Annotated in this window: 100 protein-coding genes and 5 tRNA genes (2 of these 105 running past the window's edge); 40 read left to right on the forward strand and 65 right to left on the reverse strand. The window is 47.7% G+C overall.

Annotation, left to right across the window (positions count from 1 at the left end; translation table 11 throughout):
* Both XMD579_RS05875 and XMD579_RS05880 read right to left on the reverse strand, forming a co-directional pair.
* On the reverse strand, window positions 1-157 hold the 5' end (the start) of the coding sequence (locus tag XMD579_RS05875; protein ID WP_371815189.1) for a HopJ type III effector protein. The gene continues 182 nt to the left of window position 1, outside the view; the window shows 157 of its 339 coding nt (coding positions 1-157); the start codon lies at window positions 155-157; the stop codon falls past the left edge of the window.
* 17 nt (window positions 158-174) lie between these two features.
* Window positions 175-837, reverse strand: a complete 663-nt coding sequence (locus tag XMD579_RS05880; RefSeq protein ID WP_173506053.1) for a phosphotransferase family protein — start codon at window positions 835-837, stop codon at window positions 175-177.
* A gap of 188 nt (window positions 838-1,025) precedes the next feature.
* Between XMD579_RS05880 and thiB the strand changes: the two genes are divergently transcribed.
* From thiB to XMD579_RS05895, 3 genes are read left to right on the forward strand one after another with little or no spacing between them, the layout of a single operon-like run.
* Window positions 1,026-2,027, forward strand: a complete 1,002-nt coding sequence (gene thiB, locus XMD579_RS05885) for a thiamine ABC transporter substrate binding subunit (protein WP_173506054.1) — start codon at window positions 1,026-1,028, stop codon at window positions 2,025-2,027.
* Window positions 2,003-3,613 carry an ABC transporter permease subunit gene (locus XMD579_RS05890; RefSeq protein ID WP_173506055.1) on the forward strand — a complete coding sequence of 537 codons (1,611 nt, stop codon included), beginning with the start codon at window positions 2,003-2,005 and terminating at the stop codon, window positions 3,611-3,613. Before thiB ends, XMD579_RS05890 begins: the two co-directional genes overlap by 25 nt.
* On the forward strand, window positions 3,603-4,217 hold the full coding sequence (locus XMD579_RS05895; RefSeq protein ID WP_173506056.1) for an ATP-binding cassette domain-containing protein: 615 nt from the start codon (window positions 3,603-3,605) through the stop codon (window positions 4,215-4,217). Before XMD579_RS05890 ends, XMD579_RS05895 begins: the two co-directional genes overlap by 11 nt.
* 158 nt (window positions 4,218-4,375) lie before the next feature.
* On the opposite strand, the gene XMD579_RS05900 is transcribed toward XMD579_RS05895, so the two are convergent.
* Both XMD579_RS05900 and XMD579_RS05905 read right to left on the reverse strand, forming a co-directional pair.
* Window positions 4,376-5,359, reverse strand: coding sequence for a quinone oxidoreductase (locus XMD579_RS05900; protein WP_173480987.1), 984 nt, complete (start codon window positions 5,357-5,359; stop codon window positions 4,376-4,378).
* Between the two features lie 10 nt (window positions 5,360-5,369).
* Complete coding sequence (locus XMD579_RS05905; RefSeq protein ID WP_173506057.1) at window positions 5,370-6,164, reverse strand: DUF4198 domain-containing protein; 795 nt, start codon at window positions 6,162-6,164, stop codon at window positions 5,370-5,372.
* A gap of 24 nt (window positions 6,165-6,188) precedes the next feature.
* Between XMD579_RS05905 and XMD579_RS05910 the strand changes: the two genes are divergently transcribed.
* Window positions 6,189-7,319: a HupE/UreJ family protein gene (locus tag XMD579_RS05910; RefSeq protein ID WP_173506058.1), complete on the forward strand. Its 1,131-nt coding sequence runs from the start codon at window positions 6,189-6,191 to the stop codon at window positions 7,317-7,319.
* A gap of 255 nt (window positions 7,320-7,574) precedes the next feature.
* Here the strand turns inward: XMD579_RS05910 and XMD579_RS05915 are convergent, their stop codons facing one another.
* On the reverse strand, window positions 7,575-8,705 hold the full coding sequence (locus tag XMD579_RS05915) for an aminotransferase class V-fold PLP-dependent enzyme (protein WP_173506059.1): 1,131 nt from the start codon (window positions 8,703-8,705) through the stop codon (window positions 7,575-7,577).
* A gap of 159 nt (window positions 8,706-8,864) precedes the next feature.
* Here XMD579_RS05915 and XMD579_RS05920 point away from each other — a divergent pair, with 159 nt between their 5' ends.
* Both XMD579_RS05920 and XMD579_RS05925 read left to right on the forward strand, forming a co-directional pair.
* Complete coding sequence (locus tag XMD579_RS05920; RefSeq protein WP_173506060.1) at window positions 8,865-9,752, forward strand: DMT family transporter; 888 nt, start codon at window positions 8,865-8,867, stop codon at window positions 9,750-9,752.
* A gap of 64 nt (window positions 9,753-9,816) precedes the next feature.
* A complete protein-coding gene (locus XMD579_RS05925) occupies window positions 9,817-11,409 on the forward strand; it encodes an ATP-binding protein (protein ID WP_173506061.1) in 1,593 nt (530 codons plus the stop codon).
* 225 nt (window positions 11,410-11,634) lie between these two features.
* Here XMD579_RS05925 and XMD579_RS05930 read toward each other — a convergent pair whose 3' ends face one another.
* The 3 genes from XMD579_RS05930 to XMD579_RS05940 all read right to left on the reverse strand — a co-directional run bounded on the left by XMD579_RS05930 (window position 11,635) and on the right by XMD579_RS05940 (window position 15,510).
* Window positions 11,635-12,462, reverse strand: coding sequence for a phosphate/phosphite/phosphonate ABC transporter substrate-binding protein (locus XMD579_RS05930; RefSeq protein ID WP_173506062.1), 828 nt, complete (start codon window positions 12,460-12,462; stop codon window positions 11,635-11,637).
* A gap of 12 nt (window positions 12,463-12,474) precedes the next feature.
* Window positions 12,475-14,301: an ATP-binding protein gene (locus XMD579_RS05935; protein WP_173506063.1), complete on the reverse strand. Its 1,827-nt coding sequence runs from the start codon at window positions 14,299-14,301 to the stop codon at window positions 12,475-12,477.
* 231 nt (window positions 14,302-14,532) lie between these two features.
* Window positions 14,533-15,510 (reverse strand): calcium/sodium antiporter, encoded by a 978-nt coding sequence (locus tag XMD579_RS05940; protein WP_173506064.1) that lies wholly within the window; start codon window positions 15,508-15,510, stop codon window positions 14,533-14,535.
* Window positions 15,511-15,813: 303 nt separating this feature from the next.
* On the opposite strand from XMD579_RS05940, the gene XMD579_RS05945 reads away from it, so the two are divergent.
* Window positions 15,814-15,901, forward strand: a tRNA-Ser gene (locus XMD579_RS05945).
* A gap of 366 nt (window positions 15,902-16,267) precedes the next feature.
* Here the strand turns inward: XMD579_RS05945 and XMD579_RS05950 are convergent.
* On the reverse strand, window positions 16,268-16,981 hold the full coding sequence (locus XMD579_RS05950; protein WP_173498011.1) for a YebC/PmpR family DNA-binding transcriptional regulator: 714 nt from the start codon (window positions 16,979-16,981) through the stop codon (window positions 16,268-16,270).
* Window positions 16,982-17,096: 115 nt separating this feature from the next.
* Here XMD579_RS05950 and XMD579_RS05955 point away from each other — a divergent pair, with 115 nt between their 5' ends.
* Genes XMD579_RS05955 through XMD579_RS05965 form a run of 3 tightly spaced genes read left to right on the forward strand, consistent with a single transcriptional unit; the run spans window position 17,097 to window position 19,416 of the window.
* On the forward strand, window positions 17,097-17,348 hold the full coding sequence (locus XMD579_RS05955) for a Trp family transcriptional regulator (protein ID WP_173481000.1): 252 nt from the start codon (window positions 17,097-17,099) through the stop codon (window positions 17,346-17,348).
* Complete coding sequence (locus tag XMD579_RS05960; RefSeq protein ID WP_173483775.1) at window positions 17,345-18,739, forward strand: anthranilate synthase component I family protein; 1,395 nt, start codon at window positions 17,345-17,347, stop codon at window positions 18,737-18,739. The genes XMD579_RS05955 and XMD579_RS05960 overlap by 4 nt, the downstream gene beginning before the upstream one ends.
* A 14-nt stretch (window positions 18,740-18,753) precedes the next feature.
* Window positions 18,754-19,416, forward strand: coding sequence for an aminodeoxychorismate/anthranilate synthase component II (locus XMD579_RS05965; RefSeq protein ID WP_173506141.1), 663 nt, complete (start codon window positions 18,754-18,756; stop codon window positions 19,414-19,416).
* A gap of 139 nt (window positions 19,417-19,555) precedes the next feature.
* On the opposite strand, the gene gcvP is transcribed toward XMD579_RS05965, so the two are convergent.
* Together gcvP and leuA are read right to left on the reverse strand one after the other, a co-directional pair.
* The gene (gene gcvP / locus XMD579_RS05970; protein WP_173506065.1) at window positions 19,556-22,420 is read right to left on the reverse strand and encodes an aminomethyl-transferring glycine dehydrogenase; all 2,865 of its coding nucleotides are present in this window, start codon (window positions 22,418-22,420) and stop codon (window positions 19,556-19,558) included.
* A gap of 170 nt (window positions 22,421-22,590) precedes the next feature.
* On the reverse strand, window positions 22,591-24,258 hold the full coding sequence (gene leuA, locus XMD579_RS05975) for a 2-isopropylmalate synthase (protein ID WP_173481003.1): 1,668 nt from the start codon (window positions 24,256-24,258) through the stop codon (window positions 22,591-22,593).
* Window positions 24,259-24,424: 166 nt separating this feature from the next.
* Here leuA and XMD579_RS05980 point away from each other — a divergent pair, with 166 nt between their 5' ends.
* From XMD579_RS05980 to kdsA, 5 genes are all read left to right on the forward strand, one after another.
* Window positions 24,425-24,883: an Lrp/AsnC family transcriptional regulator gene (locus XMD579_RS05980; RefSeq protein WP_173481004.1), complete on the forward strand. Its 459-nt coding sequence runs from the start codon at window positions 24,425-24,427 to the stop codon at window positions 24,881-24,883.
* A gap of 47 nt (window positions 24,884-24,930) precedes the next feature.
* A complete protein-coding gene (locus XMD579_RS05985) occupies window positions 24,931-25,893 on the forward strand; it encodes an MBL fold metallo-hydrolase (RefSeq protein WP_173481005.1) in 963 nt (320 codons plus the stop codon).
* A complete protein-coding gene (locus XMD579_RS05990) occupies window positions 25,890-27,623 on the forward strand; it encodes a DEAD/DEAH box helicase (protein WP_173506066.1) in 1,734 nt (577 codons plus the stop codon). Before XMD579_RS05985 ends, XMD579_RS05990 begins: the two co-directional genes overlap by 4 nt.
* A 75-nt stretch (window positions 27,624-27,698) precedes the next feature.
* A complete protein-coding gene (locus XMD579_RS05995) occupies window positions 27,699-27,905 on the forward strand; it encodes a DUF2788 domain-containing protein (protein ID WP_173481007.1) in 207 nt (68 codons plus the stop codon).
* 191 nt (window positions 27,906-28,096) lie between these two features.
* A complete protein-coding gene (gene kdsA, locus XMD579_RS06000) occupies window positions 28,097-28,948 on the forward strand; it encodes a 3-deoxy-8-phosphooctulonate synthase (RefSeq protein WP_173483998.1) in 852 nt (283 codons plus the stop codon).
* 208 nt (window positions 28,949-29,156) lie between these two features.
* On the opposite strand, the gene XMD579_RS06005 is transcribed toward kdsA, so the two are convergent.
* From XMD579_RS06005 to XMD579_RS06015, 3 genes are all read right to left on the reverse strand, one after another.
* Window positions 29,157-29,624: a tetratricopeptide repeat protein gene (locus tag XMD579_RS06005; RefSeq protein ID WP_173483999.1), complete on the reverse strand. Its 468-nt coding sequence runs from the start codon at window positions 29,622-29,624 to the stop codon at window positions 29,157-29,159.
* Window positions 29,624-30,529, reverse strand: a complete 906-nt coding sequence (locus XMD579_RS06010) for a Dyp-type peroxidase (protein WP_173506067.1) — start codon at window positions 30,527-30,529, stop codon at window positions 29,624-29,626. Before XMD579_RS06010 ends, XMD579_RS06005 begins: the two co-directional genes overlap by 1 nt.
* An 80-nt stretch (window positions 30,530-30,609) precedes the next feature.
* On the reverse strand, window positions 30,610-31,893 hold the full coding sequence (locus XMD579_RS06015; RefSeq protein ID WP_173506068.1) for a tryptophan--tRNA ligase: 1,284 nt from the start codon (window positions 31,891-31,893) through the stop codon (window positions 30,610-30,612).
* A 136-nt stretch (window positions 31,894-32,029) separates the two neighbouring features.
* On the opposite strand from XMD579_RS06015, the gene XMD579_RS06020 reads away from it, so the two are divergent.
* The gene (locus XMD579_RS06020; protein ID WP_173481012.1) at window positions 32,030-32,299 is read left to right on the forward strand and encodes a hypothetical protein; all 270 of its coding nucleotides are present in this window, start codon (window positions 32,030-32,032) and stop codon (window positions 32,297-32,299) included.
* A gap of 48 nt (window positions 32,300-32,347) precedes the next feature.
* A complete protein-coding gene (yaaA, locus tag XMD579_RS06025) occupies window positions 32,348-33,124 on the forward strand; it encodes a peroxide stress protein YaaA (protein WP_173489226.1) in 777 nt (258 codons plus the stop codon).
* A 146-nt stretch (window positions 33,125-33,270) separates the two neighbouring features.
* Here the strand turns inward: yaaA and clpX are convergent, their stop codons facing one another.
* The 10 genes from clpX to XMD579_RS06075 form a co-directional block, all read right to left on the reverse strand.
* Entirely contained in the window at window positions 33,271-34,542 is a 1,272-nt protein-coding gene (clpX, locus tag XMD579_RS06030; protein WP_173506069.1) for an ATP-dependent Clp protease ATP-binding subunit ClpX, read from the reverse strand.
* A 19-nt stretch (window positions 34,543-34,561) separates the two neighbouring features.
* Complete coding sequence (locus XMD579_RS06035) at window positions 34,562-35,227, reverse strand: ATP-dependent Clp protease proteolytic subunit (RefSeq protein ID WP_173483693.1); 666 nt, start codon at window positions 35,225-35,227, stop codon at window positions 34,562-34,564.
* 113 nt (window positions 35,228-35,340) lie between these two features.
* Window positions 35,341-36,645 (reverse strand): trigger factor, encoded by a 1,305-nt coding sequence (gene tig, locus XMD579_RS06040; RefSeq protein WP_173489224.1) that lies wholly within the window; start codon window positions 36,643-36,645, stop codon window positions 35,341-35,343.
* 221 nt (window positions 36,646-36,866) lie between these two features.
* A tRNA-Leu gene (locus XMD579_RS06045) sits at window positions 36,867-36,951 on the reverse strand.
* 54 nt (window positions 36,952-37,005) lie between these two features.
* A tRNA-Leu gene (locus XMD579_RS06050) sits at window positions 37,006-37,090 on the reverse strand.
* A 25-nt stretch (window positions 37,091-37,115) separates the two neighbouring features.
* A tRNA-His gene (locus XMD579_RS06055) sits at window positions 37,116-37,191 on the reverse strand.
* Between the two features lie 27 nt (window positions 37,192-37,218).
* Window positions 37,219-37,295, reverse strand: a tRNA-Arg gene (locus XMD579_RS06060).
* A gap of 446 nt (window positions 37,296-37,741) precedes the next feature.
* Complete coding sequence (cysS, locus tag XMD579_RS06065; RefSeq protein WP_173506070.1) at window positions 37,742-39,127, reverse strand: cysteine--tRNA ligase; 1,386 nt, start codon at window positions 39,125-39,127, stop codon at window positions 37,742-37,744.
* 12 nt (window positions 39,128-39,139) lie between these two features.
* A complete protein-coding gene (locus XMD579_RS06070; RefSeq protein ID WP_173506071.1) occupies window positions 39,140-40,033 on the reverse strand; it encodes a hypothetical protein in 894 nt (297 codons plus the stop codon).
* Window positions 40,034-41,710: a glutamine--tRNA ligase/YqeY domain fusion protein gene (locus XMD579_RS06075; protein ID WP_173506072.1), complete on the reverse strand. Its 1,677-nt coding sequence runs from the start codon at window positions 41,708-41,710 to the stop codon at window positions 40,034-40,036. It lies immediately after the preceding gene.
* 130 nt (window positions 41,711-41,840) lie between these two features.
* On the opposite strand from XMD579_RS06075, the gene XMD579_RS06080 reads away from it, so the two are divergent.
* The gene (locus XMD579_RS06080) at window positions 41,841-42,335 is read left to right on the forward strand and encodes a peptidylprolyl isomerase (RefSeq protein ID WP_173483688.1); all 495 of its coding nucleotides are present in this window, start codon (window positions 41,841-41,843) and stop codon (window positions 42,333-42,335) included.
* Window positions 42,336-42,337: 2 nt separating this feature from the next.
* Window positions 42,338-43,078: a UDP-2,3-diacylglucosamine diphosphatase gene (locus XMD579_RS06085; RefSeq protein WP_173484006.1), complete on the forward strand. Its 741-nt coding sequence runs from the start codon at window positions 42,338-42,340 to the stop codon at window positions 43,076-43,078.
* On the opposite strand, the gene XMD579_RS06090 is transcribed toward XMD579_RS06085, so the two are convergent.
* Complete coding sequence (locus tag XMD579_RS06090; RefSeq protein WP_371815193.1) at window positions 43,075-43,689, reverse strand: tRNA-(ms[2]io[6]A)-hydroxylase; 615 nt, start codon at window positions 43,687-43,689, stop codon at window positions 43,075-43,077. The two genes, XMD579_RS06085 and XMD579_RS06090, sit on opposite strands and share 4 nt — an antisense overlap.
* A 301-nt stretch (window positions 43,690-43,990) precedes the next feature.
* Between XMD579_RS06090 and acnB the strand changes: the two genes are divergently transcribed.
* The gene (acnB, locus tag XMD579_RS06095; protein ID WP_173494466.1) at window positions 43,991-46,588 is read left to right on the forward strand and encodes a bifunctional aconitate hydratase 2/2-methylisocitrate dehydratase; all 2,598 of its coding nucleotides are present in this window, start codon (window positions 43,991-43,993) and stop codon (window positions 46,586-46,588) included.
* Between the two features lie 296 nt (window positions 46,589-46,884).
* Here the strand turns inward: acnB and XMD579_RS06100 are convergent, their stop codons facing one another.
* The 13 genes from XMD579_RS06100 to XMD579_RS06160 form a co-directional block, all read right to left on the reverse strand.
* Window positions 46,885-47,430, reverse strand: coding sequence for a DUF1415 domain-containing protein (locus tag XMD579_RS06100; RefSeq protein ID WP_173498000.1), 546 nt, complete (start codon window positions 47,428-47,430; stop codon window positions 46,885-46,887).
* A gap of 355 nt (window positions 47,431-47,785) precedes the next feature.
* A complete protein-coding gene (yfaE, locus tag XMD579_RS06105) occupies window positions 47,786-48,064 on the reverse strand; it encodes a class I ribonucleotide reductase maintenance protein YfaE (protein ID WP_173506074.1) in 279 nt (92 codons plus the stop codon).
* 15 nt (window positions 48,065-48,079) lie between these two features.
* Complete coding sequence (gene nrdB, locus XMD579_RS06110; protein ID WP_173506075.1) at window positions 48,080-49,210, reverse strand: class Ia ribonucleoside-diphosphate reductase subunit beta; 1,131 nt, start codon at window positions 49,208-49,210, stop codon at window positions 48,080-48,082.
* 64 nt (window positions 49,211-49,274) lie between these two features.
* Complete coding sequence (gene nrdA / locus XMD579_RS06115; protein ID WP_173481027.1) at window positions 49,275-51,542, reverse strand: class 1a ribonucleoside-diphosphate reductase subunit alpha; 2,268 nt, start codon at window positions 51,540-51,542, stop codon at window positions 49,275-49,277.
* Between the two features lie 313 nt (window positions 51,543-51,855).
* A complete protein-coding gene (locus tag XMD579_RS06120) occupies window positions 51,856-52,809 on the reverse strand; it encodes a sensor histidine kinase (protein WP_173506076.1) in 954 nt (317 codons plus the stop codon).
* Window positions 52,802-53,344, reverse strand: coding sequence for a heme NO-binding domain-containing protein (locus tag XMD579_RS06125; protein WP_173506077.1), 543 nt, complete (start codon window positions 53,342-53,344; stop codon window positions 52,802-52,804). Before XMD579_RS06125 ends, XMD579_RS06120 begins: the two co-directional genes overlap by 8 nt.
* Before the next feature lie 91 nt (window positions 53,345-53,435).
* Window positions 53,436-54,740 (reverse strand): Do family serine endopeptidase, encoded by a 1,305-nt coding sequence (locus XMD579_RS06130; RefSeq protein WP_371815194.1) that lies wholly within the window; start codon window positions 54,738-54,740, stop codon window positions 53,436-53,438.
* A 217-nt stretch (window positions 54,741-54,957) separates the two neighbouring features.
* Window positions 54,958-56,175, reverse strand: a complete 1,218-nt coding sequence (locus XMD579_RS06135) for an FAD-dependent monooxygenase (protein WP_173506079.1) — start codon at window positions 56,173-56,175, stop codon at window positions 54,958-54,960.
* A 20-nt stretch (window positions 56,176-56,195) separates the two neighbouring features.
* Window positions 56,196-57,476, reverse strand: a complete 1,281-nt coding sequence (gene serS / locus XMD579_RS06140; RefSeq protein ID WP_173481032.1) for a serine--tRNA ligase — start codon at window positions 57,474-57,476, stop codon at window positions 56,196-56,198.
* 22 nt (window positions 57,477-57,498) lie between these two features.
* Entirely contained in the window at window positions 57,499-57,870 is a 372-nt protein-coding gene (crcB, locus tag XMD579_RS06145) for a fluoride efflux transporter CrcB (protein ID WP_173481033.1), read from the reverse strand.
* Window positions 57,870-59,222: a replication-associated recombination protein A gene (locus XMD579_RS06150; protein WP_173506080.1), complete on the reverse strand. Its 1,353-nt coding sequence runs from the start codon at window positions 59,220-59,222 to the stop codon at window positions 57,870-57,872. Before XMD579_RS06150 ends, crcB begins: the two co-directional genes overlap by 1 nt.
* A complete protein-coding gene (gene lolA, locus XMD579_RS06155) occupies window positions 59,219-59,854 on the reverse strand; it encodes an outer membrane lipoprotein chaperone LolA (protein ID WP_173506081.1) in 636 nt (211 codons plus the stop codon). The genes XMD579_RS06150 and lolA overlap by 4 nt, the downstream gene beginning before the upstream one ends.
* 4 nt (window positions 59,855-59,858) lie before the next feature.
* On the reverse strand, window positions 59,859-62,372 hold the full coding sequence (locus tag XMD579_RS06160) for a DNA translocase FtsK (RefSeq protein WP_173506082.1): 2,514 nt from the start codon (window positions 62,370-62,372) through the stop codon (window positions 59,859-59,861).
* A 143-nt stretch (window positions 62,373-62,515) separates the two neighbouring features.
* On the opposite strand from XMD579_RS06160, the gene trxB reads away from it, so the two are divergent.
* The 4 genes from trxB to infA all read left to right on the forward strand — a co-directional run bounded on the left by trxB (window position 62,516) and on the right by infA (window position 65,262).
* Window positions 62,516-63,472, forward strand: a complete 957-nt coding sequence (gene trxB, locus XMD579_RS06165; RefSeq protein WP_173481037.1) for a thioredoxin-disulfide reductase — start codon at window positions 62,516-62,518, stop codon at window positions 63,470-63,472.
* Window positions 63,473-63,476: 4 nt separating this feature from the next.
* Complete coding sequence (aat, locus tag XMD579_RS06170; protein WP_173481038.1) at window positions 63,477-64,190, forward strand: leucyl/phenylalanyl-tRNA--protein transferase; 714 nt, start codon at window positions 63,477-63,479, stop codon at window positions 64,188-64,190.
* The gene (locus XMD579_RS06175; protein WP_173481039.1) at window positions 64,168-64,893 is read left to right on the forward strand and encodes an arginyltransferase; all 726 of its coding nucleotides are present in this window, start codon (window positions 64,168-64,170) and stop codon (window positions 64,891-64,893) included. The genes aat and XMD579_RS06175 overlap by 23 nt, the downstream gene beginning before the upstream one ends.
* A gap of 150 nt (window positions 64,894-65,043) precedes the next feature.
* Entirely contained in the window at window positions 65,044-65,262 is a 219-nt protein-coding gene (gene infA, locus XMD579_RS06180; RefSeq protein WP_169450742.1) for a translation initiation factor IF-1, read from the forward strand.
* Between the two features lie 24 nt (window positions 65,263-65,286).
* On the opposite strand, the gene clpA is transcribed toward infA, so the two are convergent.
* The gene (clpA, locus tag XMD579_RS06185) at window positions 65,287-67,551 is read right to left on the reverse strand and encodes an ATP-dependent Clp protease ATP-binding subunit ClpA (RefSeq protein WP_173481040.1); all 2,265 of its coding nucleotides are present in this window, start codon (window positions 67,549-67,551) and stop codon (window positions 65,287-65,289) included.
* An 11-nt stretch (window positions 67,552-67,562) separates the two neighbouring features.
* On the reverse strand, window positions 67,563-67,919 hold the full coding sequence (clpS, locus tag XMD579_RS06190; RefSeq protein WP_217362057.1) for an ATP-dependent Clp protease adapter ClpS: 357 nt from the start codon (window positions 67,917-67,919) through the stop codon (window positions 67,563-67,565).
* A gap of 195 nt (window positions 67,920-68,114) precedes the next feature.
* Here clpS and XMD579_RS06195 point away from each other — a divergent pair, with 195 nt between their 5' ends.
* Together XMD579_RS06195 and XMD579_RS06200 are read left to right on the forward strand one after the other, a co-directional pair.
* Window positions 68,115-68,324: a cold shock domain-containing protein gene (locus XMD579_RS06195; protein WP_173481041.1), complete on the forward strand. Its 210-nt coding sequence runs from the start codon at window positions 68,115-68,117 to the stop codon at window positions 68,322-68,324.
* 76 nt (window positions 68,325-68,400) lie between these two features.
* Window positions 68,401-69,030, forward strand: a complete 630-nt coding sequence (locus XMD579_RS06200; protein WP_173481042.1) for a pseudouridine synthase — start codon at window positions 68,401-68,403, stop codon at window positions 69,028-69,030.
* Here the strand turns inward: XMD579_RS06200 and XMD579_RS06205 are convergent.
* Entirely contained in the window at window positions 68,990-69,448 is a 459-nt protein-coding gene (locus tag XMD579_RS06205) for a molybdenum cofactor biosynthesis protein MoaE (RefSeq protein ID WP_173483679.1), read from the reverse strand. The genes XMD579_RS06200 and XMD579_RS06205 overlap by 41 nt on opposite strands.
* Window positions 69,449-69,534: 86 nt before the next feature.
* On the opposite strand from XMD579_RS06205, the gene XMD579_RS06210 reads away from it, so the two are divergent.
* The 5 genes from XMD579_RS06210 to XMD579_RS06230 all read left to right on the forward strand — a co-directional run bounded on the left by XMD579_RS06210 (window position 69,535) and on the right by XMD579_RS06230 (window position 74,265).
* The gene (locus XMD579_RS06210; RefSeq protein ID WP_173481044.1) at window positions 69,535-70,005 is read left to right on the forward strand and encodes an NUDIX hydrolase; all 471 of its coding nucleotides are present in this window, start codon (window positions 69,535-69,537) and stop codon (window positions 70,003-70,005) included.
* 4 nt (window positions 70,006-70,009) lie between these two features.
* Complete coding sequence (gene mnmA, locus XMD579_RS06215) at window positions 70,010-71,131, forward strand: tRNA 2-thiouridine(34) synthase MnmA (protein WP_173484016.1); 1,122 nt, start codon at window positions 70,010-70,012, stop codon at window positions 71,129-71,131.
* Window positions 71,132-71,806 carry a high frequency lysogenization protein HflD gene (gene hflD / locus XMD579_RS06220; protein ID WP_173484017.1) on the forward strand — a complete coding sequence of 225 codons (675 nt, stop codon included), beginning with the start codon at window positions 71,132-71,134 and terminating at the stop codon, window positions 71,804-71,806.
* A gap of 296 nt (window positions 71,807-72,102) precedes the next feature.
* Window positions 72,103-73,467: an adenylosuccinate lyase gene (purB, locus tag XMD579_RS06225; RefSeq protein WP_173481047.1), complete on the forward strand. Its 1,365-nt coding sequence runs from the start codon at window positions 72,103-72,105 to the stop codon at window positions 73,465-73,467.
* A gap of 69 nt (window positions 73,468-73,536) precedes the next feature.
* Entirely contained in the window at window positions 73,537-74,265 is a 729-nt protein-coding gene (locus XMD579_RS06230) for an RNA methyltransferase (RefSeq protein ID WP_173481048.1), read from the forward strand.
* 81 nt (window positions 74,266-74,346) lie between these two features.
* Here the strand turns inward: XMD579_RS06230 and XMD579_RS06235 are convergent, their stop codons facing one another.
* Genes XMD579_RS06235 through XMD579_RS06245 form a run of 3 tightly spaced genes read right to left on the reverse strand, consistent with a single transcriptional unit; the run spans window position 74,347 to window position 76,275 of the window.
* A complete protein-coding gene (locus tag XMD579_RS06235) occupies window positions 74,347-74,769 on the reverse strand; it encodes a heme-binding protein (protein WP_173481049.1) in 423 nt (140 codons plus the stop codon).
* Between the two features lie 16 nt (window positions 74,770-74,785).
* Window positions 74,786-75,769: a VTT domain-containing protein gene (locus XMD579_RS11515; protein ID WP_173481050.1), complete on the reverse strand. Its 984-nt coding sequence runs from the start codon at window positions 75,767-75,769 to the stop codon at window positions 74,786-74,788.
* Window positions 75,766-76,275 carry a GNAT family N-acetyltransferase gene (locus XMD579_RS06245; protein ID WP_371815195.1) on the reverse strand — a complete coding sequence of 170 codons (510 nt, stop codon included), beginning with the start codon at window positions 76,273-76,275 and terminating at the stop codon, window positions 75,766-75,768. Before XMD579_RS06245 ends, XMD579_RS11515 begins: the two co-directional genes overlap by 4 nt.
* Window positions 76,276-76,569: 294 nt before the next feature.
* Here XMD579_RS06245 and XMD579_RS06250 point away from each other — a divergent pair, with 294 nt between their 5' ends.
* The 5 genes from XMD579_RS06250 to XMD579_RS06270 all read left to right on the forward strand — a co-directional run bounded on the left by XMD579_RS06250 (window position 76,570) and on the right by XMD579_RS06270 (window position 84,109).
* Entirely contained in the window at window positions 76,570-77,700 is a 1,131-nt protein-coding gene (locus XMD579_RS06250) for a cupin domain-containing protein (protein ID WP_173484019.1), read from the forward strand.
* A 451-nt stretch (window positions 77,701-78,151) separates the two neighbouring features.
* A complete protein-coding gene (locus tag XMD579_RS06255) occupies window positions 78,152-79,756 on the forward strand; it encodes an isocitrate lyase (RefSeq protein ID WP_173483676.1) in 1,605 nt (534 codons plus the stop codon).
* Between the two features lie 227 nt (window positions 79,757-79,983).
* Entirely contained in the window at window positions 79,984-83,184 is a 3,201-nt protein-coding gene (locus XMD579_RS06260) for an ATP-binding protein (protein WP_173506083.1), read from the forward strand.
* Between the two features lies 1 nt (window position 83,185).
* A complete protein-coding gene (locus XMD579_RS06265) occupies window positions 83,186-83,884 on the forward strand; it encodes a fumarylacetoacetate hydrolase family protein (protein ID WP_173506084.1) in 699 nt (232 codons plus the stop codon).
* A gap of 36 nt (window positions 83,885-83,920) precedes the next feature.
* Complete coding sequence (locus tag XMD579_RS06270; protein ID WP_173484023.1) at window positions 83,921-84,109, forward strand: DUF2892 domain-containing protein; 189 nt, start codon at window positions 83,921-83,923, stop codon at window positions 84,107-84,109.
* Window positions 84,110-84,352: 243 nt separating this feature from the next.
* Here the strand turns inward: XMD579_RS06270 and XMD579_RS06275 are convergent, their stop codons facing one another.
* The 7 genes from XMD579_RS06275 to XMD579_RS06305 all read right to left on the reverse strand — a co-directional run bounded on the left by XMD579_RS06275 (window position 84,353) and on the right by XMD579_RS06305 (window position 93,323).
* Window positions 84,353-85,537, reverse strand: coding sequence for an NAD(P)/FAD-dependent oxidoreductase (locus XMD579_RS06275; protein WP_173494482.1), 1,185 nt, complete (start codon window positions 85,535-85,537; stop codon window positions 84,353-84,355).
* On the reverse strand, window positions 85,534-85,860 hold the full coding sequence (locus XMD579_RS06280) for a hypothetical protein (RefSeq protein WP_173484025.1): 327 nt from the start codon (window positions 85,858-85,860) through the stop codon (window positions 85,534-85,536). The genes XMD579_RS06275 and XMD579_RS06280 overlap by 4 nt, the downstream gene beginning before the upstream one ends.
* Window positions 85,857-86,771 carry a ribosome biogenesis GTPase YlqF gene (gene ylqF / locus XMD579_RS06285; protein ID WP_173481059.1) on the reverse strand — a complete coding sequence of 305 codons (915 nt, stop codon included), beginning with the start codon at window positions 86,769-86,771 and terminating at the stop codon, window positions 85,857-85,859. Before ylqF ends, XMD579_RS06280 begins: the two co-directional genes overlap by 4 nt.
* Window positions 86,772-86,881: 110 nt before the next feature.
* A complete protein-coding gene (locus XMD579_RS06290) occupies window positions 86,882-88,306 on the reverse strand; it encodes a glyceraldehyde-3-phosphate dehydrogenase (RefSeq protein ID WP_371731516.1) in 1,425 nt (474 codons plus the stop codon).
* Between the two features lie 266 nt (window positions 88,307-88,572).
* A complete protein-coding gene (locus tag XMD579_RS06295; RefSeq protein WP_173506085.1) occupies window positions 88,573-91,116 on the reverse strand; it encodes a GAF domain-containing protein in 2,544 nt (847 codons plus the stop codon).
* The gene (locus XMD579_RS06300) at window positions 91,109-92,722 is read right to left on the reverse strand and encodes an ATP-binding protein (protein WP_173506086.1); all 1,614 of its coding nucleotides are present in this window, start codon (window positions 92,720-92,722) and stop codon (window positions 91,109-91,111) included. The genes XMD579_RS06295 and XMD579_RS06300 overlap by 8 nt, the downstream gene beginning before the upstream one ends.
* Window positions 92,715-93,323, reverse strand: a complete 609-nt coding sequence (locus XMD579_RS06305; RefSeq protein ID WP_173506087.1) for a biliverdin-producing heme oxygenase — start codon at window positions 93,321-93,323, stop codon at window positions 92,715-92,717. Before XMD579_RS06305 ends, XMD579_RS06300 begins: the two co-directional genes overlap by 8 nt.
* Before the next feature lie 229 nt (window positions 93,324-93,552).
* Here XMD579_RS06305 and XMD579_RS06310 point away from each other — a divergent pair, with 229 nt between their 5' ends.
* Window positions 93,553-94,338 (forward strand): amidohydrolase family protein, encoded by a 786-nt coding sequence (locus XMD579_RS06310; protein ID WP_173484029.1) that lies wholly within the window; start codon window positions 93,553-93,555, stop codon window positions 94,336-94,338.
* Complete coding sequence (locus XMD579_RS06315) at window positions 94,319-96,013, forward strand: ShlB/FhaC/HecB family hemolysin secretion/activation protein (RefSeq protein ID WP_173506088.1); 1,695 nt, start codon at window positions 94,319-94,321, stop codon at window positions 96,011-96,013. Before XMD579_RS06310 ends, XMD579_RS06315 begins: the two co-directional genes overlap by 20 nt.
* Window positions 96,014-96,137: 124 nt before the next feature.
* Here the strand turns inward: XMD579_RS06315 and XMD579_RS06320 are convergent, their stop codons facing one another.
* Window positions 96,138-96,929 carry an MBL fold metallo-hydrolase gene (locus XMD579_RS06320; RefSeq protein WP_173506089.1) on the reverse strand — a complete coding sequence of 264 codons (792 nt, stop codon included), beginning with the start codon at window positions 96,927-96,929 and terminating at the stop codon, window positions 96,138-96,140.
* 106 nt (window positions 96,930-97,035) lie between these two features.
* Window positions 97,036-97,791 carry a triose-phosphate isomerase gene (gene tpiA, locus XMD579_RS06325; RefSeq protein ID WP_173506090.1) on the reverse strand — a complete coding sequence of 252 codons (756 nt, stop codon included), beginning with the start codon at window positions 97,789-97,791 and terminating at the stop codon, window positions 97,036-97,038.
* A gap of 198 nt (window positions 97,792-97,989) precedes the next feature.
* On the opposite strand from tpiA, the gene XMD579_RS06330 reads away from it, so the two are divergent.
* On the forward strand, window positions 97,990-98,970 hold the full coding sequence (locus tag XMD579_RS06330; protein ID WP_173506091.1) for a glutathione S-transferase family protein: 981 nt from the start codon (window positions 97,990-97,992) through the stop codon (window positions 98,968-98,970).
* 164 nt (window positions 98,971-99,134) lie between these two features.
* Here XMD579_RS06330 and pgl read toward each other — a convergent pair whose 3' ends face one another.
* Both pgl and zwf read right to left on the reverse strand, forming a co-directional pair.
* Window positions 99,135-99,821, reverse strand: coding sequence for a 6-phosphogluconolactonase (pgl, locus tag XMD579_RS06335; protein WP_217364088.1), 687 nt, complete (start codon window positions 99,819-99,821; stop codon window positions 99,135-99,137).
* Between the two features lie 18 nt (window positions 99,822-99,839).
* Complete coding sequence (zwf, locus tag XMD579_RS06340; protein WP_173484032.1) at window positions 99,840-101,309, reverse strand: glucose-6-phosphate dehydrogenase; 1,470 nt, start codon at window positions 101,307-101,309, stop codon at window positions 99,840-99,842.
* A gap of 224 nt (window positions 101,310-101,533) precedes the next feature.
* Here zwf and XMD579_RS06345 point away from each other — a divergent pair, with 224 nt between their 5' ends.
* Window positions 101,534-102,379: a D-hexose-6-phosphate mutarotase gene (locus XMD579_RS06345; RefSeq protein ID WP_173506093.1), complete on the forward strand. Its 846-nt coding sequence runs from the start codon at window positions 101,534-101,536 to the stop codon at window positions 102,377-102,379.
* A gap of 171 nt (window positions 102,380-102,550) precedes the next feature.
* Here XMD579_RS06345 and XMD579_RS06350 read toward each other — a convergent pair whose 3' ends face one another.
* The 10 genes from XMD579_RS06350 to XMD579_RS06395 all read right to left on the reverse strand — a co-directional run.
* Window positions 102,551-103,186: a bifunctional 4-hydroxy-2-oxoglutarate aldolase/2-dehydro-3-deoxy-phosphogluconate aldolase gene (locus tag XMD579_RS06350; protein ID WP_173481071.1), complete on the reverse strand. Its 636-nt coding sequence runs from the start codon at window positions 103,184-103,186 to the stop codon at window positions 102,551-102,553.
* Window positions 103,187-103,200: 14 nt separating this feature from the next.
* Window positions 103,201-105,024 (reverse strand): phosphogluconate dehydratase, encoded by a 1,824-nt coding sequence (gene edd, locus XMD579_RS06355; protein WP_173506094.1) that lies wholly within the window; start codon window positions 105,022-105,024, stop codon window positions 103,201-103,203.
* A gap of 150 nt (window positions 105,025-105,174) precedes the next feature.
* Complete coding sequence (locus XMD579_RS06360) at window positions 105,175-106,578, reverse strand: TRAP transporter large permease (RefSeq protein WP_173489197.1); 1,404 nt, start codon at window positions 106,576-106,578, stop codon at window positions 105,175-105,177.
* A gap of 1 nt (window position 106,579) precedes the next feature.
* Window positions 106,580-107,215, reverse strand: a complete 636-nt coding sequence (locus XMD579_RS06365) for a TRAP transporter small permease subunit (RefSeq protein ID WP_173489196.1) — start codon at window positions 107,213-107,215, stop codon at window positions 106,580-106,582.
* Window positions 107,216-107,266: 51 nt separating this feature from the next.
* Window positions 107,267-108,271, reverse strand: coding sequence for a TRAP transporter substrate-binding protein DctP (gene dctP / locus XMD579_RS06370; protein WP_173489195.1), 1,005 nt, complete (start codon window positions 108,269-108,271; stop codon window positions 107,267-107,269).
* Window positions 108,272-108,364: 93 nt separating this feature from the next.
* A complete protein-coding gene (locus XMD579_RS06375; RefSeq protein WP_173498573.1) occupies window positions 108,365-109,714 on the reverse strand; it encodes a sigma-54 dependent transcriptional regulator in 1,350 nt (449 codons plus the stop codon).
* Window positions 109,715-109,725: 11 nt separating this feature from the next.
* Window positions 109,726-111,459 carry an ATP-binding protein gene (locus XMD579_RS11520; RefSeq protein ID WP_173506095.1) on the reverse strand — a complete coding sequence of 578 codons (1,734 nt, stop codon included), beginning with the start codon at window positions 111,457-111,459 and terminating at the stop codon, window positions 109,726-109,728.
* A gap of 23 nt (window positions 111,460-111,482) precedes the next feature.
* Window positions 111,483-111,773, reverse strand: coding sequence for a hypothetical protein (locus tag XMD579_RS06385; protein WP_173506096.1), 291 nt, complete (start codon window positions 111,771-111,773; stop codon window positions 111,483-111,485).
* A gap of 8 nt (window positions 111,774-111,781) precedes the next feature.
* Window positions 111,782-112,396, reverse strand: coding sequence for a YitT family protein (locus XMD579_RS06390; RefSeq protein ID WP_254443755.1), 615 nt, complete (start codon window positions 112,394-112,396; stop codon window positions 111,782-111,784).
* An 84-nt stretch (window positions 112,397-112,480) separates the two neighbouring features.
* Window positions 112,481-115,343, reverse strand: the 3' portion of a protein-coding gene (locus XMD579_RS06395) for a response regulator (RefSeq protein ID WP_173506097.1). The gene runs 650 nt beyond the window's last position; 2,863 of the gene's 3,513 nt are visible here — the last part of the coding sequence; its start codon lies beyond the right edge, outside the window; it ends in the stop codon at window positions 112,481-112,483.

Raw genomic sequence — 115,343 nt, forward strand, 5'->3', positions numbered from 1 at the left:
TCTTAGCCGAGCCCTGGTTTTGCTCTGCTGAGTTTTCTAGATCACCGTTTACAAAAGCAGAAGGTTTATGGTCAAACGATGCATCAATGACCGCCATCACCTCAGCGAACTCGACGCTCTCAGGTGACTGTTTAATCTGTTCCAATAATTCATTCATGTTCATTCTAATAACCCTTAACCTGTAACCTGTGATTTATAGTGTGACCAGAGCATCTCAAGCTGATCGACCACCTGAATTGATTGAGCCAACCAGTGCGTCAACTCCTGCTCGTTAAATGCGTTCAATAGAGGCAACTGCATCAACTCACTCGCGGTGAAGCCTAGATCTCGAATTAACACCGCGTAATCCAACCATGCGACTCCAACGCCTGCGTACTCCCAATCAATAATGGTGGCGTCGCCATTCTGCCAGCAAATATTACCCGGGTGAAGATCATGGTGAACTAACACCCTAGGCATTTCAGGAAGAGAGATCAGTTGTTGCTCAGTCTCATCAACTAGCTGTTGATGCCCTGAATCACGCAACTCGTCTCGATACTGCTGAAATAGCGCAGCATAATCTAACATTGGCAATTCAGTAAGGCTCTGCATCTCAGTAAGAGCCTTCAATAGAACCGTTTTTTGAGCCGATGAGAGCACGCCTGAGCACTCTCCTGCGTGACGCATAATCAACAGACCCTGCTGTGGCTCGTTGATCATTAACTTAGGGGACCATTGAAAATGAGCAATGGCATCTAGAATATTTCGTTCACGCAACGGGTCCACACCCGGTAGAGTCTCTTTGTTGGGTTCGGCCCTAACAACAAACCGTTCCCCTTTTTCCTCAAGTAGATACATCCTATGACGCGTAGCAGACGTATCAAGAGGTGCTATCTGACTGTTCAAAGGAATTTTGTCTGAAATTATTTGCGACAAACTTCCCGAAACCGCCCTAGATGCAATGACAGCCTCTAGCTCACTTAGTATCATTCAACGCCTAACTTAATAATGGATGTTTAAGTTTTTTAAATTACAGGAGTTTCTTGATGGATTCAGCAACCACACTCAAATTATCTGTTGCCGGTGCAATGTTAACTGCTTCTATGGCTGCAATAGCTTCCGATAAGCTGGAACTTAACGTGTACACCTACGACAGCTTCGTCTCTGAGTGGGGTCCAGGCCCGCAGCTTAAAACAGCCTTTGAAGCAGAGTGTGGTTGTACTCTAAATTTCGTTGCTGCAGAGGATGGAGTCAGCATTCTGAATCGCGCGCGTGTCGAGAAATCCAACACCCAAGCCGATGTACTGCTTGGCCTTGATAACGGTTTAATGACAGAGGCTACGAAACTGGGTCTGGTTCAGTCTCACAGCGTCGACACCTCAAAGATCACCAGCGATTTAAACTGGAGCAATAATCAGTTTGTACCCTTTGACTACGGCTATTTTGCATTCATTTATGACGCGCAAAAGATCAAAGCGCCAGCAACAAGCTTTGCTGAACTCTTAGCTTCCGACGCCTCAGTTATCTACCAAGACCCACGTACGTCAACGCCAGGCCAGGGGTTAATGACCTGGGTTAATAAAGCGTACGGCGAGGAAGCGGCTACCGCATGGGCTGATCTAGCTAAGCAGACCGTTACCGTCACCAAAGGTTGGTGGGAAGCTTACAGTCTGTTCCTAGAGGGCGGTTCTGACTACGTTTTGAGTTACACCACATCGCCTGCATACCACGTTGTTGCTGAAGGTAAAGATCAGTACAAGGCAGCAGAGTTTACAGAGGGACATATAGCACAGGTTGAAGTGGCTGCGATCAGCGCATACAGCGATCAAACTGAGTTAGCCAACCAGTTCCTTGAGTTTCTAATCTCAAATGAAGCGCAGCAGATCCTACCAGTGACCAACTGGATGCTACCGGTTATTGATAATGTAGAGCTACCAGAAGCGTTTGAGCAGTTGGTAACCCCACAGCAGATCAACCTTGGCAGTGACGAATTGGCCGAAAACCGTGCTCGCTGGATTCGTGAGTGGCGTACAGCTGTTTCACAATAAAGCGAACGCGTGAACCACTTCTGATGCTACTAGGCCGCACTTTCACCCCACTGATGAGTGCGGTTGCTTATCTTGGCACCCTCTCTCTGACGGTGCTCGCCTTTTGGGGGTTGATCGGATTCGAAGAGACCCGATTCACCCCCGAACTGTTACAAGACACATACCTACAAAACATTTTAAGTTTTACCCTCTACCAGGCCCTGTTAAGTGCCTTGGGCTCTCTTCTACTGGCAATACCCATCGCAAGAGCCCTGCATCGTTTGCGACCCGCTGGTAGAGATCAGTTTCTTCGACTCTCACTGTTGGCGTTCGTGATGCCATCACTCATATTGATTACCGGCATCGTTAACCTGCTAGGACCGCAATCGCCTTTTACAGATCTGTTAAAAGAGTGGAAACTCTTTGGCCTCAATGGAATCTTAATTGCCCATATCTATCTGAACTTTCCGCTAGCCGTTCGTATTCTCTATCAGGGCTACAGCTCTATCCCTTTAAGCCGAGAGCAATTAGCCGACCAGCTTAAATTAAGTTTTTGGCAACGCCTTCGACACATTGAGTGGCCTGCAATCAAGAGCCAGGTCGCAACACTGGCGGGCTTAATCTTTATTCTCTGCTTTAACAGTTTTGCGATCGTATTAACGCTCGGCGGTGGACCTAAAGCCACCACCTTAGAACTGGCCATCTACCAAGCCCTCAAATACGACTTCAACCTCAACGAGGCGCTAACCCTTGCCTGGTTACAGTTTGCGATAGCCGGTCTTATCTATCTTGCCCTGATCTATGCCAGTAGAGTGAACTGGCTCGGTTCCACTCGAGAGCAGCCTGCCTATCGATTAGAGCAAGGGGTAAAAGTGCCTATTCAATTGGCTTTCTACCTGCTGGGGTGGGCCTATCTATTAGGGCCGCTAATTGCACTGTTCATGACACTCAATCAAGAGGACCTAATTAACTACCCCTACGCTGCTATGTTGAAAGCGATGGGCGTTTCACTGCTCATCGCATTAAGCGCATCACTGTTGGCACTTCTCACCGCCATCGCACTGCTGACACCCATCAGAAAAGCAGCCCAACAAGTTAAGCCGATACAAGAGACGCTATTCAGTTGGTTAGCCAATCAGTCACTGGTCGCTCCAGCCATGGTGTTATCGACCGGTAGTTACATATGGCTGATCAGCCGTGGGCTACTCGAGACATACGCCACACTGATGCTAATACTGCTTAACGCCTTTGTTCTGCTACCCTTTTTGCTCAGCCAGTTACGCCCAAGATTCATTCAATTTGATTCGCAATATGCAAAACTAGTAGGCAATTTAAAACTCACACCGATGGAGAGAGTGCGCATTATCTACCCGTTTATTCGACGCTCACTACTAGCCGCTTTCTCTTTGGGACTTCTGTTGGCCTTAGGTGATGTCTCCATTTTTGCTATATTTGGCAGTTATGAATCACCGACCCTCCCCTGGCTGATCTACACCTTTGCTGGTACCTATCGCATGTCAGAGGCCGCTATCACATCGGTTATTCTGTTGGGACTTTGCTACCTGCTATTAATTCTACTGGAGCGCAGTGTTCACCATGAGCAATAACCTTGGCCTGCAGATCAACAATCTCTTAGTCAGCTACCCCGATTGGGAGTACTGTTACGACTTGAATGTCTCTGACCAATCCAGAGTCGCTCTCCTCGGCCAAAGCGGCATTGGTAAAACAACCCTGCTGTTGGCTATCGCCGGCTTTGCACCGATCAAGTCAGGTGAAATGCGTTTCAATGATCAGGTCATTACTGATCAGCCTCCAGAAGAGCGTCCTGTCGCGATGCTGTTTCAGGAGGATAATCTCTTTGAACACTTAACCATCCAGCAGAACTTGAGATTGGGATTGGATAAACGTCAAAACCCGGACAAACGCATCCAAGAGGCGATGCAAGAACTGGATCTGCTCGGCTATCTCAACAAGATGCCTAATCAGCTCTCTGGCGGGCAACGTCAGCGTATTGGCATCATCAGAACCCTACTGCGTCCTGAACCGATTATTGTCCTGGATGAGCCTCTAACAGGCTTAGACAGCGAAACTAAGCAGAAGGTTTTGGACTGGATCGATAGACAATTAACCGAACAACAGAAGATGTTGATTATGGTGACCCACCAGCGCAGCGAAGCTGAGCGATTGGGGTGTGAAATCAAGAGTGTGTGACTAGCACCAAATAATGTTGGAGCGGTCTTAACAAGGCCGCGATTACCTTCCTAGAGGTGTCTGGCTTTAGCCTGACACCTATTTCGCCTCATCTTCGATAAGGCTCCAACAGATCATTTCGAGCTGTTGGAGCGGTCTTGAAAAGGCCGCGATGCTCTTTAAGGCAACAACACCGTTGAACCGGTCGTTTGACGCGACTCCAAATCGATGTGAGCTTGTGCCGCATCAGCCAAGGGGTAACGCTGATTGACCTCAATCTTCACCTGCCCTGATTCAACGCGCGCGATCAGATCCTTGGCCATACTCTCCAACATAGGACGATCATGAACATAGGTCATCAGTGTCGGGCGGGTCACTTTAAGGGACCCTTTTGCTGCCAACATGCCAATCTCAAACGCAGGGACCGCACCGGTTGCGTTACCAAACGAAACCATCGTGCCACGCGGCGCTAGGCAGTCGAGTGACTGCATAAAGGTATCTTTACCAATAGAGTCGTAGACCGCTTGCACCCCTTTACCGTCCGTCAGCTCACGAGTACGAGCAACAAAATCCTCTTCGGTGTAGATGATCGTCTCATCACAGCCAAAGCTCTTAGCCAAATCCGCTTTAGCCTGATTGCCGACCGTACCTATAACACGCGCACCTAATGCCTTAAGCCACTGCACAGCAATCAAACCGACACCGCCTGCTGCAGCATGAAGCAGGATGGTATCACCCGCCTGCACCTTGTAGCTGTCATTCAGTAGGTACTGAACGGTTAGACCTTGCAGCATCATTGCAGCCCCCTGCTCGAAGCTGATGCTCTCTGGTAGTTGAATCAACGTATCCTGCGGCATTACGCGCTTTTGACTGTAGGCGCCAAGAGGTTGCCCCGCGTAAGCCACTCGATCACCGACGCTGACATAGGTCACACCTGAGCCGATTGCTTCAACCACACCACTGCCTTCCATGCCAATCTTGCCTGGCATCTCTTGCGGGTAGAGACCGGTACGGAAGTAGACATCAATGTAGTTAAGGCCTACCGCTTCATGACGAACCAACACATCAAACTCACCCAGTTCAGGAAGTTCGACATCAACCAACTTCATCTCTTCTGGACCGCCATTCTGCTCAATTCGAATCGCTTTAACTGTCTCGCTCATTATTAATCCTTTATTTTTGACACTGGTAAGTCAAAGAGGCCCAATCACTGACCCAATCCATACCCTTAGCTCTTGGTTCAGATCCGTAATCAATACGAACGGCATTGATTAAAAATGGACCCTCTTGTGCAGTAAATCTTACTTTACCATTCCGGTTAGTACGGTACTGTTCTGTCCCGCGTTTACCTTTAACAAACCGTCTTACAAGGGCGCCCTCAAGCGGTTTACCCTGCCATAAGAGTTGGAATGTGGGGGCGGTGGAACACTGGGTGAAGGATGCAACCGGGATCAGCTCCAAACGGTGACCCAAAGGTTCGGTTAGCCATTCAGCCTCTTCACTGCCTTCAACAGAAAAGAGTGTTTTAGCATGGCGATAGTAGGTCTCTGTTACCCCCTCTCTGGACCTACCCTGCTCCTGATACCAATCGAGCACCCACTCGAGGCCTTCGCCGTTGATATAGTCGACAAACTTCTTCTCACTATCAAAGGTTAGGTCATAGGCCTTAGACTCAAGCGCCACCCAGCGAAAACCCATTTCTGGCATTTTAGAGGTGTAAGCCGGCTTATCTCCGGTGATGGCATCAACGTTACGCAGACCAGCTCCATCCCGCTCAATGAACTGCGCTGTCTCATGTTCAAGGTAGGGATAGGCGTACCCTTTGAAGTTTTGCCCAATCCGGATATCCGCTTTTATCGTAGCTTTCGGACGTATCTGATACTGGCTAGGCTCTAACCATTGCTCATGAGCACTTGCGAACGATGAACTAATCGCTACTATCAGTGCTAATGGTTTAACTATTTTCACATCCAGCTCCGTTAAGGAAATTTAATGACTCTACGTGCTCGTCTCTATTTTGGCCTTCTTGGCACTCTACTATTATTAGTCAGCACGTTAAGCCGAGCCCATGAAATTACTCCAACCATCATTGAGATGGAAGTATTACCCGACAATAGTTTGGAAATGCGTGTTGATACCAACTTAGAGGCTCTGATGAGCGAAATCGGGACTAAACATGCGGATACTGATAACGCCCCCACCGCTGAGCAGTATAATCAATTAAGAGCACTGTCCACCGATGAGCTTTCAACTAAAGCAGATCCCTTCGTTGTTAAGCTGTTTAATCAGATCACACTCGCCTCAACTGATGGGCCCGTGACTAAATCACTTCTTAGCACTGATCTAGCCGTTATCGATCAACCCGATATTGATCTGGCCCGCCAATCTTTGGTCACCTACCGCTTTACGGTCGATTTAGCCTCGTCAGAGATCACCTTCAGCTGGCCAGAGGCCTATAGCGATGCCGTCGTCCGGTTAAGTGAACAGGGTGAAATCAAAGGGGCATCTTGGGTAGCCGCAGGCACTCAATCGGAAGCGATCAATTTAAGTCGTCTTGAGTTGAAGCGCCAAGGGCTTTTGGATTACGTAAAGCGGGGCTTTGAACACATATTACCCTTAGGCCTTGATCACATTCTGTTTGTGCTCGGCCTCTATCTATTGAGCCAACGTCTCAAGGATCTTCTATGGCAGGTCACCGCCTTCACAGCCGCGCATACATTGACTTTAGCACTGGCCATTTTAGGGCTTGTGAACATACCCCCATACATTGTGGAGCCTCTGATCGCCCTGTCGATTGTCTATGTCGCTATTGAAAACCTATTTAAAGATCGAGTCTCTAAATCCCGAATTGGGCTGGTCTTTGGCTTTGGATTGTTACACGGACTAGGATTTGCGGGTGTGCTACGGGAAATCGGCTTAGAGTCGGATAGCTTCGTAGAGAGCTTAATCGCCTTCAATATTGGCGTGGAGCTCGGGCAACTCGCAACACTTGTGATTGCGCATCTGCTGGTTGGATACTGGTTCTCGTCCAAAGCTTTTTGGAATCGCTGGGTACGCATACCGTTAAGTTTGGGGATTTCGCTACTTGGAGCGATTTGGTTTGTTGAGCGGGTGTTTTATTAAAACTGATCGCTTCGCCCTGTTGGAGCCTTATCGAAGATGAGGCGAGCAGGTGTCAGGCTGGAAGCCAGACACCGCGAAGAGGAGCATCGCGGCCTTGGTAAGACCGCTCCAACATGACGAACCCAATCGTAGGAGCTAGCACGGAGTGCGAAGCGACCTATTGGAGCCTTATCGAAGATGAGGCGATTAGGTGTCAGGCTGAAGCCAGACACCACGAAGAAGAGCATCGCGGCCTTGGTAAGACCGCTCCAACGATTAAAGACCCGCCTTATCTAGCGCCTCTTTCAGGTAATCCAACGTACGATCAACGTTCATTAGCTTATCGATACCGAACAGACCGATACGGAAGGTACAGAAGCCTTCCGGCTCATCACACATGAGCGGTACGCCCGCTGCGATTTGGAAACCTGCTTGTGCAAAGCGAGAGCCATTTTGAATATCGCTGTCGGTCGTGTGGTTAACGATGACACCAGGCGCTCCAAAGCCATCAGCTGCTAAGCTCTTAATGCCGCGTGATGCCAGTAGTTCACGAGCCTCTTTACCTAAGCGTGCTTGAGCCGCTTTCAGTTCAGCAAAGCCGAACTTCTCAGCCTCAGCCATAACATCACGTAACTGACGCAAACCATCGGTAGGCATGGTGGCATGGTAGGCGTGGCCACCGTTTTCGTAAGCTTCCATGATCTGAAGCCACTTTTTCAGGTCGCAAGCAAAGGAGTTACTAGTGGTATTCTCGATCGCATCACGAGCTCGTTGACTCATCATCACAAGGCCCGCACAAGGTGAACCACTCCACCCTTTCTGTGGCGCACTGCAGAGCACATCAACACCCAGAGCCTTCATATCAACCCAGATAGCACCTGACGCAATACAGTCCAGAACAAACAGCGCACCCACTTCATGAGCCGCATCCGCAACCGCTTTAATGTACTCATCAGGCAGAATCATACCGGCCGAGGTTTCGACGTGTGGTGCAAAGACCACTTCTGGACGCTCGTTACGAATGGCATCCACCGCCTCTTCAATTGGGTACGGCGAGAGTTGCGCTTGCGCATCGTCTGAATCAAAACGGGCTTTTAAAACCAACTCTTCACGAGGCAAGCCAGCCATCTCAAAAATTTGAGTCCAACGGTAACTAAACCAACCGTTGCGAATCACCATCGCTTTTTTGCCGTTAGCAAACTGTCGAGCCACCGCTTCCATACCAAAGGTACCGCTACCAGGAATGATCGCAACTGCATCGGCGTTGTAGACGGATTTTAACTGACCCGAAAGATCACGCATGACATGCTGAAAGGCATTCGACATGTGGTTTAGGGAACGGTCTGTGTAAACAACCGAGAATTCTAGCAATCCATCTGGATCAACGTTTGGCAGTAGTCCTGACATAGTCTGTCCTTATCAATAATTATTGAGCACATAATGCGAAAGAACCGTTTTTGAATCAAGGCATAATCAGGCAAAGTCACATGATGAAATACTAGGTGAACAACCATCGGTTCCCTTATGATGGCAAAGCTTGCAAATAATTAGAGATCAACCAATTAGATGCCTACTTCACAACTGCTCAATCTTTTTACGCTGTCGCTGCTTTGGGGTGGCTCGTTTCTATTTATCGGCATTGCCGTTCAAGAGATAGATCCCCTTCTACTGGTTTTTTTAAGGGTGATGATTGCAGCATTGGTGATGTTAAGCCTGCTGCCTCTTTTCAAAGTTCCGCTTCCTAAAGATGTTGATACCTGGAAGAAATTTTTTGTTATGGGGCTGCTCAATAACGTCATCCCCTTTACCTTCATCTTTTATGCACAAACACTGATCAGTGTCTCATTGGCCTCCATCATCAATGCCATGACACCGATCTGCACCTTTATTGTGTTGGCGCTATTTAAAGAGGAGTTACTCAAACCCAATAAAATCATTGGCAGTCTTTTGGGCGTATTGGGAGTCGCGCTGCTTAGCGGCCTAACCCAATTGGCTCTACACACCGATCCTCTGGGAGTTCTGCTAAGCTTTTTAGCGACCGTAAGTTATGGTTTTTCAGGATTATGGGCGAAACGCCACCTCGCCGGACGCAACTCGATTCAGTCTGCGACATGCCAGCTTAGCGCCTCAAGCCTTATCATGATTCCAGTACTGATACTGACCTCAACCAAATTACCCGACACGCTACCCTCTTTCAGCGTGATCGCTTCAATATTAGCGCTGGCGGTGGCCTCAACATCCTTTGCTTACATACTCTTTTTTGAGTTAATCAGTAAAGCAGGTGCCGCTAACGCCATGCTGGTCACCCTTCTGGTTCCTATTAGCGGCACTCTGCTAGGTATCAGTGTTCTTAATGAGACCATTACACTGATTCAAGTGACGGGAGGTTTGTTCATTGGTTTCGGACTGCTTGTCATAGATGGGCGTATATTTTCTTTACTACAAAAGAAGTAAAACAACTCAGGATCTATAGACTATAGTTAACGAATGAGAAACAGATGTTTATTGAGACAGTGCGTTGATTCGAAACTCCATTAAAACTAAGACGATCCTAGGGGTAGCTGCTATCGAGGCAGTCCTTCTGATCACGCTGATCGTTATGATGCTCGGTTTTATTCGTGATACGAACTTCAACGAGATGGATAAGCGCGCAAACGCGACCGCAAAACTCTTTGCCATTACCGTTAAAGACGCTGTTTTAGCTTATGATCTAGCCTCTCTGAATGCATTTGTTGATGAGGTCATGAAAAGTGATGACATTCTGTACGCGCGTGTTCTCGATCAACGGGGTCGCATCTTAACTCAATCCGATACTATCTCTCCTGGTGACATCGACCTAGAAGCGTCAGAGGTTGATGACGGCATCTTTGATGCAAAAGCGGTCATTGAGGTCGAAGGCGATCAGTACGGTATGGTAGAGGTCGGGTTTAGTATCCATCCTATACTCAACACGATTGAAGAGGCTAAACGTTGGAGTTACGCCATCGCCGCGTTAGAGATGGTATTAGTAGCAATCTTCTCTTTTGTATTGGGACGCTATCTGATTAATAAACTCTCCCTGCTTCGTGATGCTGCAGAGACCATTAGCCGAGGCGAACTTAAGACTCAAATAGAGGTTAAAGGAAACGACGAAATCGATGTCGTGGCAACCGCTTTTAACCGAATGAGCTCCACCCTCAAAGCGACTCGCGAACAGGAAAAGACCTTAGAGCAGCAGCTGCGTAATTTAAATGAAGAGCTAGAAAACAAAGTTGAACAGCGAACTCTAGCGCTATCAGAAAAAAACCATCTGCTTGAATTAGCCAATCATGAAATCAAAGCCGCACAAGCCAAATTGATTGCTGCTGAAAAACAGGCCTCACTGGGAATTCTAGCGTCAGGCATTGCCCATGAGGTGAATAACCCGCTATCGATTGTCCGCTCTAACATCGACACCCTGCGCGATTACATAGAGCAGTGTGTCAGCGCGATAGAGCAGATAAAAAAAGATTCGATGAATCCTGAACAGTTCAATCCAATCCTAGAAAGAGCTGATTTTGATTACCTCTCATCAGACTATCCGTCACTGATAGATGAGTCCGAGGCGGCTATTTTGCGGGTAACACTGATTATCTCGCAACTTCGCAATCTGGAGTTAAACAGAGAGGAGTCAGAGTTAGAGTTGGTCAACCTACGAAGTCTAGTTGCACAAGGCGCTGAACAAGCTGTACAGCAGTTACCTGATCGCTCTGCAGGTAATTGTCAGATACTGATTCAACTGCCCGACTCTCTATTTGTTCGAGCGAAGTCACGCTTAGCAATGGATGCAATATCTGGCGTCGTTACCAATGCGCTACAGGCTGTTCCGCCTGAACAAAAGGCTCTGGTCAACATTCAATGTGAAAGAGAGGGATCAGAACTTAAACTGACGATCGAAGATAATGGCATGGGTATAGAGGCTCAAGACATCAACAACATCTTTGATCCCTTCTTTACCACACGTGAGATTGGGGCTGGAACGGGTTTAGGGCTATTTAAAGTGCAAACCCTGATGAAAAGTATGGATGGTGATATTGAGCTGGTTAGAGCGAAACCGAGCGCGCTTTTCCAGCTCAGGTTTCGCTTGGATTAAGTTCGCGGCCTTTTTAAGACCGCTCCAACAGTTCGAAATCTTTTCTTAAGTTCGCGGCCTTTTTAAGACCGCTCCAACGGTTCGAAATCTTTTCTTAAGTTCGCGGCCTTTTCAAGACCGCTCCAACGGTTCGAAATCTTTTCTTAAGTTCGCGGCCTTCTTAAGACCGCTCCAACGGTTCGAGATCTTTTTATGTTGGAGCGGTCTTGAAAAGGCCGCGATCGCTCAATCCAACAAACTATCCAACAGCGTTAGCTTCAGCGCACGTACATCATCCCAGTCACTGTCATTAGCGGCTCTAAGCGATTGAATACCTAAACCTGATAACGCAGCTTTACCCTCTTCAGAATTACCCATATCAGCCAATGCCGCTGAAACTTTCTTGGCTATATCGGCATCCACTCTTGGGTGGTTAGCAAAGGCATGGGGGGTGTACTCTTCGGTTTTCCAAAGAACTTTTAATTGGCTCTTAATATCATCTTTAGAGTTATTAAACGTGCGTCCTATGCCGCCTCCGGCCAAGAAAAACTCACGGGACACACCCAAATAAACCGAGTCATGCGAACTGACATAACGGGGAGTGATATTAATCCCCATTTTTGCCAACTCACCACGTGGAACCAACGAAGCCGCAAAGGCTGCTGGCGAAGGGAAAGCGACCTCCTTACCCTCTAACTGGCTTAACTCAGAAATGGAGCTGTCGTTACGCGTTACAAGAAGACCCTGAATTTTCTTATCCGCTCGATGCGCAAGCGCCGTGTAACCCTTGTGTTCATTAAAGAAGGTGAAGTGGTAGGGGTTCATGTAAGCAAAGTCATACACATCATCCATTAAACGCTGCTCAAAGGTAGGAATGTCGGTAGCGGTCGCAAACTGAAACTGCACGCCCGTTTTATCTTCTAAATGCTTAAGAACAGGCCCCCACACTTTAGCTAACTTGGTTGCTGATTGCTGAGGGACAACACCAAAGGTGAACGTCTCTGCCCAAGCTTGACCATTAATTGCCGTCACCAAAACGCCAACTGACACTAAACGCTTTAATAACTTATTCATCACTCACTCCTCTTAACTATTAACGATTTTGACAGATTGAGAGTGCAAAAACGCCTCAATGCTGTGGATTTTTAACGGTTTTGCCAACACAAGATCTGCACCCGCTTTTAATAGCTGATCTCGCTCCCCCCCAATGGTTGCCGCTGTTACACCGATAATGGGTGCATCAACATCCATAGACCTCAGGGTTTTAATCATCTCATCTCCATCCATGACCGGCATCATTAGGTCAGACAGCATAAGATCAAACGTCTGTAATTTAGCTTTTTGCAGACCCTCATCCCCGTTAGAGGCGGTCACAACTGATGCGCCTTTTGATTCCAGCATCTTTTTGGTTAACAGTTGTATTGTTAGGTTATCCTCAACGACCAAAACGGATAATCCTTCTAACACTGAGAGTTCCATCTGAGGTAACTCAGATGTTGGCAAAGAACTCTTAGCCTCTTCAATCGCCAATGAGAGTGTAAAGGTAAAACGGCTACCCGTTTTCCCGTCGCTCTCTAACACCAAATCCCCGCCCATATTAGTCACCAACTCCTTACAGACACTGAGTCCAATACCGCTCCCCTCAGTCTGGCTATCACCTCTAGTAAAGCTCTCAAACACCCGAGCCTGAAGCTCTGGCTTAATGCCCTTACCATCATCGGTAATAGAGACTTCAAGACGTGCAAAGTTTGGGTTAATGCGTTGCAGATCGGCCGAGATAGATAAGGTTTTACACTGGCTGTGAATGATGGCGTTTCGCATTAGATTTGAGACGATTTGACGCAGCGCCTTCTCTGATGTTTTAACCTGCGTCCCGGTAATCGCTATCTCATCGACTAAACGAATTCCATGTGCATAGGCTTGCTGTCGATAGCTGGTAATAAGACCACTGAATAGCTCAGCCAAATCGACTGAATCGACGTTCATATCACGACCAGAACCCGCTCGTGCGACCAAGCTCATATCATCAATAAGCGATAGAGTATGATCAACATTCGAGCGGATGAGATTGAGATTAATGGATTCTCTATTTTCTAACTCCATCATGATGATCGATATGGGCGTGCGGATCTCATGACCTAAAATGGCGAACACATCGGCTTCACGCTGTTTAGATTCTTCCGATAATCTAAGTGCCTGCTGAAGTTCTTTGGTTTTACTTTCGACTTGCTGAGCTAAGTTTTCCTGACTTTTCGCCATGACTGATTGTGCTTCAACTAACTTCTTGCGCATCGCTTCAAGCAGACTAGCAAACTGCGAGATCTCATCATGGCCAATAACCTTAACCTCTGTGTTTAGGTCACCCTTAGCAATCGATTGGACACTTTTAGAGAGCTCTCGGATACGACAAGTCAGGTATCGACCAAGCAGGTATGAAAAGAAAGCTACTAACAGAAGCCCGCCAATCGCGATTTGAAAACCTAACAGTTTGGCAAAATTGGAGTTATCGTCAACGATTGAGATGTCATAGGTAAACTCCACCCAGCCAAAGGATTGTTGATCAATAATAATAGGCATCTGAACATCGTATATGGATTCAAGCCCACTAAGCTCACTCTGTGTCTGGCTCGCCATGACTCGATCATTAGCTGCTATAACTGAAACGCCCAATACCGTTTCACGCTGCATGAATTGAGAAATGGCCGATTCTATCTCGGCAATATCAAAGCTGATGACCGCGTTGGTGATGGACGAGGCAAAGAGCTCTGATATGTCTCGTGCAGACTCTTCATAAAGCGCTTTATTCGTATCATGAACAATGGCTGACTCTGTCAGAATCAAGAAAGAGAAGGCGCAGATCTCGATTAATGCCACACCAATGATGGTTTTAGCACCAATACTTAACTTGGACACAAACTTAAAAATACTGCTCTCTACAAATTTTCGTTAGTAAATTTAGAGCAAGTATCGTGCCAACTATTTAGACGTTGGAGTTTGTCTGAAAAGCTATCGCGGCCTTTTTAAGACCGCTCCAACAGTGTCAAATGCACTTAGTGTTAGAGTCGACTTGAAAAGACCGCGATAAATACTGTTGGAGCGGTCTAGCAAAGGCCGCGATAATTTAAGGGCGAAGCGAATTAAGCGTTAAAACGAAGCAGACAGCGTATAGAAAAGGTAACCCGCATAACCTATATAGACGGCCACCAACAACCCACCCTCAATACGATTAATGCGACGACGCCCTAACACACCGTAACCCAAAACAAACAGGGATAGAGTTAACACGCCCATAATGGTCCAATCACGGTAGAGAGCTGCAGCTTCAATGCCCAAAGGCTGAATAGCACCGGCTATACCAACAACGGCAAGAGTATTGAATAAGTTAGATCCAATGACGTTACCCAAGGCTAAATCATGCTCGTTCTTCTTTACCGAAATGATTGACGAAGCCAGTTCAGGCAGCGAAGTGCCTATCGCTACAATGGTCAATCCAATGATCAGATCACTGACACCCAAAGCCATCGCAATATCGACAGCGCCCCAGACCAACAGGCGTGAGCTACCAATCAGAATCACTAGGCCTAACACCAACCAGAAAAGCGCTCGACTTAACGGCAGGTAGTCGTCATCTTCAAACTCAGATTCAAAGTCCGCAGAGAGTGCATCGTTTTTGGCTCTCATGCTGGAGTAAATCGACCAGCCCATAATCAGCGCAAAGACAAACAACATCAGAAAAGCATCAAAACGAGTAATCTCTAAATCGTAGATCAACGCACCCACAAGTAGGGTTGCAAGGGCTAGCAGAGGAAGCTCCGTCTTAAGAATCTTGGATTTAACGCTGATAGGACTTAACAGCGCGGTAATCCCCAAAATTAACGCAATATTAGTGATGTTTGAGCCAAAGCCATTACCAATGGCTAAGCCGGGGTTACCTTGGGAAGCGGCTAAAGCAGAAACCACCATCTCAGGTGCAGAGGTACCAAACCCAATAATGACCATACCGATCAATAAGGTTGGCATACCCAAATGTTTAGCGGTAGCAGCCGCCCCATCGACAAAGCGATCGGCACTCCAAACCAATAACACAAGACCCGCAACCACAGCCAAGATAGGCATCAACATCAATCAGTTCCTAATGAAAATATTAAATCTGTGTGTATTCTAAACGAAACCACCCACAGTAACAGCACAAGCCGCGATAAACCCTTGTGATTTAAACCATCTTTGCTAGAATCCGCGCTCGCGTTGAAGAGCACGCCTGAAGAGTGATGTGCCAATAAAAAGTTTAGGTCAGTTGTCCGAGTGGTCGACTAAAAACGCAAGGATAGCGTTTTTGAACGGACGAAGTCCGGCCCCAACGGGGTGTGCGTCAGGAGACGCGAATAACGAGCACGCCTGGAAAGTGTTGTGCCAAATTAAAGTTTAGGTTGAGTGTCCGAGTGGTCGAAGGAGCACGCCTGGAAAGTGTGTATACGGCAACGTATCGAGGGTTCGAATCCCTCCTCAACCGCCATCCAAAACAAAAAGCCTCGCACAAGCGGGGCTTTTTGCTTTGGGTTGTTTGGATAAGAACCCGACCAGAGGGTTCGACAAAAACGCAGGATAGCGTTTTTGAACAGCGAAGCTGGGCAGAGCCCGAGCGACAGGGATGTCGCGAGTTAATCCCTCCTCAACCGCCATCCAAATCAAAAAGCCTCGCACAAGCGGGGCTTTTTGTTGGAGCCTTATCGCAGATGAGGCGATTGGCATCATCGCGGCCTTTACCAGACCGCTCCAACAAAAGCGCAAGTACTATCGCGACCTTTTCAAGATCGCTCCAACAAAAAGGTTTATTCCAACAAAAAAGGCTCCCTAGGGAGCCTTCATTCAACGTCATTCTTTACAGTTGAACGTTGTGGTAAACGTGCTGAACATCATCAAGATCTTCTAGCATGCCTAAGAACTTATCAAACAACACCCGATCTTCTTCGCTGATCTCTGTGTAGCTGTTAGGTACCCACTGGATCTCTTCTACTTCAAGATCCGTAATGCCCATCTCAGTTAGAGCTGTTTTAGCTTTAAAGTAGTCGGTAGGAGCAACAAAGGCGGTTAGCAACCCCTCTTCGTTCTCAAGATCGGTTACATCAACGTCGGCTTCCATCAGCGCTTCAAGCACAGCGTCTTCATCATCGTGTTTGAATACAAATACCGCAGCGTGTTCAAACATGTGCGCTACGGCACCTTGGTTACCGATTTTACACTTAGTCTTAGTAAAGGCTTGACGAACATCACCAAAGGTACGGTTCGGGTTGTCAGTTAGACACTCAATGATCGCCATTGAGCCGCCTGGGCCGTAACCTTCATATCGAGCAGGTGCGAAGTCTTCACCGCCACCACCTTGCGCTTTATCGATCGCTTTATCGATAACGTGCGCAGGTACCTGATCTTTTTTAGCACGATCAAGCAAGCTACGCAGAGACAGGTTAGCATTGGGATCCGAACCACCGGATTTGGCACTCATGTAAATTTCACGGCTGTAACGACTGTAGACCTTAGCATTCTGGTCAGAAGTTTTAGCAATCGAGGCTTTTCGGTTTTGATACGCACGACCCATCGGGAAGTCACTCCAGTAGTTCAAAAAAGAGGCGTCAGTTTAATCCCCTAGCGCCCTTCAGACAATCCTAAAAAGCGCTGTTCACTGGAAAAGCATTGTGCTATCGTACTAGTACATGAATACATCTAGCCATTTTGATCAACTCATTACTCACCTCTTCTCTTGTCAAAGCGAAGAGACACTTTCCGTTGCGCTGCAGGAACTGTTAACACCCAGTGAAGTCACAGAGATCAGTAAACGATTACAGATCTTCCGACTTTTAGAGGATGGTGTTCCCCAACGCGAAATTGCGAAACAGCTAGGTGTAGGTATAGCGACTGTGACGCGCGGTTCGCGCGCATTGAAAGCCAAAGAAGGTAACGAATGATTAACCGTAAACCGGCCAAAATTGAGCTTCCCCGAAAACCTCAATACGTCAAAATGGCGGCCGACATCGATTTTTTCCAACTGTTTAAGAAGATCGAAAAGCGCTTTGATAACTGCGTGATGCTCGAATCTTTGGGTGAAGAGAGTTACATCTCACGCCACTCCATCATCGGTTTTGATCCTGAGCAGATTTTGTGGGCCGACGAAGGTTATCTTCATATCGAGGATCGCCAGGGCAACCGCGAGTCTTACGCCAGTGAAAACCCATACTACCTTCTACGTGAGATCGTTCCTCAAAACATCATCTCGCGAAAATATGCGGGTGGTTTGACCGGCTATATCGGTTACGACTGTATGAACTACTTTGAACCCTCACTGAACCTACAACACAGTGAGATGTTCGATATCTTCCGTTTTGGTGTTTTTAAAGACGGTCTAATTCTCGACAAAATGACCGGTGAAGTTTTCTACTTCTACTACACTGATAGCCGCATTGAGTTGGTCGATGAGATTCTCGCTTCCGACTGCCCTGCCAATGGCCCGCTGAAGATCTACAACCTCGGCGATACCATGACCCAACAAGATCATGCTGATGCTGTTATGAAGGTTAAACAGGACATCATTGAGGGTAAGATTTTCCAGACGGAAGTGGGCTTTAAAAAGCGTTTCCGCCTCGAGGGTGACACCATCAACATTTACGAACAATTGCGCGAAGTGAACCCATCGCCGCAGATGTACTACGTAAAGTTTGGTGAGCAGAAGCTAATTGGCGCAAGCCCCGAACTACTCTTCCGCTTACGTCAGGGTGAGATGGAGACCTTCCCACTGGCCGGCACAACAAAACGTGGCGCCGATGCCGTTGAAGATCAGCAGTTAGCTCGCGCCCTACTCAACGATCCTAAAGAGATTGCCGAGCACAATATGATCGTCGATCTACATCGAAACGACATCGGTCGAGTGGCACGCTTTGGTACGGTTAAAGTGCGTAACCTTATGGACATCAAACGATTCAGTCATGTCCAACACATCTCAAGTGAGATTGTCGGCATTATCTCTGATGAGCATGACATGTTCTCTGCTTTGGCCAGCAACTTCCCTGCCGGCACACTGACAGGCGCGCCTAAAATTGAGGCGATGACGATCATTGATGAGTTGGAAGCAGATGGCCGCGGCCCTTATGGAGGTGCAGTCGGGCACTTCTCCTTCAATGGTGATTGTACCTTTGCCATTCCGATTCGCACGGTATTTGCCAACGGTGAACAGGCGTATGTGCAGACCTGTGGTGGTAATGTCTACGACTCTAATCCGGAAGATGAGTACGAAGAGATTCGTCGCAAGTTTGCCGGTACTAAAAAAGTACTGGATCAATTTATGGTGGAGGAACAGGCGTGACCGATTCAACAACCATGAAGGTTTACATCATCGATAACTATGACTCCTTCACCTATAACCTCTACCAGTTCATTGGTGAGATTCTTGAAGCTGAGCAACTTGCCGGCCACTTGGATGATTTTGAGATCATTGTAAAACGCAACGATGAGGTCGATGTTGAGGCAGTACGTCAGGCAAACCCAGATAGAATCATTATCTCGCCCGGCCCTGGCTCACCGGATGACCCTAAATATTTTGGCGTCTGTGCTGATGTGATAACCAGCCTAGGCAAAGAGACGCCATTAATGGGCGTCTGTTTAGGTATGCAAGGCATAGTCCACTGTTTTGGTGGAAAGGTGGTGAAAGCCCCACTGCCGATGCACGGCAAGATCAGTCCGATCACCCACAACGCCGAGGGTGTATTCAAAAATATCCCCGATCAACTTGAAGTGATGCGCTACCACTCTTTGATTGCAGAGTCGGAATCGATTCCAGACTGTTTAGAGGTCACTGCAGCAGTCGGTGAGCTTCAGCAGAACGACCTGACCAACATCGATCGAATCCGCCAAGGCGGTGCCTTTGAGATTATGGGTGTGAAGCACAAAGAGTATCCAATACACGGCATCCAGTTCCACCCAGAATCCTTTGCAACCGAAGGTGGTAAAGAGCTGATTCGCAACTTTTTGTTTGTGGAGTGATCTTGTTGGAGCCTTATCGTAGATGAGGCGATCAAATCGCGGCCTTTCAAGACCGCTCCAACATTCAAACCGCTCCAACGCTCCAAAAAAAAAGGGGTCTGACCTTTGGTCTGACCCCTTTTTGTTAATACAAAATAACCTACTCTGCGTAGTCACTCACCGGTGGACAGGTGCAGACGAAGTTTCGATCGCCGTAGACGTTGTCGATACGGTTAACCGTTGGCCAGAACTTCGCTTGGCGAACCGCACTGACTGGGAACACAGCCTGCTCTTTTGAGTAGCTGCGGGTCCACTCTGCATCCACCAGATCTTCCAGGGTGTGCGGTGCATGTCTAAGAACAGAATCTTCCGCAGCGACTTCACCTCGCTCAACCGCCGCAATCTCTTCACGAATCTTAATCATCGCTTCAATGAAACGATCAAGTTCCTGAATAGATTCTGATTCAGTTGGTTCCACCATTAGCGTGCCCGGCACAGGGAAGGACATGGTCGGCGCGTGGAAGCCATAGTCCATCAAACGCTTAGCAATGTCCTCTTCAGTAATGTCAGAGACCTCTTTCAGAGGGCGGATATCGATAATACATTCGTGTGCGACAAAACCATTCGTGCCGCGGTAGAGAATCGAATAGTGATTCTCAAGACGTTTAGCAATGTAGTTAGCATTTAGAATCGCCAGTTCGGTCGATTCGCGCAAACCGCGATCACCGAGCATACGGATGTACATCCAGGTAATCGGCAGAATAGACGCCGAACCGTAAGGTGCTGCTGCTACGGCTCCATTGCTGCCATTACCTGGCACGGGCGATACACTGTGGCTAGCAAGGAATGGCGCTAAGTGTGCTTTCACACCAATAGGCCCCATACCTGGACCACCACCACCGTGAGGGATAGCAAAGGTTTTGTGCAGGTTAAGGTGTGATACGTCAGCACCAATCGTACCTGGCTTACACAGGCCTACCTGCGCATTCAAGTTAGCACCGTCCATGTAGACCTGACCACCATGCTGGTGAATCAGTTCACAGATTTCACCCACAGCCTCTTCAAAGACACCGTGCGTCGATGGGTAGGTAATCATCAGTGTCGACAGGTTGTCGCTGTGCTGTTCCGCTTTGGCTTTCAAGTCAGCCACATCCACGTTACCCACTTCATCGCAGGCAACCACAACCACTTTCATATCCATCATTGCGGCTGAAGCAGGGTTGGTACCGTGCGCCGACGATGGAATCAAACAGACATTACGGTGACCTTCACCGATAGACTCTTGGTACTTACGAATCGCTAACAGACCAGCGTACTCACCCGAAGCCCCTGAGTTTGGCTGCATAGAGATCGCATCGTAGCCGGTGATATCAATCAACCAACGATCCAACTGCTCTAGCATTTCAGCGTAGCCCTGTGCCTGCTCTGCAGGAACGAACGGATGAACATTACCAATTTCTGGCCAAGTGACCGGCGCCATCTCCGAAGTCGCATTCAACTTCATCGTACATGAACCTAGCGGAATCATGCCGTGAACCAGAGAGTAATCTTTATTCTCTAGTCGCTTCATGTAGCGCAGAATGTCGTGCTCAGCGTGGTAGCGATTAAAGACAGGGTGAGACAACACTTCATCTTCACGAATCATATCCGTTGGGATCGATAGAGCCGCATCGACATCACCTAGGTCCTCAACTGAAACAACCTTACCGTTAATGATACTTACAAGGTGCGCGACATCTTCAACGCTGTGCGTCTCATCAAAGCTGACACCGAAACGCGTCTCAGTGATCTTACGAAGATTGATATTGGCATCTAAAGCGCGCTGATGGACCGACGCGTCAGCATCAAAGCTCAAGGTGTCAAAGAAGTGGGTATTGGTCGTTAAGCCAGCACTGTTAAGCTGTTTCGCTGCAAGCTGAGCGAGGCGGTGAACGCGAGTGGCAATCTTTTTCAGACCCACTGGGCCATGGTAGATCGCATAAAACGCAGCCATATTGGCAAGCAGTGCCTGCGCCGTACAGATGTTAGAGGTCGCCTTTTCACGGCGAATGTGCTGCTCACGCGTCTGCATCGCCATACGGTAGGCTTGGTTACCGCGGGAATCGATCGAAACCCCAATAATACGACCAGGAACCGAACGTTTAAGCTTCTCGCTGGTCGCGAAAAATGCAGCATGTGGACCACCAAAGCCCATCGGTACACCAAAACGTTGTGCTGAACCGAGTGCAACATCTGCACCGAGAGAGCCCGGTGATTTAAGCAACATTAATGCTAAAAGATCGGTTGCCACTGCAACCAGTGCACCTTGTGCCTTAGCATCTTCAACGACGCTGGCAAGATCGATAATCTCCCCCTCACTGCCTGGGTATTGAACCAGACAGCCGAAACAGTCGTGTGAAGAGAGGTTTGTGGCATCATCAACAACGACCTCAATACCAAAGTACTCGGCACGTGTTTGAATAACATCCAAGGTCTGTGGGTGTACCTGAGAATCGACAAAGAAGGTGTCTGATTTCTTACGATTAGATCGCTTAAGCAGAGTCATTGCCTCAGCTGCAGCGGTCGCTTCATCAAGCAACGACGCGTTTGCCAAGTCCATGCCAGTCAGATCCATGACCATCTGCTGGAAGTTGAGCAGTGACTCAAGACGGCCTTGTGAGATCTCAGGCTGGTAAGGGGTGTAGGCGGTGTACCAAGCGGGATTCTCCAGCACGTTACGCTGAATAACACCCGGTACCAAGGTGCCGTAGTAGCCCATACCGATAAAGTTTTTGTTCAGTTGGTTCTTAGCCGCGATCTGCTTAAGTTCCGACAGGGCTTCAACCTCTGTCACCGGATTACCAATCGAGAGCGCATCACTCAGTAGGATCGATTCAGGGACGGTTTTCTGAATCAAATCAGCTCGATCAGAGACATCCAGGGTGCTGCACATCTGTAATTGCTCAGCATCATTTGAGCCGAGGTGGCGCTGAATGAATTGATCAGAATCGCGAAGTTCTTGAAGCGTACTGTGAGAGTGAGGCATGAAGGGTTCCAACTAACAATTAGAAAGTTTCAATTAAGGCCAATATTCTACTCCTTCAGCCTATTTCATGACACTTTTTGATAGATTGATTGAAAATAAAAAGGCCAGTACACATTTCACAATGCGAACCGGCCTTATCAATTAACGGATTAAATCAGTTGTTAGCGTCACTAAGCCGCTAGTTGTACAGCGACCTCTGATCGGTTGATGGCCGAGATCAGTGCCTTTAGAGAAGCCCCTAAACTGTCTGTATCAAAGGCCATACCGACGACACGCTGACCATCAACATTGATTAAGAAGTAAGCTGCTGCCAATGCATCGGTGCCACTACCGACCGCATGTTCAGAGTAGTCGATGACGTTGACTGCCTGCCCAGTCAACGAGGCCCAACCATCAAGGAAAGAGGAGATTACCCCTTCCCCCTGACCGATCAGTTCACGATCTTGGCCGTTGATCGATACTGTCGCTTTGAACTGCTCGTTTTGCTGACGATCAATGGAGAAGCCTTGCAACGCTACTGGCTCAGCCGATTTAATAAAGTTCGCTTTAAGGATCTCAAAAATCGCATCACTGCCCATTTCCGAAGCACTCTCTTCTGAAGCTTTTTGAACCAGCGGAGCCAATTCAGTCTGCATCCAGCGCGGCAGAGTAATGCCATAATCACGTTCAAGTACAAAGGACATACCGCCCTTGCCTGATTGACTGTTAACGCGAATAACCGCTTGGTAATCACGGCCAATATCCTTTGGGTCGATTGGCAAGTAAGCCACCTGCCAGTGCTCATCCTCACCCTGTCGGTGCAAACATTTCTGTATAGCGTCCTGATGGCTACCCGAAAAGGCCGTGTAGACCAACTCTCCAATCCAAGGATGACGGGGACTAACCGGCAAGCGCGTACACTCAGTAAAGGTGGTAATAATCTCATCCGGATTAGACAGATCCATTTTAGGATCAACGCCTTGGCTGTATAAGTTCATCGCCATTGTGACCAAATCCATGTTACCGGTACGCTCGCCATTGCCTAGCAACGTCCCTTCCACACGATCAGCACCGGCCAAAACTGCCAGCTCAGCAGCCGCCACAGCACATCCTCGGTCATTATGAGTGTGAACTGAGATAATCGCGCCAGCACGATTCTTCATATGGGTACAGAAGTACTCAATCTGATCGGCAAAAATGTTGGGCGTCGACTCCTCTACCGTTGACGGTAGATTGATAATGCAGCGGTTCTCAGCCGTTGGCTGCCAAACATCCATTACCGCATCACAGACCTCGATCGCATAGTCGATCTCAGTTCCGGTAAAACTCTCTGGTGAATACTGGAAGGTCCAATCAACTTCTGGGTAATCTTTGGCACCCTCCATGACCCACCGCGCACCCTGTGTCGCAATCGCTTTGATACCCTCGCGATCCTGATTGAATACGCGCTCACGCTGAATCGTACTGGTTGAATTGTAGACGTGAACCACCGCACTTTTAACACCACGAAGCGCTTCATAGGTACGGTCGATCAGCTCTTTACGGGCCTGAACCAGTACCTGAATCGTCACGTCATCAGGAATCTCACCGTTGTCGATCAACCAGCGAACAAAATCGTAGTCCGGCTGACTCGCTGACGGGAAGCCCACCTCAATCTCTTTTAGACCAATCTTCACCAACAGACGCCATAGACGCTGCTTCTGTTCTACGGTCATCGGTTCAAGTAGCGCCTGATTACCGTCACGCAGATCCACCGACGCCCAAATCGGCGCGTGGGTGATTGTGTTGTTAGGCCAAGTACGATTCTCAATTTGAATCTGTGGAGCTGGCTGATAGCGGCGGTAATCGAAGTTAGACATACAATCCTCAACAGTGGCTTCGAGTTAATTCATTGCTGCACAGTTTACTGGGGTTACGGAGGTGAATGATTGCGAATTAACTAAGAAATAGATGAATTTATTATCATTAATTGCTATAAATTAATTAATTAAGCAATTTTATTCTAATTTTTTGCGGATTGTAGAAATGGATCGTTACGATAAGGCTATTCTTCAGCAGCTTCAGCTAGATGGACGCATCTCAAACCAAGAGTTAGCGGATAAGGTCGGTCTCTCACCCTCCCCCTGCTTACGCCGTGTCAGAGCCCTTGAAGAGAGCGGCATCATTAGCGGCTATCGCGCCAACTTGGATGCCAAAAAATTGGGGTTAACGCTTACCGCAATCATTATGATTTCGATGGATCGCCACACCCCAGAGCGTTTCGCCAACTTTGATAAGGTCATTAATGATCTACCAGAGGTATTAGAGTGCTTGCTGATTACCGGTCAGGATGCTGACTACCAACTCAAAGTGGTGGTGCATGACATGGAAGATTTTCAACGCTTATTGCTCGAAAAGATCACCCGCATAGAGGGCGTGACCGGCGTGCATTCGAGTTTTGTCATGCGCAATGTTAAGAGTGAATCGGCACTACCCGTTCGATAAAAGCGTGTTATATTTCTGGTCTATAAAAACAGAACAAGGTGTGTGCTATGCCGTTAAAAGCCCTCTCTTTAAGTGTGTCAATTCTCACAAGCCTAGTGTCGACCTCAGCCTTTGCTGTGACGCCCGATGATAAGTACAAAGAGTCCCTACTCTACGATAAACCCGTCAAAGTCGCCGATGATGTCTACTCGGCCATCGGGCAGTTGAAGTTTTACACCTATGAGAATGCCGGCCACAACAATAACCTTAGCTTCGTGATTGGCGATGAGTCAGTCCTGGTGGTGAATGGTTCAAGTACTTACCTATTAGCCAAAGCCCTACATGATGAGATCAAACAACTGACCGACAAACCGGTTAAATACGTCGTTGATGAAAATGGCCAATCCCATGCCGCTCTAGGAAATAACTACTGGAAAGAGCAAGGGGCAACCATTATTGCCCACGTCGATGCCGAAGAGGAGATTCAAGAACAGGGATTTCGCGGTCTAGAGATGCTCAAAGAGACACTTAAAGAGCGCATCAATGGCACCGAATTGACCGAGATCGATCAAACCTTTGAAGAGAGCATGACGCTAGATCTTGGGGGCATCACGGCCGAACTTATGCACCTTGGCCCAGCCCACTCAAAAGGGGACATCAGTGTTGTGATTCCTGAGCGCAACGTCATGATTGCCGGCGATATCGCGTTTCACCAACGCATGCTGCCCGTCTTTCCAGAGACCAATACGGCTGAATGGATAGAGACTTGGGTGAATGAGTTTACACCGATAGCACAGGATATGATCATTGTTCCGGGTCACGGGGAACCCACTAACTTTGCCGAGGTCGATCGATATACTCGCGGTTACCTTGAGTACGTTCGGGGTAAGATCGGAGAGTTGATTGATGAGGGCGGCACACTCGATGACGCCTACAAAATTGACCAAACACCCTACCTTCATCTAGAGACAGCCGATGAGCTAGCGGGCAAAAACGCGGGGCGCATCTTTGAAGCGATGGAGTGGGAGTGACACAGCGCTTTACTCTTCGCCCCTATCAACAACAGGCGGTTGATGCGACGCTGACGCACTTCCGCCAAACCTCCGAGAGCGCCGTACTGGTGCTCCCTACCGGAGCCGGTAAAAGCCTAATCATTGCCGAGCTAGCCCGCCTAGCAAAGCGTAAAATATTGGTGGTCACTCACGTTCAAGAACTGGTCGAACAGAATGCTTCCAAATATGCGGCATTAGGGCTGACACCGGGTATCTACTCGGCGGGACTAAAGCAGCGTGACACTGAACATCAAGTGGTGTTTGCCTCGATCCAATCAATCGCCAGAAATCTCGATCAGTTTGATCATCAGTACTCATTGATCATTATTGATGAGTGCCACCGTGTCTCTGATAACGACGAATCGCTCTATCAACAACTGATCAGCCAGATTAAGAAGAGTAATCCATCGCTAAAGGTATTAGGACTCACTGCCACCCCCTATCGTTTAGGCCATGGCTGGATATACCATCGGGATTACCGTGGTTTTTTCCGCCAATCAGAGAGCACCATTTTCCAACACTGCATCTATGATCTGCCGATGCGCAACCTGATCAAACAGGGGTTCTTAACGGAGCCTAAGCTGATCAATGCAGCGACCGCACACTACGACTTCTCAGCACTGACACCCTCACCTAACGGACTGTTTGCAGAGCGGGAGGTCAATGAACTGCTGGCTAAATACCCCAGAGTCACTGAAGCCATTTGTGAGCAGGTCGTGGAACTTGCTAACGATCGGCAAGGCGTCATGTTGTTTGCGGCCAGTGTTAAGCACGCAAAAGAGATATTGGACTACCTCCCTAAAGGGGAAGCGGAGCTGGTGATAGCCGATACCGATGCTAAGCAACGTACAGAGATCATCAACCGCTTTAAACAGCGGCAGTTTAAATACCTCGTTAACGTTGCGGTACTGACCACCGGTTTTGATGCACCACATGTCGATCTAATTGCGATTCTTCGCCCCACTCAATCAGTCAGTCTGTTCCAACAGATGGTCGGTCGCGGCTTACGACTGAGTGAAGGTAAAAAAGAGTGTTTAGTCATCGACTACGCCAACAACGGAATCGATCTATTCGACCCTGAAGTCGGCGTACCCAAGCCAGCACCTGATACCGAGCCGGTACAGGTTTTCTGCCCTCTCTGCGACTTTGCCAACCTCTTTTGGGGAAGAACCGATCAAGATGGAGCCGTCATTGAGCACTATGGACGCCGCTGCCAAGGTCTCTCTGATGACGGGGAGCAGTGTCAATTTCGCTTTAAGTTCAAAAGCTGCCCTCATTGCGGCGCTGAAAATGATATCGCGGCACGAAACTGCCAAGGGTGTCATGAGGCTCTGATCGACCCTGATGATCTGATCAAAAAAGCTCTATCACTGAACAGCTGCAAAGTGATTCGCTGTGCGGGACTTAGAGTCAATCAAGAGGATATGGCGATACGAGTGACCTACTATGATGAAGATGCAAACACCCTATCGGAGAAGTTCAACCTCACCAACCCCAAACAAAGGGTGCTGTTTAATCAACTCTTTGGATCACGGGTGAATAGTGGTCAATCACCCACTCTTTTCAATAGCGTGGAATCAGTACTTGAGCTGAGCAGCGCTTTACCCGTACCGGACTTTGTCGTCTCCAGAAAATCGGGTAAGTATTGGCAAGTGACCGAGCGCATCTTTGACTACCAGGGGCGCTATCGTAAAGCGAACCAGCTGTAAAAAACCCTACCTTTTACAGGGTGTTAATTCTTCTCTATTTGCTATGATGCGCGCTCAAATTGAGAGGAGAGAACTATGCGTTTAGCCGAAATGGAAGCGATCATGTTTAACGTCGGTGTCACCGTCTTCGCTCTCTTCATCTTCTTTATCATCTACGATCTTGCTAAAAAATCGAACGCCGGCAAATTCGGTACTTTTATTCTTTTCTTTGCACTCGGCCTAGGCCTTGCTGCCTTTTTAGCAAAATCGATCATCGTTGAGTTTATCGGCGGCTCGATTTAAAGCAATTGCCGGATTCACCAGTGACTGGCTTTAGCCTGTCATCTGCTTTATCAGCGTTTTCCAGAAGATTGAATGTAATTCGAAAGCGGATGACAGGCTGAAAGCCAGTCACCGGTGCTAAAGTAGTTAACTTCTACAACATACCGGCTAGTTACTTTATAATCGCGGAATCATTTTTATAAGGAACAACAATGGAACAGCGCAGTATCAAAGTCGGTCAAATCGATGTGAATAACGATAAGCCGATGGTGCTTTTTGGTGGTATGAACGTATTGGAATCGCGTGATTTAGCAATGACCATTGCTGAGCAGTACGTTGAAGTGACGAACAAGCTGAACATTCCTTATGTTTTCAAAGCGAGCTTTGATAAGGCAAACCGTTCCTCTATCAACTCTTTCCGTGGCCCTGGCTTGGATGAGGGTTTGAAGATCCTTCAAGAGGTTAAATCGACCTTTAAGGTACCTGTTATTACCGACGTGCACGAACCCTTCCAGTGTCAGCCTGCCGCTGAAGTTTGTGATGTGATTCAGCTACCTGCATTCCTCTCTCGCCAGACTGATCTTGTGGTCGCTATGGCGAAAACCGGTGCGGTGATTAACATCAAGAAAGCACAGTTTTTAGCTCCTCATGAGATGAAGCACATCTTAACCAAGTGTGAAGAGGCCGGTAACGACCAACTGATTCTGTGTGAGCGCGGCAGCGCCTTTGGTTACAACAACCTAGTGGTCGATATGCTTGGCTTTAGCATCATGAAAGAGTTTGGTTACCCAGTTATCTTCGATGCTACCCATGCACTGCAGATGCCAGGTGGTCGTTCGGATTCAGCCGATGGACGTCGTGCACTGGTAGCACAGCTGTCACGCGCGGGTCTTTCACAGGGTATTGCCGGCCTATTCTTGGAAGCACACCCTAATCCAAATGTTGCGAAGTGCGACGGCCCATGCGCCCTGCCGCTATCCAAGCTAGAGCCTTACCTAGCACAGATGAAAGCGGTGGATGAGTTGGTTAAGTCCTTCCCCGCGTTGGATACGTCGGCGGAGTAACGCGATCCTGTAGGAACGAATTGCCGAAGGCAAACCGTGAACAATTAATTTGGCGGGTTCGTCCATTCGCGGTTTTTCACTTCGTTCAAATTCGCTCCTACAGAGTGCCGGTGACTGGCTTTCAGCCTGTCATCCGCTTTATCAGCATCTTCCAGAATCTACAATGTAATTCGAAAGCAGCTGACAGGCTGAAAGCCAGTCACTGTTGTCAAACCCCGGCATTTTGCCCAAGCTTCGCTTCCCACTGCTGAGCTCTCTCTAAATCAATCTCCCTACCCAGCTCGCCCTTGGTGTAGATATCCACCATTCGCTGAATGGCAACTGGGTGGCCCTGTTCCGCCGCAGCTTTGTAGTGTTCATAGGCTTTATCAGCCAATTTGAAAATCACTGGCGGATACCCAGACTCATAGAGCTTAGCCATTTGGTATTGTGACTTTGCATCACCGCGCTCAGCAGCAGCCTGAATATACAAAGCCCCCTGCTCTTTGCTGGCAGCATCGGCACCGCGAAAGTGCAGAAGAAACCCATAAGTAGAGAGCGCTTTGACGCTACCGCGTTGGGCCCCTACCCTGAAGAGCTTCATCGTCTTATCGTGAATCCATTTAGAGCGACGTGCGAATGGGCTTCTAAATATGGCGTAGGCACTCCAAGCCGCAAGATCTCCTAGCATTGTCATTAAAGTTGCTCCAGCCAGTTAATAGACGGTGCGAAATAGGCACTTCCAGTGACCGCGCGCGTGAAAAGCAAAAGGTTGTCGGCATCTCCATGTTCATCCCCCATTACCATCGAGGTGAGCATTTTTGTGAAGGGAACTGGGGAGGCTCCAAAAGAGATAAAGACAAGCCCTTTACGATGTGCATCCCCATACGGCATAGAGTGACGCAGTATCTCGATAGACTGTCCATTCTCATCTTTTAGTGAGGTGCGTTTAGTGTGAGCGTGTGGTGATTTATCAGCACTGGCAAACTCAACATTATCTTGCTTTGTGCGACCGTAGGTCTTCTCTTGCTCAGAAACAGGTAAACTTCCCCACGATTCGAGATCATGTTCATATCTCTGAACATGCAGGTAGGAACCTCCGGCAAATTCACCTTCACCCACCAGTGCCACTTCGGCTCGATGATCCCCTTCTGGATTTTCAGTGCCATCGACAAATCCGGTAAGATCTCGCATATCATGATATCTAAAACCACGAATCTCCTCGATCAACGTTACGTTAGAGCCCAACGTATTTTGAACCTCAGCCATTAAATCCATATTGATATCAACAGAATCTGAACGAATAGAAACATATAGATCAGTGGGTGTTGAAGGTGCCACCCGAATGCCGTTTTCCAATGCAGGAAAAGCGGTCAGCTCTGCTGGTTGAGTGGTCGATATTTGATGCCAATAAACAGAACCTACTGCGACGGTCAAAAAAGCACCATTACCCAATGAATCCAAACGAGATTGAATCACCGGAACATTTTTTAAAAAGGCCTTAACTGAGCTAAGAGCTTCGCTATTACGCTTAACGTTATAACTTAAATAAATGGCATGTTGACTAGACTCAGCAATAATACCGGGCTGTGGAATGGACATAAAAAAAGGACCTATTCAATTAGATCCTTTCATTTAAAAGCGCCGACTCAGATAGATCAAGCGACTAAATCAATTTTTGATTAATTGAGTAGCGACGCCCACTCAGCTTTAAGCGCTTCGAGCTCGTTTTCCGCTTTCTGCTTCGCTTTTTTCTTAAGGCCTGCAACCTCTTCTGTTTTCGCTGCAACAATCGCTTTAGCTTCTGCGGCAGGATCTTCTGCATTGGCTACCTGATCCAATTGAGGCTGTGCACCACGGAGAATGGCACGACGGCGCCCCTCTTCAATGCGCGCTAACTCTTCTGCTGTAAGCTCTTTCTGCTTGGCTTTCTGCTTTTCAGCCTTAGGTGCTACATAGGTCAACGGACGAATACCGGCCGCGATACGAACCTTTTCAAGCAGTGGAGCCGCTTCTGCACGTGCCTTTTCAGCCCCTTTGTGAAGCTCAGCTTCAACGGCATCAAGATTGTTCATCAGTTCATTGTAACGTGCACGTGGCGCTGACAATTTGGCATCCAGAAACTCAAACAGCTCTCGCTTTGCTTCACCCCAAGCGATGCCATTTTCAAACGCTGATCGCATTGTTGCACTTTCGTCCTTATTGGCGAACAGATTGTAGAGTTGGAAGATGGTGCTGTTATCGGCATCCTTTGGCTCACCGGGCTCACGCAGGTCGGTTTTAATCTGATTGATGAGCTTGCGTAGCTGATCAGTTGGCGCAAACAGAGGAATCGTATTGTCGTAACTCTTCGACATCTTACGACCATCCAAACCGGGGATCAGTTGAGTCTCCTCATCCACCTGAGCTTCTGGAAGTGCGAACAACTCTTCATAGGTATGATTGAACTTACCAGCGATATCACGCGCCATTTCGATGTGTTGAATCTGATCTTTACCCACCGGAATCTTATGCGCGTTGAACATCAGAATGTCTGCAGCCATTAGAATTGGGTAGCTAAACAGGCCCATGGTGATGCCATCGTCCAGATCCTCTGACCCAGCATCACGGTTAGCATCGACTGAGGCTTTGTAAGCGTGAGCACGGTTCATCAAACCCTTAGAGCACATACAGGTAAGAATCCAAGTGAGTTCTGGAATTTCTGGTATATCGGTCTGACGATAGAAGGTCGCTTTGTCGGTATCCAACCCAAGTGCCAACCAAGTCGCCGCAATTTCGCGTGTTGATTGCGCCACGCGTTCCGGATCGTGACATTTGATCAGTGCATGGTAATCCGCCAAAAAGAAGAACGAATTGGTGTTTGGATTAAGGGTCGCTTCAATCGCAGGTTTAATCGCACCAAGGTAGTTACCAATGTGCGGAGTACCGGTGGTTGTGATACCTGTTAAAACGCGTGTATTGCTCATGGAACACTCAAGAGTCTGTGTGAAAATTAAGGTGCAGATTCTACACAGTTGTGGCTGTAACGCCCACCCCAATCCATTTGCACTTACCGGTTAATGAAGGTTTAATTTAGGAACTGTTAATTTAAGGAATCTTTTGATGGATAGCCAACTTCCGTCCTACATCACTCTGCTAGGCTTTGTAGTGCCTGCTCTAGTCTTTATCATTCGTTTAGACCGATACCAAGCAGCGACTATCGTACACGCACTGTTGATGGCTCTGCTCTGTCTATTTGTTGGCTTCCTGTTCTCTGGGGCCGCCATCAAGTTATTGAGCCTTAGCAACCCCCTACTCACCTCAGGGATGGTGGTGCTTGGATCTACAATTGCCACCCTTGCGAGATTGATCTGGATAAAACGCTTCGCGTAACAGCTATCAAACCCTCTATTTCAAGTACATTATCTGAAGACTGTATCCATGCTACTACTGATATCACCTGCTAAGACTCTCGATTATGAAACACCGGCCAGCACCCAACTGAAAAGTGAGCCGGAGTTTACCGACCGAGCTGAAACGCTGATCAACAACTTGCGTGAATATGCGCCGCAAGATATCGCTGAACTGATGAAGCTCAGCGACAAACTGGCCTCTTTGAACGTAGCGCGTTACCAAAGCTGGGTGAAAGAGCATAATGAGACGAATGCTAAACAGGCGATGTTAGCCTTTAAAGGCGATGTCTATACCGGCTTGGATGCTGATTCGTTCGACGAAGCGGACTACCAATTTGCACAGAACCACCTAAGAATTCTGTCCGGCCTCTATGGTCTCCTAAAACCGATGGATCTGATGCAGCCCTACCGCTTAGAGATGGGCACAAAACTTCAAAACGATGCCGGCAAAAACCTCTACAGCTACTGGGGTTCAACAATTACCGATCGCCTCAATGACGAGTTAGCCAGTGATAAAACACCGGTCGTTGTGAATCTTGCGTCGAACGAGTACTTCAAGTCGGTGCAAGCTAAAGCACTTAATGCTCGCCTTATCAGCCCTGAGTTTAAAGACCTAAAAAACGGTCAATACAAGATCATCAGTTTTTACGCGAAAAAGGCTCGAGGTCTGATGACCCGCTACGCCATCAAGAACCGCATTGAGAATCCAGAGGATCTGAAACAGTTTGATCTAGAGGGTTATGCATTTAATGCGTCGATGAGTGAAGGAGATAAGTGGGTGTTTACGCGGGATCATGCGGAGTAACGGAACAACTTGGTGACTGGCTTTAGCCTGTCATCCGCCTGATCCGCCTCTACAATTTAGTTCGAAAGCGGGTGACAGGCTGAAGCCAGTCACCTAACACGGAGTAAAAAAAGACCGCCAATAGGCGGTCTTTTTTATTGCTTAGATCAAGCGTCCGGTGACGCTTTATCGAGCTGTTGTGTCTCGTACATCAGGATCGGATCGTTCTTATCTTTAATCACACCCTGATCGATCACCACTTTCGATACACCCTCTAATGAAGGAAGTTCGTACATGGTCTCAAGCAGTTTAGACTCTAGGATTGAACGCAGACCACGTGCACCGGTTTTACGCTCAAGCGCCAACTCAGCCACTGCGAACAGTGCATCTTCACGGAACTCTAGATCAGCACCTTCCATCTCAAACAGCGCTTGATACTGCTTAGTCAGGCTGTTTTTAGGCTCAGTCAAAATCTGAATCAATGCCTCTTGATCCAATTCAGAGAGCGTCGCGATCATCGGTAGACGACCAATGAACTCTGGAATCAGACCAAACTTAACTAGATCTTCTGCTTCGACGTCATGAATACGATCGACACCCTTCTCGTCATCTTTACTACGAACAGTAGCACTGAAGCCGATTGAGCTTCGCTCACTGCGATCGGCAATGATCTTCTCTAGCCCAGCAAAGGCACCACCGACGATAAACAGGATGTTAGAGGTATCAACCTGTAAAAACTCCTGCTGAGGGTGTTTGCGACCACCCTGTGGCGGTACAGAGGCAACGGTACCCTCAATCAGTTTTAGAAGTGCCTGCTGTACACCCTCACCCGATACGTCACGCGTGATCGATGGGTTGTCGGACTTACGTGAGATCTTATCGATCTCATCAATGTAGATAATGCCCTGTTGTGCTTTCTCTACATCGTAGTCACATTTCTGCAGCAACTTCTGAACAATGTTCTCAACGTCTTCACCGACGTAACCCGCTTCAGTCAGCGTCGTCGCGTCAGCCATAGTGAAGGGTACATTCAACATACGCGCTAGCGTCTGCGCCAACAGAGTTTTGCCGCTACCCGTAGGGCCGATCAGCAGAATGTTGGACTTGCTCAGCTCAACGTCACTGTTTTTACCTGTAGCTCGTAGGCGTTTGTAATGGTTATAAACCGCTACAGCCAACACTTTCTTGGCACGCTCTTGACCGATCACATACTCATCAAGATTGTCTTTAATCTGACTCGGCGTAGGGAGCGTTTCGTCATCCTGTGACTCTTCGATCTCCGCCATCTCCTCAGTGATGATGTCGTTACACAGATCGACACACTCATCACAGATGAAGACTGAAGGACCAGCAATCAGCTTGCGTACTTCATCCTGGCTTTTGCCACAGAATGAACAAAATAGCTTGCTGTCGTTCTGATCGTTGTTCTCTTCAGACATGTTAATTCCTCTAAAAAGATTAGCCTTCTCGGCTGCTAAGCACTTTGTCAGCTAGACCAAATTCCACCGCCTGTTCGGCTGATAGGAAGGTGTCGTGTTTCATGATTTCGTACAACTCTTCGTACGACTTACCCGCTGTGTTACGTTCAGCGTAGATCTCGGTCAGACGATCGTTAAGGCGCTTAGCCTCTTCCATGTGGCGACGAGCATCTTCAAATTCAAGCTCTTGTACATGTACAGAGCCACGTGTACCAGGCGTACCTGAGCTGACACGGTGAATCATTGTACGTGATTCAGGTAGTAAGAAGCGCTTACCTTTGGCGCCGGCCATCGCAAGGAATGAGCCCATGCTAGCCGCTTGACCCAATACCATGGTGCTGACATCCGGTTTGATGAACTGCATGGTATCGTAGATCGCCATACCGGCAGTGACCGATCCACCAGGTGAGTTGATGTACAGGTGGATGTCTTTTTCTGGATTTTCCGCTTCCAAAAAGAGCATCTGTGCAACGATCAGGTTCGCCATGTGATCTTCGACAGGACCGACCATAAAGATTACTCGCTCTTTTAATAGGCGAGAGTAAATATCGTAAGCGCGCTCACCACGGGAACTCTGCTCGACAACCATTGGCACCAAGCCACTGTCTGTTACATCAAATGGGCGGCCTGAGTAGATATCTGACATCAATAGTTTTCCTTATTCACGGCACTAATAACCAAAAAACGACAGCCAGCTTTCGCTAACTGCCGTTTTTTATAGGGATCTAAACGAGGTTTAGATCCATTACTCAACAATAATTACTGCTGAGCCGGCTTAAGAGCTTCTTCGTAGCTGACTTTAACTTCCTTCACCTTAGCAGATGCAAGAAGGTGGTCAACAACTTCGTCTTCTAGAGCAAGGCTACGGATCTGATTTAGCATCTGTTCGTTGCCTTTGTAGTAGCTGATCACTTCATCAGCATCGTCGTAGCTCTCTGCGATATCAGCAAGAATCGCATCAACACGCTCGTCAGTCGCTTCAAGGTTACCCGCTTTGATCACCTCTTGTACTAGAAGACCGATCTTAACGCGACGGATTGCCTGCTCTTCGAACAGCTCTTTAGGTAGAGTGTTTGGATCGATTTGAGCCTGGCCACCAAACTGCTGAACCGCTTGCTGACGAAGTACGTTCACTTCATCATCGATCATTGCAGCTGGTGCTTCGATTTCGTTCTGAGCGATCAGTGCATCGAATACAGCTGTTTTAGTCTTAGTTTTAAGCGCGTGGTTCATTTCACGAGCCATGTTCTTTTCAACTTCCGCTTTGAATTCAGCTTCGTCTGCAGAAGAGACACCGAACTTAGCGAAGAACTCTTCGTTTAGCTCAGGAAGTTCTGGTTTAGACACTTCGTTAAGCTTCATCTTGAAGGTTGCAGCTTTACCCGCTAGCGCTTCAGACTGGTACTCTTCAGGGAAAGTGACTTCTACGTCGAACTCTTCGCCTTTCTTCTTACCGATGATGCCATCTTCGAAACCAGGGATCATGCTACCAGAACCGATTACTAGGTCTTGGCCTTCTGCTTTACCGCCTTCGAACGCTTCGCCATCTACGAAACCTTCAAAGTCGATGTTAACTTGGAAGCCTTCTTTAACCATGCCGCGAGTCGCTTTAAACGTGCTCTGCTGCTTGCGAAGTGTGTCGATCATGTTCTTAACGTCAGCCGCTTTGATCGATGCTGTTGCTTTCTCAACTTCAACGCCCGCTAGATCTTTTAGTTCGATCTCTGGGTAAACGTCGAATGTCGCAACGTATGCAAAGTCTTCACCTTCTTTATCAGTTTTGAACTCGATAGAAGGAGCGCCTGCTGGCATTAGTGATTCCTGCTGAACAGCTTCGTAGAAAGTCTCTTGTACGACGCGGTTTAGTACTTCGTAACGAATCGCGTCACCGTACATACGCTTAATCACTTTTGCAGGTACTTTACCTGGACGGAAACCGTCCATACGGCGAGTGCGAGCCTGCTGTACAACCTGCTTCTCAACGTCAGTATCGATACGTTCGGCCGGAACAGTCACGGTTAGTTGGCGCTGAAGGCCTGAAGTAGTCTCTACAGAAACTTGCATGGAATTCCTCATTAATTCTTTTGAGAGTGTCAAACTCTTCTGTCATCAAAAATGACGCAGTCCGAGTCATTAAAATCAAGCGCGAAATTTTCCGGTAACTGAGCCCATTAGTCAAGTAAACAAGCCAACAGAACTGAAAAAGTTACAAGGTATAGAAAACGAAGATGAGCTTGGTAATGTGAGCGATAAAAAAGAGGGAACTTCTAAGGGGTGTTTCCAGATGGTGCGGTCGGAGAGACTCGAACTCTCACACCTTGCGGCACCAGAACCTAAATCTGGCGTGTCTACCAATTCCACCACGACCGCATCTGGATTGTTGCGATTCGGCTGAGCCGAACAGTGTTGCTCGTTATAAAAGTATGGTGCGGTCGGAGAGACTCGAACTCTCACACCTTGCGGCACCAGAACCTAAATCTGGCGTGTCTACCAATTCCACCACGACCGCATACTTTTATGATGTACCCAAAAATTGGGGTGGATGATGGGGCTCGAACCCACGACCACCGGAATCACAATCCGGGGCTCTACCAACTGAGCTACACCCACCATTGTGGTACATCTGGACAGGTTGCTTGGCGCGCCCAGCAGGGCTCGAACCTGCAACCTACGGCTTAGAAGGCCGTTGCTCTATCCAATTGAGCTATGGGCGCCTAACGTGCTGCCCGACCTCACAAGTGACTGGATGGAAGTCGTCATCTGCGAGGAGGTGCGTATCCTACGACCTGACCTGCAGGTGGTCAATACCCTGTTTTACTTTTTTAAAGATTTTTTTTCGTTTTGATTAATAGTTGATCAGAAACCGGGGATTTCGGTGCTTTAGCAGGGGTTTCTGGAAGACGGTGAGGTGGCGGATGACAGGCTGAAGGCCTGTCACCGGTGAATTAACTAAGCTACGGAGTGGCGGTGACTGGCTTTCAGCCTGTCACCGGAGAATTATGTTCGCGGTTTGTCGCTTCGCGCCAATTCGCTCCTACAGTCGAGCTAAGCAGAAAGACCGTTGCGAAGTCCTACTGTAGGAGCGCTCTGCCTCCAAGGCAGACCGCGATCAGGAGTGGCGGTGACTGGCTTTCAGCCTGTCATCCGCTCTCAAAGGCAACTACCCTTCCCTATACCAAGTCGTACCTTCTGGACCATCTTTAAGGATGACTCCCGCAGCAGCCAATTGATCACGAATTTCGTCAGATCGGGCAAAGTCCTTGTTTGCTCTTGCCTCTTTACGCTCTACGATCAACGCTTCCACTTCGTCGCCACTGATCTCTCCAGCACTGCCCTGCTGCAGAAAATCTTTAGGGTTCTGCTGCAATAGACCGACAACTCCGGCAAGCGCCTTAATCTGACCTGCCAATTGTGAAGCCGCTGCCTCATCTTTACCTTTCAGGCGGTTTAGCTCACTGGCCATCTCAAACAGCACGGCAAACGCCATTGGGGTATTAAAGTCATCATCCATCGCGGCAAAGAATCGATCGCTGTAGTCGTTTGAGGCGATCTCGACTTCAGGTATCTCTACCCCGTCGAGTGCTTGATAGAAACGATCCAGTGCCGAACGGGCCTCTTTAAGGCTATCCAGCGAGTAATCGATCGAAGAGCGGTAATGCACACTCGATAAGAAGTAGCGAACCACCTCTGGATTATGCTCTTTAAGCACTTCACGAATCGTAAAGAAGTTACCCAACGACTTGGACATCTTCTCTTTATTCACTCGCACAGGGCCAGCATGCATCCAATAGTTTACATAGGTCTTGCCATTAGCAGCTTCCGACTGAGCAATCTCATTTTCATGGTGCGGGAACGGAAGATCAGGTCCGCCACCGTGAATATCAAAGGTTTCACCTAGACAGCATTTAGACATTGCTGAACACTCAATGTGCCAACCTGGTCGGCCAGCTCCCCAAGGCGACTCCCAACTGGTCTCACCTGGTTTAGCCGCTTTCCAAAGTACGAAGTCGAGTGGACTCTCTTTTGCTGCCTCAACCTCGACACGGGCACCTGAACGAAGCTCGTCAATCACCTTATTGGTTAGGCGTCCATAACTCTCGAACTTCTCGACACGGTAGTAGACATCACCGTTGGCCGCTGCATAGGCAAAACCTTTGTCGATAAGGGCTTGGACCATGTCGATAATGTCTTGAATGTGATGGGTTGCACGCGGCTCTTGATCAGGACGCAGTACGCTTAGCGAAGCCTCATCTTCATGCATCGCCGCGATCATACGCTGAGTCAGCTGATCAGGAGTCTCACCGTTCTCAGCTGCGCGCTTTAGAATCTTGTCATCGACATCGGTGATGTTTCGAACATACTCAACATCCCAACCACGCGCCCGTAGGTAACGAGTGATCACATCAAACGAGACCATGACTCGCGCATGACCTATATGACACAGATCGTAGACGGTCACCCCGCAGACATACATGCGGATTTTACCCGCTTCAATCGGAGTGAAGGGCTGCTTTGATTTTGAAAGTGTGTTGTATAGTTGAAACATACTCTATCCGTATTAATGCATTTGAGTTGGCAGCTTAACCTCTGCCAACAACGCGCCACCCAGCGGACTGGTTTCGCGTGAAATCAATAAATGACCTTGGTACCAGTGAATCGCTTCCCACTGCCCCATCTTCGCCAGTGAGTAGCGCACCGCCTGATCAAACTGTGCCTGCCCCTGATACACTGGAACTATCCAGATGAAGGGCTGGGTGACGGCAAAGCCACTGCCATAACCTATAAGCGCTAAACGACGACTCTTTGCGTCATAATCAGCACCGGTAATTAAACCGGCCACATCAAAGCTCTGGTGCGAACTTACCGACTGTTGATCAGAGTTTGGATCGACTATATAGAGCCGACTCTTATGATCTCGCCAATTCTTAGTAAAGAGCCAGTAGTTACCGTCAACCTCTGTGACTGCTTCACAGTCACGATTGTGATCCTGGCGCTCTACCGCTGGCGTGACATCGGCCAATTTCACATTAATGGTATTGGCATCCACCAAGCCTTGGCTCTCCACTAGCTGATCCCAACTGATTGAGTGGAACTGAAACCAGATACGATCACCGCGATTATTTCCGCAATCAGCAATGACCAGCGCCTCACTGGTGGTAATCAGTGACTCCCAATCAAGATTAGCCGCATTCCTTAGGGTAACCTTTTCCACCTTTGTGGCTGAGTCATCCGTTAAATCAAACCCATAAAGGATGGGATCATTACCGCCATCATTAATGGACCATAGGGTCTGATTGTGAAGCGCCAAACCAGAGCCTTCTGGCAAATTTTCGCCTAAGGAGCGAATCGATGTTGGCATCAATCTCAGCTCTGACCACTGCGCTCGATTCACCGGTGACGATGAACAACCGATCAAGATCAGCAGTGGAAGAGCCAGAGAGATCCAGCGCATCTATTTCGCCATTTTCGCCCAAGAGTCACGAAGACCCACAGTGCGGTTAAAGACTAAGCGATCTGAGTTACTGTCTGGATCAACCGCAAAGAAACCCTGTCGCTCAAACTGATAACGGCTCTCGATTGCCGCATTAGCCATACCAACCTCTACACGTGCATTAGGGAATACCGATAGAGAATCAGGATTGATGAACTCCAAGAAATCGCGTTCTTTATCCCCATCTGGATTCGCTTCAGTAAATAGTCGATCGTAGAGACGGACTTCACAAGGAATCGAGTTGTCTGCACTGACCCAATGAATGACACCCTTGGGTTTGTAATCGGTTGGGTTTTCACCTTTGGTCGCCGGATCATAGGTCACTAATAATTCGGTTACTTCACCCTGCTCATTAGTGACCACCTCTTCACAGGTGACACAGAAAGCGCCACGCAGACGTACGGCAAACCCTGGTGCCAAACGTTTCCACTTCTTAGGCGCTTCCATCGCAAAATCTTCGCGCTCAATCAGAAGGTTCTTAGTAAACGGAATACGACGTACGCCCATCGACTCATTTTTAGGGTGTACAGGCACCTCAAACCACTCCTCTTTACCCTCTTCGTAGTTGGTAATGGTCAGTTTGATGGGATCGGTCACACACATAGCACGAGGCGATTTAGCGTCCAGATCTTCACGAATAGCCGCTTCCAGCATACCCATATCGACCGTTGAGTTAGAGCGTGTCACGCCGATCATGTCACAGAAATTACGAATTGAATCGGGTGTATAACCGCGGCGACGCAAACCAGAGATGGTTGGCATACGCGGATCATCCCAGCCTGAAACGTGCTGTTCATCGACAAGCTGTTTCAGCTTGCGCTTAGAGGTGATGGTGTAGTTCAGATTGAGACGTGCAAATTCATACTGACGTGGTGTTGCCGGTACGGGCAGATTGGCAACAAACCAGTCGTAGAGTGGACGGTGATCTTCAAACTCGAGCGTACAGATCGAGTGTGTAATCTCTTCAATCGCATCCGATTGACCATGTGCGAAGTCGTAGCTCGGATAGATACACCACTTATCACCCGTCTGGTGGTGATGTGCTTTGCGGATACGGTAGATAACCGGATCACGCATGTTCATGTTAGGCGATGCCATATCAATTTTGGCACGCAACGCCGCTTCACCCTCTTCGAAGCCACCATCACGCATCTTTTCAAACAGTGCTAGGTTCTCTTCAGGTGAGCGATCACGAAAGGGGCTGTTTTTGCCCGGCTCGGTCAAATTACCGCGGTACTGACGCATCTCTTCGCCATTCAGCTCACAGACAAAGGCTTTGCCCTCTTGAATCAGGTGAACCGCCCAAGCATAGAGTTGATCGAAGTAGTTTGAGGTGTAGCGGATGTCTCCATTCCATTTGTAACCCAACCACTCAACATCGCGCGTAATCGCATCGATATACTCTTGTGACTCTTTCTCTGGGTTGGTGTCATCAAAACGAAGGTTACAGACACCTTGGTACTTCTCAGCCGTGCCAAAGTTCAGACAGATCGATTTGGCATGGCCAATGTGAAGAAAACCATTGGGCTCTGGTGGAAAACGGGTAACAACCTTACCCTGATGCGTGCCCTGCTCTAGATCCTTTTCAACGATCTGATGAATGAAATTGGTAACGGTAACCGCTTCGTTTTTACTCATAATTCAACTTTGACGTGACTGTAAAATAATAAGCGCGGAATTATATGCCATCCGAACACGTCAATACAGGGCGAAACCCCTATTTGATCTGATATACTTCGCACAAATTTCAACTTAAAGGGAAAAACTGATGATCGTTCTTACGACCAACTTCGGCGAAATCAAAATTGAACTCGATTTTGACAAGGCTCCAAAAACTGCAGCGAACTTCGAACAGTACGTTAAAGAGGGTTTTTACGACGGTGTGATTTTCCACCGCGTCATCAGCAACTTCATGATTCAAGGCGGTGGTTTTGAGCCAGGCATGCACCAGAAAAAAACACGCGAACCGATTGAGAACGAAGCCGATAACGGTCTAAGCAACGAGATGTACACCGTTGCAATGGCACGCACAATGGACCCACACTCAGCCTCTGCTCAGTTCTTCATCAACGTAGCGGATAACGCCTTCCTTGATCACTCTGGCAAGAACACACAAGGCTGGGGCTACGCGGTATTTGGTAAAGTTGTTGAAGGCCAAGAGGTAGTCGACAAAATCAAACTGGTACCTACTACTATGAAAGTGGGTCACCAAGACGTGCCGGTTGACGATGTCATTATTGAGAAGGCTGAAGTTCAGGCTTGATCTTGAAACGTCTATTCATTTCAGACCTTCACCTACAAGCGGAGCGACCCGAGATCACTCGGGCGCTTCGTTACTTCCTCTCACATATCGCGCCTTCTAGCGATGAACTCTACCTACTGGGTGATATTTTTGAAGCCTGGATTGGTGACGATTTTGCCGACCCTGTTCTCAAAGAGATTCAACCCTACTTCGAAGCCTTAAGCCGAACGGGTACGAGCATCTATCTCATGCACGGCAACCGTGACTTCCTGTTAGGCAAGAAAAGTGCAAGTAAACTGTCAGCCGAACTACTGCCTGAACAGATCAAGATTGAGCTACCCAAACGCGGCACCGCCCTACTGATGCACGGCGATGAACTCTGCATTGATGATGCCGCCTACCAGGCCTTTCGAAACCAGGTGAGAGACCCAAACTGGCAGCAAGGCTTTCTAGCGAAAAGTATTGAGGAACGTCTCGCCATTGCACGCCAAATTCGCGATGAAAGCCAACAGCAAAATAGCAACAAAGAAGATTACATCATGGATGTAAATGTAGGATTTTGCGAAGAATTACTTACAAAAGAAGAGTGTCAGATACTGATCCACGGACACACTCACAGACCCAGCATTCATACCAATATCAATGGTAATGATTCGCTTACCAGGGTTGTTTTAGGTGACTGGAGCTCAAGCGGGTATTATCTTCTGAGTCACAAAAAGGAGTTCACACTCTCTAAGTTTGAACCCCCAGAAGATTTCACTTAATTGAGTGTAGGCTTACCCGAATGAAAGCGGAACAGATCATCTTCTGACTCCACTAACTCTTGCTCTCTCTGGCGGAAAAGTTCAATCCGATCGGTAATTGGCTCACCCGCATAATCTTCAGCCAGTGTTAGATAGTCCTGATAGTGACGGCCCTCAGAGCGCAGCAGTGAGCGATAGAACTTAGCCAACTCTTCATCAAGGTAAGGGGCCAATGCAGCGAAGCGCTCACAGGAGCGCGCCTCAATAAACGCACCGACAATCAACGTATCGATCAATCGACCCGGCTCTTCACGTCGAACCAACTCATGCAGACCACTGGCGTAACGCGACGCAGATAGGTTGCCATATTTAAAGCCACGCCTGTCCATCAGACCCAACACCTGTTCGAAATGGATCAACTCCTCCCGAGCGAGTCGTGACATCTTATTGAGAAGTTCTGGACGATCGACGTATCGAAACATCAGTGTCATGGCCGTAGAGGCCGCTTTCTTCTCACAGTGAGCGTGGTCGGTCAGTAGCAGAGATTGATGCTTAGGATCTTTGGCGACTTGGATCCACTGATCCGGTGTCTGGCATCCTAAAAAGCTTTGAATCTCGGTTAACGCGTCCACGTCTCTCTCCATATGATTGTTGGGTGGGGCGAATTATAACGATCAGCGCACCCGTCCGGTACCCTCTTAGATATGTTGCGCTGCAGCGATATACTTTTTCTTTGTAAAACAATAAGAAAAGGTTCTATAAACAGCCGGTTACAAGCCCAAAGTATAAAGGCCTTTTAGCCTTTGGGTGATTAACAGAGAATGGCGACTCCTGTAGAATAACGGCGTTTTTTTAATAACCATTGATATCGGGAAGATATCCTCCTTTCGCCTCACAAGGGTGTTAGGTGTAGCCATTAATGAGGGCCATATCGTGCTTGAAGCTTACCGTAAACACGTTGAAGAACGTGCCGCAGAAGGCGTACCGCCAAAGCCACTAGACGCTGATCAAACCAGCGCACTGGTTGAGCTACTTAAAAACCCACCAGCAGGCGAAGAAGAGTTTCTTCTAGACCTTTTAACTAACCGTGTTCCTGCCGGTGTTGACCAAGCTGCTTATGTGAAAGCAGGTTTCTTGGCGGCGATCGCTAACGGTGAAGCTTCATCTCCTCTAATCAGCAAAGTTGCTGCGGTTGAACTTCTTGGCACAATGCTAGGTGGTTACAACATCGAGCCAATGATCAAGAGCCTAGATGACGCTGAACTAGCACCTGCTGCTGTTAAAGGCCTATCACACACACTTCTTATGTTCGATGCGTTCCACGACGTTAAAGAGAAGATGGATGCCGGTAACGCATCAGCTAAACAGGTGATGGAGTCTTGGGCTAACGCTGAGTGGTTCACTAGCAAGCCTGAAGTTGCTGAAAAAATCACAGTGACTGTATTCAAAGTACCTGGCGAAACAAACACTGACGACCTATCCCCTGCTCCAGATGCATGGTCACGCCCTGACATTCCACTGCACGCTAACGCGATGCTTAAGATGGAACGTGAAGGCATTAACCCAGAAGTCCCTGGTGTTAAAGGTCCTCTAGCTCAGATCGAAGAAGTTAAAGCAAAAGGCTTCCCAGTTGCTTACGTGGGTGACGTTGTTGGTACTGGCTCTTCTCGTAAGTCTGCAACTAACTCAGTTCTATGGTTCTTCGGTGATGATATCCCGAACGTGCCTAACAAACGTGCTGGCGGCTACTGTTTCGGCGGCAAAATCGCTCCTATCTTCTATAACACAATGGAAGATGCTGGCGCACTACCGATCGAGATGCCAGTTGACGACCTAAACATGGGCGACGTGATCGACGTTTACCCATACGAAGGTAAAGTATGTAAGCACGGCACTGATGAAGTGATCTGTGAATTCGGTCTAAAAACTCAGGTTCTTCTAGACGAAGTACGTGCAGGCGGCCGTATCCCACTGATCATCGGTCGTGGTCTAACGGATAAGGCACGTGAAGCACTAGGTCTAGGTCAAACGGATCTGTTCCGTAAGCCACAACAGCCTGCTGACTCTGGCAAAGGTTACACTCTAGCTCAGAAGATGGTTGGTAAAGCATGCGGCATGGACGGTGTTCGTCCAGGCATGTACTGCGAGCCTAAGATGACAACGGTTGGTTCACAGGATACCACTGGTCCAATGACGCGTGACGAGCTTAAGGATCTTGCCTGTCTTGGTTTCTCTGCTGATCTTACTATGCAGTCATTCTGTCACACAGCGGCTTACCCTAAACCAGTAGACGTTAACACTCACCACACGCTTCCTGACTTCATCATGAACCGTGGCGGTGTATCGCTTCGCCCAGGTGACGGTGTTATCCACTCTTGGTTGAACCGCATGCTTCTTCCTGACACTGTGGGTACTGGTGGCGACTCGCACACTCGTTTCCCACTCGGTATCTCTTTCCCTGCAGGTTCTGGTCTAGTTGCATTCGCTGCGGCTACAGGCGTTATGCCTCTGGATATGCCTGAGTCAGTATTGGTTCGTTTCAAAGGCAAACGTAACCCTGGCATCACGCTACGTGACCTTGTACACGCGATCCCTTACTACGCAATCAAAGAGGGTCACCTAACGGTTGCTAAAGCGGGTAAGAAGAACATCTTCTCTGGTCGCGTTCTTGAGATCGAAGGTCTTGAAGAGCTAACAGTTGAACAGGCATTCGAACTATCTGACGCATCTGCAGAGCGTTCTGCAGCAGGCTGTACTATCACTCTAGGTGAAGATTCAGTCGCAGAATACTTGAAGTCAAACATCGTCATGCTTAAGTGGATGATCGCTGAAGGCTACGGTGATGCGCGTACTATCGAACGTCGTATCAAAGGCATGGAAGAGTGGCTAGCTAACCCAAGCCTAATGCGTGCTGATTCTGACGCAGAATACGCTTGTGTCATCGAAATCGATCTAGCGGACATCAAAGAGCCAATCCTTTGTGCTCCAAACGATCCAGACGATGCTCGCCTACTTTCAACAGTACAGGGCGAGAAGATCGATGAAGTATTCATCGGTTCTTGTATGACTAACATCGGTCACTTCCGTGCTGCAGGTAAACTGCTTGAAGCATCAGGTGCCTCTATCCCAACGCGTATGTGGATCGCACCACCAACGAAGATGGATGCGGCTCAGCTAAGTGACGAAGGTTACTACAACATCTTCGGTAAAGCCGGTGCTCGCATGGAGATGCCTGGATGTTCACTCTGTATGGGTAACCAAGCACGTGTTGCTGCGAAATCGACTGTAGTCTCTACTTCGACTCGTAACTTCCCTAACCGTCTAGGTGATGGCGCCGATGTCTTCCTAGCCTCTGCTGAACTAGCGTCAGTTGCTGCTCTAGAGGGCAAGCTGCCAACGGTTGAAGAGTACATGAGCTACGCTCAGAAGATCGACAGCATGGCAGGTGACATCTACCGTTACCTAAACTTCGATCAGATGGAAAACTACGTAGAGAAAGCCTCTTCTGTGATTCCAACGGTTCAAGCGTAATCGGTTGATTAACGCTTAAAAAACCCGGCTTTTGCCGGGTTTTTTGTTTAAAAACGAACCGCTCTGCGGTTGTTTCGCGGTTTACCACTTCGTGGTAATTCGCTCCTACAAACGGAGCATTAAATTGTAGGAGCGAATTGGCGCGCAGCGACAAACCGCGAAATTGTAGGAGCGAATTGGCGCACAGCGACAAACCGCGAAATTAAGATAGCGGATGAGAGGCTGAAAGCCAGTCACCGTCACTCCGTAGCTTGGTTAATTCTCCGGTGTCTGGCTTCAGCCTGACATCCGCCCTATCAGCGTTTTCCAGAGATCAACTCTTGAATCCCCTTCTCTCCCATCTCCCGCAACAGCTCCACATTACGTTCCGGCACCGAATCAATGTCAGGGTGTGTCTCGACGGCCCAGGCGACGCTCGCTTCGCGAAGCAGATGCATCATGGGATAAGGGGATCGATTGGTATGGTTTGCAGGGTCGATCTCTGCGACACCGTCAAACTGATAATCTGGGTGGAAGCCAGCCACTTGGAAAACGCCCGAATAACCCAGTGCGTCGATCAGTTCATCGACACCGGCCAGATAATCTAAGTAGGCATCAAAGTCTTTCGTAAAGTTGGGGTGGATCAATAGGGTCGTTTCGATACTCTTATCGTTCACTAGTCGCTCTAGCTCTTCGACCAACAGCTGAGTAATCGACTCAATGTCGTCACCGGTGTAGACAAGATAGCGTAACTGATTTTGATCGATACTTTTCTTGGCAAAGGGGCAGAGATTAAGCCCGACGACTATTTTATCCACCCAATGCTGGGTCGATTTGATTACTTCATTTTCAAAATCAGTCATTTACCAATACTCGTCGAAAATTAGTGGTTAGTTAATTATACCCAAGGGCGAAGTAAGACAGTATTTTGATCTCTCCCTGTCAAGACCAAAAAGTGTTTTTTTCACCGTTTTTATTACTCACAGAATCTGTGGATAACTTGGTGAATAAAGTTTGGAAGAAGTGCGCTATTACCGATGAACTGGGGCGTTCAGCAAATTGGTTCAATTTTGAACCGGTAAAAATAAATCCTTTAAATTCAATAAGTTATATTATTCAACAGGATTTTATAATTTTTTTTAAATATTTATGTACTTTTTTCTTATAAAAAACTTGCACTGTGAACAAAAATTATTTTTGACTCAATTTGGTGCGAATTTAGAGGGACTGTTCGGCGTCTGGAATTTCGATCTCTATATGCCCTTTGGGTCGACAACAGCAGGTTAAAACCTCCCCCTCTGCACAGTCCACCAGTGCATCCTGAACAGGTTCAACTTCGCCATCTAATAGACGCACCTTACAACATCCACAGTATCCACCGCGGCAGTTGTAAGGTGCAGGTATTTGTTGAGCTTCCAATGCATCAAGCAGTGAAAACTCATACTGGTAGTAGAAGGTGTGATGGTTGCTGACTTTGATGCGTGGGATACCCGACATCGTCAAACCCTCAAATTAAAGGTCAAAGCCTTCGAAATCCTCATCCCCTACTTCGTTGTCGATTTGACCGACCAGGTAGGAGCTGATTTCCGACTCTTGAGGAGCCACTTGGACGTTATCGCTGACCAACCATGAGTTCATCCAAGGCAATGGGTTAGCACGGTTCTCGAAGATCTCTTCTAGACCCAAAGCTTTCATACGGACGTTGGTAATGTACTCAACGTAATCGCCCAGAATTCGGGCGTTTAGACCGATCATTGAACCCTGACTGAAGAGGTACTCTGCCCAAGATTTCTCTTGTTCTGCCGCATCACGGAAGAGCTTGATCACTTCCTCTTTCTGCTCAATAGCGATCTGTTTGAAATCAGGGTCATCAGCACCGGAGGCCATGATATTGATCATATGCTGTGTGCCAGTGAGGTGCAGCGCTTCATCACGTGCAATCAGACGGATAATCTTCGCATTACCCTCCATCACTGCACGCTCTGCGAAAGCAAATGAGCAGGCGAAGCTGACGTAGAATCGGATCGCTTCCAAAACGTTAACAGATACTAGCGTTAGGTAGAGTTTCGTTTTGATATTGTAGAGTGTTGCATCGACCAATTTACCGTCGATTGTGTGCTTACCTTCGCCATGAATCGTGAAGACATTCACTAACTCAATCAACTCATCGTAAAGACGCGTCACCGCTTCAGCACGTTCAACGATCTCTGGGTTCGTGACGATAGTATCAAACACTTTAGACGGTTCAGTCACAATGTTGCGAATGATGTGCGTGTACGAACGGCTGTGAATGGTCTCACTGAACGCCCAAGTTTCAAACCAGGTCTCAAGCTCAGGGATAGAGACGATCGGCAAAAACGCGACGTTTGGCGACCGACCCTGCACTGAATCGAGTAGGGTTTGGTATTTAAGATTGCTCAAGAAGATGTGCTGTTCATGCTCTGGCAATGCCATGAAGTCTTTACGGTCAGTACTTAGATCAACCTCTTCTGGGCGCCAAAAGAAAGAGAGCTGCTTCTCGATCAGCTTTTCAAAGATTGGATATTTCTGTTTGTCGTAACGCGCAACGTTAACACTGCGACCTAGAAACATCGGTTCGCGAGTTGCATCGTGATTACTGGTACTGAATGTAGAGTAAGACATCTGCCCTAACCTCTTCGTAAAAGTTTAAACGGCCGCCCGAAGTACTGGGCGGCGAACTACAGATTTAAAGTTTACAAGCGCCGCCTTCACAGCCACCCATGTCATCGTGCTGATCTTTAGCACCGTCACGAGTGTTGTGGTAGTAAAGTGTCTTAACACCGTACTTGTAGGCAGTTAGAAGATCTTTCAACAACTGCTTCATTGGTACCTTCTCACCAGGGAACTTAGCCGGGTCATAGTTGGTGTTTGCAGAGATTGATTGGTCTACGAATTTCTGCATGATGCCGACCAACTGTAGGTAGCCTTCGTTGTCTGGGATTGACCACAAGAGTTCGTAGTTATCTTTCAGCTCTAAGTACTCAGGTACGATCTGTTTCATCACACCATCTTTACTCGACTTAACCGAAACATAACCACGTGGTGGTTCAATGCCGTTGGTTGAGTTAGTTATCTGCGAAGAGGTCTCACAGGGCATCAACGCCGTAAGGGTGCTGTTACGCAGACCAAATTCACGGATATCTTCGCGAAGTGTCTCCCAGAAGTAGTTCAATGGCTCTTCGCAGAAGGTATCAACTTCACGCTTGTAGGTGTCGATTGGCAGAATACCCTGAGCGTAGGTGGTCTCGTTGAATTTCGGACAGGCACCCAGCTCTTTTGCCAAGTTGTTTGATGCCTTCAACAGGAAGTACTGAATCGCTTCAAAGGTACGGTGTACTAGGCCATTAGCACTGCCATCGGAGTAACGAACAGAGTTCTTCGCTAGGTAGTAAGCCATGTTGGTGACACCGACACCCAGAGTACGACGACCCATGGTTGCAGTGTATGCAGCTGGAACAGGGTAATCCTGGTAGTCCAACAGACTGTCTAGTGCACGAACAATCAACTCTGATAGCTCTTCTAGCTCATCTAAGTTCTCTAGTGCGCCAAGGTTGAACGCTGACAGTGTACAGAGAGCAATTTCACCGTCCGGATCATTCACCTCTTTCAAAGGCTTAGTTGGCAGCGCAATCTCAAGGCAGAGGTTGGACTGCTTAACCGGAGCCACAGTAGGATCGAACGGACTGTGCGTATTACAGTGGTCCACGTTCTGAATGTAGATACGGCCAGTCGATGCACGCTCGGATGCAAGAATACCAAACAACTCAACCGCTTTGATCGTCTGTTTGCGGATATTTGGATCCTGTTCGTACTGCTCGTAGAGACGCTCAAACTCATCTTGGTCAGCAAAGAACGCATCGTACAAACCAGGTACTTCGTGTGGGCTGAACAAGGTGATATTGCCGCCTTTGATCAAACGCTGGTACATCATTCGGTTGATCTGGACACCGTAATCTAGGTGACGGACACGATTCTCTTCGACACCACGGTTGTTCTTAAGAACCAACAGTGACTCCACTTCCAAGTGCCAGATTGGGTAGAACAGAGTCGCTGCACCTCCACGCACACCGCCTTGAGAACAGCTCTTAACCGCTGTTTGGAAGTGTTTGTAGAAAGGAATACATCCAGTGTGGAAAGCTTCACCCTGACGGATTGGGCTACCTAGGGCACGGATGCTACCGGCATTGATACCGATACCCGCACGCTGTGATACGTATTTAACGATCGAAGAGGCTGTCGCGTTGATTGAATCCAGACTGTCACCCGTTTCAATCAATACACAAGAGCTGAACTGACGGGTCGGTGTACGAACGCCCGCCATAATCGGCGTCGGTAGCGACAGTTTAAACAGAGAACAGGCATCGTAGAAACGTTTTACATAGCCCAAACGCGTCTCTTGTGGGTATTTAGAGAAGAGACAAGCGGCTACCAACATGTAGAGCTGCTGTGGGCTCTCGTAAATCTTACCCGTAACACGGTTTTGTAGAAGGTATTTACCCTCTAGCTGCTTAACTGCCGCGTAGCTGAAGTTCATGTCGCGATCATGAGCAAGGTAGTCATTCAGCTCATTGAATTCCGCTTCAGTGTAGTCTTCTAAAAGGTGCTTATCGTAACGACCGTCATTCACCATGGCTTGGACATGGGCAAATAGGTGGGGTGGTTCAAATTCACCGAAAGCTTTCTTGCGTAAGTGGAAGATCGCAAGGCGCGCAGCAAGGTATTGGTAATCAGGTGCCTCTTCTGAAATAAGATCGGCAGCCGCTTTGATTAGGGTCTCATGGATGTCTGATGTTGAGATACCCTCAAAGAATTGCATGTTGGCACTCAGCTCTACTTGAGAGACAGACACAGTCTTTAGACCGGTTGCAGCCCAAGTCACAACTTTGTGGATCTTCTCTAGATCCAGTGACTCTTGGCTACCATCGCGTTTTGTGACCTTTAAACCCTGTTGCATAACGACATTCCACTTCTTAGTCGGTGTTATTATTCGTGCTGCCTGAGGGTGCTGATCGCTACTTCACACAACACTATATCTTGTGGTTGTCTATCCAACATAAATCACTATATATAGTTATTCGACAAACAACAGACACTAAATATAGTGATCTAGACGAACTTTGCAATAGCAAATATGCGTCAAAAATTTCTTGACTTATTGGGCAAGGGGCGAAGATTCAGCTGTGGTGCGGGCTAGAAGAAAATAGATAATTTCGTCACATTTATATGACATTTTTATGTAAAGAAATGGGTTGTTATATAAGCGGTGATTAGCGGGTTTGAATTGGCACTCTTAGCGTGAAAGTTGTGCCCTTATTTGGTGCGGAATCAACCAAAAGCTCACCGTGATGATGGCTAATAATGCCATAGGAGATGGATAGACCCAGCCCCGTACCTTTACCAATATCCTTTGTTGTGTAGAAGGGTTCAAAAATACGTTGCTGTATCTCTTTGGTCATCCCTTTACCGTTATCGGCTATCGATATCTCAACCCAGCCTTGGTTCTCTTTGGACGTGATCTCTAAGGTTGGTTCACGCTGACCCTCAAGCGCTTGTGCTGCATTAACAAGAATATTTAAAAGGACCTGATTGATCTCACCGGGGTTACAGAGCACTGGAGGAATCTCTTCAAGAGAGAGGTTGACCCGCGTGTTGGCACTGATCTGGTTGTTAATCAATTTAAGGGTACTTCGAATTCCCTCATTAAGATCGGCTTCTGTTCTAACCTGAGCATCCATTCGAGCAAAGCTTCTTAAGTTGCGAACGATCTCCTTCACCCTCTGGACACCGTCATTGGTATCAGAAACCAACTCATCTAATTCATCGGTGAAATATTCAAGATCTTCCTCTTCAAGGAACTTGAACACACGCTCAGCAAACGCAGGTCGTTCAGATTCATCTACCGCTAGAGATTCGATCAATAGAGGATAGAGTTTAGCGATGGCGTCACTGTGCTGACCCAAGGTGTCTACATTAGAGTGAACAAACGACAGCGGGTTGTTAATCTCGTGTGCCACGCCAGAGACAAGCGTACCAAGCGTAGCCAACTTTTCAGATCGAATCAGTGCATCTTGCTGCGCTTTTAACTGAACCAAAGAGGCTTCGAGCTCCTGGTTTTTTAGAAACAGTTCACGCGAACGAGTCTCCAGCACATCTTCTGCTGCAAGACGCGCTTTACGTTCTCGTTCATACGCTTGTTTGTACAGCTCTAACTCTTCAGACATTCACTTTACTTATGCTGAGTTCGCAGTGGTCAGACTCTCTGTGCATACAGATATCGTGCTCAATATTGATAGGGGTTTGATAGTAAGTGGCCGCCCCCTGGATTAACCCCTCTGCCAAAATACAGAGTTTTCGCGGCGAACGATAGTTCATTACCAGTCGATTGTTGTCACCATTGGCGCAATCAATTGTCGGAAGGTTAGCCTCTGTGTAGAGTTTTTGTACCTCTAAGTGAATCACAGGCTCGATACTTTTCAAGAAACCAAAAAGATCGCCCTCAGCTTCAACAAACATAGGGTAACGTTCCGCCAGCTTAGCAAACATGAAATCACCAAAACTGCGAATCACATCCTTTAGGGGAATATCGAGCGCCTGTTGGACTTCATGAACAATCTTAAAGAGTTCGGCATCTTCATAGGTATCCACTGAAATATAGCTACCCTCAACGCCGGCCCTATTAAGAAGCTGTTGCCAGAGAACAACACCGCCCTTTTCCACTACCATATCCTCAAGGATATTAAACACTACACCTTTCATTAATGATTTCTCTTTAAGCCCTATATGACAATTAGGTAATTAATGTGTTCAGTGTAGAACAGTTTTGAAAAGTTGCTAGGTAATCTCAGATTTATCTTAAGACCAGATAAAACATTGAGCGGCCACGCTGAAGTTGAATCAATAACTGATTGGCACTGCCAGAGAGTTCACGCTGGAGATCCTCTAGGGTTCGAACCGAACGTCGATTGATAGAGACAACAAGATCACCAGCGACCAACCCTGCCCGAGCGGCCCGACTTCCCTCTTCAACACCTTTGACCTGAACCCCTCTGCCACTGATCACTGGCTCAAAGACGGCACCGGACAGTAACGGATGAAGAGCCCCCTGTTCTGGATCAGATTTAGGTTGTTGATAGGCGACGATCAGCTTGGCGGATCGCGGCTCAGCATTGCGCAGTAGCTCCAGCTTTAGTTGATCCCCTTCGGCTGCAAATGCTACGGCGTTAAGAATGGTAGCCGCTGAGATCAGCGCTCTACCATCCAGTGCGGTAATGATGTCGCCGACTTGAAGACCGGCACGATCAGCAGGAGAGCCCATAATCACCTCTGAAACGATCACACCGTTTTGCTGATTATCAAGCCCAAACGCCTGACGTAAATCAGCGGTTAGCGGTTGCACCGAAAGCCCTGCCCAGCCACGTGTCACGCGACCCTCTTCAATCAATTGATCAGCAACACGTCGTGCCATATTACTGGGGATTGCAAAGCCTATTCCGACATTTCCTCCGCTTGGCGCAATAATGGCAGTATTAACACCCACCAGGTCTCCACTCAAATCGACTAGAGCACCACCGGAGTTGCCGGGGTTGATAGAGGCGTCGGTCTGAATGAAGTTTTCATAACCCTCAATACCCAAACCTGAACGCCCTAACGCACTGACAACACCCGTTGTGATGGTCTGCCCAAGCCCAAAGGGGTTACCGATCGCCACAACAAAATCACCGACTCTGAGTGACGAGGAGTCGCGGATCGATAATTCACTCAATCCCGTGGCATCGATATCCAATACCGCAATGTCCACTTCAGGGTCGGCCCCAATCAAACGGGCTTTAAAACTGCGCCCATCGGTAAGACCAATCTGTACCTCGTCAGCCCCTTTAATGACGTGATAGTTGGTAATGATCGTACCCTGCTCGGCATCGACAATCACACCAGAACCGGCACTGCTCTGACTGCGGCGCTGTTGCGGAAAGGCATCTCTGGGAATGTTGAAAAAGCGTTGAAAAAAGGGATCGTTCAACAGTGGGTTGATGATTTGTCGGGTCGAGAAGGTCGAGATGTTGACGACTGCTGGATTCACCCTCTCCAACATAGGGGCAATAGAGGGCAAAGATTGCCCCTGCGAGTCACTGACCGGCAGGCCAGCCTGACTCACTGAGCTTATCAATAGAGAAAAAAACCAAATAACCGCAATCCGCATAACAGACACCTTTAATCGATATAGTTAATTAATAGGAGCAGATCGTTGTTAATTCAAGCTGAAGGTGACGGATTAAAGGGGTCAGACCCCGTTTTAGCTCACTGTTGGAGCGGTCTTGAAAAGGCCGCGATCGGAAGAAAAATCGCCTCATCTTCGATAAGGCTCCAACCGTTTAAAACCGGTCGATACCAGAAGCGATTCGTAAAGCTTTCACACGCGCTGGTTTGGCAGCACCTGCAATACCTAGCATCAGATTGCGTACCAATTTGAGGGGCTTTTTCTGATTACTGAACAGGCGATAGAAGAGATCCATCGATTGCATCATCAATAGATTAGCTTTGCGGCGTTTCTGTTCGTAGCGTTTAAGTACATCAACTGAGCTGATCGACTCATTTCGAGACAGCGCATCATGAATTACCTCTGAAAAAGCAACGACATCCTGAAAACCTAAATTAACCCCCTGACCAGCTAATGGATTGATCTGATGTGCAGCATCACCCAATAGAGCGACGCCCTCTTCTACATAACGCTGGGCATGCAGACGGCGCAGCGGGAAGCTAGCTCTTGCTTGAATCGATTTGATGCCACCCAATCGATCAGGAAAATTGGCTTCGATGGTCGTTTTAAGTTGATCAAACTCCATCGACATCAACTGCTGTACCCGCTCAGGCGCGTCGTACCAAACCAAGGATGCATTTGATCCTGGCAGAGGCAGTAGCGCTCTTGGGCCTGACGGGTGGAACTGCTGCCAAGTGATATCTTGTTGAGGCAATAGCGTCTCAACGTTAATGACCATGGCCATCTGCTCGTAGTCCCACTGATGCGCACCTAATGCAGCAGCATCACGCACCATTGACTGTCCACCATCAGCGGCTATCACCAGAGGAGTCATTAACGACTTACCCGAATCGAGTTCAATGATGGTCGATGCCGCCGAGTAGTCGATCCGCTCAACTCCGTCAGTGATTAAACTGATATTACTCTGGCCACTCAATTGATCTAATAACGCCCGTTGAACCAGACGGTTCTCAACTATGTAGCCCAGCTCGGGCATCGAGATCTCTTGGGCAGAGAACTCTGTTGCTAAGTTACGTGCTGCTTGACCTGCTAGACCTGGCGCATCTTCGTCCATCTCCCAGACACGCATGCGTTGATAGGGACAAGCTCGCCAAGAGAGAATGGGCTGCCAAGCACCTAATTGATCCAACAGATCGATAGAGGCAGGACTTAAAGCAGAGACGCGCAAGTCCATAGGTTGATCAGCGCTGAAGGCCTCAGGCAGAGAGCGCTCTAGTAGAGCGATATTAAGTTGGGTATCGGCTAGAGACAGAGCCACCGCAGCACCGACCATGCCGCCGCCAACGATGACTAGATCAAATCTACCTTCCATCTCTAACCTACCCGATTCGATTAGGCGCTGAGCACCTCAGTACCACCCATGTAAGGTTTCAGTACTTCAGGAACAACTACGGAGCCATCGGCTTGTTGGTAGTTCTCAAGCACAGCGACCAGTGTACGACCGACAGCCAAACCCGAACCGTTGAGTGTGTGAAGCAGTTCTGGTTTACCTGTCTCAGGATTTCTCCAACGAGCTTGCATACGACGCGCTTGGTAGTCGGTCATATTTGAGACAGATGAGATCTCACGATACTTAGCCTGACCCGGTAACCAAACCTCGATGTCATAGGTCTTAGCGGCAGAGAAACCTAGATCACCGCCACACAGATTTACCACACGATATGGCAGGTTCAGTGCTTGCAGAATACCCTCGGCATGCCCACACATTTCTTCTAATGCGTTCCACGAAGTATCTGGCTTAACCATTTGAACCATTTCAACTTTTTCGAACTGGTGTTGGCGAATCATACCGCGTGTATCACGACCTGCTGAACCCGCTTCAGAACGGAAACATGGACTGTGACAGGCGTAAGCCATCGGCAGTGTTTCAGCGTCGACAATCTCATCACGAACTAGGTTAGTCACCGGCACTTCGGCGGTTGGAATCAGGTAGTAGTGACGTTCACCGAACGGCACTTTAAATAGATCTTCCTCAAACTTAGGCAGTTGACCGGTACCTTGCAGAGACTCACTGTTGACCATGAAAGGAACATTGATCTCGGTGTATCCGTTCTTCTCAATATGAGTGTCCAGCATAAACTGCGCCAGCGCTCGGTGCAGACGTGCTAGAGGCCCTTTGATCACCGCAAAACGAGAGCCCGTTAACTTAGCAGCTACTTCAAAATCCAGACCGCCTAAGCCCTCACCTAGAGAGACATGATCTTGAACATCAAAATCGAATGAACCAGGCTCACCCCATACACGCACTTCAACGTTATCATCTTCGCTCTCACCCGCCGGTACAGAGTCATCGGGCAGGTTCGGTGTGCTCAGCAGGATATCATCCAACTTAGCTTGTACTTCGTTTAGTTTCTCTTTGGATTGATCAAGCTTAGCGCCTAGCTCGCCGACTTCAGCCAACAGTGGTGCGATATCTTGCCCCTGTGCTTTTGCTTGGCCGATCGACTTGGAACGGGTGTTACGCTCCTGCTGAAGGTTCTCTGTCTCAACTTGAATCTGTTTACGCTCCTGCTCTAGGGCATTAAATGCCGCTAAAGGGAACTCGTAACCTTTCTTTTTAAGCTGTTCAGCAATAGCCTCTGCGTTCTCACGAACCTGGCGTGGATCTAACATCGATCAAATATCCTTACAAAATTTATAGCAGTCGAGTAAACCAAATGGCAGCAGAAAGTGCTGCGACTGATAATACGACGGACAATAGTACATAAAAGATGGCTGCCGTTACATGACCTTCGTTAATCAAGGTAACAGTTTCCAGCGAAAATGTAGAAAAAGTGGTGAAAGCCCCCAAAAAACCGGTCATTAACAGCGGGCGCATCTCAGGTGGCAACTTAGCTCGCTCCATCACCAAAACAAACAGCACCCCCATTAACAACGAACCAACAACGTTAGCCGTTAGGGTACCTACCGGTAACTTTTGATCAGCACTGTTGAGCCAACCACTCAACCAATAACGAGCCATCGCCCCCAGAGCACCCCCTAAAGCAACACTTAATAGATGGACCATCAACTACTCTCCTTAGGGTAACGCTTAGTCGGACTGGCTTGATCAGCCGCTTGTAAGCGGCGCATCTTCTCACTCAGTTTAATCTCTAAACCACGCTCTTCAGGATGATAGTAGGAGCGATCTGCTATCTCCTGTGGCAGGTAGGATTCACCAGCTGCATAGGCGTTGGGTTCATTGTGAGCGTAGCGATACCCTTCACCAAATCCCTGCTCTTTCATTAATCGGGTCGGCGCGTTACGCAAGTGCTCTGGAACCTCGTAACTTGGATCTTTAGCCACATCAGCCAAGCACTGATTAAACGCCTGATAGACAGCATTACTCTTTGGCGCCAACGCACAGTAAATAGCGGCCTGAGCAATGGCTCGCTCACCCTCGGCAGGGCCGACACGCTCAAAGGCATCCCAAGCACTCAACACCACCTGCATCGCCCTGGGATCTGCATTACCGATATCCTCTGAGGCGATGGCGACTAAGCGGCGCGCAATGTAGAGAGGATCGCAACCCGCATCCAACATACGACAGTACCAGTAGAGCGCACCATCTGAACTGGAGCCCCTCACCGACTTGTGAAAGGCTGAAATCTGGTCATAAAAGAGATCACCGCCCTTATCATAGCGGCGCACCCCTGCAGCAAGCACTTCGGAAAGTGCTGCGACCGAAACGTACTCTTTACCTTCGACTGTTTCAGAGAGATCCGCAGCGATTTCAAGCAGGTTTAACGCTCGACGCGCATCACCATCAGCCGCCTGAGCCAGTGCCGCTAAAGCACCCTCCTCAAAGGTCAGATCACGATCCCCCAACCCTCTAGGGCTATTGAGGGTCTGTTCTAGTAACGATTCTAAAGTCTCTGCCGTTAACGCTTTTAACGGATAGACGCGGGCGCGCGACAGCAAGGCATTATTCAATTCAAACGAGGGATTTTCGGTTGTGGCGCCAATAAAGATCAGCGTCCCCTCCTCAACATAGGGGAGGAAAGCATCCTGCTGAGATTTATTGAAACGATGAACCTCATCAACAAAGAGGATCGACTGACGACCACTCTGTTGGCGCAACATCTTGGCCCGTTCAACCGCTGCACGGACCTCTTTGACGCCATCCATAACAGCTGAGATAGAGATAAACTCAGCGTCTACATAGTGCGCTATCAGTCTGGCTAGTGTCGTTTTGCCAACGCCAGGTGGACCCCACAGAATCAGCGAGTGGATTGACCCCTGTTCGAGTTGGCGACGCAACGCCTTGCCTTCAGAAAAGAGGTGCTCTTGCCCTCGATACTCTTCTAGGGACCTTGGGCGCATACGAGACGCTAACGGTTCATAAGCCGTTACTGGAGCGTCTTCGAATAGATCGCTCATCCGTTTTGATCCATCAGGATCACATCAACCGATGCGGGGGGCACAAAACGAAACATCGTCTGATCAAAAGCAGCCGGAAAACTCTGTTCACTCAACATAATGAGGGAACGCTGACCTAGCCCATCTTGTATCAACAGTTCGGCAAGTAGATCACCACTAAAGAGTAGGCGCAGGGATTGGAACTCCGCACTCCCTTCCTCTTTTGGCGTTAACTCGAACAGACTGTTTCCGGCGCCGGCCTCAATCTGCTGAACATTAAAATAGCGATTCAACTGTTCAACATCACCACCCAATACGCGAGCCGGGGTCATCACTTCGCCCTCGCCCAATGGGCGTTGAGTCGCCTGTTCTAAATCCGGATCATAGACCCACAACCATTGGCCATCACTGATGATGGTTTGTGGAAAGGGGCTCTCTGTCTCCCAACGAAAACGATCAACCCCTTCAATCCACAAGCGGCCAGAAGCATTTTCAGACTTTAAATTATCATCACCTAGGGTGTACTGCTGAAACGCAGCAGAGAGCCTATCGTGGGACTGAAGCAGTGCTGATAACTGATCAGCCGTTTCGGCCCAGGCCATCATCGGCAGCGACAATAGAAGGAGCAGTGCGGTTTTAGTGAATCTCAACATCTCGTTAATCCCTTGGACCTGCCGGTGCCATAACCTCTCGCTGACCGTTCGATCCTGGTGGCGAGACAACACCGGCCGCCTCCATCGTTTCGATCATTCTAGCTGCACGGTTGTAACCAATTTTTAGCTTGCGCTGTACGGACGATATAGACGCTTTACGAGTTTCTAAGACAAACGCGACCGCCTCGTCATAGAGTGGGTCGGCTTCATCATCAAATAGGCCACCGCCACCGCCAGCTGCAGCGCCACCCTCTGCCTCACCGTTTAGGATAGCATCGATAAAATCAGGTTCACCCAGAGCCTTCCAAGCTTCAACCACACGGTGTACCTCATCATCACTTACAAACGCACCGTGAACACGATTTGGCACACTGGTACCGGCAGGCAGGTAGAGCATATCGCCGTTACCCAACAGGTTCTCAGCACCCGACTGATCGAGAATGGTTCTAGAGTCAATTTTAGAGGAGACCTGAAAACCTATGCGAGTCGGGACGTTGGCTTTAATCAAGCCGGTAATAACATCAACCGATGGACGCTGGGTTGCAAGAATCAAGTGAATACCAGCAGCACGGGCTTTTTGTGCAATACGTGCAATCAACTCTTCCACTTTTTTACCGACAATCATCATCATGTCGGCGAACTCATCGATCACCACCACAATGTAAGGGAGTGTCTGCAGTTCCGGCGCAGGGTCTGTCGGTGAAAGCCCCTGCTCCATCGGATTCCATAGCGGATCCCTCAAAGGCTGACCGGCAGCGGCCGCTTCACGAACCTTATCATTGAACCCGGCTATGTTTCGCACACCCACTTTCGCCATTAGACGGTAACGATCTTCCATCTCTGCCACACACCAACGTAGACCACCGGCCGCCTCTTTCATATCGGTAATCACCGGTGTTAACAGATGTGGAATGCCATCATAGATAGAGAGTTCAAGCATCTTAGGATCGACCAGCATTAAACGCAGCTCTTCGGGTGTCGCCTTATAGAGCAGACTCAGAAGCATAGCGTTTACGCCGACCGACTTACCGGAACCGGTTGTACCTGCTACGAGCAAGTGAGGCATTTTGGCAAGGTTGGCTACAACAGGATTGCCGGCGATGTCATTACCCAGCGCCAGCGTCAATTTAGAGGCTGCACCCAGATAGGGTTTAGAGTTAAGCACCTCAGAGAGACGCACCATCTGACGAGAGTGATTAGGTATCTCAATACCCATCACCGACTTACCGGGAATCACTTCAACGACACGCACGGCACTGACGGCCATTGAACGTGCCAAATCTTTGGCCAGATTTGAAATTTTGCTGGCTTTAACACCAGGAGCTGGTTGAATCTCAAAGCGAGTGATCACTGGCCCGGGATTGACCTCAACCACTTCAGCGACGACACCAAAGTCATTCAACTTCTGCTCAAGAAGACGAGAGAGATGCTCCAGCTCCTCTTCCGTATAGCCCTGATCGGTCTGTATCTCTGGTGGATCGAGCAGATCAAGACTCGGAATTTTCACCTTAGGCTTCACAGCGGCTTTGGGTTTCACCGGCTCAGCATCATCATCGCTATCTAAGGGTTTATGAGTCTCAGAGAGGGGCACGATTTTCGGTGTTCGCTTCTCAGCATCCTCGCGGTTAGCATCGTCAAAAACCGATTTCGACGCAGGCTTATCCTCCGCACCGTCTGACTTAGCCTCAGAACCCACAGTCAGATCATCCATGGTCTTGATCTCAAGCGGTTTAGAACGCGAAGAGTCAAACGAAGGCTCTCCGAAATCGACCACCGGAAGTGACTCCATGCTACCCGGCTCAACTTCAAAATCAGGCTCTACCCGTTGCATCGCTGCTCTTTTTGCAACACGAACTTCCATAGGGCGCTCAGAGACTGTCGCTTTTTGAGTCTCCTCTTCGCTCTTCGCAAAAAGACTCTGCCAGAGCGTCTCTAACCCACCACCGATAGAATCCAATACCTGACGCCAGCTTGAGTCAACATAGAGTGTTAGGCCGATTAACAGAGCAATCCACAATACGACGGTGGCACCGGCTACATTCAACCAACGAACCGCAAAATCACCCAGCGCTTGACCGGAAATCCCACCAGCGGAGAAAGGCAACCCAAGATCCGCATTGCTAATGTGAATTGAGGCTAGACAAGAGGCCGAAAGAACAAATAACAGCGCACCTAGGGTTCGCATTACCACAAAGGGCAACATATCTAGGGTGCCAATGTAGCGACGACGCAACCAACGGTAGGCAGGGACAACCAAAATAAAGGGAATAACAAACGCAACTACCCCAAACCAAGAGACCGAGTAGTCTGCAATCCATGCACCGAACCAGCCGGCCCAGTTGCTAATTTCTGATTGATACCCTTGATGTGACCAACCCGAATCACGCGTGTCGTAACTGATCAAACTCAGCATAAACAGCAGGTTTAAACCGATCAGTAACACCAGCAAGGTTTCGCGAACCACACGGTTCAACTGGGTGGTTAGCGTCAATGTTGACAGCGATTGATTACTACTCAAAAAAATACCCTTAATTCAATCAACTTTATGCTGTGGGAAAATACCATAAAGTGGTAGGTTAGGTCTTGTGATTGAAAAAAAGGGATTCACCCCCATAAACCCTTTAGACCCATTTTTATGACATCTTATTTGGAAACATTTCTATGAGTGACGTTAAACACCACAGTCTTATCATTCTTGGTTCTGGCCCTGCCGGATACACTGCTGCTGTCTACGCAGCTCGCGCCAACCTAAATCCGGTTGTTATCACGGGTATGCAAGCGGGCGGTCAGCTAACCACAACCACCGATGTCGACAACTGGCCAGGTGATGCTGAGGGTGTTCAAGGTCCTGAATTGATGCAGCGCATGCAAGCGCACGCCGAACGCTTCAACACCGAAATCATCTACGACCACATCAATAAAGCTGAATTGACGGAGCGTCCATTCCGTCTAACCGGTGATACTGGCGTCTACACTTGTGATGCTCTGATCATTGCAACCGGCGCCTCCGCTCAATACCTCGGTTTGGACTCTGAAGAGGCGTTTAAAGGCAAAGGGGTAAGCGCCTGTGCAACCTGTGACGGTTTCTTCTACCGCAATCAAAAGGTAGTGGTTGTGGGTGGTGGTAACACGGCCGTGGAAGAGGCACTCTATCTCTCGAACATTGCGAAAGAGGTGGTCCTTGTTCACCGTCGCGATACCTTGCGCTCTGAAAAGATCCTGCAAGATAAGATTTTTGAACGTGCCGAGAATGGCAACATCACTCTGATGTGGAACAATCAACTCGATGAAGTGCTGGGCGACGATATGGGTGTAACCGGAATTCGCGTGAAAAGTACCGAAACTGGTGAGACTCAAGAGATTGACGCTCAAGGTGTCTTCATTGCAATCGGCCACAAACCCAACACTGAACTCTTTGACGGCCAGCTGGATATGCAACATGGCTACCTTAAAATCAAAACAGGTCTTGAAGGTAACGCCACTCAAACCAGTATTGAAGGGGTATTCGCAGCCGGTGACGTCGCTGACCACTCATACCGTCAAGCGATCACCTCAGCTGGTTTTGGCTGTATGGCAGCCCTAGATGCAGAACGCTACCTTGACGATCTAGCTAAGTAATCTAATGATCCCCTGGCTCACTCCGGGAGAGCCCTATTTCCCAGACACCCGCCTCGCACTCGATGACCCAAACGGGTTGTTGGCTGCCGGCGGGGAGCTGAATGCAGCCTGGTTAGCTGCCGCCTACCCACAGGGGATATTCCCTTGGTTTAGCGAAGACGACCCGATTCTATGGTGGTCACCCTCCCCCCGCTGCGTGCTCTACCCAACACAATTCCATGAATCAAAATCGCTTAAAAAACGCCTCAGAAAAGAGCAATTCGCTGTCAGAATCGACTCTCAGTTCGAAGAGATTATTAGGCAGTGTGCTGCGCCCAGAGGTGAAGATGGCACCTGGATAAGCGAGCAGATTATTTCCGCCTACACCGAGCTACATCATCAAGGGATCGCCCACTCTGTAGAGGTCTACCAAGATGATCAACTTGTCGGTGGTTTATACGGCATTGCGATCGGGCGACTCTTTTTTGGCGAGTCGATGTTTTCGCGTGTACCAGACGCGTCTAAAGTGGCCACTAAAATTCTTTGTGCAGAATTAGAAAAAGCGAACTATGCTGTAATTGATTGCCAGATCTACAATCCACATCTGGCCTCACTGGGTGCAGTTGAGATCGAACGGACCGAGTTTGAGCAGCTGTTAACACATTGCAAAAGGACGCCTAGCCATAATCCTTGGGCAAAGCGAAATTGGTATCCCGATGTCGAATCTGCAAACGCTTAAGTTTTTTGTCACGCCTGATCATGACTGCAGCTATATAGAGCGAGCGACAGCCAAAACTCTGTTCGTTGACCCACAAGCCCCCCTGGATAAACCGACCTACTCGCAACTGACTCAATATGGCTTCCGACGCAGTGGCACCCACGTTTACCGCCCCCATTGCGATGGCTGTGCTGCCTGTATCTCAGCGCGCATTCCGGTCGATCGTTTTAAACGCTCAAAATCTCAACGTCGCATTTGGAATAAAAACCAAGACATCTTAGTTGAGACGATCGAACCTCGTTTCGATGAAGAGATTTACGATCTCTACGCCCGTTACATCAACGCACGCCATGATGACGGTGATATGTACCCTCCCTCACAAGATCAGTTCATCAGCTTTTTAGTGGAGAGCAACCAAAGCACGCAGTTTCACCTGTACCGTGATAGTGAGGGTGAACTGCTCGCAGTCGCTGTGACTGATCAGCTCGTTGATGGTCTATCAGCGGTCTACAGCTTTTTTAGTCCTGATCATGATCAACGCAGTCTTGGCGTGTTTGCTGTTCTCTGGCAGGTGGATTACCTGAAACAGATTAACCTTCCCTACAACTACTTAGGTTACTGGGTGAAAAACTGTAAAAAGATGGCCTACAAAACACAGTATCAACCCATTGAGATCTTGCTGGATGATGTTTGGGTTGATGCCACGGACGATATGATCAAGTGATTGTCTAGCCGACCAGAGTCTACGACCTAAACTATTTCACTTTTTTAGCAATTTAGTGCAGAATACGCGACCTTCAGGTCAAGTAACGCACAAAAGCGATCAATTCCACGCTAAGCGATACTTGGTAAAGAATTCCAAAGGTAGGTATTAATGGCTAAAGAAGACGCTTTTGAAATGGAAGGAACGGTAATCGATACCCTTCCCAACACGATGTTCCGTGTAGAACTAGAGAATGGTCACGTAGTAATCGCGCACATCTCTGGCAAAATGCGTAAAAACTACATCCGTATCCTTACGGGTGACAAGGTTAAAGTTGAATTGACTCCTTACGATTTGAACAAGGGTCGTATCACTTACCGCGCTCGTTAATCGAGACCTACAAAAAAATGGCCACTATACAGTGGCCATTTTTGTTTCTGTGCTGGTTTCAAGATCGAGTTCACCTTCAGGGTTCACTACAATCTCAACGGATCCGCCCTCTTCCGACAGTTCACCAAACAGGATCTTCTCGGCCAACGGCTTTTTGATCTTCTCTTGAATTAGGCGACGCATTGGACGCGCACCCATCTTCTCATCATAGCCATGCTCGGCCAGCCAATCGCAGGCTTCATCACTGGCATGAATACTGACCTTTTTATCGTCTAGCTGAACCTGTAGCTCCATAAGGAACTTATCAACCACACCACGCACGATCTCTCTCGTCAGCGCTTTGAACTGAACGATAGAGTCCAAACGGTTACGGAATTCAGGTGTAAAGAGTCGTTTAATCGCCTCCATACCGTCACTGCTGTGGTCTTGTTTAGCAAAACCAAAGCTGGCACGTCCCATATCCTCAGCACCGGCATTGGTGGTCATGATCAGAATCACGTTACGGAAATCAGCTTTACGACCGTTGTTGTCGGTCAAGGTACCGTTGTCCATCACCTGCAACAGTAGGTTAAAGACTTCGGGGTGAGCTTTCTCTATCTCATCAAGCAGCACAACAGCGTGCGGTGATTTAGTCACCGCCTCGGTCAACAGACCCCCCTGGTCAAAACCAACGTACCCTGGTGGCGCACCGATCAATCGGGAGACAGTATGACGCTCCATGTATTCCGACATATCAAAACGAATCAGCTCAATACCTAAAATACGAGCCAGTTGCGATGTCACCTCGGTTTTACCCACACCTGTTGGCCCGGCAAATAAGAAGCTACCGACCGGCTTGTTGGGCTCTTTAAGTCCAGCACGTGATAGCTTGATTGCCGCCGACAGGTTATCGATCGCTTCATCCTGACCCAAAACAACCATTTTCAAATTGGTATCAAGCTTAGCCAGTTGTTGCTTGTCAGAAGCTGAAACCGACTTAGGCGGGATTCGAGCGATCTTAGCGACAATCGTCTCGATTTCGGGCACATCAATCGCTTCAACTCGATCCTCTTCAGGAATGAGTCGCTGATAAGCACCCGCCTCATCGATGACATCGATCGCCTTGTCTGGAAGATGCTTCTCATTGATGTAACGATCCGCCATTTCAGCCGCCGACTTCAGGGCAGCATCGGTGTAACGTATCTCGTGATGCTCTTCAAAGCGTGATCGAAGACCTTTCAAAATTTGGTAGGTATCTTCGACACTAGGCTCTAACACGTCCACTTTTTGGAAACGGCGTGCCAAGGCGCGATCTTTCTCAAAAATGCCGCGGAACTCTTGGAAAGTCGTTGATCCAATACAGCGCAACTGACCTGAGCTTAATAGAGGCTTGAGCAGATTACTGGCATCCATAGAGCCACCCGAAGTGGCGCCGGCGCCAATAATGGTGTGAATCTCATCAATGAACAGAATCGCTTCGCGCTGATCTTTGATCTCGTTTAGCAGTGACTTAAGGCGTTTTTCAAAGTCGCCACGATACTTCGTCCCAGCAACCAGCGCACCCAAATCTAAGGAGTAGACAACTGAATTGGCAATCACATCAGGCACTTGCTCTTCAATGATTAGCTTCGCCAAACCCTCTGCAATGGCTGTCTTACCGACACCGGCCTCACCCACTAACAGCGGATTATTCTTGCGACGACGTGACAGAATCTGAACAACACGCTCAACCTCTGAGTCACGCCCCACCAGCGGGTCGATCTGACCAACCGCTGCCTGTTTGTTTAAATTGATCGCATACTTAGAGAGCGCACTCTCCTGTTTCTGCTCATCTTTCGCATCCGCTGCAGCAGACTGCTGCTCATTGTCTGACTCACTGTCCGAAACGCCATGCGATAAAAAGTTCACGACGTCCAACCGCTCTATCCCTTGCATCTTAAGGAAGTAAACAGCTTGGCTCTCTTGCTCACTGAAAATAGCAACCAGAACATTGGCGCCGGTGACCTCGGTCTTGCCCGACGACTGGACATGAAATACCGCGCGCTGAAGGACACGCTGAAAACCAAGTGTTGGCTGGGTTTCGGACGCTTCGACATTATCGGGAAGCTGAGGCGTTGTCTCTTTAAGGAAGTTGTGCAGCTGATTGACCAGTGCATCAAAGTCAGCCCCGCAGGCAGCCAGTACTTCAAACGCATGACGATTATCGATCAAGGCCAATAACAGATGTTCAACGGTCAAAAACTCGTGACGAGACGTACTGGCTGATTGAAAAGCCTGACTTAGAGTATCTTCTAACTCTCGATTCAACATAGCGAATCTCCTTATGCCTGCTCTACTTCACAGAGTAGCGGATGTTTATTGTCACGTGAATACTGATTAACTTGTGCCGCTTTTGTCTCAGCAACATCTTTAGTATAGACGCCACAGACGCCTTTGCCTTGGGTATGAACGGCCAACATCACTTGAGTGGCTTTCTCTTCGCTCATGTTAAAGAAGCCCATTAACACTTGAACCACAAACTCCATCGGCGTGTAGTCATCGTTCATGAGCAGCACTCGATAGAGCGAGGGTTGCTTCAATTCAGGTTTCGCCTCAGCCGTGGCCAATCCCGGTGGATGCTGTTGATCGTCGTCTTGATCGGACATTTCAGGCTGTGCATGACGCTTTGTAATACTCATTTTCACCAAATTAATCTAAATATAAAAAATTACCGCTTTAGAGTTTATGCGTTTTTCGAAAAGCGCTTCATTACCCAGCGCCCGCTAAATACTCTTTAAGTGTAACAAACAGTCAGTGTGTTGAACCCATTACGGATCGTTCATTTAACCAGTTTACGCACTCATGTTACAGATCAGATTGCATAGGAGGATGTCATGCATAGAGGTCAGGTGAAGTGGTTCAACAACGTCAAAGGTTTTGGATTTATTCTGTGTGATCAGTTTGATCAGGAGCTTTTCGTACACTTCAGTGCTATTCAGAAAGAGGGCTATAAAACCCTTAAAGCGGGTCAAGAGGTCGTCTTTGACGCTAAACCCGTCGAGAGCGGCTACCACGCTATCAATATTCAGTTCGACGTAGCCTAAAAGGGCTCATTCTGGGACTTGGGGCTGGCAGACTTATCGCGTACACTGCGCGATAAGTTTTGAGTACTCCTACCCTATGTCTACCCTCTATCTACTGAACAAACCCTTTAATGTCCTACCCACCTTTACCGATGATCAGGGTAGAGACACGCTTGCACAGTTCATTGATATCCCCAAAATCTACGCCGCAGGCCGTTTAGATTACGATTCCGAAGGACTACTGGTCTTAACCAGTGACGGCGAACTGCAGCACCGGCTCGCACATCCTAAGTTCAAACTCCCCAAAACCTACTGGGTTCAAGTAGAGGGCAGTATCACTGAACAGGCTTTGGATCAGCTAAGACAAGGGGTAGAGTTAAAAGATGGCTTAACCCGCCCCGCCAAAGCAAACATCATCCAGATCGATGAACCCTGGCCAAGAACACCACCGATTCGTGAGCGCAAAAACATACCAACCAGCTGGATTGAGCTGGTCATCAGTGAAGGGAAAAACCGCCAAGTCAGACGAATGACGGCGGCCGTCGGATTTCCAACCTTACGTTTGATTCGCTATGCCGTGGGTGAGTGGACAATCGATGATTTAGCACCAGGCGAGTGGCGAAAGTTGGACGTTAACCTAGCACCACTGCCTAAAAAGAGAACTCAACCTGCGAATAACAGGCGGACTAGCGGTCGCCCCAGCTCTTCGCGGCCTCGACGTCGCTAGCTTTCTGCTCGACCCAAACCGATCCTTTATCACTCACCTCACGCTTCCAAAACGGCGCGTCACGTTTTAGATAATCCATAATAAAGCTGGCCGCTTCAAATGCAGCATTGCGATGCGCCGAACTCACAGCCACTTGCACAACCTCTTCGGACAGCCCCATAGGACCGACTCGGTGCACAATATAGATACGTTTTAGCGGCCAACGTTCTCGTGCTTGAGTCGCTATATTGGCTAAGGCCTTTTCAGTCATGCCTGGGTAGTGCTCTAGCTCCATGAACTCTAAATCGGCATCCGGCAATTCACGCACCATGCCTGTGAATGAGACCAGTGCCCCCACCCCTTCTGGTGACTCTTTCAACCAAGTCAAACCATCTGAACTGTCAATCGGTTGCGTAACGACTTCAATGCGATCTTGCATTCTGACCTCAAAATTAAGAAACACCGCCTAGAAACGGCTTAAAATCTGATATGATAATCAGCTATTTTATTGCAGATAGTTAAACGATGCACGACTCCAAACCAAACCGCTGGTTTCCACATGCGACCGTCGCAACAATTGTTGAGAAAGAGAATCGCTTTTTACTGGTAGAAGAGATCATCAACGGCGATCAAAAGGTGCTTAACCAGCCAGCTGGCCATGTTGAAAATGGAGAAACTCTGTTTCAAGCAGCACTGCGTGAAACCGAAGAGGAGACCGCATGGAGCGTTGAACTGGATGCCCTACTGGGACTCTATGTCTACCGCGTGCCTGAATTAGATCTCACCTTCCATAGGGTGACTTTTATCGCGAATGCGCTGTCGCATAACCCTGAACAGGCATTGGATGAGGGGATTCTCCAAGCGGTCTGGATGACGCGCGATGAGGTAGCAGAGAACAAGCACCGTTTACGCAGCCACCTGGTACTGGACTGCATCGATGACTATTTGGCAGGCAAACGCTACCCACTTAATTTAATACACGATCAATTAGACTGACTTCATGAGCACAAAATCGATCACCGAGACAAAAGTTATTGTCGGCATGTCTGGCGGCGTGGACTCCTCTGTCTCTGCATACCTTTTAAAAGAACAGGGCTACCAAGTTGAAGGTCTGTTCATGAAAAACTGGGAAGAGGACGACGGTACTGAGTACTGTACCGCTCTTGAGGATCTTGCCGATGCACAAGCAGTGTGCGACAAACTTGAGATCAAGCTTCATACGGCTAACTTTGCTGCAGAGTATTGGGACAACGTCTTCGAACACTTTTTAGAAGAGTACAAAGCGGGTCGCACCCCCAACCCAGATATCCTCTGCAACCGTGAAATCAAATTCAAAGCCTTTCTTGAGTATGCCCAACTACTGGGTGCCGACATGATTGCAACCGGTCACTACACACGTCGTCGCCTGCAGGGTGAAAAGGGCGAGCTGTTAAAAGGTCTAGATCCCAACAAGGATCAGAGCTACTTCTTACACCAGGTGGGCCACCAAGAGCTGGCCATGACGCTATTCCCTGTTGGAGAGTTGGAGAAACCTAAGGTTCGTGAGATTGCAGAAAAGCTCGATTTAATTACCGCCAAGAAGAAGGACAGCACGGGTATCTGTTTCATCGGTGAACGTCGCTTTACCGATTTCTTAAAACAGTACATCCCCGCTCAACCAGGCAATATCGTCACACCCACCGGGGATGTCATCGGAAAACACCAGGGCTTGATGTACTACACCCTTGGGCAGCGTCAGGGCCTCGGAATCGGCGGCCTAGCCAACTACTCCGAAGATCCATGGTTCGTGGCGGGTAAAGATTTGAACGCTAATGAACTGATCGCAGTGCAAGGCATCGATAATGAGCTGCTCTACAGTGATTGGCTCTATGCGTCCGAGATTTTTTGGATCAACGGTGAAGAGCCTCAGCTACCGATGAGTTGCACCGCAAAAGTCCGTTACCGACAAGCGGATCAAGCCTGCCGCATTGAGAAGCATGATAAGGGCTACAAGGTCTATTTCGACCAACCTCAAAGAGCGGTTACACCGGGACAATCTCTGGTCCTCTATCAAGACGATCTCTGCCTAGGCGGTGGCGTTATTGAACAGAGTTCACGTGACCTGACTTGGGGGGATCGATAGATGTCGAGGGCAAAACAAGAACAAGCGATCGCAATGGCTGCCATCTTCCAAGCAGCTCACCTCGTCGATCAGATTGCGCGCCAAGGGAGCTGTTCAAGCAGCAGTTTCGAAGTCTCTATCGCGTCACTGTTCGAGATGAACCCAGCTACGACTGAGGATATATTTGGCGGTCGACAGCAACTCAAAATCAATCTCAATGATGGCTTTAATTCAATACAGCAAATTATTGATAAAAAAGAGAATACTTACTCACCAATGGTGATGCGCTACGCACTAAGCCTGATCACATTGGAGCGCAAACTGGCCAAGAACAGCGACTACCTGAACACCATTTCAGAGCGCCTGGATGAGCTTGCCAAAAAAGCGGACTACTTCTGGCTGAACAATCACCGTGATGACGAACCGACCGATGCCAGTCGATTCACTCACAGCTCAGTAATAGCTGGTATTGACGCTCTCTATCAAGAGACGATCAGCAACTTTAATTTCAGAATTCAGGTACAGGGTGACCCACGCAATCTGCAGAACAATGAAAATGCAGCCCGCATACGCGCCCTTCTACTGGCAGGCATTCGAGCGGCTATTCTTTGGAGACAGGTTGGCGGCCAACGCTGGCACTTGATCTTCTTTAGATCGCGCGTCGGTGACGCCCTACAAGAGCTGAAGCGTCTTTAAATAGAGATCTCTGCCAGATCCTTTCGCGGTTTCAGCTTTGCTGAATTCGCTCCTACAATTGTGCTTCGTAGAAATATAGTACGGAACTCGGATGTGGGAGCGAATTAGCGCGAAGTTGCGGTGACTGGCTTTTAGCCTGTCATCCACTGACGGGCTTCCAATGGAGGCGCTGGAAATTGCTGATAGAGCGGATGACAGGCTAAAGCCTGTCACCACAACCTTAGACACTCCCCAACCTCTGCTTTTTTCTATATAATCTCGACCCTTAAATTCACGCTATTCAAGAGACCCCATTCATGGAACTCACTGCTCTAACAGCCGTATCGCCCGTTGATGGCCGCTACGGAAGCAAAACCTCTGCCCTTCGTACTATTTTTAGCGAATTCGGATTGATCCGCTTCCGTGTTGAAGTTGAGATCCGTTGGTTGCAGCAATTAGCTTCACACCCGCAGATCACTGAAGTCCCTGCATTAAGCAGCGAAGCCAATGCACTGTTAGATACACTGGTTGCTGAATTCTCTTTAGAACAGGCTGAGCGCATCAAAGAGATCGAGCGCACAACCAACCACGATGTAAAAGCGGTTGAGTATTTCATTAAAGAGCAGATCTCTGGCAATGCAGAGCTAAACGCGATCAGCGAATTTGTTCACTTTGCTTGCACCAGTGAAGATATTAACAACCTGTCTCACGCACTGATGCTGAAAAACGGCGTCGCCGTAATGCGCACAGAGATGGAAGCGATTGAACAGGCCATTGCAAAGATCGGACAAGATTTTGCCACTCAGCCAATGCTATCGCGCACCCACGGCCAGACAGCTTCACCATCGACCTTAGGTAAAGAGATGGCTAACGTAGCTTACCGTCTGCGTCGTCAAATCAAGCAGCTAGACAGCATCGAGTACCTTGGCAAGATTAACGGTGCCGTTGGTAACTACAATGCCCACCTAAGCGCATACCCAGAGATCGACTGGGAAGAGAATGCCAAGAGCTTTATTGAAGGTCTAGGATTGAACTTCAACCCCTACACGACGCAGATTGAACCTCACGACTACATTGCTGAGTTGTTCGACCTAGTCTGTCGTTACAACACCATCCTGATCGACTTTGATCGTGACGTTTGGGGCTACATCGCCTGGGGTTACTTCAAGCAGAAAACGATTGCTGGCGAAGTGGGTTCATCAACCATGCCACATAAAGTTAACCCAATTGATTTTGAAAACTCAGAGGGCAACTTGGGCATCGCGAATGCAGTAATGGGCCACCTGACCATGAAACTGCCAATCTCTCGCTGGCAGCGCGATCTAACAGACTCAACCGTACTGCGTAACCTAGGTGTCGGGTTTGGCCACAGTCTGATTGCCTATGCATCGACACTGAAAGGCATTAGCAAACTTGAAGTGAACGCGGCACGCCTAGATGAAGATCTAGACAACAGCTGGGAAGTGCTAGCTGAGCCTATCCAGACAGTGATGCGCCGTTATGCGATTGAAGAGCCGTATGAGAAGCTAAAAGCACTGACTCGCGGTAAAGGGATGACTAAAGAGGTGATGCTCGATTTCATCGAAACACTTGAGATCCCAGAGTCCGCTAAAGCAGAGCTTCGCACACTGACACCGGGTACTTACGTCGGTAATGCAGCAGAACAAGCGTCTCGCATCTAATCGATGAAGCGCTGAATAAAACGCTCCTTATGGGGCGTTTTTATTGTTTAACACAACAGATCACCCATCATGCTGAACAACATTCGAATCGTTTTAGTCGAGACCTTCCACCCTGGAAACATTGGAGCGGCGGCTCGCGCACTGAAGAACATGGGACTGGGCCAACTCTGGCTAGTCAACCCTCGTGAGTTTCCAAGTGAAGAGGCCACTTCGCGTGCCGCTGGCGCTAAAGATTTATTGGAGAGTGCGAAGGTAGTTGCAACCCTCGAAGAGGCGATTGCAGACTGTCAGCTGGTGGTCGGCACCAGTGCTCGTGAAAGAACCTTCGACCTCCCCTTGCAAGACTTAGAGAGCGCTGCACAACAGATTCATACTGAATCACACTCCGGCGAAATCGCGATCATCTTTGGGCGCGAGACTATGGGTTTAAACAATAAAGAGATGCTGATGTGTAATCGACACCTGTTTATTGATGCCAACCCGGACTACCCGGTTTTGAATGTTTCACAGGCGATTCAACTGGTCTGCTATGAGTTACGCCGTGCCAGTCGCCTAGCACCTGAAAAAGTTGAAGAGGCACCCTACCCGCGCCAACATGAGATGGTTCTATTCTTTGAACACCTAGAGCGCGTGCTACGTCGAGTCAGCTTTATCATCCCTCAACACGAAGGACGCGTATTGGATAAACTGAAACGCTACTTCAATCGCACCCGTCCAGAGAAAACCGAGATGGGTATGTTACGAGGCATTCTCAACGCCGTCGAAGAGACCCTGGATCGCGAAAACAAGGGAAGCTAACGCGCGAAACCGGACATCGCCTCATCTTCGATAAGGCTCCAACAACAATCTATTGAACTCGTCTTCCCTTTCACACACGCATTAAGGCTTTTCCAAAAACGCCTCTAAACCCGCAGCGGCAACCGCATGATCCTCTGGCGCTTTAGCACCTGCTACCCCTAGCCCCCCGATGGTTTCATCGCCCAGCTTAACGGGTAGACCACCAGCGATCAGAGAGACTTTAGGATTTTGCGCTAGCCCCTGCATCACCAATGGACGCTCACCCACAATCTCCTGCCACTTAGCGGTTGGCCAGCCATAGCTCGCAGCGGTGTAAGCTTTACGCTCCGCAAACTCCAAAGAGGCATCCGGCGCCTTAGGGTTTCTGAGTACCACTAAAGGCAGACCTGAGCGATCGACGACAACCACATTCATGGCGAACCCTTGAGTATCCGCTTCAGCTTGAACGGTTTTAGCCAATTCAAGTGCCGCTTCCATTGTTAAAGAACGAACCGATTCAAACATAGCTTCCCTGGTTACCTCATACCACTCTATGACTTTGCTTGTGGTACTGATCAAAGAGCACAATGATCAGTAACAGCCCCAACAAACTTAAACTCAGGTATCCCAAGAAGCTACCTGCCATTGCAAGATTATCCCCAACGAAATACCCAAAACCAAAATAGATTAACAACCAACCAAGCCGACCTATTAGACAGTTTAGCCAGTATTTTGTTCGACCTAATGAAGAGGCACCTGCCATCAGGCTGACAACCGCACTGATGTGCGCCACCAAAGATCTCGACAGTATTAGTGTCAAAGAGCCCCAACGGTGAAAAAGATGCTCTACCCTGTGACGACTCTTCTTATTGAAACCAAATTTTGCGCCGTGCTTATCGAACCAAGCGGTATCCATTCGTCGACCCAACTCAAACAACAGAACATCACCTAAAAACGCTGCAACCACTATCCCAACAGCCGCAAAAAAAGCATCGAACAGACCTGAGAAGGCCATTAGCCCCACTATTCCGGTCATTGGACCCGCTGGTACAGGCAAACCTAAAGCACCAAGTAATACAACCGCTAGCACGATAGGAAGACCATAAAGAGCCAACCCCTCATACAAGAGCTCATTGAGCGACGCTGACCAAGAGCCATCATCACTCTGCTGCAAATCACCTGACTGGGGAACTAAAGACTGAACCTTAGCAATCAGAGTCAGTTCACTCATACCTCGACTCTCCGCAATCGATTTTAACGTTGAGCTCTTCTCTGGCAACGGCGCACCTAGCACCCCTACCAATCCCTCTAATGAAACCTGATAATGGTCAATTAAATCACTCAGTGTATCTTTAGCACGGATATCTGCAGCGGTCTCAGAACCCAACAACCTCGCATTGTTAAGCACCGTATAGGTTTTATAACTCTTATTCACATTGAACAGAGTAAATGCCGTCAATATTATGAAAACAACCAAAAAGCTCTTTTTAGAGAGCTTGGGGAGGATGATAAGAGGGATTTTCACGACAGTTTTTTCTGCCAAAAGAGGGCTTCACCCCCTAGTTCACCAAGATCGTAGCCTTTATAGCCCAACCGTTTGTAAGCAGACTGAGCAACGCCATTCGCCTCTAATACTTCCAAGGTAATTTTGCAGCAGTTCAACTCATTAGCCACCGCTTCGATAGCAGCAAAGAGTGCATCGACAACACCCTTACCTCTCGCTTGGGGTGCCACATAAACGTCGTGAATATTGATCAATGGAGCGGCATTAAAGGTGCTAAAGCCCATAAAGGCATTAAGCAGCCCCACTGGCTGATCATTCACATAGGCAATAAAGCTATTTGCACCGTCTACCTCAGCTAATTTAGCAGGAAGAGCCTGCTTCACTTCATCACTAAGCGGAGTGTCACCCCCCAAGGGATCCAATGCATAGGCATTTAATAGAGTGACAAGATCTTTACCCTGTTGCGGGTCTAGGTAATCGACTCGTGTAATCTGTAATTCATTCATCACTGAATAATAGTAGCTCACCCAGGATCGGTCTATCTAATTCATCTATTGGTGACTGGCCTTCAGCCTGTCATCCGCAGTTAGGTTGTTGGAGCGATCTCGAAGAGGTCGCGATTAATTTTCGTATGCATCTAGCTAGTAGCGACGGTGACTGGCCTTCAGCCTGTCATCCGCAGTTAGAATTTAATACCTATCTGGAAAACACCGATAAAGCAGATGACAGGCTGAAGCCAGTCACTGGAATTCTTAACAAAGTAGATATCACCCACCGGCCCTTTAATTTAAAATGAAGCCATCATTTTTAAAGGATTGGCTATGTACACAATTAACTGGGGTGATTTAACGGTTGAGACGTTTCTGCGTGACTATTGGCAACAGAAACCAGTGTTAATTCGCAATGCATTTCCCGACCTTGAACCCGTTGTCAGCTCTGATGAATTGGCAGGCTTATCCCTCGAAGAGGAAGTCGAATCGAGACTGATTCAATTCAAACCGGACAGCTCAGAATACCAGTTGGAATGTGGTCCTCTAAATGAGGAGACCTTCGCACATCTTCCAGAATCGCACTGGACGCTTCTAGTGCAAGCCGTAGACCACTACTCCCCCGAAGCAAAAGCATTGCTAGATGCCTTCAACTTTGTCCCTAACTGGCGCATCGATGATCTGATGATCAGCTATGCAACGCCGGGTGGTGGTGTTGGACCACACTATGACAACTACGATGTCTTTTTAATTCAGGCTAAAGGGACACGTCGCTGGGAGTTGGGTGCTATCGAATCCAGCCAATCACCCCGTTTACCGGATGCGCCGGTTATGATTCTGAGTGAATTCCAATGCCTAGAGAGCTTTGATCTGGAGCCGGGCGATATGCTCTACCTCCCTCCACAAGTCGCTCATAACGGCATAGCAACCAGTGAAGATTGCGTCACCTACTCTGCAGGATTCAGAGCACCATCCGATGCCGAGATACTGCGAACCGTATCAGACAGCATCGGTGAAGCCCTGACTAGCGAACACCGGTTTAGTGATCCTAAACGAACTCTTTGCCAATCGCCGGGGGAGATCGATCAAGCGTCCATCACTCAAATCGAACAGCGCCTAAAAGCACTTTTATCCAATCGGGAACAGCTTGAAAGCGCTTTAGGGTCCTTGTTTTCAGAACCTAAGTATCCTGATCAAACTGAACAGCTTGACCCAGAGGATTACGATGATTGGATACTGGGCGCCACCGAGGACGGTATCGAGCTTCTTCCAAACAACCGCCTGCTCTATTCTGATGGTGAACAGTTCAAACTCTTCTGTAACGGCGTTCAGCTAGAGGTCGATGACGCAGAGATAGAACTTGCTAAACAGCTAGCCAATCAAGGTTACCTATCAGCTAATCAGTACAAGATTGGCGAGTCATCGCTCATCAAACAGCTCTTTACTCAGGGAGCCATTCAGTAGGTAATCGTGCCTTCACATTAAACCAGCGGTTCGCCAAAGGACAGCTTATGTCGCTTTCATACTATTTTCCACCTACAACTTCTTGCCATGCACCAAAGGTCTTATAGAAGAAATTGGTATATAAAAAGAGTATTTAATCGCTGTAAAAACAGACAATTTACGACCATTTACTATTAAACTTAAGTCGCTAAACCATAGTCTATATTAAAGTAAGTTATTGTTTTATATAAATTAAAACAAATATCACCACATTGACTGCTTGTAGTTTAACTACAAGAAATACGACCACCCCCTAACTGACACCCTCCATTCTATGCTGCTATGCACAAAAGCACTTTGACAGCAGGTGCAGCAATCCTCATGATGTCGCCATCGGTCAGGTTTGATTTTTTTGAACCGACAGAGATTTAACACATTCGGGTGCACAGGTACCCATTATTGAGGATGAGATATGTCTACATACAAACAAGAGATTGAAGCTCAACAAGCGACTTGTAACCAGTACGGCGGCACTTGGTCAGCAATCAATGCTGAATCTGCTGCACGCATGAAACTTCAGAACCGTTTCCACTCGGGTCTAGATATCGCTAAATACACTGCAGCGATCATGCGCAAAGATATGGCTGATTACGATGCTGATACATCTAAATACACTCAGTCTCTAGGTTGCTGGCACGGCTTCATCGGTCAACAGAAACTAATCTCTATCAAGAAGCACTTCGGTTCTACTGACAAGCGCTACCTTTACCTATCTGGCTGGATGGTTGCGGCTCTACGTTCAGAGTTCGGTCCACTTCCTGACCAATCAATGCACGAGAAAACGTCTGTGCCAATGCTTATCGAAGAGCTTTACACCTTCCTTAAGCAAGCGGATGCGTGGGAACTTAACCACCTTTACCGTGAGCTAGACGCTGCACGTGACGCTGGCAACAACACTAAAGAGCAAGAGATCATCGCTAAGATCGATAGCTTCGAGACTCACATCGTTCCAATCATTGCTGATATCGATGCTGGTTTCGGTAACGCTGAAGCAACTTACCTGCTAGCTAAGAAAATGATCGAAGCCGGTGCATGTTGTATCCAGCTAGAGAACCAGGTTTCTGATGAGAAACAGTGTGGTCACCAGGACGGTAAAGTTACTGTACCTCACTCTGACTTCCTAGCTAAGATCAACGCTGTACGTTACGCATTCCTTGAACTTGGCGTAGATGACGGTGTAATCGTTGCACGTACTGACTCTCTAGGTGCTGGCCTAACTAAGCAGATCGCTGTGACTAACGAGCCAGGCGACCTAGGTGACCTTTACAACAGCTTCCTAGATGGCGACGTAATCAACGGTCCTGAAGACATCAACAACGGTGATGTTGTCGTTAAAGCGAACGGCCAACTAATGAAGCCTAAGCGTCTTCAGTCTGGCCTATTCCAGTTCAAAGCGGGTTCAGGCGAAGACCGTGTTGTTCTTGACTGTATCACGTCACTACAAAACGGTGCTGACCTTCTATGGATCGAAACTGAAAAACCACACGTTCAGCAGATCGCTGGCATGGTTAACCGCATCCGTGAAGTGATTCCAAATGCGAAACTTGTTTACAACAACTCACCTTCGTTCAACTGGACTCTAAACTTCCGTCAGCAAGTGTTTGATGCTTGGACTGCTGAAGGTAAAGATGTTTCAGCCTACGATCGCGCTAAACTAATGAGTGCTGATTACGATGAAACAGATCTAGGTAAAGAAGCGGACGCTAAAATCCAGAGCTTCCAGGCTGATGCATCACGTGAAGCGGGTATTTTCCACCACCTCATCACGCTACCGACTTACCACACGGCTGCTCTATCAACTGATAACCTAGCGAAAGGTTACTTCGGTGACGAAGGCATGCTTGCATACGCAGGCGGCGTTCAGCGTAAAGAGATCCGTCAGGGTATCGCGACTGTTAAGCACCAGGACATGGCTGGTTCTAACATCGGCGACGACCACAAAGAGTACTTCGCAGGTGATGCGGCTCTTAAAGCAGGCGGTAAAGACAACACAATGAACCAGTTCGCTAACGTTTAATCGTTAGACACTGCTCACAAAAAACGCGCCTTCGGGCGCGTTTTTTTTCTTATAAAAACCTAGATAAGACCAAATTGGTATAAATTCAGAGGGCCTCACTTCTTAAACTCCAACTATAATGAGTTTATAACAAACCGAAAAAGCCGAAGAGACACAGATTAGATGGCACAAAATTTGCTAAGAATAGTGTTCTTATTAACGCTTAATTACTCATAAGTATGCAGTCTATGAATTCATATCTAAGCAACCTGTTACGCCACCCAATCTACTCATTGGCTTTAGCGATATTCGTCGGATTAGTCAGTGCTGGGTTGACCCCTACACTTTTCTTCGACGCTTTTCATCGCGTTACTTGGTTCGATATTGGACTATTTTTACCCGTGGTGCTTGTCGCTGCCTCGGCAAAAGCGTCTAAAAGCTTAATCCTGCGTAATCGCCAAATTGGGCTATACCTTTTGGGTTATCTCCCACTCCTCTGGTATCTAACAACTGAATCACTAGAGCAAACTCTGATCAAAGGGGTCATAGTTGCCATTGTGGTTACCGTCGTTGTGCACACTAGCACCCCCATTTTTGATGACTGGAAGAGAGAGAGCCGAAGCAGGCGTTTACTGGGTGTGCTTTCGGTTATCATCGGATCGCTTTTCATAGCTTATCTTGATGGCAAACTGAGTTACATTAGTTTTGCTGAACAGTTCTTTCCGGCCTTTATCGCGATCTTAAGTGCCCGAATCTTCATCACTTGGCTAAACATCGATAAAACAGAGAGAGAGCCTTTTCAGATCTCTCATCTCATTCCGGTTGCACTCTTCATTGGACAATTACTCTTTGTAAACCTAGCACCCGACGCGTTTTTGAGGCCGGGCATTGTCATATCCCTTGCCCTACTCGCTGCTGCTATCACTCTACCCTACAGGTTATTCTGTCTCTTTTTGCCAATTGCCTTGCTACTGAACGCTGTAGAGTTTTCTATCAGTCCTTATACCCAAGCAATCGTAACCGATCGTGTTCTGCTTACATTGGCCGTGGTTACACTCGTTAGCAGCTTAATCGCAGTTAACATTCAACAGCTAAGGCAGTCTAAACAGAGACTTCTCCAAAACAGTTCTCTATTAGAGCAAGCCGTTAACCGCTTCGAGAAAGTATCCACTGTTTCAGAGATCGCTCTTTTCGAGCAGATGGATGCGCAAGGTTCTTTATGGAGTAACCAACAACTAAACAATTTGTTGGGTATTGATCAAGAGACCAACCTTTCATTGCAGGCTCTTTTAGACAAGATATCAATTAACGACCAACCGGCACGACTTGAGGATCTAACACCTCTAGATAACCAACCCTACAGAGCAATTGTCAGCATTAATGGCAACTCAGTGACTGCCAAAAAAGTATTACTTACTGCGAATGTCGATCAACAAGGTTTTCTATTTGGTTCACTGATTGATCAAACTGATACGCTTGAACGTGGACTGATAGCTCTAAAGGCTAAGCGTCAAGCAGAGCAATTTGAGAAGATCAGTACAGCATTAATGCAGACATTGGAACAGGCGGCTGAAAAGTCAGGTTTCGATCTGGCCACAGTGCACCAAGAGTCAGAGACTATCCACTTCGCTTTCAAGGGTCATAGCGTTAATTTTCCCTCTACCGATTTTGCAGTTCATCAATTAGTAGAGAGAGTAAAACCATCGCACAAAGAGGCAATTAACTATCTCTTACAGGGCAAAATTGACAGCTGCGAAATTCCATTAAACCTTTCGAAAACTGAAACCATTTGGTGGAAAATCGACCGTATTGGCGTTGACCCTGAGAACAATGACAACCTGTTTATTCAAGATATAAGCTTGGAGAAACGAAACCAAGATAGAGTTTTGAAGTCTCGATCTGATGCAGAACTGGCCATTCGAAAACTCAACATCACGACAGATACATCGGGCATTGGTCTCTTTGAGATAGACCCAATCAATGAAAAAGTGCGTCCATCTGCAACCTTGCGAGAGATACTAGATTTACCGGTTAGTGAATTTATCTCTATTAAGGGATTTTTAGGCCTCTTCGACGAAGAAAATGATAGTGAATTTAAATCGACACTTTTGAATTTGTATACCTTCAAAGGACCTAAACATTTTAACGTCACAATAGATAGTCAAAATGGTAAACGCTATTTTGATATTACAATGACCAGTCAGGGGTTATTGTCGGTTGACCGGCAAACCCTTGGTAGCATAATTGAAACAACAGATCGACAGAGGCTCATAGAGGAGTCAAAAGAACTCTTGCACCAGGCAAACCTATCGTTTGTTCAACTTCAGGAGCGCTTTGAGAGTGAAAAACGGCTATTTGGCATTATTGCACATGAGATTAGAACACCCGTCTCAGCAATAAAAATGATGCTTGAAGATGATAGCGACCACAGCCTAGAGATCAATCAGAGTGTAAACCATCTATTGAATCTAATAGATGATCTTCGAAATGTTGTTAAACCTGAACAGCAAACTGAAAGACAGAGAAAAACCGGTCGCATTTCACAAACTTTGCTAGAAGTGTGTAACTCAATGCAAATCTCAGCCAAAGAGGCTCAAATTGATCTAGTTGTGTCAGAGTTGGACTGGGAAGACCCTGAAACCTATTTTGACACGACCTCTCTTAAACAGATGCTGATCAACTTTTTGCGCAACGCTTTTATTCATAGCGGTGCTAGTCAGGTCTCTGTTGATCTCTACAGACCGACGATCGACACCAACATCGTCAACTACACCCTTAAAATAAGTGATAACGGACAGGGGATACCGAAGGAGTTTCAAGCCAATATATTTAATGCCTACTATCGCGGCGACTCAAAAGCGGATGGCAGTGGTATTGGCCTGTATCTCTGTATGCAAATTGCCCATGAATTGAGCGGCACTGTCCAATACGAAGATACCCCTGGTGGTGGCGCTACCTTCTTGATCAATCTAGCCGTGGATCTTATCTCAACGGACCCTAGCACTAGCGAGCCCGATTCACAGAAAACTTCAGAGCCAAACGAGTCAGCTCAATCAACTAAGGATTTGGACCTTACCAATAAGCGTGTTCTGGTCGCTGAAGACAATCTAATGATTCGCACGCTTACCAAAAAAATGATTGAGGGTCTTGGAGCCGAGGTGGTTGCCCAGGAAGATGGTCAGTTAGCTCTTGAGGCCGCTAAAGAGAACGACTTTGACCTAGTAGTGACGGATATTTTCATGCCAAACCTCGATGGATATGGCTTAGCATCAGCGCTTCGTGAGATCGGTTTCACCGGACCTATTGTCGGTGTGTCGGCTGCCACAATCGGTGAGGAGTGTGATCGATTAATCGAAGCCGGTGCTTCTGTGGCACTGGCAAAACCTATCTCTGTAGAAAAATTGACGGAAGCATTACAATCCATAGATCAACAAAACCAGAGTCTATGACATGTCGGACAGTTATCTATTTACGCCTCGCCCAGTAACCGCCCTAACGATTCGCGGGGATGAACGTCAATTTCCTGTGAATCGCATCTTTTGCGTTGGCCGAAGCTATCAAGCGCATGCGGCCGAGATGGGCGATAAGATTGATAAAACCACACAAGAGCCCTTCTACTTCATTAAAGACCTTAACGCCATTCAGGTGTCAGGAACCGATCTACCCTACCCTCCAGGAACCGAAGATCTACACTACGAGATGGAGTGGGTCGTCGCCATCGATCAGCCGGGCTTTGAGGTTGATGAATCCACAGCCGAATCAATGATCTTTGGCTACGCCTGTGGGTTAGATATGACACGCCGTGATCTGCAGCAGAAAGGCAAAGACAAACGTCGCCCTTGGGATCTAGGTAAAAACTTTGAAGGCGGTGCCATCATTACCGACCTGGTACCAAAATCGGTCACAGGAGTGCTTGAACGTGGCAGGATCGAACTGCGTGTGAATGGTGAAACCAAGCAGTCAGCTGACATCTCTGATCTGATCTGGTCACCCGCAGAGTTGGTCATGCACCTCTCTAAATATTACCACTTACAGCCGGGTGATCTTATCTACACCGGTACCCCAGAAGGAGTGGGCCCCGTTGTAAAAGGTGACCGTATCGAAGGCAGTGTTGAAGCGGTGGGCTCAATTTCACTTAACATCGTATAACGAATTATTAAAACCCTCTCAAAAGGAGATAGTGATATGAAATGTAATGTCGGTGGAATGGATCGCGCTCTGCGCATTATTGTCGGTTTAATCCTGATTGGACTGGCCTTCACTGAGACAGTGGGTAGCTGGGGTTACATTGGTGTAATACCGCTGTTAACCGGTGTGTTTGGATTTTGTGGTGCTTACACACTGTTCGGACTGAACAGCTGTAAAACTAAGTAACACTTCATGGGTTGGAGCGGTCTTTCAAAGGCCGCGATTATCGCCTCATCTTCGATAAGGCTCCAACATCAATTCAAAGCTTTAAGCGTTGGAGCGATCTCACAGAGGTCGCGAAAAAGGCATCGCCTCATCTTCGATAAGGCTCCAACATCAATTCAAAGCTTTAAGCGTTGGAGCGGTCTTTCAAAGGCCGCGATTATCGCCTCATCTTCGATAAGGCTCCAACAATTGAACTTAACTTGCCTAAACAACTTCGCCGGCGGCATTTCCTGATGCCCAAGCCCACTGGAAATTATGCCCGCCCAAGTGCCCTGTCACATCCAACGACTCACCGATAAAGTAGAGGCCTGATACGCTTTTTACTTCCATGGTTTTCTGGGAGATGGCCTGAGTATCTACCCCACCAATGGTCACTTCAGCTGTACGATAGCCTTCGGTTCCCGATGGTTTCACCCGCCATTGAGTCAGTTGCTTGGTGAGCGCTTCAATTTTCTCATTGGAGAAGTCACCCACTGCCCCAGCAAAGCCCCAGATTGAGCACAATACCTGAGCCAATCGCTTACTCATGTATTCACTGAGCACACGCTCAATGCTCTGTTTTGGAGTCGCTTGTCGAGCCTCTTTAAGTTGCTCGTCAATATCAATACCGGGAAGCAGATCAATTTCAACACTTTGACCTGGCTGCCAATAGCTCGAGATCTGAAGAACCCCAGGGCCGCTTATGCCTCGATGAGTAAACAGAATAGGTTCCAAAAAGCTCATACCCGCACAACTGACACGCGCATTTTGTGCAGTCCCAGAGAGCTCTTTGAGTGGTGTTAAAATGTCAGGCTGCAGCGTAAATGGGACCAGTGCGGCGCGGCGAGGGGTAACCGGTAGGTCAAACTGTTCGGCCACATCATAAGCAAAGCCGGTCGCACCACCATTAGGGATGGAGAGTCCGCCTGTTGCAATAACCAACGACTCACATTGAATTGAATCAGCCGAGGTTTCTACGAGAAAACCATGCTCATTTTGTGTAAGCGAATGGACACTCACCTCTGTCTCAATCTTTACACCCGCCCAATCGCACTCAGTGGTGAGCATCGTCAGAATCTCTTTACTGGATTCATTACAGAAGAGCTGGCCTGGGGTCTTCTCGTGGTACTCAATCCCATGACGATCGACCATATCGACAAAGTGTTGCGGTGTATAACGACTCAATGCCGATTTGCAGAAGTGGGGGTTATTCGATAGAAAATTGGCCGGTGTTGAGTGAAGGTGGGTGAAGTTACAACGCCCTCCTCCTGACATTAAAATCTTACGCCCGACTTTTTTAGTGTGTTCCAACACTAGAACAGAACGGCCACGATAGCCAGCCGTTAATGCACACATCAGACCGGACGCACCGGCACCTATAATTACGACATCAACCCTGCGTTTACTCATTCGCTGTCGCTGGTCTGCTCGCGGCTGTTATCGGCTTTTTCAGCGCTCTCTTTGTCAGCGTTGTATTGACGGATCTTATCCGCTAAGCGGCCACCCTTGCGCTCACCACGACGGCCGGCCTCGGTATCTCGCTCAATTGCTGATTTAGTCGGTTTCGCATTAATACGTTTCTGATCAACCGAAACATGCTTTTTTTTCTGTTTTTGCGCACGCTGTTTTCGGCTCTCATAGCTGTCGGGGTCGGCTAGACGCTCCTGCTTACGGGGCGTTTTATCCAGCACGATTTTGTTAGCCATGCGCTTCTGCTTTTTTAAACGGGTCACTTAGAACTCTCCTCTGCCTTGGCCGCTTCTTCGGCCTCTTGGGCAGCTAATTCAGCGGCAATACGATCTTTCTCTTGCCACTCTTCCACTGTTTCAAAACTGATGCGCCCTAGCTTACCACCGCGCATCTCGTTCATGAGTATCTCGGCCGCCTTGTGTATATCGACCACACCACCGGGTCGCAAGCAGCCTCGTTTACGGCCTATTTGATCCAATAAGCCTTCACCTAACTCCGGCAGCTCTTTCAGTTTATAACGCTCTACTAGTCGCTCAGGGTAAGCATTAAGGATGAAGTTAGCACCATAGACGGCCACCTGATCATAATCGATCGCAGTATCTTTAATTGCACCGCTGACCGCCAACCGGTATCCAGAGTCTTGGTCTTCAATTTTTGGCCACAAGATACCGGGAGTATCCGACAGAGCCATCCCCTGAAATACACTGTAGCGTTTATTCGCTTTAGTCACGGCAGGTTCATTACCCACTTTGGCAATGCGTCGGCCTAAAAGAGCATTGATCAGAGTCGACTTACCCACATTAGGAATGCCCATGATCATGGCACGCACTGGGCGATCTTTGTTAGCACGGGCAGGCACGGCATCTTTACAGATTTGCGGAATCGACTTGATGGTTCTCTTATCACTTGTCGTTAACTCGATGGCCGTAATGCCCTCTTGCGCATTGAACTCCTGTAACCAAGCCTTGGTTTTGTCGGGATCTGCCAGATCGGATTTATTCAGAATTTTAAGAACAGGTTTGCCTCGACGTAACGAGGTCACCAAGGGGTTCTCGCTTGAGCGAGGCAAGCGTGCATCCAACACTTCAATAACAATGTCGACCTCATCCATAAGTTGCGCAATCTCTTTACGCGCTTTATGCATGTGACCGGGAAACCAGTTAATACGTTCCATAATGACCTATGCCTTTAAGTTGGGCGCATTATACCTGTTTATTAAGAATGAATCAGAGACAAAAAAACCGGAGCCCCTTTCGGTGACTCCGGTTTTTTACAAAAGAGTGATTACTCTTGTGGGAAAGCCTTAAGCGTACAATTAGTTATCTCACGCGCTAGACGGATAACCTGACAGCTGTAGCCGTACTCGTTATCGTACCAAACGTAGAGAACACAGCTCTTACCGCTTGAGATAGTGGCCAATGCATCGACAACACCTGCAGCACGTGAGCCGACAAAGTCGCTCGAAACCGCTTCAGGTGAGTTAGAGTAGTCAACCTGCTTCTGAAGATCAGAGTGCAACGCCACTTCACGAAGGTAGTCATTCAAAGACTCACGCTCAGTCTCTTTCTCTAGGTTCAGGTTAAGGATCGCCATAGAGACGTTCGGTGTCGGAACACGGATCGCGTTACCAGTTAGCTTACCTTCCAATTGTGGAAGCGCTTTAGAGACCGCCTTTGCTGCACCCGTTTCAGAGATAACCATGTTAAGCGCTGCTGCGCGGCCACGGCGATCACCTTTGTGGTAGTTATCGATCAAGTTCTGGTCGTTAGTGTATGAGTGAACGGTCTCAACGTGACCATTAGCAACACCGTACTTGTCATCAATCGCTTTAAGGACAGGCGTAATGGCGTTAGTGGTACACGAAGCAGCCGATAAGATTTTATCCGATGCATCGATGTCACCATGGTTAACACCCATAACGATGTTTTTGATGCCTTTACCTGGTGCTGTAAGGATAACGCGATCAACACCTTTAGATTGAAGGTGAAGCGCTAAGCCTTTGTCATCACGCCAGATACCGGTGTTATCAATCACAAGAGCGTTATTAATACCGTACTGCGTGTAATCAACTTGATCTGGGCCATCGGCGAAGATCACTTTGATCGCATTACCGTTAACGATCAGGGAGTTCGTTGCTTCATCAACTTGGATAGTGCCTTTGAACGAACCGTGAACTGAGTCACGACGCAACAAACTTGCACGCTTCTCTAGGTCGTTATCGGCTTTGCCCTTACGTACAACAATCGCGCGCAGACGCAGCGTGTGACCTGCACCCGAGCGGTTCAACATGAATCGAGCCAGTAGACGACCAATGCGACCGAAGCCGTATAGGACGACGTCTTGACCACCAGTATCTTCTGTTGATGCGCCAGCAAGTTCAGACTCTAAATAATCATTCAAATCCGCTGCACCCGATTTACGGAAATTAACAGCCAATTTACCGATGTCGATGTGTGCGTTGCGGATGCCCATTTGAGACACCTTCTCAAGTACTGGGAAGGTATCTACGACTGAAAGCTCTTCACCCTCAACCTGACGAACGTAACGGTGATCTTTAAGTAGATCGATCACAGATTTACGAACAGACAGTTGGCCGAAAACAGAAATTTCAACGTTTGATTCACGGTACAAACGACCAACCACAGGGACCATCGCTTCGGCGATCGATTCACGAGCATTCCACTCTGCTAGCATCAGTTCTTGAGACACAGCACACTCCTTTATAAAGGTTAAGTAACCCGTTAATTATGACACAGATTGAAATAAAGGATATACAACTTACTGTTCATAAGTTATTGATATAACTTGTAAAAAACCAACAAATGTCGACTACAAAACTACAAAACCCCTATTTTTTTGTGAAAATTACGTAACTATTACAAAAGTTAATTTTTACTTATTATTGAGTTAAAAAATCGTCATCAATTGATACTAAACCACCCCTGATATCGATGTGAGTTAGCTGAGTTACTCAATCAACTCTCCAGCGACTGAATGGCGGCCTGTATTACAGAGCTACTAAAGGGTTTTTCAACAACAGGAACATTTGCATGCTTCTTCTTAAAGCCATCTTTAACGGAGCTATAGCCAGTGGCAAAGATGAAAGGCACACTCTTATTCCGAAGACAATCTGCGACCGTTTCACTCGACTCATCGCCCAAGTTGATATCCAAAACCGCCAAACCTGGAATCTTTTTATTGATCGATTCATGCGCCTCTTGAACGGTTGCAGCTAACTCAATATTTTTGTAACCCATTGCCTGCAGCATTCTCTCCAACTCAAATCCGATGATCATATTATCTTCGACTATGAGAACACTCTCCTTATCCGGTTGCCCCTTGTGAATGATAGATACTGCCTCACTCGATGTAGAGTCGCTCTTATGCTCTGCTTCTGCAGTCTCAAAATGCATCGCAGGTATGACAAATTCTGCAACCACACCGGATCGTTGATACTCAATCTTGGCTACCCCGCCCAAATCATGAGGAATAGATCGATTGATAATGACCGACCCGAATCCAAACTGTGAGGGTGACTGTTCGATCGTTACACCTGATTCGCGCCAATATAAATGCAGTTCCCCTTGGTGAATCTGCCAGTTCAAATTTATTTGACCATTTTCAGATTTAGCCGCGCCGTATTTAACGGCATTGGTTAAAAGCTCATGAATCACCATGGTCATAGTCGTGAAGGCTTTAGGACTCAGTTTGACCTCAGGACCTGATCGTTTCATGAGATTAGTCTTCGCCACTAAAGCTCTCTCTTCATTGTCGAGAATCATTGTGAGCGGAGCGAAATTCCAATTTTTTTCAGTTAAATGCGTCTGTGCAATGGCTAAAGATTGCACACGTCCCCCTAAAATCGATTGAAAGTCCTCAATTGATAAATCTTTTGTCGATGTTTGCGAGACAACCCCTGAGATCAACCCAAGAATATTACGAACTCGGTGATTAAGTTCGTGTATGAGCATATCTTTTTGACTTTGCGCTTCACTGGCGATGCGGTTGTAATCATCTAAGTTACGTACAATTATTTCCAACAGTACGGTCTTGATCTGTTCAGCTAAGGCGATTTGTTGATCTGTCCAAGGGGCTGAATACCCCTTTCTCATTTCGATCCAAGCTTCGAAACTTTTTCTTGGTGTTAAACGAATACCGTTTGGTCCTAGCTCAACTGGCTTCTCAGGATTGCCAGCCCAGCTCACCGATTGCGGCTCCTCTTTTCGAAGAAAAATAAGCAGATCCTTAGGCCTTCTAGACATCGGAACCACTAACATACCAGCAAAACGATCAGCGATTGTGAGGTCATCATCGAGCCACTCTTGCAGTGACTCCACACTAAAAATACCGCTTTGTGATGAACGATTGAGTCGTTTTACAAGCAGTTGGATATCTTCAGAACTAATCGGATCTCCGGCCACTTGGTATTCACCTCCGACCACCAGCACCATGGAATCGGAGGGAATGAGTTTATGAATAAAATTGACATGCGATTTAAGGTTATCAAAGAGTGATAGATCATTGTTTAAGCTTGTCACCAACTTCATATGCAGCTGTCGGGAGAGTTCAGTATCACTGTGACTTTGACTGTTAAGCTTAACTCTCAGTTCCAATGCCAACGACTCAACATAGAGCTCTGCTATTGTTCTATCACACAGCGATACGTATTTATTTGAATAGTGGTGACACGCGAATAACCCCCAAAGTTCACCGTCAACAAGAATGCTAATGGACATAGAGGCAGCAACACCCATGTTTTTTAGATACTCAAGGTGAACAGGCGATACTGAACGAGTTGAACTGATCGAAAGATCAATGGTGGCGTGCTGCGGATGAATCGGCACGCCCGAGTCATGTACATCAGCAATCAAACGGGTGAGGTTTCTTTTGTAAAGCGCTCTGGCTTGTCGTGGTATGTCCGATGCTGGGTATCTAAGACCCATAAAGGAATCGACGGATGCATTGCGATGCTCAGCGACAACCTCTCCGCTACCATCTCCATGGAATCGGTAGACCATGACTCTATCAAAGCCCGTTAACGTTGAGACGTGTTCGGCCGAAATTGAGAGCAAATCCTCTAAATTATCAGTGTCTGTTACTTTTCTGATCATCTGCTTGAGGACCTGAAGTTGATCTGAAGAACTATCAACACTCTTTTCAAGCTCAACCACTATGGTGCTGCCCGATAAATGGATCGCCAGATCGTATAGCTGACCTGTTTTAAACAGATCAATGTTTGTGAGTCTCTCAGAATGATCAGAGCCATTTATGCCGAGGAATGTGGCTTTAATCCTATTCACTTCAGTCTTATCGAATAGAGTCTCTAAATTTCGACCCAGCATCTTATCCACGGGTACCTTAAACAGCTCTGTGACGTTTTCGGAGGCGGCAATGATGCCCCAATCTGAGTTGAACGCGATAAGATAACCAAAGCTCTGTACGCGTCCCAACAGGTGAATGGGTTCTTTTTCACAGGTACTCAAATCGTATTGTGTATTCATTTTGACGACGTTAGACATAATGTTTTTGCTCGTTTTCATTAATCACGGGTTGGTATTGATTCAGGCGAACCTTATTAAGAACGGCTTCAATGGCAGTCATTCCCGCGGGTTTATTGAGTATCTCGTTAAATAGATGCGCCGTATTGGTGAGCTCAATAGATGAAGAATCCAGTGCCGTTAGACCAATAATGGGAAGGTCATACCCCTTATCCCTAAGTTGTTTAGTGGCTTCAGGTCCATCTAATATCGGCATATTGAAATCCATAAACACTAGGTGAAAGTCTTTCTCTGATTCCACTTTATCAACAGCCTCAGCACCATTTTTGGCCAAAACCACATCGACCTTTCCGATCTTTAATAACTGTGATTTAAGAAGGATTAGATTGGTCATGCTGTCGTCTACAGCAAGCACCTTCAACATCAACTCTTGAGGGGGGCTCTCTGCTTTTAATTTAACCTGTTGAGCAACTGAATCACTTAAACCACTTTTTGCAAAAAAGTCGTGTAACAGGCTTGGCAAAATAGGCTCAAAAATTTCATCCGTTCGATCGACCAAGCCTGGTGGAAAAGCACTATTCTCAGATCGAATGATCGCTATTCGTCCCTCAAGGATTTTTAACGTCCAATCCCTACAGAGATGATTCTCTTGAATCGCAATTTTCTCTGAGACGACCAACGCATCAATGTTTGTCTTGGTTAGCTGTTTGAAAGACTGGACTCTGATGACCGAGGCACCCCAATCCCTTAAGAAGGTCTCAATGATTTCAAACTTAACTGATTTATCAGCAACAACCGCCACGATCGGGTCTGATCTAAATTTAAGGGGCGCTGAACCAGCTATTGACTGAGAGACAGGTAGCCTCAATTGAAAAGAGGCCTTAGTCCCCTTTCCTAAATCAGATCTCAGAACCAGGCTTCCACCCATTTTTTGGACTATGTCTAAACATATGCCCAAACCCAACCCTGAACCTAACGGCCTCCCCTTTTGTACATCAACCACCTGTTCAAAGGGCGAAAGAATTTTTTGTATATCTTTTTGATCAATGCCAATTCCGGTATCAATGATCGAGAAATGGATCTCTACTTCTGATCCAATCTGCCCCTTTAGTGCAGCCCAGACCTCGATCGAACCGCTATCGGTAAATTTGATCGCATTACCAATCAAATTGTTTAAAACTTGCTGAAGGTGAACACCATCGACCTCAACATTTTGTCTGAATAATTTCGGATCAATCATCAAACCGAGTTCAATTCCCTTACCCTCAGCAGCAATTGAGAACGTCTTAACGGTCCTTTCAATAAGGTCCGTTATATCGGTTGTGACGGGATTGATGACAACAGCACCCGACTCACTTCTTGCCGCTTCGATCGCCTTGTTCAGTGAGTCAAGAAGCCCGTTCGACGCCACACTTATTTTATCAACATGCCGTTTCGCCATTGGAGACATCTGTTCCGATTGCAAGAGTTCAGCTAGGCCCATGATGGCATGCAGCGGCGTCCGTAGTTCATGACTTAATGTTGCTATGACTTTTAACTGTTCAGTACGTGATTGGCTTAGCTCTGATTCATTCAATTCTGTAGCAATTTCAGGCTCGACTTTAACGGTCTTTTTTTGACTAGCCATTTGCCACCTCATCCAATTTAAAATATGAGTGACTGACAATATCTAAAGAGTCACTCATGCTTAAAAATAGTTTTTTAGCTGATTCAACTGCCGTCTCAATTTGCTGGGGTTCAATGAGCTGAGAATCGAGTTCATATTGCGTCGCTTTCCAAAGCGCGAAGGTGTTATCTCTGTACCCGTTATAAAAGTGGGTCACATCATGTCTATTCAAACTCCGCTCTATGAGCGGTGCTAACACCCTCCCCCCTAATGAAGCCCCTTCAAAGACATAAATCGCGCCTAGCACCTCAGATAGAGAGTTGTGATGAGTTTCAAAAGGTTCAGATTCAATAATGCAATCCAACGCATTCAGAGACTTAAGATCTTGAATTAACCAAGAGTAACGCTCAGAAACACGCTGTTTTAACGCTTCATTGGAATGATTCAAAAAGAGAGGTAGATGTTTTTTAATCCAATGTTCCAGTGCAACTAGAGCGAGAGTATATTCTCGCTCATTCAGAGTAGGTCGCACTAAAGATCTAAGGATAGGGTGAGCATCTAAGGATCTGTGAGATGCATTCGTAGACTGTTTCAAACATTCTGACGCATTAACATGGAGCATTGCTAAAGTCCTTCTGTTTTAAATGTTACTTAAAGTTCCTGTACTGCTCGAAACTATTTTTATTGTCTGACTTAACCATAGATCAAAAATTTGCAAAGCCAGGTTTTTGTTATTTATAAGCAAATTCGATGCCAAGTTTTCACATGCGGATTGATTTTTTAATAGAACAATCTGGCTAACAACTATCGACGTAAATGCTGAAATGAAATCTCTCTTTGCACCCTTACTGATGACTTTAAGCCTAACTAGCTGGGCTTCTAATATTCCTATTTTCGATACGCACGTTCACCACAACGATAAAACACAGGATGAATTTGATGATCGGAGAGTCGTCTCTCTTCTTCGTCAGTACGATATCCAGAAGGCCCTTGTTTCAAGCAGCGGTGATGACAACACTCAACGATTAAAGAGCTTGGCGCCTGATCTTGTGCTGCCAGCACTTCGCCCCTTTCGAAAAAGTGGTGAATTAAGAACCTGGATGCATGATGAGTCGGTCACTGAATATTTAGAGACACAGCTCAAACAGAACCATTACTTCGCCATTGGTGAGTTTCATGCGTTTGGCGATGAGATGCAGACACCCGTGTCAAAACGGTTAGTGGCTTTAGCCAAAGAGTACAACTTAGTGTTGCACCTGCATGGCGATCGTCAGGCGATGCAACAGATCTTTCTGCAGTGGCCCGAGGCTAAGGTACTCTGGGCACACGCTGGGTTTGAAGCCCCTAGTGATCTGGCTGGACTATTTGATCAATACCCAAACCTCTGGGCTGATCTATCCTTTAGACCAGAGATTGTTACCTGGGGAGGCTTCAACCCTGAGTGGGAAAAGGCTCTACTGGCTAACCCTAATCGATTCACCTTAGGAGCTGATACATTCAACCTGGATCAGTGGCAGAAGATGCCGCTTTACACTCTGGATACACGAGATTGGTTAAGTACACTGCCTTCAGAGGTGGCTAAAAAAATTGCTTACGAAAATGCGGAGAGGCTATTTGATGTTTCCATTTCAGATTAGACAACCGCGTTATCACTCACTGATACCTCTTATCACACTGGGACTAAGTTGCTCTTTATCTTCGCAAGCATTATTCGCCGATGTCACCACCGGTGGTATGTTGAACCAATTTCAGAGTCAATTTCCAACCATCTACCTACCCTCTGTCGGTGAGGTGGATCGTCGTCGTTTTAAGTTGCCAGAGGCCACCCAAGGTGAACCCAGCTTATACGTTAAAGGGTTTGAGTTTTCCGGTGTAAACAGCATCGATATCGATCATCTGCATCAGGCATTCTTGCCCTTTGAGGAGAGATCGTTTACCCCTAAGCAACTGCTTGAGCTAACGGATCTGATCACCGACACCTATCGACAACATGACATTGCGGCTATGGCACGCATCCCTCCACAGGATGCTAAAAACGGAATGATTGTTTTTGAGATACACGAGTCAAATTTTGTCGGTGCAATACTAGATCATGGTTTTGAAGATCATTTTAATGTCTCACTTGAGCGTGTCGAAGCAGTCGCCTCTCTTCCAGGGTCTGAAGGGGCACCACTGATACTCTCTGAACGAGAGCGTCAGCAGTTACTGACCATAGATATGCATGGCATCAGCGTATCAGGCGGACTGCAAGCAAACGATGACGGGAATCAAGAGCTAGAACTCTGGATAGAGAACAGTGACAGATTCTCTGGATCCATTGATCTAAACAACCAGGGTCTGAATGGATCGGGTGAAGAGCAAGCCGTTTTAACATCGATGCTATCTAGCCCATTTCAACGGGGTGGTGCTGGCTACCTGAACGCCATTAAGAGTGCCCAGTCTCAATTTCTTAGTATGGCTTACAGAGGGCCCATTGGGCTTCGAGGAACGACGTTAGACCTGCAAGCAGGAAGGCTTTCGGCCGATACAGACAGCAAACGACATCAAGCAATCTCCTACTCTCTAGGCGTTCGTCACCCACTGATTCGAACCCTTGGCAGCAATCTATTCCTATCAGGCATCGCAGAACAACGCTTGCTTGAGGAGAGCTCAACAATTAATAACTCTTCACTGACTGATACCGATTACAAGGTAAACACATTGAGACTGACGCTCGATGGAAACCGCGCCTTACTCAAGGATAGGCTCACCTATCGACTTCAAACCACCTTGGGTAACACCGACCTTGGGGGCTCACCCAACCGCGGTCATGACCTAGCCAATGCTAATACTGCGGGTACATTCAAAACATTCAGTGGATTCTTAACCTATCAAAAACGGTTAGCCGATAACTGGCAAGTAGTGACCCATTTACAAGGCCAAATGAGCCCTAACAACTTAGATGACAGTCAGCGATTAATTGCAGGCGGGTCTCAGGGACTTCGGGGGTTCAGTGCTGACGAGTTGATTGTCGATCAAGGCGCGCTGGTTCGTGTAGATATTATTAAACGGCTGAACGATCAATGGCGATTAGCTGGTTTTATCGACTGGGCAAAACTTGAAAGACGCAGCAATAATGCCGACGCCAATGCTAGTCCGTTGGAGTCTCATAACCGTATATCTGCTTACGATTGGGGCTTTAACTCTAGCTATAGAGTCCATGAGTCACTTCAATTCGACTTATCTATTGCTCAAGCACTATCGAATACTCAAGGGGTGAATACGGAACAGGGTGATGTCACTACACTACTGAATATGAAATGGGAGTTTTAAAGCGTCACTCCCACTCCATCTCTTCAAAGACACGCTGCGCATTGCGGCCATGGATCTCTTCGTAGACGTTCAAATAACTGAATGCACTCTGGTCAATAGATGACACACTCTGCATATCACCACCCTATTCAATCAACTCACCCACTTGTTCACGCAGAAACCTGAGGTAATCAAGGGTATCAGCCTTAGCTTTTTCCAAGGTTGTTGGTGCTCCATGGCCCGGAACAATCACCTTAGGATTTAACGACTCTATCACCTCAAACGCCTCTATCCAGGTTAGATGCTGTGATTGAGGGGCAACACCAAGCATCCGATCGATAAACACTGTATCGCCTGTATAGAGAACGGATAATTCTGGTAACCAGACAAAGTTTTCACCCGGAGTATGAGTATGACCGACCGGAATAAACTGAACCGATCGATCACCCATTGTGAGGGTACTCTCTGAGTCTAAAAGCGTATTGGCATAAGTAGGTTGAGTACCTTGGTAAGAATCACCAATCAAGTTGGTGATTCGCTGCACCTGTTGAGCTTCGCGAGCTTTTTGATCGGCTTGCGTAGTACTACTGCTGATTAACTCGGCGCCCTGCTGCGCAAAATAGTCATTACCGAACCAACGATGATCCTGACCACCCGTGTTGATCACTTTGATGACCGGTTTGCCAGTGACGGTTTTGATAGCTGCTTCTATCTTCTCAGCCCCCTTCCAACTGCCGCCAGAATCGATCAACAGAACCCCCTGATCAGAAACTACAAAACCAAAGGTGGCATTGTTTCCGAAATTTTCGGGAGATCGATCGGTCAGCGGCCCCACAATAGAATAGGTATTTGGAGCCACCTCTATGACCTGTAACTCATCAGAGTGAGCCAAGGGTGTCAAAGCTAAGGTTATGATAGCGAGGAATGGTTTTAGCATGTAGGAACCCATTGCATTAAGTGGTTGGAGCCTTACAGGTGATGAAGCGATTTCCCGAGGAGTGAGGGTCAGGCTGAAGGCCAGACCCTGATAAGGGTTTATGTGATCAGTTTGCAGCGGCTCGACAGATGGTCGCGAAGCTGTCAGCTTTAAGGGATGCACCACCGACCAATCCACCGTCAACGTCAGCCATAGCAAGTAGCTCTGCAGCATTTTTGTCGTTCATGCTACCACCGTAAAGAATGGTCACGCGATCAGCGATATCAGTGTTGTGTTTGGCTATCAAGCTGCGAACAAAGGCATGAGCATCTTGAGCTTGTTGTGGTGTCGCTGTTTCGCCGGTACCAATCGCCCAGACTGGCTCATAGGCAATCACAATTTGTGCAAAAGTGTCTGCACCACATAGATCGACAACCGCATTGACCTGCTCTTCTAATACAGCATTCATTTGACCCGATTGACGCTCTTCCAGTGTTTCACCGATACAGAGAACCGGTACAAGGCCGAGCTCTAGTGCTTTAAGCGTTTTTTCTGCCACCAATTGACTGGTTTCACCATAGAGAGAGCGACGCTCAGAGTGACCCGTCAATACATAAGCACAGCCAAGATCACGGATCATTTCACCACTCACTTCACCGGTGAAAGCGCCTTTCTCTTGATCACTTAGGTTTTGCGCACCCACTTTTATGGCAGTGTCTGCAGTTAACTCCAGTGCTTGAGGAATATAAATAAAGGATGGACAGACCGCGATATCAACGCCTTTTAGAGAAGCGACCTGATCGGCCAAACCAGTCAATAGAGATTCGTTGGCCATCAACGATCCATTCATTTTCCAGTTACCCATAATTAGGGGGCGTCTCATCACGTAACTCCTTAGATCCAAACAAAAAAGACAGCTTAATAAGCCTAGAGAGCCGGATCAACCATTAGTTGCCTAGAAGAGCATTTTATATCAATCTATCTTTCTTATAATTAAGAGTTTCTTTGCGGACCATTAAACAGGTTGGAGCTCTTTGTCGTAGTGCTTATTAAGATTCATGATTAAACGGGCAATCACTCAATGGGACTTCTAATCGACGGTCAGTGGCATGATCAGTGGTATGACACTAAATCATCCAATGGAAAATTTATTCGAACAGAGGCGCAATATCGAAACTGGGTTACCCCTGATGGTGCCGAAGGCCCAACGGGTGATGCAGGTTTTAAAGCTGAACCGGGTCGATACCATCTCTATGTCTCTTTAGCCTGCCCTTGGGCACATAGAACTCTGATCGTCAGAGCACTCAAGGGTCTACAAGACCACATCTCATTTGATGTGGTGCACCCCTTGATGCTTGAGCAAGGCTGGACTTTTGATTCAGACTTTCCAGCTGCAACCGGTGATCGTGTCAATCAGAAGCAGTTTATGCACCAGATCTATACCCAGTGCGATCCAGAGTACACCGGTCGGGTAACGGTTCCAGTCCTTTGGGATAAACAGAATCAGATCATTGTCAGCAATGAGTCCTCAGAAATTATTCGTATGCTCAACTCAGGTTTTAACCAGATGGGCGCAAATGATCTGGATCTCTACCCTGAATCGCTACAAGCAGAGATTGATCAGTGGAATGAGTTCATCTACGAACCCGTAAATAATGGTGTCTATAAGTCGGGCTTCGCAACCACCCAAGCGGCCTATGACGAAGCGGTGGTGAATCTCTTTGAGCATCTGGACAGACTGGAAGAGAGGCTAACCACTCGTCGTTACTTAGTGGGTCATCAGTTAACCGAGGCTGATATCCGACTCTTCACGACTTTGATTCGCTTTGACCCAGTGTATGTTCAGCACTTTAAGTGTGACCGTAAACGAATCGCAGAATACCCGGCCCTGTCAAACTACCTGCGTGATATCTACCAACAACCCGGCGTTGCAGAGAGCTGTGACCTTGATCATATCAGACACCACTACTACCGCAGCCATCCAACCATCAACCCGCATGGCATCATCTCCTACGGTCCAGAGTTTGATCTGATGGCACCCCACGGACGCGAGTTTTTGTAGTTGTTGGAGCCTTATCTTAGATGAGGCGATTGGTTTGAAGTGCATCGCGGCCTTTTCAAGACCGCTCCAACAGCAAGCAGCTAACCATGTTGGAGCCTTATCGCAGATGAGGCGATTTTAAAGAGCATCGCGGCCTTTCAAGACCGCTCCAACATGCTGTCGGGTTAGGGAGCCCAGTAGATATCGACAGGGGTTTTGCTTTGGCGTAGAACAGCGCGCACAGGCATCTCTTCGGTGTCGCCCTCACCCATCGCTTGCTCAAGTACCGGCAGTTTTGAATCGCCACAAAGGTGAATAAAGATACGTTTAGCGTGCAACAACCTTTGCAAGGTCAATGTCATACGCAAATGGGGAGCGACGGGCGGAGTCACACCCATACAGGCTTTAAAACCATAAGGGTTTAACGCTGCCGTTAGCTCTGGTGCATTGGGAAAGAATGATGCGGTATGACCATCCTCGCCCATGCCTAAAATCACGGCATCAAACTCTTTTGGAAGTTCACTCAGAACCTCTTCTAGCTTGGTTTGACCAGAACAGGGATACTCAGCGTCATTAAAGTGAGGAATAAAATGCGCAGCCGCCGCTCGATTCTGTAGCAAGTGTGTTTTTACAGATAGAGCATTGCTGTCTTCATGGGTATCAGGAACCCAACGCTCATCTGCAAGGGTAATCCAAACCTTAGACCAATCGAGCTCTTGGACAGAGAGCGATTGGAATAGTGCCGCCGGTGTCCGACCACCCGATACGACCAGTGTTGCACGGCCACGCTCTTCAATCCCGGCTTTTAATAGCGCGACTATCTCTTCCGATAAGCGACTTTCAAGTGACTCTCGTGTATCAAATTGAATCATATTGGACATCATTAAACCTCACTCGTGCCAAGAACGACCATCGCGCTCGATCAGAGCGATTGAACCAATAGGTCCCCAGGTACCGGCGTTGTAAGGTTTCACTTCGTCACCGACATCTTTCCATGCCTGAATCAACTCGTCACACCAAGTCCAAGAGGCTTCAATCTCATCACGACGAACGAACAGTGACTGATCACCGACCATCGATTCTAGAAGCAGACGCTCGTAAGCATCCGGAGTTCGTTGGTTAGGATCACTTTCGCTGAAGTCCAGGTTGAGCGCACGGTTTTGTAGATCCATGCCTTGGTGCATGCCCAGTTGTTTAGTAACAACGTGAAGACGAATCCCCTCATCTGGCTGAAGACGAATAACCAGACGATTGTTGACGATGTCACGCTGCTTAGGATCAAAAATAAAGTGTGGGTTATTTTTATAAACCACCACGATCTCGGTCATCTTTTGCGGCATACGTTTACCGGTACGCAGGTAGAAGGGTACGCCGGCCCAACGCCAGTTATCGACATTGACTCGTAGAGAGACAAAGGTTTCAGTGTTGGACTTAGTCGCAGCACTGCCCTCCTCTTCACCATAGCCAACCACCGCTTGACCACCGATAGACCCGGCTGTGTACTGACCACGAACGGCACGTTTAGTGACATTGGAAGAATTAATTGGGTGAAGGGCTTTCAGAATTCTGACTTTCTCATCGCGAATCGAGTCTGCATCCAGTTTGCTCGGCGGGTTCATTGCGACCATGCAGAGAAGTTGCAACAGGTGGTTTTGAACCATGTCACGCATCTGCCCCACTTTATCGTAGTAACTCCAACGCCCTTCAAGACCAACGGTTTCAGAAACCGTAATCTGAACGTGATCGATTGCCGAGTTGTTCCACTGTGAACCAAACAGGTTGTTGGCAAAGCGCAGGGCAATAAGGTTTTGAACCGTATCTTTACCTAGGTAGTGGTCAATGCGGTAGATACGGTTCTCATTAAAGTATTGAGCAACCGTATCGTTGATCACCTTAGAGCTCGCCAAATCGTGACCAATCGGCTTTTCCAATACGATACGCGTCGTCTCATTGATTAACTCTGCACTGCTGAGGTTTTTACAGATGTCACCAAACACAGCAGGCGGTGTTGCAAGGTAGTTAACCATGATTCGACTGTCATCAAGTTTAGCTTTGATCTTCTTGAAATCATCGGCGGAGGTCATATCGACCTGAACGTAATCAAGACGCGCTGAGAAACGTTGCCACTCTTCAGAGCTCATCTCACCAGGCGCTAAAAATCGAACCAGTGTCGCTTCCACCGCTTCAACAAAGGCAGCCTGGTCCCAATCCGCACGTGCAACGCCGATGATCTTAGACTCAGGGTTCAGTAGCTTCGCTTTGTCGAGCTGGAATAGCGCAGGAAATAGCTTACGCATTGCCAGGTCACCCTTGGCACCGAACAGAACAAAATCACAGGCTTGATGCATTGCATCGTTCATGAGCTACACTCCTTTGGAGGTGGAAAGAGTAAATGTAAAAAATTTATGTAATTTTAGTACATTTTGTAGCAAATGATCTACAAAAGTGATGAGCTAATTTTATATTTAAATGCACTATACCCCTTTCATTTTGGTGATTAGAGCAGTAAAACCTACTATTTTCCTTGAAACTGATACACTTAACAGACTGTTAACTTTTTTGTAATTTTTATACGTAATCCAATATGAGCATCGATATTACCCGTTTCAAAGAGCAGCTAGACGCTGTTCAACTGACTTTCAAGAGTGACCTTGCCATCATCTCCCTTTCAGGAGGGCACATACTAAGCTATCAATCCAATGGCGAGGAGCGGCTCTGGATGAGCCCTAAAGCCAACTTAGAGGCGGGCAAGTCGATACGCGGTGGCATCCCAGTCTGTTGGCCTTGGTTTGGTGCACACCCAAGCGATGAGAGTAGACCTGCACACGGCTTTGCGCGCACGTCAACTTGGACTCTGGTTGATGCTCAAGATCACGAGGAGTTTGCCTCTGTTACGCTTGGACTTGAGAACAGCGTTGCGAATCCCCTATTCCCATACGACTGCAGCCTAGCGATAAAGGTCACTCTGACCGACAAACTCAGCGTTGAACTGATTACTACCAATCTTGGCAATCAACCGATAGAGATCACACAGGCACTGCATACCTACCTCCCTATCTCTGATCTAGACAATGCCAGCATTGCGGGTCTGAAGGGAGTGGACTATGCCGATAAGCTAAAAGATTTCGTACGTGCAACGGAAGATCGAGATTCAGTCGATCTAAAAGAGCCAACGGATAGAGTCTATTTTGACGATTCAAATTGCCTGGTCTTGAATGACAAGAACCAAGAAACGCGAATATACAAACAGAACAGCGGTACCACAGTGGTTTGGAACCCGGGAAAAGAGACGGCTAACAATATGGCGGATATAGGCGCCGAGCACTACCGTTGCTTTTTATGTATTGAAGCGGCCAATGCGATGGAAGATAAGGTCCGCATCGAGCCGGGTGAAAGTTTTACCCTAAGGCAAGGTATCCACACAGCGTAGGAGCGGTCTTGCAAAGGCCGCGATGATTTTCATCCTGGACATGCCCTGCTCCTTTCCATCCGTGGAATCACAGGATACCGTCCATCCTGGACATAAAAAAGCCGCCCGGGATGGGGCGGCGAAAGGAGTGCAGATGCACTCAGTTTCCACGACCTTTAGGAAACAGGAGGTCTACAGTGCAGAGGCCTTAGCCACTGCGTCTGAAGCTAGTTTGGTAATACCGTCCCAATCTTTTGCATCAATCAGATCGGTTGGTACTACCCATGAACCGCCAACCACGTTAACGCTGGGCAGGCTCAAGTAATCGGTAAAGTTGTTTTCATTAATGCCACCCGTTGGGCAGAAACGAACCTGTGGGAATGGACCCGAAATCGCTTTAAGCATCTTAGGTCCGCCCGCAGCTTCCGCTGGGAAGAACTTGAACGCCTCAAAACCAAATTCCATACCACGCATCATCTCGGCAACCGAGCTGATTGCTGGTAGGTAGGGCATATCAGATTCCAAGCCCGCCTTAAACAGAGCATCAGTTGCACCAGGGCTAATGGCAAACATGCCGCCAGCCTCTTGAACCTGTTGAAACTCTTCCGGTTTAGTCACCGTGCCCGCACCGACAATGACATCGTCGACTTTGTCAGCAATCTCTTTGATCACTTCAATCGCTGAATCGGTGCGCAAAGTCACTTCAAGAACCTTTAAACCACCCGCTTTTAATGCTTCTGCCAAGGGCACAGCATCTTCCACGCGTTCAATGACAAGAACGGGCATGACCGGAGAGGTCGTTAACAACGCATCAACGTTAATGCTCATTATTCGAAATCCTTTTACTGTTTAGTTCCGAAGAAGATAGAGGCACCCTCTTCCGCACCTGATACTAGAGAACGCATGCCTGCAAACATCTCACGCCCCATACCGAACTGGTGGGCCGATAGATCCTGAGTCGCGCATTCACGTGCCGCCAACTCAGCCTCATCAACCAGCAGCGTCAGCTCACCGGTATGCGCATCAAGACGAATCAGGTCACCGTCTTGGATCTTAGCAATAGCACCACCGTGCAGAGCTTCTGGTGTTAGGTGAATCGCCGCTGGAATCTTGCCAGATGCACCTGACATGCGGCCATCTGTCACCAGAGCAACCTTGTACCCCTTGTCTTGCAGAGATCCTAAGAAGGGCGTCAGCTTGTGCAGTTCAGGCATACCGATAGCCGCAGGCCCCTGGAAGCGAACAACCACTACACAATCTTTATTGAGCTCACCCGCTTCATAGAGGGCTTTAAGATCATCCTGCTCGTGAAGCACCACAGCAGGCGCTTCCACGACGTAATTCTCTGTCGGTACTGCCGAAACCTTAATCACTGAGCGACCAAGGTTACCGCGCATCACTTTAACCCCACCGTTATTGGAGAACGGCGCTTTTGCAGTTGAGATAACCTCTGCATCCAAAGAGGCTTCAGGGCCTGATCGCCAAACCAATTTACCCTCTTCTAGGAAAGGCTCTTGGGTGTAGTCTTTTAGGCCATTACCCGTCACTGTCAGAACATCCTCGTGCAACAGACCTGCACTAAGCAGCTCACGGAATAGAAGAGACATGCCACCGGCCGCTTGGAAGTGGTTGATATCAGCAGAGCCGTTGGGATAGATACGGGTTAATAGAGGCACTACATCAGATAGATCAGACATATCGTCCCAGTTCACAATGACACCGGCTGCACGAGCCATCGCAATGATGTGCATGGTGTGGTTGGTAGATCCACCGGTAGCCAGTAGTGCCACAATACCGTTTACAATCGCCTTCTCATCGATCACCTGATAGAGCGGACGGTAATCAGAACCCAAAGAGGTAATACGACAGACCTGTTCAGCAGCGGCTTTCGTCAACTCGTCACGGAGCGGTGTGTAAGGGTTGATGAATGATGAACCCGGCAGATGAAGACCCATCGCCTCCATCAATAGCTGGTTTGAGTTCGCTGTACCATAGAATGTACAGGTGCCCGCACTGTGGTAAGAGTCTGATTCACACTGCAACAACGCATCTCGACCTACCTTACCCTCTGCATACTCCTGACGAATACGCGCTTTCTCTTTGTTAGGCAAACCACTCGGCATAGGACCTGCCGGTACAAAAATAACAGGAAGATGCCCAAAGCTAAGCGCACCAATCAACAGACCCGGTACAATCTTGTCACACACCCCTAAGCAAAGGGCAGCATCAAACATGTTGTGCGATAGACCAACCGCGGTAGCCATGGCGATGGTATCGCGACTGAATAGACTCAACTCCATGCCATCTTGACCCTGAGTCACACCATCACACATTGCAGGCACAGCACCCGCCACCTGTGCAACGCCACCCATGCCATTGACCGCTTGTTTAATCAGTTCAGGAAAGTGCTGGAAAGGCTGATGCGCCGAAACCATGTCGTTGTAAGCAGAGATAATGCCGACGTTGGCACTCTCCATCATCTTTAGGGTGTTTTTATCTTGCTCACCACAGGCGGCAGAGCCATGAGCAAGGTTGCCACAAGCGAGTGTAGAGCGAGTTACTTTAGAGCTTTTTGCGGCTTCCATACGAGCGACGTAGTCAGCACGTGAAGCACGGCTTCTTTCAACTATACGTTCAGTAACTTCAGCTAACTTAGGATGTACCACTTCCCACTCCTCTGCACCTAAAGGCGTTCTTATATGTAATTTAATTACATTTTAGAGTGGAACCATCTATCTAACAAGAAAAAATTAAATAAATTACGTAATAAAAATAAAAAGAGCCGCGGATGCGGCTCTTATAATGGGGCACTTTGCTTAACCGGCTGCCAAAGAAGGTAACCAAAGTACAATGGATGGAAACATAAACAGAACGGCAATCGTAAAGGCGTCCGCTATGAAGAAAGGTGTTACCCCTCTGAAGACATCCTGTACGCTCAAGTCATCCCTAACTCCGGCAACGACAAAGCAGTTGAGGCCTATTGGTGGTGTAATCAAACAGAACTCCGCCATCTTAACCACCAATATGCCAAACCAGATCGCGCACATTGGCCCTGACATACCAAACACACTGTCTGCTGCTGATACGGCCTCACCACCGTTCAGTGCCATGACAGTTGGATAGACGATAGGCAACGTTAGCAACATCATGCCAATCGCGTCCATAAACATACCCAATACCGCATAAGCCAACAGAATCAGCGCCAAGGTTAGGAAAGGTGACTGATCGAGTGAATTAATCCAATCAGAGAACGCCGAAGGGAGGTCAGCAAAACCTAGGAATCGAACGTAGATCAACACACCCCAGATAATGGTGAACATCATGACCGAGAGTTTGGCTGTATCTAAGATCGCTTTGGTCAATTGTTTAAAGGTCATGCCATTAGCAATCGCCATCACCAACACAATAAAAGCACCAATCGCACCGCCCTCAGTCGGGGTACCCAAAGATTCACCAAATGGGTTGTAGGTGAAAAGAATAATCACCGCAACGACTGCAACAATCGGCAGTGCAGGTGGTAGCGATTTAAGTTTCTCCTTCCAACTGTAACCTTTAATCGGTGGACCGAGTTTAGGAATCAAAAGAGCCATACCAACAATCAGAGCCACATAGATCAGTGCAGAGACCGCGCCCGGCAAAAAGCCGGCTAACAGCAGCTGTCCAACATCCTGCTCAACAATGATGGCATAGATAACCAAAATCGCACTGGGCGGAATTAACGAAGCCAAAGTACCGCCGGCTGCAACGACACCTGCAGCAAAGCGCTTGTCATAACCCAGCTTTAACATCTCGGGGATGGCTATACGGGAAAAGACAGCTGAGGTTGCCACACTGGCTCCCGATACCGCAGAGAAACCCGCCGTTGAAAACACCGTTGCAACGGCCATACCACCAGGCATCCAACCTACCCAACGCTTTGCAGCTTCAAACAACGACTTTGTCAAACCCGCGTAATAGGCTAAATAACCTATCAAAATAAAGGTCGGTATAAGGGAAAGCGCCTGACTGGAGATTTTAGAGTGAGGCACCTGCCCTGCTGTCTTAGCGGCCACACCTAACGCCCAAGTGAAGTCCTCTGGGTCAAACGACTTTTTCGCCCAAAAGATCCAAATCAAACCAATCATACCTGCAACGGCTGAAGCAAAGGCAACACGCATGCCAAAAACGACAGCGAGCAACAAACCTCCGGTAACGACGATACCAATCTCAATACTGGTCATCTCATTGACCTCCCATCTCTTCTAGCTGATCCGCCTCTTTGCGAGCCTGTGTTTCAATATCTTCAGTCAAAGGCACAGCGACGGGAGAGGTTTGATTTAAAACGAAGGCTCTAGCAAAACCCCATATTTGCAGTACCAAACGAATAGAGAGCACAGAGAGCGCAATGGGGGCTAGTAACTTAGCGGGCCAAAGAGGCAAGCCTATATCGATCGTAGAATCCCTAGACCAAAGAGGCGCAGAGAAATCGAAACTGCGTTCAAAATGGGACCATGAACCCCAAATCAATAAAATAACTAACAGAAGGATAATGAGAGTCGTTAAGGCTTCTACGAACCACAAAACCCGACCTTTCAACTGATTAACCAGCATATCCATGCGTATATGGCCGCCATCACGTTGAGTGTATGCAATACCCATAAAGGCAATCAGAGGCATGAACTGTTCAATCCAGTCAATGTAACCCGGTATGGGCTGGCTAAACAGGTTACGCCCTGCAACGGACACAACCGCTAGAATGATCAGACCCAACACGGTAAAACCGCCCAAAAGAGCCAACCCCGTCTCTAGTTTGTAAAGACGCTGGTCGATTCGACTGAGCAGTGAGTTATCTGTTAAAACGGAAGCGCTACCAGACATACTCTCTCCAACAATAAAAAAAGGGGGCAAAAGCCCCCTGCGAACCGCTAATTACTTAGCTAATTCAGATTCAACAAGATCAAGCAACGCTTGACCATCAACACCTTTGGCTTGCATGTCAGCTAACCAAGCTTTTGCAGCAGGCGCCGCTACGCGCTCACGGAAGGCAGCAAGAGCATCATCTGAGAAGCTAACTTGCTTGATGCCACGCTCTTCAAGCGTTGGCCACCAACGTGCCATCGTTTTATTCTCATAGAAGCTGATGTAGTGATCCAGTGACTCGTCAACAGAGCTGAGAAGCGCTTCACGGTGTTCTTCAGACAGATCCGCAAGTGCGTCTGAATTGACAACAACAGGACAGTTTACTGATCCTGGGTTTAGGTTGGTCGTCCACCACTCACCCACTTCCACTGTACCGAATGACATGTGAGCGTGAGGAGCAAAAGAGGCTGCAGAGATGACACCGCTATCCAATGCCTGACGAACTTCAGAAGCCGACATAGAACTTGGAACCGCACCTACTTCACGCATCGCAGCACCGATACCACCTGTTGCACGCACGGCTAGGCCCTCAAAGTCTTTAAGCGTACTTGGCGCTTCGCCTTTACCAAGGATATTGTACTGCGGCAGTGGAGATGGCATTAGAAGCGTAGCATTCCAGCGATCTAGATCTTTCTTGGCGGCTGGATGGTTGTAGACAGCCATAGAGATGTCAGCCTCTTGGCGAAGCGAACTGACACCTAGGAATGGAAGTTCCATTACTGTAATTGATGGGTTTTTGTCTGGGTGGTAACCGGCACAGAACTGCGCCATTTCGAAAGCACCAATAGAGATACCATCAAGGTTCTCTTTGTTCTTGGATAGACCACCATAGGAAAGATTCAGTTTGAACTGACCATCGGTTTTCTGTTCAACCAACTCCGCCAGTTTTTCGACATGCTCAGTGAAGGCGCGGCGCTTACCCCAAAGACTGACATTCCATTCAGTCGCAAAGGCTTCAAGTGATAGCGTTGCACCCATTGTCAGGGCAATTGCAGTAACCAGTTTCTTTTGCATTGTTTTCTCCGGTTTTGATTAAAAAATAACACGAAGAAGACATTAACCTAGTCACAAAAACAGCACTATGAAGAAAATTGCCAATGAAATGGATTAAGCCTGCGGATTTCCGCCAGCACCAAGCACTTGGTCTTTGTCCAACCCCAACTTCACGATTTTTTCATTGAGTGTACGACGGCCGATCCCTAGCACCTCAGCCACCTCATCCATTCGACCCTCACAATCGCGCAACACTCTCTCGATCAACGCCCTTTCAAAATTGGCCAGTGCAGGCCTTAACTTGGTATTACTTTTCAAAGCGGGATCTTTGATATTTGCCGCATCGGCCACTGACTTCGTATTCTCACGAGAGATCAACACCCTTCGTTCAGCAAGATGCATCAACTCTCTGACATTTCCAGGCCAAGAGTGGCTCATTAACCAGCTAATATCAGAACTGCTCAGGGGCTCCAGTTGCGAGTTATAGGCATCTGAAAACTTGGACGTAAAATATTGAAAAAGCATCGGAACATCTTCTAGATGTTCAGTCAGGGCTGGTAGATTAATGGTCAAACCATTTAAACGGTAAAGCAGATCTGACCTAAGGTTCGACTCAAGCTCGGTGTGGTGCAGATTTGTCGCAGAGAGTATTCGAATGTCGGCTGCTTCTGTTTTAGTACTGCCAAACTTTTGATAACCATTGTGCTCTATAAGATGGAGTAACTGAGCCTGATGCAGCTGCGAGAGTTCCACAACCTCATCTAAGAAGAGAGTCCCCCCTTCAGCCAGTTCCACATAGCCCGGCTGATCACCATCACCAAACATAAGCGCCGAAAACCTATCACTATCAATGACAGCACAATTGACTGAGATGAATGGCCCATCGGAACGATCAGAAAGTGAGTGAATAGCACGAGCAGCTAGCTCTTTACCGGTGCCTGTTTGACCCAACAACATGATTGGATTATCAGCCAAAGCATATTCATGTATCTGCTGTCGCAAATGAATCATCTGATCGCTTTGTCCAAGTAAAATATTTTCGATTTTAGAGAGTTGTTCGACTTTGTCTTTGAGCTGTTTATTTTGCAGGGACAATTTAAATTGCTGTCCGGCATGGCGAGCTGCTAGCAATAGGCGCTTAGGGTCATAAGGCTTTTCAAGGAAGGTATAGGCGCCAGCTGACATAGCTTCAACAGCCATATCGATATCACCATGGGCAGAGACAAAAATAAAAGGTGGATTACTCTCCTCCCTGTCCAGTGCTAGGAAGGCATCCAAACCACTAACACCTGGCATTCTGACATCACTAATGACCAGATTAGGCTCAATCTGTTTAATGTCATGAAGAAGGTTTTGGGCATTACTGAGTTGTGTAACATGCCACCCAGAGCTCTTAAGCAGAAGTGCCAACGAGGCCCTTACATCCTCTTCATCATCGATAATCAACACTCTCATATCAGACATTCGACAGATTCCTATGCTTTCTGTGGCAATTCGACAAAAAATTCCGCACCACCCGATTTCGACTCATTAGCCCAAATCTTGCCATGGTGTTCGGAAACAATGGCTGCACTAATTGCCAACCCCAATCCCAGTCCATTACCTTTTGTAGCCGTAGTATAGAATGCTTCGAACAGTACTTTAGGGTCTTTACCGCCAAATCCCAAGCCATTATCCGACATTCTTAACTGCCAATTCTCACCCATCATCACCAGTTCTATTTCGATAGTAGGCTGATCGACACTCGACATTGCACGGCAGGCATTTGTGATTAAATTTATAACGACCTGTTCAAGACGCTGGCTGCGCCCCTCTTCTATCACCGCCCTCTGCGGTAACTTCAGCTCAACTCTAGCCTCTAATTTATTAATCACATTTTGGGTGAGTTGTAGAGCACTGGAAATGACCTTAACCAGATCAACCTCTACTGCTGGTGTAGTATCTGGACGTGAGAAGTTACGTAGCTCATCTGTCGTCGATTGCATACGATCCGATACGGCGTGTAATTGAGAAATTAACACCTTATCGGTATCACTCCTAGCATTGATTTCAGCTGCAACCAGGTAGTTTTTTAGCATAGAGAGCGGTTGACCGAGTTCATGTATTACAGATGCTGAAAGCTGACCCAACGCAGCCATTCGTCCCGTCTGAATCAATCGAGATTGAGCTCTAGCTAATGCAGTTTGCGCTTGTTTACGCTCATTGATTTCTGACTCTAAAAGATTATTCACACTAACCAACTCGTTTCGTGTCTGCTCACTGAGGAATAACTGTTGTCGAACACGCTTGGTTCGAAATGCTAGGAAGAGCGATATTAGACTCAAAGCAACACTGGTCACGATAAAAGCAGCAAGCGTTGCTTGTGATTGAGCCAAAGCCGTTGGCCTGAGTGTATGCAAAGTCCAACCCGTTTGCTCTAGTGGATAAGAGAGATGTATCCACTCTCTTTCATTGATCTGAGCAAAGCCGTCAGAGAACAGAGCCGGTAGTGAAGTAATCTCTCGGTCAGCAAACTGACGTTTCATTTTAATCAACTGCAATTGTGAACTTGATAATGAAGAGACCGATTTATAGAGCCAGCTAGTATCACTGGTCAAAATAACAACATCATCCTCGGTGGTAATAAACCCTTCCAAAAACTCTCCGTTCCAAAGCGTTTCAAAATCAGAAACACCCACCTTAGCAGTCACTACACCAACGACGTGACCACCCTCCTCTATTGGTAGGGATAAGAAGTATCCTGGGTTACCTGTCGTGACTCCGATAGCAAAAAAAGTACCCATATTGCCTGCAATCGCTTCGGAAAAGTAAGGGCGAAAACCATAGTTTTGCCCTACAAAGCTTCCCACCTTATCAAAGTTTGAAGCTGCTACTGTTTGACCATTAACATCCATTAAATAGAGTGTTTCTAGCTCAGCTTTTTCGGCTAACTGCTTGAGCCATCGACTGACCGATTCAGTGTCACTGCTTTTCATGGCATCACGTGAGCGCTGATCTATAGAGACCGCAAACACCAGTGGGGAGTGCTGGCCTAGAATGTGCTCAAGATTTGAAGCACTCTGTTGACCCGCCGCTATCGCTCTCTCTGTTTCAATGTCTAAGTAAAATCTATAGGCAAGTTCAAAACTGATCAGTGCAGACATCAACGCACTAAACAGCACAACAGCCACCTTAGTTCTTGAAGAACGATTTCGAATTTCTCGTGTCACTATCTTATACCAACCCAAGCACTTCAGGCTTTCACGTAACGAAATCGAACAACAACGCCAATCACTCCAATCAGAGTCAAAAGACCTGAGCCGGTCATTAAGGTCTCTGCTAGGCGAGTTTCAGTGAGTTGTTCTGACAAAATGGAGATTGGCAGAACTTGGAAGGCTAGCAAGACCCATAGATAGACGTCATTGGCTAGCTTCAAGGGGGTTTCGCAGGATGGGCAGTCGAACGCCGTTAGGTAGGACTGGCGCTTTCGGGAGTACTCCGGCCCTCTAAGGGACGTTTGGCAGACAGGACAACGACGATTCATTATGACTCCTAGAAACCAGTATAGCGGCCCGGTTTATGATTGGTGGTCAGAACGAAATTCAATACGATGGCGCCGAGTACAGAGACGACCAAAAGCCATGGGGTGACTAACCACAAACCAGCAATCACGATCAGTGAATCCAGCACCATCTGTAATTTGCCAGCACGAATACCGTAGCGTTCTTGAATGAAGAGCACGAGAACATTCAATCCACCCAAACTCGCTTGATGTCTGAAGACAATCAGAAGACCAATCCCAATAAGGAGGCCACCACCGATACTGGCAAACAGAGGATCGATTCCCTCTATGACCAACCAGTTTGGAATCAGTTCTGTCAGTAAGGAGACCAGTGCAACAGAGAGCATGGTTTTTAAGGTGAAAGCCCACCCCATCTGAGCGATAGCCAACAAGTAAAATGGCAAGTTCGTCAGGAACAGGGTCAACCCAAAATTAAAACCGGTTGAGTAGTGAATTAAGATCGCTAACCCCGTGGTTCCCCCTGTTAATAAGCCCGCCTCTTTAAGAAAAAGAACACCCATGGCTACAGCAAGGGTACCCGTCACTATGGCTTGCAGATCTTCAAATAGTGTGTGCTTGGTCGGTTCTAATTTGAGTTTTTCCAAGATTTCATCCCTGTAACTAAGGCACAATCGCCACCGGATCGTTTAATTCGTACCGACGATTGTACCTTAGGAATGGGTTGAGAGTTACTCGGTATACTGATCGATGAAACGCCAAGTTTCATCGAGTATCGTCTTAAGTTCATCGATTAATAGATCAACATCTCCAAGAATTGGAGAGTTGTAGACATCCATCAACGCTTTGGCCTTGTGACTGATTGCTGGTAAACCCAACACCGCTGACGCCCCTTTTAACTTGTGTGCTAACTGTTCAGCTGCAACAGGGTCCAGTGTTTTTAGCTGTTCATCAACCGATTGATATTCCGATTTAAACCTAACCAAATAGCTCTTCAGTTTGGACTCTGTTTTCCAGTATGAGAGTGCCTGCTCTCGATTGAAAAATTCGGAATCAAACTCTTCAGCATCCTTTGATTGTTCTGTAGAGATGTTTGCAGTCTCTTGTCTAAGGCCTGCATTATCAGTACTTTGCTGGAGCACATCATTACGGTCTTGAGTCGCGTGATTTTTTAGACGAAGCTCTAAATCCTCTATCGAAAGCTCATCGACCATAGTTACATTTGACACCCATTTTTTAATGACTTCGATCGACCTATCGATATCAAAAGGTTTAGCGATAAAGTCGTTCATTCCAGAATCCAGAGCGGCCTGCTTATGCTGTTCAAAAGCGCCCGCAGTCAAAGCCACAATTGGAATATCCAGTTTCAACTCTTTGCGTATCATCTCTGTTGCTTGATAACCATCCATGATGGGCATCTGCACATCCATTAAGATAAGATCGACCTCAGTTGCATGACTCTTCAGCCAATTTACCGCCTCTTGCCCATCATTTAGGGTAATAACAGTCGCCCCTTCTGATTCAAACGATAGAACCGCCACCTCGCGGTTAAATTCATTATCGTCTACTACCAACAGTCGTATGTCTTGCAAGGAGTGGGCCGCATCATTTTTGTATTGAATCGTTTTTTGATAGGCATCGTATAGATCTGATGCTGTGATCGGTTTTTCAAGAATTAGATCCACGTATTGACTGTCAGATGAGCTTTTAACTTGATCCATTCCGTAAGCGGTCACCATGACGATGATTGGCGTTTTATCGCTAGGCAAATGAGTTTTCAACTGCTTCGCAACCGTTAATCCATCCACATCCGGCATATCCCAATCTAACAGGATGATATCTTTAATTTCTGACTCCTTGATCACTTTATCAATGACCATAGCGCCACCATTGACCACTTCAGAGCGCCAGCCAATCGAGTCGACAATGGATCGAATCGCTTCACGCGCCACCTCATGATCGTCTGCGATTAATACATCCAGTGAGCGGCTCTGGTGTCTAACGGACGCATCACCCAAAGGCATGGTTAGCATAAATGAGAAAGCACTGCCCTTACCCTGCTGGCTCTCAACTTTCAGCGTAGATCCCATCAAGTTAAGGAGTGATTGACTGATTGAGAGCCCTAAACCACTCCCCCCAAATTTTGAATGGGTGCCTGCCTCGCCCTGTTCGAAAGCTTCGAATATCAGATTCAAATTCTCTTTGGCGATGCCAATACCACTGTCTTTGACCGAGAAAAGAAGCTCAACAGAATCGGCCGTTTTACTGAGCGTAAGGATCTCTAATTTGACGTAGCCCGACTCAGTAAACTTAATCGCATTGCCGATGAGATTCACTAAGACCTGTTGAATGCGAACTTCATCACCGACTACCTGATTTTCCAGATGGGTGGCATTGTTAATCACCAACTCAACCTGCGGTTTATTCAGTGCAGCGCTGTGCATGATCGCCGACAAGTTGTTAACCAATTTTTCTAAATCAAAACTACTGGGCGACAAATCCAGCTTATGAACACCCAGTTTTGAGTAGTCCAAAATGTCATTAATCACCGCAAGTAGGGATTGTCCTGCGGCCATTAATCGAGCACCAATGTGTTCAGCATCTAACTCACTGCCTTTGCGCTGCAGCATCTGTGACATGGCAATGATTGAGTTCAGTGGGGTACGAATTTCGTGACTCATATTGGTTAAAAATTCACTTTTAACCGCGGCGAGCCTTTCCGCCTCTTGCGAACGACTGATCAGCTCTTCGTTCGTTGCAGCCAATTCCATCGTGCGTTGTTCTACTGCTTGCTCTAGCTCTTCTCGATAGGCTTGAGCTTGGCTTTCCAGTTCATACTCAGTCGTCAAATCACGCAGGTTACCGACAAAATAGGGTTTCTCACCAATCCAGACCTGAGTCACGGCAATTTCGACTGGGAAGGTCTGACCCCCTTTCGTCAGTGCAAAACTTTTTCGCGAGCTTTCGACTACATGTTTAACGCCGGTTCTTTTATAGGTGTCTAAATAATCATCGTGATGTAACCTCATAGGATCCGGCATCAGCATTTTGACGTTTTGATTGAGCACCTCTGAGTGTATATAGCCAAAGAGTTTCTCGGCCGCCTGGTTAAACTCAACAATCAGACCTTTATCGGTGATCAAAATGGTCGGGATCAGTGAATTACTGATGATTTTTTCACGTATCGCAGACTCTTTTTTTAAAGTATTTTCTGCAATCAACTCTTTAACGGCTGCACGGCTCCAGAACAGGCTCAATAACGCCAGGGTTAGTCCAACGCCAATGGGAATGGGTTGAAGCAACTCCTTATGTACCAGCTTCGGAAGGTTGAGGGGCTCAAACTCGGAGATAATATAAAGTGATCGGGGTGATTCAACGACCAGACTTCCGATAGAACGTGGGTAATGAAGCCTTAACACCGAGGCTTCCTCTATTTTATTGACCTGGTTATCGTTCATGGCTTTGAGTGAGTACCAGATCGCCTGGTTAGTATCGGCAAAACTGCTTTGCCCCCCGAGTTGGCGACTCCAATTAAATTGACCTGTCTCATCAAAGATCCAGTAGCCATCATCATCAACCAACTCAATAATCCCT

The organism is Marinobacterium sp. xm-d-579 (assembly GCF_013282935.1).
GTDB lineage: Bacteria > Pseudomonadota > Gammaproteobacteria > Pseudomonadales > Balneatricaceae > Marinobacterium_E.

Bases quoted from the DNA above. Each gene is read 5' to 3' on its own strand.
- XMD579_RS05880 (WP_173506053.1), bottom strand. From the start codon at position 837: ATGTATCTACTTGAGGAAAAAGGGGAACGGTTTGTTGTTAGGGCCGAA.
- thiB (WP_173506054.1), top strand. From the start codon at position 1,026: ATGGATTCAGCAACCACACTCAAATTATCTGTTGCCGGTGCAATGTTA.
- XMD579_RS05895 (WP_173506056.1), top strand. From the start codon at position 3,603: ATGAGCAATAACCTTGGCCTGCAGATCAACAATCTCTTAGTCAGCTAC.
- XMD579_RS05900 (WP_173480987.1), bottom strand. From the start codon at position 5,359: ATGAGCGAGACAGTTAAAGCGATTCGAATTGAGCAGAATGGCGGTCCA.
- XMD579_RS05910 (WP_173506058.1), top strand. From the start codon at position 6,189: ATGACTCTACGTGCTCGTCTCTATTTTGGCCTTCTTGGCACTCTACTA.
- XMD579_RS05915 (WP_173506059.1), bottom strand. From the start codon at position 8,705: ATGTCAGGACTACTGCCAAACGTTGATCCAGATGGATTGCTAGAATTC.
- XMD579_RS05920 (WP_173506060.1), top strand. From the start codon at position 8,865: ATGCCTACTTCACAACTGCTCAATCTTTTTACGCTGTCGCTGCTTTGG.
- XMD579_RS05930 (WP_173506062.1), bottom strand. From the start codon at position 12,462: ATGAATAAGTTATTAAAGCGTTTAGTGTCAGTTGGCGTTTTGGTGACG.
- XMD579_RS05940 (WP_173506064.1), bottom strand. From the start codon at position 15,510: ATGTTGATGCCTATCTTGGCTGTGGTTGCGGGTCTTGTGTTATTGGTT.
- XMD579_RS05950 (WP_173498011.1), bottom strand. From the start codon at position 16,981: ATGGGTCGTGCGTATCAAAACCGAAAAGCCTCGATTGCTAAAACTTCT.
- XMD579_RS05955 (WP_173481000.1), top strand. From the start codon at position 17,097: ATGAATACATCTAGCCATTTTGATCAACTCATTACTCACCTCTTCTCT.
- XMD579_RS05960 (WP_173483775.1), top strand. From the start codon at position 17,345: ATGATTAACCGTAAACCGGCCAAAATTGAGCTTCCCCGAAAACCTCAA.
- XMD579_RS05965 (WP_173506141.1), top strand. From the start codon at position 18,754: ATGAAGGTTTACATCATCGATAACTATGACTCCTTCACCTATAACCTC.
- gcvP (WP_173506065.1), bottom strand. From the start codon at position 22,420: ATGCCTCACTCTCACAGTACGCTTCAAGAACTTCGCGATTCTGATCAA.
- leuA (WP_173481003.1), bottom strand. From the start codon at position 24,258: ATGTCTAACTTCGATTACCGCCGCTATCAGCCAGCTCCACAGATTCAA.
- XMD579_RS05980 (WP_173481004.1), top strand. From the start codon at position 24,425: ATGGATCGTTACGATAAGGCTATTCTTCAGCAGCTTCAGCTAGATGGA.
- XMD579_RS05985 (WP_173481005.1), top strand. From the start codon at position 24,931: ATGCCGTTAAAAGCCCTCTCTTTAAGTGTGTCAATTCTCACAAGCCTA.
- XMD579_RS05995 (WP_173481007.1), top strand. From the start codon at position 27,699: ATGCGTTTAGCCGAAATGGAAGCGATCATGTTTAACGTCGGTGTCACC.
- kdsA (WP_173483998.1), top strand. From the start codon at position 28,097: ATGGAACAGCGCAGTATCAAAGTCGGTCAAATCGATGTGAATAACGAT.
- XMD579_RS06005 (WP_173483999.1), bottom strand. From the start codon at position 29,624: ATGACAATGCTAGGAGATCTTGCGGCTTGGAGTGCCTACGCCATATTT.
- XMD579_RS06010 (WP_173506067.1), bottom strand. From the start codon at position 30,529: ATGTCCATTCCACAGCCCGGTATTATTGCTGAGTCTAGTCAACATGCC.
- XMD579_RS06015 (WP_173506068.1), bottom strand. From the start codon at position 31,893: ATGAGCAATACACGCGTTTTAACAGGTATCACAACCACCGGTACTCCG.
- XMD579_RS06020 (WP_173481012.1), top strand. From the start codon at position 32,030: ATGGATAGCCAACTTCCGTCCTACATCACTCTGCTAGGCTTTGTAGTG.
- yaaA (WP_173489226.1), top strand. From the start codon at position 32,348: ATGCTACTACTGATATCACCTGCTAAGACTCTCGATTATGAAACACCG.
- clpX (WP_173506069.1), bottom strand. From the start codon at position 34,542: ATGTCTGAAGAGAACAACGATCAGAACGACAGCAAGCTATTTTGTTCA.
- XMD579_RS06035 (WP_173483693.1), bottom strand. From the start codon at position 35,227: ATGTCAGATATCTACTCAGGCCGCCCATTTGATGTAACAGACAGTGGC.
- tig (WP_173489224.1), bottom strand. From the start codon at position 36,645: ATGCAAGTTTCTGTAGAGACTACTTCAGGCCTTCAGCGCCAACTAACC.
- cysS (WP_173506070.1), bottom strand. From the start codon at position 39,127: ATGTTTCAACTATACAACACACTTTCAAAATCAAAGCAGCCCTTCACT.
- XMD579_RS06070 (WP_173506071.1), bottom strand. From the start codon at position 40,033: ATGCGCTGGATCTCTCTGGCTCTTCCACTGCTGATCTTGATCGGTTGT.
- XMD579_RS06075 (WP_173506072.1), bottom strand. From the start codon at position 41,710: ATGAGTAAAAACGAAGCGGTTACCGTTACCAATTTCATTCATCAGATC.
- XMD579_RS06080 (WP_173483688.1), top strand. From the start codon at position 41,841: ATGATCGTTCTTACGACCAACTTCGGCGAAATCAAAATTGAACTCGAT.
- XMD579_RS06100 (WP_173498000.1), bottom strand. From the start codon at position 47,430: ATGACTGATTTTGAAAATGAAGTAATCAAATCGACCCAGCATTGGGTG.
- yfaE (WP_173506074.1), bottom strand. From the start codon at position 48,064: ATGTCGGGTATCCCACGCATCAAAGTCAGCAACCATCACACCTTCTAC.
- nrdB (WP_173506075.1), bottom strand. From the start codon at position 49,210: ATGTCTTACTCTACATTCAGTACCAGTAATCACGATGCAACTCGCGAA.
- nrdA (WP_173481027.1), bottom strand. From the start codon at position 51,542: ATGCAACAGGGTTTAAAGGTCACAAAACGCGATGGTAGCCAAGAGTCA.
- XMD579_RS06120 (WP_173506076.1), bottom strand. From the start codon at position 52,809: ATGTCTGAAGAGTTAGAGCTGTACAAACAAGCGTATGAACGAGAACGT.
- XMD579_RS06125 (WP_173506077.1), bottom strand. From the start codon at position 53,344: ATGAAAGGTGTAGTGTTTAATATCCTTGAGGATATGGTAGTGGAAAAG.
- XMD579_RS06135 (WP_173506079.1), bottom strand. From the start codon at position 56,175: ATGGAAGGTAGATTTGATCTAGTCATCGTTGGCGGCGGCATGGTCGGT.
- serS (WP_173481032.1), bottom strand. From the start codon at position 57,476: ATGTTAGATCCACGCCAGGTTCGTGAGAACGCAGAGGCTATTGCTGAA.
- crcB (WP_173481033.1), bottom strand. From the start codon at position 57,870: ATGGTCCATCTATTAAGTGTTGCTTTAGGGGGTGCTCTGGGGGCGATG.
- XMD579_RS06150 (WP_173506080.1), bottom strand. From the start codon at position 59,222: ATGAGCGATCTATTCGAAGACGCTCCAGTAACGGCTTATGAACCGTTA.
- lolA (WP_173506081.1), bottom strand. From the start codon at position 59,854: ATGTTGAGATTCACTAAAACCGCACTGCTCCTTCTATTGTCGCTGCCG.
- trxB (WP_173481037.1), top strand. From the start codon at position 62,516: ATGAGTGACGTTAAACACCACAGTCTTATCATTCTTGGTTCTGGCCCT.
- aat (WP_173481038.1), top strand. From the start codon at position 63,477: ATGATCCCCTGGCTCACTCCGGGAGAGCCCTATTTCCCAGACACCCGC.
- XMD579_RS06175 (WP_173481039.1), top strand. From the start codon at position 64,168: ATGTCGAATCTGCAAACGCTTAAGTTTTTTGTCACGCCTGATCATGAC.
- infA (WP_169450742.1), top strand. From the start codon at position 65,044: ATGGCTAAAGAAGACGCTTTTGAAATGGAAGGAACGGTAATCGATACC.
- clpA (WP_173481040.1), bottom strand. From the start codon at position 67,551: ATGTTGAATCGAGAGTTAGAAGATACTCTAAGTCAGGCTTTTCAATCA.
- clpS (WP_217362057.1), bottom strand. From the start codon at position 67,919: ATGAGTATTACAAAGCGTCATGCACAGCCTGAAATGTCCGATCAAGAC.
- XMD579_RS06195 (WP_173481041.1), top strand. From the start codon at position 68,115: ATGCATAGAGGTCAGGTGAAGTGGTTCAACAACGTCAAAGGTTTTGGA.
- XMD579_RS06200 (WP_173481042.1), top strand. From the start codon at position 68,401: ATGTCTACCCTCTATCTACTGAACAAACCCTTTAATGTCCTACCCACC.
- XMD579_RS06205 (WP_173483679.1), bottom strand. From the start codon at position 69,448: ATGCAAGATCGCATTGAAGTCGTTACGCAACCGATTGACAGTTCAGAT.
- XMD579_RS06210 (WP_173481044.1), top strand. From the start codon at position 69,535: ATGCACGACTCCAAACCAAACCGCTGGTTTCCACATGCGACCGTCGCA.
- mnmA (WP_173484016.1), top strand. From the start codon at position 70,010: ATGAGCACAAAATCGATCACCGAGACAAAAGTTATTGTCGGCATGTCT.
- hflD (WP_173484017.1), top strand. From the start codon at position 71,132: ATGTCGAGGGCAAAACAAGAACAAGCGATCGCAATGGCTGCCATCTTC.
- purB (WP_173481047.1), top strand. From the start codon at position 72,103: ATGGAACTCACTGCTCTAACAGCCGTATCGCCCGTTGATGGCCGCTAC.
- XMD579_RS06230 (WP_173481048.1), top strand. From the start codon at position 73,537: ATGCTGAACAACATTCGAATCGTTTTAGTCGAGACCTTCCACCCTGGA.
- XMD579_RS06235 (WP_173481049.1), bottom strand. From the start codon at position 74,769: ATGTTTGAATCGGTTCGTTCTTTAACAATGGAAGCGGCACTTGAATTG.
- XMD579_RS06250 (WP_173484019.1), top strand. From the start codon at position 76,570: ATGTACACAATTAACTGGGGTGATTTAACGGTTGAGACGTTTCTGCGT.
- XMD579_RS06255 (WP_173483676.1), top strand. From the start codon at position 78,152: ATGTCTACATACAAACAAGAGATTGAAGCTCAACAAGCGACTTGTAAC.
- XMD579_RS06260 (WP_173506083.1), top strand. From the start codon at position 79,984: ATGAATTCATATCTAAGCAACCTGTTACGCCACCCAATCTACTCATTG.
- XMD579_RS06265 (WP_173506084.1), top strand. From the start codon at position 83,186: ATGTCGGACAGTTATCTATTTACGCCTCGCCCAGTAACCGCCCTAACG.
- XMD579_RS06270 (WP_173484023.1), top strand. From the start codon at position 83,921: ATGAAATGTAATGTCGGTGGAATGGATCGCGCTCTGCGCATTATTGTC.
- XMD579_RS06275 (WP_173494482.1), bottom strand. From the start codon at position 85,537: ATGAGTAAACGCAGGGTTGATGTCGTAATTATAGGTGCCGGTGCGTCC.
- ylqF (WP_173481059.1), bottom strand. From the start codon at position 86,771: ATGGAACGTATTAACTGGTTTCCCGGTCACATGCATAAAGCGCGTAAA.
- XMD579_RS06295 (WP_173506085.1), bottom strand. From the start codon at position 91,116: ATGTCTAACGTCGTCAAAATGAATACACAATACGATTTGAGTACCTGT.
- XMD579_RS06300 (WP_173506086.1), bottom strand. From the start codon at position 92,722: ATGGCTAGTCAAAAAAAGACCGTTAAAGTCGAGCCTGAAATTGCTACA.
- XMD579_RS06305 (WP_173506087.1), bottom strand. From the start codon at position 93,323: ATGCTCCATGTTAATGCGTCAGAATGTTTGAAACAGTCTACGAATGCA.
- XMD579_RS06310 (WP_173484029.1), top strand. From the start codon at position 93,553: ATGACTTTAAGCCTAACTAGCTGGGCTTCTAATATTCCTATTTTCGAT.
- XMD579_RS06315 (WP_173506088.1), top strand. From the start codon at position 94,319: ATGTTTCCATTTCAGATTAGACAACCGCGTTATCACTCACTGATACCT.
- XMD579_RS06320 (WP_173506089.1), bottom strand. From the start codon at position 96,929: ATGCTAAAACCATTCCTCGCTATCATAACCTTAGCTTTGACACCCTTG.
- tpiA (WP_173506090.1), bottom strand. From the start codon at position 97,791: ATGAGACGCCCCCTAATTATGGGTAACTGGAAAATGAATGGATCGTTG.
- XMD579_RS06330 (WP_173506091.1), top strand. From the start codon at position 97,990: ATGGGACTTCTAATCGACGGTCAGTGGCATGATCAGTGGTATGACACT.
- pgl (WP_217364088.1), bottom strand. From the start codon at position 99,821: ATGATTCAATTTGATACACGAGAGTCACTTGAAAGTCGCTTATCGGAA.
- zwf (WP_173484032.1), bottom strand. From the start codon at position 101,309: ATGAACGATGCAATGCATCAAGCCTGTGATTTTGTTCTGTTCGGTGCC.
- XMD579_RS06345 (WP_173506093.1), top strand. From the start codon at position 101,534: ATGAGCATCGATATTACCCGTTTCAAAGAGCAGCTAGACGCTGTTCAA.
- XMD579_RS06350 (WP_173481071.1), bottom strand. From the start codon at position 103,186: ATGAGCATTAACGTTGATGCGTTGTTAACGACCTCTCCGGTCATGCCC.
- XMD579_RS06360 (WP_173489197.1), bottom strand. From the start codon at position 106,578: ATGACCAGTATTGAGATTGGTATCGTCGTTACCGGAGGTTTGTTGCTC.
- XMD579_RS06365 (WP_173489196.1), bottom strand. From the start codon at position 107,215: ATGTCTGGTAGCGCTTCCGTTTTAACAGATAACTCACTGCTCAGTCGA.
- dctP (WP_173489195.1), bottom strand. From the start codon at position 108,271: ATGCAAAAGAAACTGGTTACTGCAATTGCCCTGACAATGGGTGCAACG.
- XMD579_RS06375 (WP_173498573.1), bottom strand. From the start codon at position 109,714: ATGTCTGATATGAGAGTGTTGATTATCGATGATGAAGAGGATGTAAGG.
- XMD579_RS06385 (WP_173506096.1), bottom strand. From the start codon at position 111,773: ATGAATCGTCGTTGTCCTGTCTGCCAAACGTCCCTTAGAGGGCCGGAG.